This is a genomic window from Acidovorax sp. GW821-FHT10E04, from assembly GCF_059415185.1.
This window is the reverse complement of the sequence record NZ_JBWKMT010000005.1, coordinates 225544-339248: the sequence shown is the minus strand read 5'-3', so window position 1 is coordinate 339248 and position 113705 is coordinate 225544. Positions and strand designations below refer to the sequence as shown.

Genomic DNA, 113705 nt, shown 5'->3' with positions numbered 1-113705 from the left:
GGACGGGGGCCGCAGAGGCGGGGTGATCGGAAGATGGTGTCGTCATGGGGCTGGGGTTTCCTGGAGCAGGCGCCGTACGGCGGTCATGTCGCCCCGCGGCACACGCCCCTTCGCGTCCGGGCGCAAGGCGCCGCGCAGGTCGTCAAGGTCATAGATCAGCAGGTGCACCCCGATCATCTCATTGAGTTCGGGGGATTTGCTGCCCAGGCTCAATGCTTCGACCGACTCGCCATGGAAACCGGTCACCGTGCGCGGTTCATAGTCGACGTGGTGGTCGATCAGGGCTATTTCTGCCGATTTCGGGTCATCGCAGAACAATTGCAGATAAATATCGGACAACCGCGTGGCCGTTCCATGCCAGACCGCGCCCGCCAGGTGGGGGCGGAAGGCCGCCATGCGCTCCATCCACACCAGGGCGAGCTGGCGCAGCGCCCGCAACTCGCGCGGCTGGGTGTCGGCACAGAAAAGCTGGATGTACTCCCGCACCGCGGCCTCGACCTGGTCGTTGTCTGGCAGGGGGGTGCGGGCGGGCAGCCCCATCTGGCGCAGTGCCCGGCGCTTGGCCGGGCCCCATTCAAGCCCTTCCTCCACCACCAGCCGGGCCGTGGTGTGGGCGATTTCGTCGCTCAAAGGTGTGTGCATGGCAGTGGGAAGGCAGCAAGGAACGAAACCGCATTGTGGCCCGAACCGCCCACCAGGACTACGGGTTGACCCTAGTCTCCACTCCGGCCACACCCGCATCTACTATATTTTTCATAGCTTCTTGCGCTTGCCAGCCAAGCGCTGGAGCCCCGTTTTCTGTTGAACCTTAGAATCTGCGCCCATGCATATACACATACTGGGCATTTGCGGCACGTTCATGGGAGGCCTCGCCGCACTCGCACGCGAGGCGGGCCACAAGGTGACGGGCTGCGATGCGGGGGTCTATCCGCCGATGAGCGACCAGCTCCGCGCGCTGGGCATCGACCTGATCGAAGGGTTCGGCGCCGACCAGCTTGCCCTGCAGCCCGATGTGTTTGTGGTCGGCAACGTGGTCAGCCGGGTTCGGCAGCCCGATGGATCGCCAAAGTTTCCCCTGATGGAAGCGATCCTGGACGCCGGCCTGCCCTACACCAGCGGCCCCCAGTGGCTGGCCGAACAGGTGCTGCAAGGCCGCCACGTGCTCGCGGTCGCGGGCACCCATGGCAAGACGACGACAACCTCGATGCTGGCCTGGATCCTGGAAAGCGCGGGCCAGCAGCCGGGCTTTCTGATTGGCGGCGTACCCCTCAATTTCGGGTTGTCGGCCCGGCTGGGCGCACCCCGGCGCCCGGTGCCCGCGCCCTCGCCACTCGGTGCGGCGCCGCTGTTCGTGATCGAGGCGGACGAATACGACACCGCGTTCTTCGACAAGCGCAGCAAATTCGTGCACTACCGGCCCCGCACCGCCGTGCTGAACAACCTGGAGTTCGACCACGCGGACATCTTTGACGACCTGGGAGCCATCGAGCGGCAGTTCCACCACCTCGTGCGCACCGTGCCCCCGTCGGGCCGGGTGGTCGTCAACGGCCTCGAGGAAAGCCTCGCCCGCGTGCTGCACACGGGTTGCTGGAGCGAGGTGGCCAGCTTTGGGGAGGCCGTCAGCGACTTTTCGGCCGAGGGCGATCCCCAGGCGTTTGATGTGCTGCACCAGGGGCGCAAGGTGGCCCGGGTGGAGTGGGCGCTGACCGGCGTGCACAACCAGCTCAACGCGCTGGCGGCCATTGCCGCCGCGCACCATGTGGGCGTCAGCCCCCAGCAGGCGGCCACGGCACTGGCGGCCTTCCAGAATGTGAAGCGGCGCATGGAGCTGCGCGGGACCGTGCACGGGATTGCCGTGTATGACGACTTCGCGCACCACCCCACCGCCCTGAGAACCACCCTGGACGGCCTGCGCCGCAGCCTGGGCCAAGGCGTGCGCATCCTCGCGGTGTTCGAGCCCCGCAGCAACACCATGAAGCTGGGCGCGATGAAGGCGCAGTTGCCGTGGGCGCTGGAACCCACCGATCTCGCGTTCTGCCACACGGCCGGGCTGGACTGGGATGCAGCCGAAGCCCTCGCCCCCCTGGGCGTGGGCCCCGGCCTGCGGGCACAGACTGCCGGCGACATCGCCACCCTGGTGCAGCAAGTCACCGCGGCAGCCCGCCCGGGTGACCACATCGTGTGCATGAGCAACGGCGGATTTGGCGGAATCCATGCGAAGCTGCTGGATTCGCTACAAAATAAATAGCTGCCTGCGCTTGTATGACAAGCGCTAGGACCCTGTTTTATTCAAAAGGGTCAGAACGACACGGCCATGCCCGGCACGTCCACGCGCACCACCGGCTTGGCCAGGGCGGCGCTGGCGGCCCGCGCAAAGTCGCGGGACCATGCCGGATCGGTCAGGAGCGAGGCCCCTGCCGCGCGTGCGACGGTAAGCACCTTGTCGGCCAGCAGCACCTTGCCGCTGGCGCGCAGGGGTTCGCAATCGAGCGCGGTGAACTGGTCGTCGAGCCAGCGCCTTCCGGCCTCATGGCCCATGGGCTCGGCGCCCTCCAGATCGAAACGGAATTCCTGGTTTCCGGCCAGATGGACCGACACTTCGCTGTGCATGATGGTTTGCCTTTCTTCTGAAGCCGTGGTGCTTCCCGTGCGTCATCGCACGGGCCGCCACAGGCTTGCAGTTTAGGGCCTCCCGCCTGCGGCGCGGACCATCGGCCCGTCCGCTGTCAACGCGCGCGGCGCGCCTTGACCGCGTCGGACAGCTCGGAGAGCGACACCAGCGAGTCATCCCACCCCAGGCAGGCGTCCGTGATGCTCTTGCCGTACTCCAGCGCGCCGGGCTGGTCCTTGCCGGGCGAGAACTTCTGGGCACCGGCGATGAGATGGCTTTCGATCATGAGACCGAACACGCTGCGCGATCCGCCGGCGAGCTGCGCCGCGATGTCGCGTGCCACGTCCAGCTGCTTTTCATGCTGCTTGCTGCTGTTGGCATGGCTGCAGTCCACCATCAGCGTGGCGGGCAGCTTGGCGGCCTCGAGGTCCTTGCAGGCAGCGGCCACGCTGGCGGCGTCATAGTTGGGAGCCTTGCCGCCCCGCAGGATCACATGGCAGTCCTTGTTGCCCTTGGTGTTGACGATGGCCACCTGGCCGTTCTTGTGCACCGACAGGAAGTGGTGGCCCCGGCTGGCCGACTGGATGGCATCGGTGGCGATGCGGATGTTGCCGTCCGTGCCGTTCTTGAAGCCAATGGGCGCCGAGATGCCGGACGCCAGTTCGCGGTGCACCTGGCTCTCGGTGGTGCGGGCACCGATCGCGCCCCAGCTGATGAGATCGCCGATGTACTGGGGCGAGATCACGTCCAGGAACTCGCTGCCCGCCGGCATGCCCAGTCGGTTGATGTCGATCAGCAACTGCCGCGCGATGCGCAGCCCTTCGTCGATGCGGTAGGTCTCATCGAGGTAGGGATCGTTGATGAGGCCCTTCCACCCCACCGTGGTGCGCGGCTTCTCGAAGTACACGCGCATCACGATTTCCAGGGTGTCGGCGTACTGCGCGCGCACGGCCATCAGGCGGCGTGCATATTCCAGGGCAGCGGCCGGATCGTGGATGGAACACGGCCCGATGACGACCAGCAGGCGGTCGTCCTTGCCCGCCATGATGTTGTGGATGTTCTTGCGGGTCTGGGTGATCAGCGTCTCGACCGGCGTGCCGCGGATCGGGAAAAAGCGGATCAGGTGCTCTGGAGGAGGCAACACGGTGATGTCCTTGATACGTTCGTCGTCGGTCTGGCTGGTTTTCTCGACGCTGCGGTACCAGGCATCGCTGGTGGGGGTGGTAGGGGCCGTCATGGTTGCTTCCTCGTGGAGTCAGTTGAAGTGGATGGAAAAACGGAAGGGCGGAAAAACAAAAACCGCCGGGCTTTGCAGCGTCGGCGGTTGGTATGGGAAGGTTGTGTCAGCTTGCGCGTTTTCCTCTCATCCGCCGGGGACCGAGATAAAAAACCAAAAATAAAACGCGCTGCGAACTTGCATGGCGACCAATGTAGCACAGGAGTGCGGCAGTGCAGCAAGTTTGAAATGTTGTGAATTCACTACAAGCCAGCAGCATGGCCGCGGCCAAGCTTCCGGTTTACCGTCCCCAGCCGCGAAGCCATTCGCGTGCGCGCTGCAAGGCGGACGGCTTGCGCCGTGGCGCGTCTGGCAGATCACTGAGGGGATCGCTTTGGTGTTCATACATATCGATGAGCAAAAGCGCCTCGCCCAGCGTGCGCCAGGCCAGGAGTTCGAAGTGATCGAAGCTAGCGCCTTCTTTGGCACTGCGTCGCTCCAACATCTGCTGCCAGGCTGCAATGGCGTTCCGCAATTCCCGCAACGCACGCTGATAGGCGCCAAACTCATACAGTGCGTGCCAGGCAGATCCCAGGCCGGTAAGAAGCAATTGGTGTTCGCGCAGCGCCCGAACCAGCGTGGCCACACACGAAAGGATCGCCTGGGGGTCAGCGCCCCCCCGCCGGGCCCTGACGGCCTCGTCAATGAGTTGCGACATCAGCCCGAGACTTTCGCGCAGCTCCCGCGACTCCTCGTCAGCCACCCCCTCCCGCAAGAAGCGGCTGAGGTCACCGAACGACTGGCCCGAATACTGCGAGCCAAAACGCGTGGAAGTCATGGCCGTATTGTGCGCGAGCCGGGTCGTTTGATTGAATCTCGCAAGAAGCCCACCACTCTGGCCTCAGAACAAACAGACCTGCCCCATGCCGCGAAAACGCGATCCGGCAGAGGCTATGGCGCCCGCCGCATCGCACTCAACTTTTTGGACACTTCAGAAAAAATAGCTTTGGCGATCACGGCATTGCCCTTGTCTCCAAAATGAAACTGATCCAGGAACATATCATCCTTCGCCGAGTACCGGTCGAAGATGCCGGACAAATCCACAAAAGTGAAATTATCCAATTTCAGGTTCGAGAGATTTGAAGACATGGCCTTATAGCAGTCAATGTAATAATCTTTCGAAGCCGAAATGAAGTCTCTTTCACGCTGGGTCAGATCCTTCTTCGTCACGGAAAGAGTGGGCTGCAGGAAAAATATCCAATCCACTTTACCTTCCTGCAGTGCATACGCACCCAAGCGTGCATTCTTTTCAATCCGGCGGGCTACGATTTGCGGCGACACCGGCTGAGCGGCCGGACGCGCATTGACCAACTCGGGCAACTCCTGCCTTCCAGCCACCTTCAGGGCAATGTTCACCAGAGACCGGTAGTAGTCATCGGCGAATGCGCTGAACCACAACACATTTCGCCCCGCATCAGCCCAGAAAACATCGTTATTTCCCGAGAGGGAGATGACCAGATCTGGTTGAAGCTCGGAAAGATAGTTCTCAATGGCAATGCGCTCATGGGTAGAAGACCATGCGGGGTTCGCGAACGTGAAAACCTCGAAGCGGGCCTTGTCCTTCTCCGTTGCATTCGCATTGAGAAGATCACCAAGAATACTGCCAATAGTGTGTTCCTGGCTCGGAGAACCAGAACCAAAAGCGGTTGACCCCCCCGTCAGGAAAATGCGATAGGACCCATTGGGCTTCGGATTCACCAGCTCCTGCTGGCTCCGCATCTGCCAGGAGTTGATATGGGCATTGTGGTGCTGCCCCGGTGCCGGGGCCGTCCCTACAAAAGGCGTGGGCTGATTAGGAACCGACCAGCTGATCTTGCCGGTATCGACAGACGGGTCGCTATAGGCATTGCGATAGTTGTTGCGTTGCTCGTCTGTCAGCTTGGTGGCAGACAACACGCCCGCCAAGGTTTCACCTTGTTCCACCCAGCGAATGGTACGCTCGAATTTTCCCGCCGCGACATACCCTCCTGCCCAGTATCCGACAGCCACCAGCGAGCACAGCAGAAATGAAGGAAGGAAGAAATATAGAAATTTCTTCATCATTCAAAATAAAGTATAAATAAACGGAGCTATTACCGAGCCTTGACCGAACACGAGCAGAGCCCCCAGCAGCAACAGGACCGCCAGCACGGGAATCAACACATACCTCTTGTGCTCGCGGAAAAATAAAATAAGCTCCTTGATAAGTTCCAGCATTAGAATTGGCGCTCCATGTGTTCAGGTTTTCGGGGCATCTTGTTAATTCGATATGTCTGCAAATCGCCATTCCACTTCTTCTGCAGCGTATCCTTGCCAAGGATACGCATCAGAAAACCTAGCGGAGAAAATACCAAAATATAAACAATGCCTAGGATGATTCGGGTGTTGATCCAGCCCAGCACTTCGCCGACGCGCATCCAGTATTTATAAACCAGGCTCAACGCAACAGGAAAAAAAGTAGCTACCAGGAAAAATATGCCCGCAACGATCCAGGGCCAGTGGGGCCATCTGGCCGACCACAACCAGGGAAGCAGCAAGCCGAAAATCAGGGCAACGAAGCCCCCCATGACATAGCCGAATTTGCGCAGCTCCTGCTTGCGCTCATTCATGCTTTTTTCCAGAGCTGGTTTCATCATATGAAGAATACTCAATCCAGGGCGAGCGCACCCTTGCGCTGACCTACCAACGCATTGTTCTGCGCATCCTTGGACAGCAGTACATTGCCCAATACGAGATAATCCATGTCCGTTCCCATAAAACAGCGATAGGCGTCCTCCGGCGTGCACACGATGGGCTCGCCCCGGACGTTGAAAGAGGTATTCACCAGAACCGAGCACCCCGTCTGTCGCTCAAAAGCGCTCAGAAGCTGGTAAAACTCGGGGTTGCTCGTCCTGCTCACCGTCTGGACCCGCGCGGAATAATCCACATGGGTTACCGCAGGAATATCCGAACGTACCTGATGCAGCTGCGCCAGGCCTTGCAGGGACTGATCGGGTTTCCGTTGAATATCTTCATTCACCTGTGCAACAAGCAACATGTAGGGGCTGGGTCGGTCAAGATCAAAATATTTTTCTACATTTTCCTCTTTGACGGCAGGTGCAAACGGGCGAAATGATTCGCGGAATTTTATCTTCAGATTCAGTTGCGATTGCATCGCCGTCGAACGGGGGTCCGCCAATATGGATCTGGCGCCCAGCGCCCTTGGTCCAAATTCCATCCTGTTCTGGAACCAACCCACCACCTTTTCATCTGCGAGCAAGCCTGCAACCGTCTCGTACAGGCCCGTCTGATCCAAGACCGTGTAGCTTGCCCCCAGAGCATCCAGTTTTTCAACAATATCCAGCTGCGCGAACTTGGGCCCCAATAGAGACCCCTGCATCTGATCCACTCCGTTGAAATACTTCCGTTCTTCTTTTCTGAATTTGTGGAAGGCGGCATAAGCGGCACCCAGCGCTCCGCCGGCATCCCCTGCGGCTGGCTGAATCCAAATGTCCTTGAAAATACCTTCCCGCAGCAACCGCCCATTCGCAACACAGTTCAGCGCCACGCCCCCCGCCATGCACAAGTACTCCGCGCCGGTTTCTTTCTGCAGCTGCCTCGCCAACTTCAGTACAACCTCTTCCGTCACCACCTGTATGGACGCAGCTATATCCATGTCGCGCTGGGTCGGGGCTGTTTCGGCACCACGGGGCGGGCCACCAAACAAATCGGAGAATTTCCGATTGGTCATCTGCAGGCCCGTGCAGTAATCAAAATACTCCAGATTCAGGCGGAATGACCCATCTTCCTTGACATCGATCAGGTTATCAAAAATCAGATCGACATACGTTGGCTTGCCGTATGGCGCCAAACCCATCAGCTTGTATTCTCCAGAATTCACCTTGAACCCAAGGTAATAGGTGAACGCAGAATACAGCAATCCCAGGGAATGCGGGAAATTGATCTGCCACAAGGGAGTCAATTCTGGACCATCCCCCAGCCAGGCGGACGTCGTTGCCCACTCACCGACCCCATCCAGGCACAATACCGCAGCCTTCTTGTACGGGCTCGGATAAAACGCAGAAGCCGCATGCGATTCATGATGCTCTGCAAACAGGATCGGCGGCAGGTCGGATTCCTTGCACGACAGCAGGCCGGCAAGCTCCCTCTTGAGAGTTTTCTTTAAATACAGCTTTTCTTTCAACCATATCGGCACCGCAGTGACAAATGATTGAAATCCACGGGGTGCATAGCTTAGATACGTATCCAGCAAGCGCTCGAATTTTAAAATAGGCTTATCGTAGAATACGATGGAATCCAGATCATGCGAGCGCACCCCTGCTTCTTGCAGGCAATATTCAATAGCATGCCTGGGAAACTGCGCATCATGCTTTTGCCGCGTGAACCGTTCTTCTTGCGCCGCAGCAATTATCCGACCAGACTGCAACAGCGCGGCGGCACTATCATGGTAGTATGATGATATACCCAATATATTCACAACGTACAAGCCTTTATATCAAAATACCAGAACAAGTGCCGCAAACATAAATAGTGTGCGCATTTTACACATGGCCTTTCAATACACTGGGGCGCATGCGTAGCCTCGGCATGCCCCGCCATATCCGTATGTCCAGGGGAAGTACTTCTGAAGCTGCCGGTCGATCAAATCACCAGGCTTGCAGCAAGGCACTCTCTCGAGCGCTTCCGTGATGGGAGTCGAGTTCTGCCGTTTGGATTTCACTTTTTTCCACACCACACTCTGAAGGTTTCCTATCGCAGCCCTGCCCACAAGCGCCTGATACGCTCTTGCACCCAGGTGAAATTGACCATATTCATTGAAGTGGACCCCTCCGGCCACAAGATGCTCCGCGAAATCGTCCGTGTCCACAATGCCCACTTGCGGCAAGCTCCGCGCCACATCCATCTGAGCGGATCTCACGTATTTTCTATATGTCCAGGCAGGATTGTCTTGGATTCTACCAATAATCACAGGAAATTCCATTTCATCGGAACATCCCATATCACTCACATCCCGCCTTATTCTTGTAATAAAGTTTTTTAGATTATTTTTATAATTTTTCGCCCATACCTCATTTAAAGCATCAGTTTCGCCTTGCATGAAAAAGAGCCCTCCCACCCTGAGCCGCACATTTGCCCGTTTGGAATTATAAGCATCTGCAATCACTGCCAGCAATTCATGATACAAGCGACCTCCGGGCATCCAGCTATCAGCAGATGCAGTGTAGTTCAACGATGTATTTGAAATCGCCAATTTGGCGATATAATGATCGCGTGGCGGCTTTTTGTTTAAGAAATGAGCAAGATATAATTCCGGGCCAAAAAAGTCCGTGGATTTTGTACCAAATGGGAATAATTGAGAATTGCCAGCCAGATTTTTATACCCAAAGCCTGGGCCTGCGACTCTCCATCTGGCAAAGTAACTCCAATTGATCGCCCGGGATCGCGCAGCGTCGTCATTCCCTGCCACCCCAGGAGGCGCACCATAAATTCCATAAATACTTACATTGGAATAAGTAGTATTCTCTTGGGCATACCTTTCCCCCCTGGAATCAATGTCCTTGACAGATGCCAATCCAACAGCATTCGACTGTCCAGCAACGACATATAGCTGCCTGGGTGGCGCGGACGGATTGGCAGTCTGCGTCATGCATGTTTGAGCATGCGCAGACATAGCGGGAAGGAGCAGCCCAAAAAGGCAAGCCAGGCGCCTCAGGAAATCAGCAGCCTTGCTACTATTCGCCCCCCCGGGTTTCATGCCTTCTTTTAAAAATGCAACGCGGCCGGATGCCGATATTGACCGATCAGGCAAGGCTACTCCAACCGCAAGCAAACCACTAAATTGCGCATGCATGAGCCGTGGCTACCAGGAATACTGCGGATGTCAGGCCGTGCCGCCCACCGTCAGCCCCTCGATGCGCAAGGTAGGCTGGCCGACGCCCACGGGTACGCTCTGGCCTTCCTTGCCGCAGGTGCCCACGCCGCTGTCCAGGCGCATGTCGTTGCCGATCATGGTCACCTTCTTGAGCGACTCGGGGCCGCTGCCGATGATGGTGGCGCCCTTCACGGGGTAGAGGATCTTGCCGTTCTCGACCCAGTAGGCCTCGCTGGCGGAGAACACGAACTTGCCCGAAGTGATGTCCACCTGGCCGCCGCCGAAGTTGCTCGCGAACAGGCCTTTCTTGATACTGGCCACGATCTCCTGGGGATCCTTGTCGCCGCCCAGCATGTAGGTGTTGGTCATGCGCGGCATGGGGATGTGGGCGTAGCTCTCGCGACGGCCGTTGCCGGTGGGCGCCACGCCCATCAGGCGCGCGTTGAGGGAATCCTGGATGTAGCCCTTGAGGATGCCGTCCTCGATGAGCACGTTGCGCTGGCTGGCGTGGCCTTCGTCGTCCACGTTGAGCGAGCCGCGGCGGTCGGCGATGGTGCCGTCGTCCAGCACCGTGACGCCCTTGGCCGCCACGCGCTGGCCGATCCGCCCGCTGAATGCGCTGGAGCCCTTGCGGTTGAAGTCGCCTTCCAGCCCATGGCCGATGGCCTCGTGCAGCAGGATGCCGGGCCAGCCAGGGCCCAGCACCACGGTCATCTCGCCAGCAGGCGCGGGGCGGGACTCCAGGTTCACCAGCGCGGCATGGACCGCTTCGTCCACGTAGCGGCCCATCTGCTCGTCGTCGAAGTAGGCCAGGCCGAAGCGGCCACCGCCGCCAGCGGACCCCATCTCGCGGCGGCCGTTCTGCTCGGCGATCACCGTCACCGACAGGCGCACCAGGGGGCGCACATCGGCCGCCAGCGTACCGTCGGCCCGGGCCACCAGCACCACGTCGTATTCGCTGGCCAGGCCCGCCATCACCTGCGCCACGCGCGGGTCCTTCGCGCGCGCGCGCTGTTCCAGCTTCTCGAGCAGCGCCACCTTGGCGGTGCTGTCCAGGGAGGCGATCGGGTCCACGCCGGGGTACAGGCTGCGGCCAGCAGCTATCTTTTTAGTAGCTACCCGCGCTTTCCCCGCCTGCGCTGCAGACGAAATGGATCGCACCGTGCGGGCCGCATCCATCAAGGAAGCCTGCGAGATGTCGTCCGAGTAGGCAAAAGCCGTCTTTTCCCCGCTGACCGCCCGCACCCCCACCCCCTGGTCGATGCTGAAGGAGCCCGTCTTGACGATGCCCTCTTCCAGGCTCCAGCCCTCGCTGCGCGTGTACTGGAAGTACAGGTCCGCATCGTCCACCTGGTGGGTGCGGATCTCGGCCAATGCCCGTGCGAGATGGCTCTCATCGAGCCCGAAGGGGGTCAGCAGCAGTTCGCGAGCGACGTCGATGCGCTGGCTGGTGGCCGCGCGCTGGGGCGCGGCAGTGGTGGAGCGGGAGGTCATCGGGGCATTTTAGGCGCGCGGCCATGCCCGGCAGGGCACGAGGCGGTATGTCCCTATGCCGCATCACACGGCCGCCCCGATGCTCAGGCTGCCGTCTGATCGTCCAGGCCGGCCTGCGGGGCGTGCGCCTGCACGGATTCGATGCCCGCATCCCGCGCCTTGGCGCCGGAGTACATCTGGCTTTGCCCGATGACCTGGCCATTGCCCGCCTTGAGCGTGAAGTAAGGGGATCCGTCCTTGGCGCTCAGGCGTCCGAACCGGCCGCCCTCGGGCGCGTTCTTGCGCACGGCCTCGATCCCGCCCAGCGCGCTGGCCCGGGATTCGTACAGCTCGCTGGTCAGGATCACCTGGCCGTTGGTGGCCAGCAGGTTGAAGACAAATTTATCGTTCTTCGACTTCTTCAGCTCGAACTTCGCCGCCATGGGGAATCCCTTCGGTTGCTCTGAGGCCAAGGCACAGTTGGCCTGCCGGTTTGTACCCTCTTGCGGCGGCCCACGCAACGCCCGGGCAGAGACCCTGGGCCTTGCCAAGATTCATCCGGGGCCACGCCGCCCCGGCACGGGGCGCTACAGCGCGGGACGCGCGTCCTTGGGTTCCTGCTTCTGGGCGCGGGCGACCGACATCAGGATGCCCAGTGCCAGGCCCAGCGTGACCATGGCGGTGCCGCCATAGCTGATGAAGGGCAGTGGCACGCCCACCACGGGCAGTATTCCGCTGACCATGCCCATGTTCACGAAGGCGTAGGTGAAGAAGATCATGGAGACCGCCCCGGCCATGAGGCGCCCGAACAGGCTCGTGGCCCCCGCGGCGATGGACAGCCCGCGCCAGACCAGCATCAGGAAGCAGACCAGCAGAAAAAGGTTGCCCGCCAGGCCGAATTCCTCGGAAAACGCGGCAAAGATGAAGTCGGTGGTGCGCTCCGGGATGAACTCCAGGTGCGTCTGCGTGCCCGCCATGAAGCCCTTGCCCCACATGCCCCCGGAGCCGATGGCGATCATGCCCTGGATGATGTGGAATCCCTTGCCCAGCGGATCGCGCGTCGGGTCCAGCAGGGTGCAGATGCGCTGCTGCTGGTAGTCATGCAGCACCGACCAGCGCACGCCGTCCGCGCACAGCTGGTCGCCCAGGAGCACCAGCGCCAGCACGCCAATGCCTCCCAGCAGCACCGGCGGAAGCACCAGTTTCCAGGACAGGCCCGCAAAGAAGATCACCGACAGCCCCGCCGCCAGCACCAGCAGCGAGGTGCCCAGGTCGGGCTGCTTCATGATCAGCCCCACGGGCAGGGCCAGCAGCAGCCCCGCGGCGGCAAAGTCGAGCGGGCGCAGGGTCCCTTCCCGCTTCTGGAACCACCACGCGAGCATCAGCGGCATGGCAATTTTCAGGATTTCGCTGGGCTGGATGACGATACCGACGTTGACCCAGCGCTGCGCGCCTTTTTTGGTGATGCCGAACAGCGCCACCGCCACGAGCAGCGCCACGCCCGCCGCATACAGCGGCACGGCGAACACCATGATCTTCTGCGGCGGCACCTGGGCCACCATGAACAGGATCGCCCCCGCGATGAGCATGTTGCGCCCATGGTCCATGAAGCGCGTGCCGTGGTCGTAGCCCGACGAATACATGGCCAGCAGCCCGGCGCATGCCAGCAGCACCACCACCAGGAGCAGCGGCAGGTCGAACCCGCGAAACAGGGGAAGAAAACGCTGGGCGAGCGTGGGTTTCTCAAAAACAACGGCCATCGCGGGATTATCGTGGCCCCGGGGCCCGCCCGCACCAGGCGGCGTTCACCCCGCCTGGCGAAAGGCCATCACCGCCTGGTTGCGCAGGGTGCGCAGCAGCCCGAGGGCCTTGTCGTCCACGACGATGCCCCCGGCCATGGACTGGTCGGCGTAGATGAGCGCGAAGGTCTGGCCCTTGATCTGCAGCGGAAGCAGCAGGAACGAGGGTGCGTTGAGCCCCGTGCGGTACCACTCGGGCAGGCGGGACTGCATCCTGGGCTCGGTCGCGTCGTTGATGAGCGTGTCGGCGCCGCGCAGGCAGACGGCGGCGAACAGGTCTCCCTGGGCCTTGAGCGGCACTTTCATGGCGCGCACGGCGGCCTCGCTGCCTTCGCCCAGGCCGAAGCGGCCGGTCAGCAGGTCGGTGCGCGCCTCGCGCAGGCAAAACACCATGCGCCGGAACCCCAGCGCGCGAAACATGGTCTCCAGGATCATGCGCAGCACGTCGTTGAGCTGAAAGCTCTCGACCATGGCGTTGGTGACATCCTGGATGCCCGCGGCCAGCACCTCGTTGACCTGCGCCACCGACACCGCGCCGCCGGCCTGGGACTCGAGCACCGCGGGCAGCGGCTGGGTTTCGCTGGCCCGCAGCTCGTGCGAGCCCAGGGAGTCGTCCTGCGGCATGGCGGCACCCGTCGGGGGCGGCAGCTTCAGCAGCCGCGCGGCGGGCGTGCCCGGGTCCACGCGCAGGTCCAGCGCCTCGGCCAGCGCCACCAGCTTGTGGCGGGCACGCAGGGTGGCATCGGAGATCGCGTCGGCGGACAACGCCAGCGTGCGCGAATAGCGCGTGCCGATCTGGCCAAGGCGCCCTTCCAGCGCGGCCGGCTCGCTCAGCAGCAGCGTGCTGGCCACCTCGTTGGCCGCCATGGCCACCCACCGCAGGCGCTCCACCCCCTGTTCCGGGGCGCGCTGCATCGGCGAGCCCAGGGGCTTTCGCATGCAGCGCTGCAGGCTCTCGGGCAGCCCCCAGACGCGGGCCACGCCCACGCCCAGGTCCTCGAACCCCAGGCCCAGCACCTGCAGCGCGGCGGCTTCTTCGCCGCCTTCCACGCGGCCCGACGCCAGCAGGCTGCGCACCTGCCGCGCCTCTTCCGGAAAATAGAACTCGCACAGCATGCGCCCCAGGTTCTGGAACATGGCCCCGATGAAAGCCTCCTCGGCCGCCTGGGCCGATGCGCACAGTTCGGCCGCCACCGAGCCGGCCATCATGGCGCGCAGGAACTCCTCGCGCATCTGGCTCGCATGGGCCTTGTCCTGCATGTGGTCCAGCAGCACCAGGCTGAGCGCCATGTTACGCACGGCGTTGAAACCCACCAGGCTCACCGCGCGCGACACGGTGCTGATCGTGCCGCGCCCCGCATGGGCGTAGTGCACGCTGTTGACCAGGCGCAGCAGCTTGTTGGTGAGCGCCACATCCTTCAGGATCTCGTGCGTGAGGTCGCTGATGCTGTCGTCCTCGGAGTTGGCGACGCGCTGGATGCGCGCCACCGAATCGGAGAGCGCCGGGAAATCGCTCTTGTGGCGCATGCGCCGCAGCAGGAAGTCGAGCGTGGCGTTGCTGGCCGCCGTGGGCGCGCTCGCGGGCGCGGCCCAGGCGCGCAGGGCATCGCGAAACTCCGCCGCCGAGGCGTAGCGCCCGCCCGGCTCGCGGGCCATGGCGCGCTGCAGGATGGCCCGCAGCCCGTCGTCCACGCCCGGGCCCAGGTCCTGCGGCAGCTGCAGGGCTTCATTGGCGATGTGGTACAGCGCCTGCCAGGTGTCCTTCTGGTGGACCAGCGGATGGCCGGTGAGCATTTCCACCAGCACCAGCGCCGCGGAATACACATCCATGGCGGGCGCGGGCGCCGCGCCCGCCGCGGCCTCGGGCGCCAGGTAGGCCGGGGTGCCGCTGGCCATCTGGGCATCCGGCGCGGCCTGCATGGGCGCCGCCATGCCGAAGTCCATGACCCGGGCGTGGCGCTGGGCGTCGATCATGATGTTGGACGGCTTGAGGTCGCGGTGCACGATGCCGGCCTGGTGCGCAGCCTGCAGGCCGTCGAGCACGTCCACCATCAGGGCCACGGCATCGTGGGGCGTGCAGCGCCCCTGCTGCGCCAAGTGTTCGGCCAGTGTCCTGCCCGGCACGTACTCGAAGACGATGTAGGGCTGGCGGCCCTGCACGTCCGCCTCGAACACCGGTACGATGAAGGGGTGCGCGAGGCGCCCCACGTGCCGGGCCTCGCGCAGCCAGTGTTCGAGCACCGACGGGTCCTGGTCCTGCACGGGGCGCATGAGCTTGATGGCCACCTCGCGCTGCAGGCGCGGGTCCAGCGCCAGCCACACCGTGGCCTGGGCGCCCCGGCCCAGAAGCCTTTTCAGCTCGAACCTCCCCAATGAAGCGGGCGGCTTCTCGGCGGATCCCAGGGCCCAGCGTTTGGCGGTGGAAAGCGGGGCAAAATCAGTCATGGTGGGGATCAAGGCTGCGGGCTCCACCGTGTGGCGCCCATGCCACGCATCTTATGTCTGGGCCACCGCCCTTTGCAGCAGTGATTCCCCTGCCTTGTCGTTTTCCCCCTCCATGACCACCACCCACCTCCTGTACCTGCACGGCTTTCGCTCCTCTCCCCAGTCCGCCAAGGCCCGGCAGATGGCGGCGTACGTGGCGCTGCACCATCCGGGCGTCACCTTCTGGTGCCCCCAGCTGCCGCCGTCGCCCCGGGCGGCGATGGCGCTGGTGGCGCAGGGCATCGCCCACTGGCCCGGCGCGGCCATGGCGGTGGTCGGCTCGTCGCTCGGCGGTTTCTATGCCAGCTGGGTGGCGCACCACAAGGGCTGCCCCAGCGTGATGCTCAACCCCGCCGTCCACCCGGCGCGCGACCTGGAGCGCCACATCGGCGAGCAGACCTCCTGGCACGACCCGGCACAGCGGTTCTACTTCCAGCCGGAGTACATCGGCGAGCTGCGGGCGCTGGACACTTCGGACCAGCCCCCCGCCGCCCCGGAGATGGCCATCATCGCCAAGGGCGACGAAGTGCTGGACTGGCGGGAAATGGCGGCGCGCTACACGCATGCGCGGCGGATCGTGCAGGAGGGGGGCGAACACGCCCTCGCCAATTTCAGCGACCACCTGCCCCAGGTGGCGCAGTTCCTGCGCTTGGCCTGACCACCAGCGCCACGCGGGCGCCTGTGCTCAGCGGGCGCGGGACGCCCCGGCGCCACCCGCCCCCATCCAGCGGGCATGGTCGTCCGGGTAGGCGATGCGGTAGCGCTTCATGTGGAACGCGGCTTCATCGTCCTTGCCCAGCATCACGGCGCTTTCGATCAGTGCCTCGATGACGCGGGGCTCGGGAGAGTAATGGAGCAGCTCGTGGGCCAGGGCATTCATCTGCTGCGCGTTGTCCCGCGAGAGCGCCATCGTGGTGAGGCGCGCGAAGTCCAGCTGGCTCGCAAACATCACGGAAGAGGACACCCGGCCCGGCAGGTCATCCCGGTACGCCGGGGCCCTTTGCGCGCTGGGCTTGTAGAACTGGCTCACGCGGTGGTAGTCCCAGGCGGCAACGCCGCACACGGCGAGGACCGCCACGGCCCCCACCAGCCCCGCAAGCCCCGCCCCCCGCGCGGGGCCGCCCGCCGCCCGCCGCGGCCAGGCCAGCAGCGCCACCGACAGCAGGGCCACCAGCTGAAAAGGCCCGTACCACAGCGGGTACTCCAGCATGCTGTGCAGCCCGATGATCGCCAGGGCACCCCAGGCCAGCTGGCGCGCGGGATCGGTCTCGCGCCACGGCCGGGCGTGCACGCACCAGGCCACGAACGCCCCGCACAGCGCCAGGGCCGCCGGCAGGCCCAGCTCCACGGCCAGGTGCAGGGGCAGGTTGTGCGCGTTGTCCAGCAGCACGCAAAAGCGCTCGCCGGGGAACAGCGTGATGTAGTGCGCATAGTCCAGCTCCCCCCAGCCCCAGCCCAGCCAGGGCTTTTGCGCGATCAGGGTGAACATGTTGGACCACAGCACCCGGCGGCTGGTGCACGCGTGCGCGCCATCGGTGAAGCGATGGAACAGCGCATCTGCACGGACGCCCTGGAACTGCCAGAGCAGCTCGGGCAGCAGCCATGCGGCCGCGAGAAAAATCGAAAGCCCGACCGCGCCCATGCGCAGCGCGCTGCCCCTGCCGGGCCCCCGCCACAGCACCAGCAGCCCCAGGATGAGCAGCCACTGCACGGCGACTGTCCGCGACGCCGTGGCGGCCTCGCCCACGGCGATCCCCGCCAGCGCTGCCGCGGCAAGCACGTTCGCGAGCGCGGTGGATGACAGCCACCGCCCCGGGCCCGGCGCTTCCCCGCAGCGTTCCCCCGCGTGGGACGGCCGGGCATGCAGCGCCCACCACAGCCAGGCCCATGTGCCCAGGCTGAGCAAGGTCGCCTGCTGGTTGCGCTGGCGCAGATTGCCCACGGCCTGCCCGGGCACGGAGGCGTGGATCCAGGGGCCCAGGCCCACATCGCCCGCCACGTACTGGACAAGTCCGATGGCGCTGGCCACGACCGCGGCCGCGCCCAGCCCGCCGGCCAGCAGCATTCCCCACCAGGCGCGCCCTCCGCGCCGGGGTGTCTCCGCGTGCACCGACCAGGCCCCCAGCAGCAGGAGCACGGCCACGCACACCCACGACACCAGCACGGGCCAGAAATTGGAGATCGGGGAGTCGGTGAAGGCGAAGAGGAACGGCAAGACCACTGCGAGCAACGCCAGCGGTGCGGCAATGGCATCAAAAAGCATGTCGATAGAACCGTGCCATCATGAAGGACCCTGGATCATAGGGGCTGGTTTCGCACCCCGCGCGCCGCCGCCTGCCCGCACCTGCCCTGCCGTCCTCCCGCCCGGCGGGCGCTCCCGGGCCGCCGGTAACATCTCCACCAGGCAACTTCCTCGCACACCCCATGAGAATCGCCCTGCTTTCCGACCTGCACCTGTCCGTGCAGCCCCTGGCCCTTGCCGTGCCCGACGCCGACGTGGTGGTGCTGGCCGGAGACCTGCAGCGGCCCGCGCAGGCCATGGCGTGGGCACGGCAGCTGGGACTGCCCACGGTCTTCGTGGCGGGCAACCACGAGTTCTACGGCTCGGACCTCGTGACCACCATGGCGCAGCTGCGCGCGCATGCCGAGGGCAGCGGCGTGCGGGTGCTCGAACGTGGCGAGTGGCGCCACGGCGGCGTGCGTTTCCTGGGGTGCACGCTGTGGTCGGACTACCGGCTTTTTGACTCGGCGCAGCAACGCGACGAGACCCTGGCCAAGGCCGTGGAGCTGGTGCGCGACTTCACCCGCATCCGCGTGGCGCCCGAATTTCCCCAGCCGTTCACCCCCGCGGTGTCGCAGATGCTCTTCGACCAGTCCGTCGCCTGGCTGGAAGAGCGTTTTGCCGAGCCGTTTGACGGTCCCAGCGTGGTCGTCACGCACTTCGCGCCGGCGCGCGGCAGCATTGCCAGCCAGTTCGCCGGCTCGCCGCTCAATGCCTGCTTCGTCTCCGACCTGGAGGAGCGCATCCTGCGCTGGCAACCCCGCCTGTGGCTGCACGGCCACGTGCACGACAGCTTCGACTACACCATCGGCGCCACGCGCGTCGTCGCCAATCCACGGGGCTACGCGCCCCAGGGCGTGGTGGAAAACAAGGCGTTCGCTCCCGGACTGGTCCTGGAGATCTGACAATCGGCGCCCGGCGCCCATGGGAGAATGCCGGCCATGCATGCATTGTTTGAAGAAGCCGGCAAGTTCATGGCCGGCCGTATCCTGTCCGAAGCCGACACCTCCGCCCAGGTCGAGCTCGACTCGGGCAAACGGGTCAAGGTCAAGGCCGCCAACCTCCTCCTGAAATTCGAGAAACCTGCTCCCGCCGAGCTGGTCGCCCAGGCCCAGGCCGTGGCCGAGACCATCGAGCTGGACCTGGCCTGGGAATTCGCGCCCGAGGACGAATTCGGCTTTGCCGACCTGGCGCGCGACTATTTCTCCGACAACGCCACGCTGGCCCAGCAGGCCGGTGCGCTGTTCCGCCTGTACGACGCGCCCCACTATTTCCGCCGCGCGGGCAAGGGCCGGTTCAAGAAGGCATCGGCCGAGATCCTGCAGCAGGCGCTGGCGGCCATCGAGAAGAAAAAGGCCGTCCTCGCGCAGATCGACGAATGGGCCGCAGCGCTCGGGCGCGGTGAGTGCCCCCAGCCCATCCGCGACCAGCTTTACAAGATTCTGTTCAAGCCGGACAAGAACGCGCCCGAATACAAGGCCGTGGTGGACGCCAGCCGCGCCACGTACACCGCGCCGCTCGATCTGCTGCAAAAGGCCGGCGCCATCGACTCGGCCTACCAGTTCCACTGGAAGCGCTTTCTGTTCGAGAACTTCCCCAAGGGCACGGGCTTTCCGGCCGTCACGGCGCCCGCCATTGCGGACGAGCTGCCGCTGTCGCCCGCGCAGGCGTATTCCATCGACGATTCGCAGACCACCGAAATCGACGATGCGCTGTCGGTGCAGGGCCTGGGTACGGGCACCGTGGTGCTGGGCATCCACATCGCGGCGCCCGGCCTGGCGATCCAGCCGGGCAGCGCCATCGACCAGCTCGGCCGCGCGCGCCTGTCCACGGTGTACATGCCGGGCTACAAGATCACCATGCTGCCCGACGACGTGGTGCAGACCTACACGCTGGACGAGGGCCGCGCCAACCCGGCCGTGTCGCTGTACGTGACCATCGACGAGGCCACGCTGGAGTTCAAGAGCTCCGAGACCAAGCTCGAGCGCGTGCACGTGGTCGCCAACCTGCGCCACGACCAGCTCGATGCGGTGGTGACCGAAGAATGGCTGTCCAACCCGGCGTTCGAGCATCAAAATGACCCCCAGCGCTTGTCCGAACTGCGCCCCCAGCTATCATTTTTGCACCGCCTGGCCAAGGACCTCAAGGCCCGCCGCGAAGTCGTGCGCGGCAAGCCCGAGAACTTCAACCGGCCGGACTACAACTTCCGCCTGGTCGGCAACAACGGCGCCGAGCCCACGGGTGATGAACAAGTGCAGATCAGCGTGCGCCAGCGCGGCGCGCCGCTCGACCTCATCGTGGCCGAGGCCATGATCGTGGCCAACAGCACCTGGGGCAGCTGGATGGCCGAGCTGGGCGTGCCCGGCATCTACCGCAGCCAGGCCAGCATGGCGCCGGGCGTGAAGGTGCGCATGGGCACCAAGGCACTGCCGCATGCGGGCATCGGCGTGAAGGCGTATTCATGGGCCACATCGCCCCTGCGCCGCTACACCGACCTGGTCAACCAGTGGCAGATCATTGCCTGCGCCCGCCACGGCAAGACCGCCGCGCTGGCCGCGCCCTTCAAGCCCAAGGACGCCGACCTGTTCTCCATCATCAGCAGCTTCGACGGCGCCTACAGCGCCTACAACGGCTACCAGGCCGGCATGGAACGCTTCTGGACGCTCAAATATGTAGAGCAGCACGGCATCACCGAACTGAACGCCACCGTCTTCAAGGAAGGCCCGGGCGGCAGCTTTTTGGTGCGGGCGGACGACATTCCGCTGGTCTTCCCGGTGCTGGGCGCGCAGAACCTGCCGCGCGGCGCGCGCCTCCTGGTGAAGCTGGGCGAGGTGGACGAGATCACCCTGGACATCCACGGCACCGTGATCGAGCGCCTGGACGACCCGGCCGATAGCAGCGACGACGGCCCGGTGGAGGACGCCGAGGAAGAAGACGACACCGTGGCGGGGCCCATCGCCATCGCCGTGGATGTGAACGAGGCCGAACCCGCCACCGCTGATAATCCCACCCCGTGAACATGGCCCCCACGCTCCCCGGCCCCGTCTGGCCGCGGCCCCCCGAGGGGGCCGCGTTGGATTCGGGGGCATCCCTGAAATGAAACTGCCCGCCTTCCTTCGCACCTTCAGCACGCTGCAGCTGGCGCTGGGCGTGTCCATCGCCGTGCACGCCGCGCTGATCTCGGTGCGCTTCATCGACCCCGAAGGTTTCAACCGCGTGTTCCAGGACACGCCGCTCGAAGTCATCCTGGTCAACGCCAAGTCCAACGAACGCCCCGACAAGGCCCAGGCCATCGCCCAGACCAACCTGGCGGGCGGCGGCGATGCCGACAAGGGCCGCGCCACCAGCCCCCTGCCGTATTCGGCGCTCACGGCCATTGGCGACGATTTCGAGGAAGCGCAGCGCAAGATGGATGCGATGCAGGAGCAGCAGGCGCAGCTGCTGGCCCAGCTGCGCAAGCAGCTGGCCACCCTGCCCGAGCCCGACCCGCGCAAGCCCAGCCAGAGCGCCGAGCAGGCCAACGAGCAGGAAAAGCGGCGCCAGCTCGTCAAGCTGCTGGCCGAGATCGAAAAGCGCATCAACGAAGAAAACTCGCGCCCCAAGAAGCGCTACATCAGCCCCGCCACGCGTGAGGAAGCCTACGCCGCCTACTACGACACGCTGCGCCGCAAGGTGGAAGACAAGGGCACCGAGAACTTCCCCGAACAGGGCGGGCGCAAGCTGTACGGCGAGCTCACGATGATCGTCACCGTCAACCACGACGGCCGCGTGCTGGAGACCGAGGTGGTGCAAGGCTCGGGCAACACCACACTCGACCGGCGCGCCGAGGCCATTGCCCGCGCCGCAGGGCCCTTTGGCGCCTTTGGCACCGACATGCGCAAGAAGGCCGACCAGATCGCCATGGTGGCGCGCTTCAAGTTCACGCGGGACCAAACCCTGGAAACCAGTGTTCGGTAACCCCCCTGAGTCGCCTGCGGCGCCTTCCCCCCAGGGCGACGCCGCCAGCCGCCTGGCAAAGCCAGTTCCGCGGCAGCCCCGGCCTGACCCCGCTCCCTGCATGCAGCCCTTGTTGTTCCCATGACACCTTCGCCTCTCGCCCCCGACCTGTACTGCGTGATGGGCAACCCGGTGGCGCACAGCCGCTCGCCCGCCATCCACGCCCGCTTCGCCGAACTGACGGGCGAGCACATCGCCTACGAGCGCCGCCTGGTGCCCATGGATGGTTTTGCGCAGGGCGTGCGCGACTTCGCGGCCCAGGGCGGGCGCGGCTGCAATGTCACCGTGCCTTTCAAGACCGAGGCGCCCGGTCTCGCCACCGAATGCAGCGAACGCGTGCAACTGGCCGGTGCGGCCAACACCCTGACCTTCCGCGCCGACGGCGGCATCTATGCCGACAACACCGACGGCCTGGGCCTGGTGGCCGACATCACGCGCAACGCGGGCATCTCGCTGGCGGGGCGCGATGTGCTGCTGGTGGGCGCCGGTGGCGCCGCTGCGGGCGTGCTGGGCCCACTGCTGCGGGCCGGTGCGCGCCACATCACCGTGGCCAACCGCACGCTGGCCAAGGCACAGGCCCTGGTGCAATCGCACAGCGCACTGGCCTCACTACAAAAATCGGAGCTACTAGCGCTTACCCCACAAGCACTAGATGCCAATTTTGATGTCATCATCAACGCCACGGCCAGCAGCCTTGCCGGTGCCGAGGTGCCGGTGCCCGCCCACGTGCTGCGCCCGGGCTGCCTGGCCTACGACATGATGTATGGCCCCGCAGCGCAGGGTTTTCTGGAATGGGCCCGGCGCCACGGCGCCGTGCCGCGCGACGGCCTGGGCATGCTGGTGGAGCAGGCCGCCGAAGCGTTCCTGCTGTGGCGCGGCGTGCGCCCGCCCTCGGCGCAGGTGCTGGCCGAACTCCAATCCGCCCTCTGACTGAACCCACGGAACAAGGACACGCTGCGATGAAAGCCGTGCTGCGCTGGCTGGGACTGGTGGTGCTCGCCTTCGTGGCGCTGCAGCTGTTCTTCGTGGTCCGCATCGCGGCCATGGTGGCCATCGACCCGGAATCCACCAGCTTCCAGCGCTCCGAGGCCTGGGCGCAGCTGTCCAGCACGGGCCAGGTGCGCTGGCGCCAGCAATGGGTGCCCTACGCGAGCATCTCGGACTCGCTCAAGCGCGCCGTGATCGCGTCGGAAGACGATGGCTTCGTGAGCCACGACGGCGTGGACTGGACGGCCATCGAGAAGGCCTGGGAGCGCAACGCCAAGGCCGAGGCCCAGGCCAGCAAGGCGCAGGCCCGCGCCCCCGACCGCCCCGTGCGCGCCCCGAAGATCCGGGGCGGCTCGACCATCACGCAGCAACTGGCCAAGAACCTGCTGCTCTCGGGCGAGCGCACGCTGCTGCGCAAGGGCCAGGAGTTCGTGCTGACGCTGCTGCTGGAGCAACTGCTCTCCAAGCAGCGCATCCTGGAGATCTACCTCAACAGCGTGGAGTGGGGCGAAGGCGTGTTCGGCGCCGAGGCGGCCGCGCAGCACTACTTTCGCAAGAGCGCCAGCAAACTCACCGCCGGCGAGGCCGCGCGCCTGGCGGTGATGCTCCCGGCCCCCAAGCGCTTCGAGAAAACACCCGGGTCCGCGTATCTGGCGGGCCGGTCGCGGACGATTCTGGCGCGCATGGGCAGCGCGGAGCTGCCGTGACGGGGCGGGCCCTGCGCCACCGCAGGGCCTGGGGGCACCTGGCCCTGCACCCGACCGGGCGGCGCGCCTAGCGCCGCCGCGCCAGCCGCACCATCACCGGCCCGTCAGGCCGCAAGGTCACGTGCAGCCTCGGCGCGCACGCGGGCGCCCCACCCGGCAACCGCAGCTGATAGCGCTGCAGCAGCATGGCCGCGAGCAGCGTCATCTCCAGCATCGCGAAGTGCTGGCCAATGCACACGCGCGGGCCCACGCCGAACGGTATCCATGCACCCTTGGGGATGGCCGGGGCATCGTCCAGAAAACGCTCGGGCACGAACCGGTCGGCCTGGGCAAACCAGCGTTCATCCCGGTGCAGCACCCAGGGGGTGATGCGCAGCATGGCGCCCTGGGGCACGGCCACGCCCCCCAGCGTGATGGGCGCGGTGGTGCGCCGGGTCATCAGCGCGGCAATCGGCGGGTACAGGCGCAGCGCCTCCTTGAGCGTGGCGGCCAAAAAGGGCAGCCGGGCCAGGTGCTCGGGGCCGGGCGTCTGGCCCGGGGGCAGCACGCTGTCCACCTCGGCCTGCGCGCGCTGCGCGGCCTCGGGGTGTTCGGTCATCAGGCGGCTCCACCACAGCAGCGTGGTGGCGCTGGTTTCGTGCCCGGCCTGGAAGCTGACCATGCACTGGTCGAAGACCTCCTGCGGCGACAGCGGCTCGCCCGTGGATTCGTCGCGCAGCGCCAGCAGCATGTGCAGCAGGTCGATGCGCGGCGGAGCGCCCGCCGGGCCGCCCTCTTCCCGCCTGCGCGCATCGATGTGGCGCTGCACCAGCCCCCGGAGCGCCTTGAGCGCACGCCGCTTGGCGGACTTGCCGGGCAGGGGCAGCCAGTCGGGCAGCGTGAAGGGCATGAACATTTCGCGGAACGCCGTCTCCGACAGCGTCTGCGTGGCCCAGGCGGCGTCGCGCGCATCGGCCTTTGCCGACTCGCTGAATAGCGTGCGCAGGATCACGTCCATCGCCACGCCGGTCCACAGTGTGTCCATGGGCACCAGCGCCTCGGCCTGGCCGGCGGGCACGGCGGCATCGAGCGCGCTGCGGGCGGCATCGGTCATCAGTTGCGCGTAGCCCGCCACGCGCCTGGGGCTGAACGCGGGCATCAGCATGCGGCGCTGGCGCTGCCAGGTGTCGCCCTCGGTGACCAGCACGCTCTGGCCGAACACCTGCTCGAACACGGCAATGCCGCGCTCCCAGCGGATCAGCTGGTCGGCATGGGTGACCAGCGCCTCGCGCACCAGTTCGGGCGACATGAGGTCCCATGCATCCTCATGCACCAGGCGCATGCGGGTGAGGTCGCCATGGCGGCGCTGCAGCCGCACGACAAAGCCCAGGTAGTCGGCGCGCATGTCGCGCAGCAGGGGCAGCCCCCACCAGCGGCTGGCAGGGCCGCCAGGCCGTGCGGCCTGGACGGCGGCGGCGAGGGGTATCGGAGCGGTAGCGGCGGGAGTGGTGGTCGTGGTGTTCATGCCGTGCATGGTGCAATGCAGCAGCCGCCGGGTATTGAACGAATTCGACATCGCCCCTGGCCTACACTCGCGCCCCATGGCAACCCTGGTCCCACCTTCCGCACGGCATCCACAGGGGCTGATCCCCTCGGGCCAGCTGTGGCTGCCGCGCGCCAGCCTGTCGGCCTGCCTGCGCGGTGCCATGGTGCGCAGCACGCTGGGCTACGCGCTCCGTGACGAGCAACGCATCAACCGCTTTCCGGCCACGCCCCTGTGCAGCCTGAGCTGGTGGTTTGAGGGTCGCAGCGAATGCCTGGTGCCCGAGCGCCCCGACACCATGCCCGGCCTGCACAGCCCGCGCGAGGCCTACCCCGGTCGCTGGGTGCTGACGGGCCCGCACACTCGGCCCAGCACCAGCTATTGCGCCCATCCCACCCACGCCATGATGGTGATGTTCATGCCCGATGCGCTGCACCAGCTCATCGGCCTGGAGCCCGAGACGCTGACCGACCGCATGGTGGACGCGCAAACCGTGCTGCCGCCCGACTGGATCGCGATGTGCGAAGCCGTGCAGCACCAGCCCGACGACGCGGCCCGCATGGCGTGCCTGGAAGCATTTCTGGAGCCCCGCTGGCAAGCCTGCCGCCCCGCGCAAGCGCTGCAGGCGCAGCGCTATGGCGACTGGGCCATGCACCTCGCGCAACGCGCCGCCGTGTCGGCCCCAGGCCGCAGCCTGCGCCAGCTGGAGCGCCGCATCAAGCGCTGGGCAGGGCTGCCGCTGCGCGAGCTGCGCGGCTTCGGCAAGGCCGAGCAGGCGTTCTTCGACACCATCGCGGCCGAGGCTGTCCACGGCACGGTGAAATGGGCCGATGTGGCGGCGGGCGCTGGTTTCTCGGACCAGTCGCACCTGTGCCGCGTCACCCGGCGCGTCACCGGCTACGCACCGCAGGCACTGTATGACGGCATCTACGGCGACGAAGCGTTCTGGGCGTACCGCATCTGGGTGTAGGTGCAGCGGGGGTGGCCGCCCGCCCGCAGGGCGCACGCCACGTATCATCCCCGCCATGCTTGCCAAGTTGATGAGTCTTTTTCTGCTGGGGATCGTGCGGTTTCTCACCGGCTCCCAGGCCCGCTGGTATGGCTGCCCGCCCAAGGCCGAACAGCGTATCTACTTCGCCAACCACCAGAGCCATGCCGACATGGTGCTGATCTGGGCCGCGCTGCCCGAGGAGCTGCGCAGCATCACCCGCCCCATCGCGGCCAAGGACTACTGGACCAAGACGCCCTTGCGGCAATGGATCACCACGGCCGTGTTCAACGCCGTCTATGTGGACCGGCAGGCCACGCCCGCGCGGCCGACCGCGGCCGTGGCGGCGGAGCCCGGGGGGGCGCCCGCGGCCCCGGCCGATGCCGACACCGCCATGGCCGGCGGCCCCGACCCCTCGCCCGAAGCCCCGCCCCGCCCGCCCAGCCCCGAGGCGCTACGCGCCGCGCTGCCCGAGTCGGACCCGCTGGCGCCGCTGGTGCGCGCGCTGGAGAGCGGCGACTCCATCGTGATCTTCCCCGAGGGCACGCGCGGCCATGGCGACGAACCGCAGCCGTTCAAGTCGGGCCTGTTCAAGCTGGCGCAGATGTTCCCGCAGGTGGTGCTGGTGCCCGCCTGGATCAACAACGTGCAGCGCGTGATGCCCAAGGGCGAAGTGGTGCCCGTGCCCATCCTGTGTTCCGTGACCTTTGGCGCACCCGTCCAGCTCGAAGCGGGTGAAGAACGCCGTCCGTTCCTGGACCGCGCACGCCGCGCCGTGATCGCGCTGCGGGAAGTCTGACCATGACGATCCCCAAGCCCCTGCCCTCGCCTATCGCCGCGCCCCCGGGGGCGGCACGGACATGAACAACTTCCTGCGCAACCTCACCGCCACCCAGCAGATCGGGGCCCTGTTCCTGGTCGTGTTCGGCATCCTGTCCATCGTCACCGTCTGGGCCTTCGTGCGCAACCTGCGCGAGCACGCGGGCGACGATCCCGAATCCGAGGCGCGCGCGCTGGAGGCCAAGCGCTTCTGGGGCCTGCTCAAGACCTCGTGGATGATGGCCACCGTGTTCTGGGTGGGCTGGGTGCTGGGCGACACCGTGGCCACCGTGCTCTTCGCGATCGTGGGTTTTTTCGCGCTGCGCGAGTTCATCACGCTCTCGCCCACGCGCCGGGGCGACCACCGCAGCCTGGTGCTGGCCTTCTTCGTGGTGCTGCCGCTGCAGTTCTGGATCGTGGGCAGCAAGCACTTCGACCTGTTCACGGTGTTCATCCCCGTCTACGTGTTCCTGGCCCTGCCCGTGGTGAGCGCGCTGGCCAACGACCCGCAGCGCTTCCTGGAGCGCAACGCCAAGCTGCAGTGGGGCATCATGGTCTGCGTGTACGGCATGAGCCATGTGCCCGCGCTGCTGCTGCTCGACTTTCCGGGCTACCGCGACAAGGGCGCTTTCCTGGTGTTCTTCCTCGTCTTCGTGGTGCAGACCTGCATGGTGGTGCAGCATCTCCTGGGCCGGCGCTTTCCGCACAAGCCCGTGGCGCCGCAGGTCAGCCAGAGCTTCCAGTGGGCGAGCTGGCTGGCGGGCGTGGGCGTGGGCGGGCTGGTGGGCACGCTGCTCACCTTCATCACGCCCTTCAAGCCCGGGCAGGCGCTGGGCATGGCGCTGCTGGCCTGCGTGGCGGGCAGCCTGGGGCACCTGGTGATGAAGGCGCTCAAGCGCGACCGTGGCATCACGAGCTGGGGCATGCAGGGCATGTCCGTCACCGGCGCGGGCGGCCTGCTCGACCGGGTGGACGCCCTGTGCTTCGCGGCGCCGGTGTTCTTCCATTCGGTGCGCTGGTACTTCGGCCTCTGACAATAAAATCGGCCGCCAGCGCCTTACCAATAAGCGCCGGTAGCTATCAAATAAATAGCAAATGCGCATTCTCGGCATCGACCCCGGCCTGCAGACCACCGGCTTCGGCGTGGTGGACATGGACGGCCACCAGCTCAGCTACGTGGCCAGCGGCACCATCCGCACCACCACGCTGGCGCTGGGTGACCTGCCCGGGCGCCTGAAGATCCTGTTCGACGGCATCACCGAAGTGGCCGCGCGCTACGAGCCCGATGTGGCCTCGGTCGAGATCGTGTTCGTCAACGTCAATCCGCAGTCCACCCTGCTGCTGGGCCAGGCGCGCGGCGCCTGCATCACGGCCCTGGTGGCCAGCAACCTGCCCGTGGCCGAATACACCGCGCTGCAGATGAAAAAGGCCGTGGTCGGCCATGGCCGCGCGGCCAAGAGCCAGGTGCAGGAGATGGTGCGCCGCCTGCTGCGCCTGCCCGGCCTGCCGGGCACCGATGCGGCCGACGGCCTGGGCATGGCCATCACCCACGCGCATGCCGGTGCGGCCATGGGGCGGCTGGGGGAAGCGGCCACGCTCAACCGGCGCCAGCATGCGATGTACAAGGGCGGGCGCAGCTACTGACCCCCGGGCGCCCGCAAGACGGCGCCCCGCTGCGGCTTCGCCCGGCCACCCGCCGGAATGCCGGCGTGCCACAGGCAAAAAAATACCGCGCCCGAAGGCGCGGTATAGCCCCACCAGGGTTTCTGCGGCAATGACAGGGTCAGGCCACCTGCGTCTTGAGCCGGTCGGCACGCTCCTTGGGCGAGGGGTGCGTGGACAGGAAGCTGGTGGAATCCCCGCCCGACATGGCGGCGAGCTTTTCCAGGGCCGTCACGCAGGCCGCGGGCTGGTAGCGCTTGGCCTTCATGAAGCCCATGGCGTAGTCATCGGCCTCGCGCTCATTGCCTTGCGAGTGCTGGGCGCGTACCACCTTCTCGAACAGGTCACCCAGCTGCGAGCTGGCGATGGCGCCGGCCTTGCCGTTGCTCGACGCCACGGCGTTGCGCAGCGCGCTGGTGCGCAGGGCGGTCTGGATGCGGGCCTTGGTGTGGCCGGCCTTGACGTGGCCGATCTCGTGGCCGATCACGTAGCGCACCTCGTCGTCGGTGAACTTGTCCATGAGGCCCGAATACACGCGGATCGTGCCGTTGGCCATGGCGAAGGCGTTGATCTCGGGCGTGAGGTAGACCTTGAAATTCATCTTGAGGCCGTCGTGCGTGCCCAGGCCCGAGGTGAGTTTGGTGAGGCGGGTCGCGTAGGGGTTGCCTGCCGGGGCCACCTTGTTCTGGCGGTCCATCTCGGCGGACATCTGGTCGAACGTGCTCTTGAGTTCCTCGTCCGACAGGCTCTCGGACTTGGCCAGGTCCTTGCCCGCATCCAGCATCTTGCCCAAGTCGAACTGCGCCCACACGGGCGATACTGCGCTCACGCCGGAAGCCAGGGTCACAAGCGTCAACAATTTACGGCGGTCCATCGGGGTTCCCTCTCTGACGTCAGTCAGTTGATTGATCTTGGTCTGATTGTTTTTTTGCGCAACCAACCGCAAGCAGTGGTGGGCGCGCGCCGAAGGATAGCCACGCCAGTGCCGTTTCCGGCCCCTGGCGATGTCTGCAGATGTAAGAACTGTGTGCCGATGCTGGCGGCGGGCGCGGCGGCGCTGATGGCCGCAGCCATTGCCGTGCCAGAACAGCCGGGAATGTGAAAAAAACGCTCCAGGCGCTTACTGGTCAATCACATCACGCTGCACAAAACATAGCATTCGACGGTATTGGTCAGCCGCTGTGCCGCGCCCAGTCATGCGGCTGCCCCCGGGATTCAGCGCCCCAGGCCCCGCTTGAGCTCCTTGAGCAGCAGCAGCACCTGGTTGGATGCGTGGCGGCAGCTTCCGTTGAGCAGCTGCACGGCCTTTTGCTGCTCCCCCGCCTGGAACAGGGTCACGACATCGGCCGCCTGCTGGTGGAAGTATTTGTGCCGCGCCACCAGCATGTCGAACGCCGGAAAGTGCCCCAACCGCACGCGCCCCGTGCCGTAGAGCCAGCGGCCCAGGTCGCAGCGGTCGTCCTGGCAGATGCGGTCGGGCCGCATGACCTCCTGCGAGCGGCCATTGATCATGTCCTGCAGCTGCAGGCGCCAGCGCTCGTGGCTGGCGATGGCCGCGTCGATGTCGATCTCGGTCATCAGCATGGAGGCGTATTCGGCGTCCAGCACCAGCTCGCTGCCGTTGTCTTCCATGGCCCAGGTGGTGTCGGGGCTGGCAGGGTCTTGCTCCCGGATCTTGAACAGGCGGCTGAAAAAACCCATGCTTGGTCCCAGTAAAGGCCTCGTGCGGGAAACCGGAAATCGTCCCGGCAGAAATGCCTTGAAACATTTTGTGGGTGCGGCGCATTTTTGGCTACCAAAAAATCGCCTCTCCGCGCACGCGGCCCAGGGCAACCCTTCAGCCGCTGCCAGCTCTGGCACCCGGCCTGCACGAATGTGGTGGCCGCCGGACAATGCACCCATGACTTCCACCGCCACCCGCCCCGCCCTGTCCATGCTCGACCTGGTCGCCGTCCGCGAAGGCGGCACCGTCGCCGACGCGCTGCAGATTGCCCTGCGCACCGCGCAGCACGCCGAAAAACTGGGCTTTGCCCGCTACTGGCTGGCGGAGCACCACAACATGGCGGGCATCGCCAGCTCGGCCACCGCCGTGCTGGTGGGGCACATCGCGGGGGGCACCTCGCGCATCCGCGTGGGCTCGGGCGGCGTCATGCTGCCCAACCACGCGCCGCTGGTGGTGGCCGAGGCCTTCGGCACCCTGGCCGAGCTGTACCCCGGTCGCATCGACCTGGGCCTGGGCCGCGCGCCGGGCACCGACCCCACCACCATGCGCGCATTGCGCCGCAGCCGGGTGGAGACGGCCGACGACTTTCCGCAGGACGTGGCCGAGCTGCAGCGCCTGCTGGCACCGGCAGAACCCAACCAGCGCCTGATCGCGATGCCCGGCGCAGGCACCAATGTGCCCATCTGGCTGCTGGGCTCCAGCCTGTTCTCGGCGCAACTGGCGGCGGAGCGCGGCCTGCCCTATGCCTTTGCCTCGCACTTCGCGCCGCGCCTGCTGCACCAGGCCATCGACCTGTACCGCAACCTGTACCGCCCGTCCGCCGCCTGGCCCAAGCCCTATGTGGCGATCGGGGTGCCCCTGATTGCAGCGCCCACGGACGAGGAAGCGGAGTTCCTGGCCAGCAGCACCTACCAGCGGGTGCTGGGCATCCTGACGGGCGACCGCCGCCGCCTGCTGCCACCCATCGAAAACTACGCCGCGCGCCTGCAGCCGCAGGAACGTGCGGCCATCGGAGACTTTCTGGCCGCCGCCGTCATCGGCGGGCCTGACACCGTGCGAGCGGGCCTGGAGCAACTGAGCGAGGCCACGGGCGCGGATGAGCTCATGCTGGTGAGCGACGTGTACGACCCGGCGCTGCGGCTGCGCTCGCTGGACATCGCGGCGCAGGCCCACGGCACCCTGCGGGCCACAGGCCTGCCTCTGCCAGCCTGAATCACCACACACCCCCCTGTCGCCCAGGCTTCACCGCGCCAGATATCCGCCATCCACCGGGTAATACGCCCCGGTCACAAATGACGCCTTGGCGGATGCCAGCCAAGCCACCAGCTCGGCCACCTCTTCGGGCTGCCCCAGGCGGCCGATGGGGTGCGCGCCCACCAGCATGGCATTGACGCCTGCGTCCTGCTCCAGACCGCTGATCATCGGCGTGTGGATAAAGGCGGGCCCCACGGCATTGATGCGCACGCCATGGGCACCGTACTCAATGGCTGCCGCCTTGGTCAACCCCACCACACCGTGTTTGGCGGCCGTATAGGCCGGCGCCGTGGCAAACCCCACGGAGCCCAGGATGGACGCCATGTTGATGATGGCGCCACCGCCATTCTTGAGCATGGCCGCGATCTGGTACTTCATGCCGTAGAACACGCCCGACAGGTTGATGTTGATGACCTGCGCCCAGCCCTCCAGCGGATAGTCGGCCGTGGGTGCCTGCGGGCCGCCGATGCCAGCGTTGTTGCAGGCAACGTCCAGACGGCCATAGTGGGCAACCGTGCGGTTGACCAGCGTTTCGCAGTCTGCGGGCTTGCCCACGTCGGCGGCCACAAAAATGGCGTCGCCGCCCGCCGCACGCACCAGCGCAGCCGTTTCCTCGCCCGCCGGCACGTTCACATCCGACGCCACGACCTTGGCGCCTTCGCGCGCCCACACGAGCGCAATGGCACGCCCGATGCCCGACGATGCCCCCGTGACCAACGCCACCTTGTTCTTCAGCATGAAAGACTCCTGGTTCGTTCAGAACACCTGCAACCCGATGCCACAGGTCCGTTTTTTTCATTCTGCGCGCCCGGGGTGCCGGCGCCTTGACCTGGATCACGCCTCCGACAGCAGGACCCACGGCGCGGCAAGTGGCCTCGGGTAGCGGCTACCATCTCGGACTGCAGGGCATTTCTGCCTCCACCCACCGTTGTGTGATTTCCTGACGCCCACGCCTTACCGCCCACGCCCGCATGCCCGCTTTTTCCTTTGAAGCCCTGGACGCCCAGGGCCAGACCCGCAAGGGCCTCATGGAGGCCGACACCGCCAAGGCGGCGCGCAGCCTGCTGCGGGCCCAGGCCCTGGTGCCGCTGGCCGTGGAACTGGTGCAGACCGGACAGTCGCTGGACGGGAGCGCCGCCAGCCTCGGCCAGCGGCTGTTCACCCGGCCGGTGTTCGGTGCCACCGCGCTGGCCATCTGGACGCGCCAGATCGCCGGGCTGGTGTCGTCCGGGCTGCCGCTCGAACGCGCCCTCACCGCCTTGTCGGAAGAGGCCGACGACGAGCGCCAGCGCCACCTGGTGGCCGCGCTGCGCGCCGAGGTGAATGCCGGCGCCACGTTCGCCCGCGCGCTGTCGCAGCACCCGCGCGAGTTCTCGGACATCTACTGCGCCGTGATCGGCGCGGGCGAACACAGCGGCAACCTGGGCCTGGTGCTGGAGCGCCTGGCCGACGACCTGGAAGAGCGCCAGGCGCTCAAGGCCAAGCTGGTGGGCGCTGCGCTGTACCCGGCCATCGTGACCATCGTGGCCATCGTGATCGTGCTCTTCCTCGTCGGCTACGTGGTGCCCCAGGTGGCCAGCGTGTTCGCGGGCACCAAGCGGGCGCTGCCGTTCCTCACGGTGGCCATGCTGGGTATCAGCGCTTTTGTGCGCAGCTATGGCTTGATGGTGCTGATTGCTTTTGTCTTGATGGTTTTTGGCGCACGCTGGGCACTGACCATTGGGCATATCCGTGAAAAATTCGATGCCGCCTGGCTCAACCTGCCCCTCGTGGGCAAGCTGGCGCGCGGCTACAACGCGGCGCGCTTTGCCGGCACGCTGGCCATGCTGGCGGGCGCGGGCGTGCCCATCCTGAAAGCCTTGCAGGCCGCCGCCGAAACCCTGAACAACCGCGCGCTGCGCGCCGACGCGCTGGACGCGCTGGTGCTGGTGCGCGAAGGCGCGCCCCTGGCCTCGGCGCTGGCGCAGAAAAAGCGTTTTCCCGGCCTGCTGTCGATGTTCGCGCGCCTGGGCGAGCAGACCGGGCAGTTGCCGGTGATGCTGCAGCGCGCCGCACGGCAGCTTTCCACCGAGGTGCAGCGCCGCGCGATGGCGCTGGCCACCATCCTGGAGCCTTTGCTCATCGTCGGCATGGGCATGATCGTGATGCTGATCGTGCTGGCCGTGTTACTGCCCATCATCCAGCTGAATCAGTTTGTGAAGTGACTTTATGGCCGTGACCCTGGACGACAAGCTGGTGGTGGCGATCTCCTCGCGCGCGCTGTTCAACTTCGAGGAAGAAAACCGCGTCTTCGAACACGAGAGCGATGACCGCGCCTACGTGGAGCTGCAGCGCCAGCGCCTGGATGTGCCCGCCGCGCCCGGCGTGGCGTTTTCCCTGGTGCGCAAGCTGCTCGCGTTCAACACCTCCGAGCACCAGCGGGTGGAGGTGGTGCTGCTCTCGCGCAATGACCCGGTCAGTGGCATGCGCGTGTTCCGCTCATGCAATGCCCATGGCCTGCCGACCATCCAGCGCGGCGTGTTCACCCAGGGGCGCGACCCGTTCCGCTACCTGCGGCCGCTGGGCGCGCACCTGTTCCTGTCGGCGAATGAGGCCGATGTGCGCGAGGCCCTGCACCTGGGCTACCCCGCCGCGCGGGTGGTCACCGAGTCGGTGCGGGCCGGCGACGCGAACCCGCAGGAAGTGCGCATTGCCTTTGACGGCGACGCCGTGCTGTTCTCCGACGAGGCCGAGCGGGTATACCAGGCCGAGGGCCTGGCCGCGTTCCAGCAGCACGAGACCGACAAGGCGGCCCTGCCCCTGCCCGACGGCCCCTTCAAGCCCCTGCTCGCGGCGCTGCACCGGCTGCAATCCGCCGGAGAATCCGGCGGCGCCACCGGCATGCGCATCCGCACGGCCCTGGTCACGGCGCGCAGCGCACCCGCGCACGAACGCGCGATCCGCACGCTGATGGACTGGAACATCGACGTGGACGAAGCCATGTTCCTGGGCGGCCTGCCCAAGGGCGAGTTCCTGCGCGAGTTCGAGCCGGACTTCTTCTTCGACGACCAGACGGGCCATGTGACGTCGGCAGCGCGCCATGTGCCCGCGGGACATGTGAACAGCGGCATCTCCAACCCCCTGCGTGCCGGGGGCGGCTGAGGCAGGGGGTGGCGATGGTCCGGGCTCTTGCCGCGAAAAGTTCTGCAAAGTCCTGCAACGCCGGGGGAAAGCCTGCAAAGCCCCGGTTGCAATCCGCCGGCGGCCCACCAACTGTGCCAACATCGTCCCCCGAACCCCACTGAAGGAAGATGTGTTGCGCAAGAGAATTTCCCTGGCCGCCTGCCTGATGGGCGCCGTGCTGGCCACCATGGGCTCCGCCGCGCTGGCCCAGGCCCCTGCCGCACCGCCGCCAGAGCCTGCGGCGAGCGCGCCCGCCGAGCCCGGCACGGGGCAGACCAAGGGCGAGATCAAGGCCATGCGCGATTTCAAGATGCTGGACTTCAACGGCGACGGCAAGCTCAGCCGCACCGAGGTCAAGCTCTTTCCCCGCCTGGCGGCCGCGTTTGACGAGGCGGACACGGACGGCGACGGCTATGTGTCGTACGAAGAGGTTCGCGTCTTCGCCGCCAGATACCGCGCGGAGCGGGACCGCAACAAGGCAGCCCAGGCCGCCCGCCAGCCCGCCTCCGGCAGCCAGCCCTGAGCCCGCCCGGGTGGACGGCTGCCCATCCCCTCCCGCAGGCAAGCGCGCCGCGCGGGCAGCCAGATCCTGGTTAAAAAAGGTGTTTTAGGCTTATTGGATAAGCACCTTCAGCTATATTTTCAGGAGCATCACCCCGCAGGCGCCGCTGGGGATGGGAAGCCGATCCGCACAAGGGACGGGCTGCGGGCGGCAGCATTGCGCGCCACCGGCCAAAAAATGCAAAAGAAGCAAGGACCAGCCACTGCGGGCAGCGCGGTACCGGTGCCACCGGCCCAGCACGCAGCGCAGGCGGCGGCGGGCTAGAGGCCGCCCGTGCGCTTGATCTTGGGGTCCGAGTACGTCAGCGGCTCGTTCTTGACCTGCTGGGCCAGGCGCTCCTGCAAGGTCATCCGGTTGATGTCCTGCGCCACTTCCACCGCACTGCCGCTGGCCCGCCACATCGACTGGATGAGCTCCAGCAGCTGCTTGTAGATTGGCTCCTTGGGCGGCTCTGGCGGTTCTTCCACGGTGTCCTTTTTTTTCACCTCGGTCCAGTCCCGGTTCGCCACGTCGGGCGCCGACGGCTTGTCGGGCTCGCGCACGATCGCGCCCTCGCCCATCCGGTCCATGGACTCGACGGGGTTGGATGCGTTGATGGGACGCACCGGTGGCGCGCCAGAGGCGCCAGTGGAATACAAATCAGCGCCCTGAGGACGCCAACTCGGCGATCGATCGACAGGTGGCATTTGCATGGCAATGGCCCGTAGTTGAGATGAATGACAGAGGGTCTTTTGGCCTCTTCGTACATTCATTACGGCAAAAAGAAGGGGAAATTTAGGTCTTTTTCACCGATTGCCCAAAATTAAGGGTTTTCACCTACATTTTCGCGATTTTCAGGCCGCCAAAGGGCCTGATGAATGGCCGGACGCGCGGATTGAACACGCACGCGGTGGCAACCACGCGGGTTGCGTGTTGCTTTTTGGGGTGGAATGCCGCCGGCAGCCGCCAGCGGCGGGCCCGAAACGCCCACCATGGGCTACCGGCGATCCTGTGCGGGAAGGGCCCCGGCATGGCGGGGCTGGCGCGTCAGAGGAAGCGTTCGAGCAGCCGGCGCGAATGCCGGTCCAGCGCGGTGGTGTCCTGGACCCGGAACTGGACCCCGTCCCCGCCCGCGATCAGCAGCCGGGTGCGCCCCCCCAGCCTGCGGATGTCTTCCTCGGCCTTGAGCACCAGCTTGGCGGGTCCGCGATCGGTCTCCACATCCCAGGTGCTGGGGGTCGAAAAGCTCGACACGGCAACGATTTTTTCAATAGTGGGCACAAACTCGCGCACTTCCAGCTCTTCTTCGATGAGCTGGCGCGCGGTGGCCTCCAGCTGGTCGAGCCGGTCGATCCACAGCAGCTCGTGGCCATCCGAACCGATCAAGGAGAGCCCGTGCGCCGGCGCGGCAATGGGGAAGGCCCGCACGGGCGTGATGCCTTCGTGGACGGTGCCATCGGGCAGGGTCAGGACCAGCCGGCCGTGCGGGTTGCGGGCCAGGGTGAATTCAGGCTGCGACACCAGGGTGAAGGTGGTTGTGTTCATGGCGGTTCCCACGGTGGCGGTCACGAATTGCCGGCCGGGTGGGCCGGGTGCAGCAGGCTGCTGTCGATGATGACGCCGGCGGCCTGCGCGTCTTCCTCGGCGCGGCGGGCCTGGGCTTCGTACAGCCGCCAGTAGGCGCCCTGTTTCTCCATGAGTTCGTCGTGGGGGCCCACTTCCACCACCTCGCCGCGGTCCATCACCACCAGGCGGTCGGCCTTGCGCAGGGTGGACAGGCGGTGGGCGATGGCGATGGTGGTGCGGCCCTGCACCAGGTTGTCCAGTGCCTTCTGGATTTCCTTCTCGGTCTCGGTGTCCACGGCCGAGGTGGCCTCGTCGAGGATCAGGATGCGCGGGTCGATCAGCAGCGCACGCGCGATGCTGATGCGCTGGCGCTCACCGCCCGACAGGCCCTGGCCGCGCTCGCCCACCAGCGAGTCGTAGCCGTGCGGCAGGCGCAGGATGAACTCGTGCGCGTGGGCCGCGCGGGCGGCCGCCACGATCTCCTCGCGCGTGGCCTCGGGCTTGCCGTAGGCGATGTTCTCGGCGATGGTGCCGAAGAAAAGGAAGGGCTCCTGCAACACCAGGCCGATGTGGCGCCGGTAGTCGGCCACGGCGAAGCGGCGGATGTCCACGCCATCGACCTGGATGGAGCCGTCGCTCACGTCGTAGAAGCGGCTGATCAGGTTCACCAGGGTGCTCTTGCCCGAACCGCTGTGTCCCACCAGGCCGATCATCTCGCCGGGGCGGATGTCCAGGTCCAGCCCCTTGATCACCGCGCGGCTGCCGTAGCGGAAGCCCACGTTGCGCATGGCGATGGCGCCCTGCACCTTGTCCACCTTCACCGGCTGGGCCGGGTCGGGCACGTTGCTCACGTGGTCCAGGATGTCGAAGATGCGCTTGGCACCGGCCGCCGCCTTCTGCGTGACCGAGACGATGCGGCTCATGGAGTCGAGCCGGCTGTAGAAGCGCCCGATGTAGGCGATGAAGGCCGTGAGCACGCCCACCGTGATCTGGTTGCGCGACACCAGCCAGATGCCGAAGGCCCAGACCACGAGCAGGCCGATTTCGGTGAGCAGCGACACCGTGGGGGTGAACAGCGACCAGGTCTTGTTGAGCTTGTCGTTGACCTCCAGGTTGTGCTGGTTGGCGTCGCGAAAGCGCTGGGCCTCGCGCTTTTCCTGGGCGAAGGCCTTGACCACGCGGATGCCGGGGATGGTGTCGGCCAGCACGTTGGTGACCTCGGACCAGACCCGGTCGATCTTCTCGAAACCGGTGCGCAGGCGGTCGCGCACGGTATGGATCATCCAGGCGATGAAGGGCAGCGGCACCAGGGTGACCAGCGCCAGCCAGGGGTTGATGGAGAACAGGATGGCCGCCGTCATCATGATCATGAGCACATCGGTCACGAAATCCAGGGCATGCAAGGAAAGGAAAACGTTGATGCGGTCTGTCTCCGAGCCGATGCGCGCCATCAGGTCACCGGTGCGCTTGCCCCCGAAATAGTCGAGCGACAGGCGCAGCAGGTGCTCGTAGGTGGTGGTGCGCAGGTCGGCGCCGATGCGCTCGGACACCAGCGCCAGGATGTAGGTGCGCGCCCAGGACAGGCCCCAGGCCGCCAGGGCGGACAGCAGCAGGCCGCTCAGGTACAGCAGCACCAGGCCCGGTTCGATCTGCTTGCCGTTCTGGAACGGGATGAGGATGTCATCCATCAGCGGGATGGTGAGGTACGGCGGCACCAGGGTGGCGGCGGTGGAGGCCAGCGTCAGCCCGAAGCCGGCCGCCAGCTGCTTGCGGTAGGGCCGGGCAAAGCGCCACAGGCGCAGCAGCACCCAGGTGGAGGTCTGGGGCGGCTGGGCGCGGGCACAGGCCGGGCACTCCTCCGTATCGGGGGGCAGCGGCGTGTGGCAGGTGGGACAGGTGGGCTCGTCGGCCTCCTCGGCGGCGTCCGCCCCGCCCCGCGCGCTTTGCTGCTCGAAACGCTGCACCAGGCGCAGTGCCTGGGCATGCTGTGACAGGGTGAAGCGCCACAGGGCCAGGCGCGCCCGCGCATCGTGCAGTTCCAGCGAACCCACGCCCCCGTGGTCCTGCAGGCGCAGGGCCAGGCCGTCGCCCAGGGGCCAGCCGCGCCAGGCGGTGGTACCCGGATCGCAGGCCAGCAGGCGCTCGGACGTCACCACCACCCAGCCCGCCGCGAAACGCAGGGCCGTGCTCAGGTCAACCGGGAGCGCTGCCAGTACGTTCTCTTTGGGAGCGAGCATGGCTCGCAAATCGGCCCCCACGGGGCCGGAAAAGACACCCGAGGCGTCCACAGAATGGTGATGTTGCATTTTTGGTTGGTATTTCCGCCCCCGGCAGCCTGCGGTGACCCATCTCGCGAAAGCGCGAATTCTCCCCCATACTGCGCCCCACGGCGCGGCGGCGTCCCGCTGTAACGTGTGCGGCAGTCATCTGGCTGACACCGCATCCCGGCTCCAGTCTGGCGCACAATCATCGTCCACAAAGTCACCTTTTCCCAGCAAGGCCCGCAAAAGGCCGGAAACACACCCGCTGCAATCCATGGCGAAACTCAACGATATCCAACTGCTTCGCATCAACTACCTGCGCGGCCCCAATATCTGGACCTACCGGCCCGTGCTGGAGGTCTGGCTGGACCTGGGGGAACTGGAGGACCATCCCTCCAACCTCCTCCCCGGCTTCAACGAGCGCCTCACCGCCTGGCTGCCCGCGCTGATCGAGCACCACTGCGGCGTGGGCGAGCGCGGCGGGTTCCTGCAGCGCCTGCAGGAAGGCACCTGGTGCGGCCACGTGCTGGAGCACATCGTGATCGAGCTGCTGAACCTGGCGGGCATGCCCACCGGCTTCGGCCAGACCCGCAGCACCTCGCAGCGCGGCGTGTACCGCATGGTGTTCCGCGCCCGCGACGAGCAGGTGGCACGCATGGCCCTGGCCCAGGGCCATGGCCTGATCATGGCGGCGATCAACGACGAGCCCTTTGACGTGCAGGCCGCCGTGGCCCGCGTGCGCACCGAGGTCGATGACCAGTACCTGGGCCCCAGCACCGCCTGCATCGTGACGGCCGCCACCGACCGGGGCATCCCGCACATCCGCCTGAACGACGGCAACCTCGTGCAGCTGGGCTATGGCGCCAGCCAGCGCCGCATCTGGACGGCCGAGACCGAATTCACCAGCGCCATCGCCGAGGGCATCGCGAGCGACAAGGACCTGACCAAGAGCCTGCTCAAGTCCTGCGGCGTGCCCATTCCCGAAGGCCGCGTGGTCAACAGCCCCGAGGAAGCCTGGGAAGCGGCCGAGGACATCGGCCTGCCCGTGGTGGTCAAGCCCTCCGACGGCAACCACGGCCGGGGCGTGACGCTGGACCTGCGCAAGAAGGAAGACATCGAGGCGGCCTACCACGTGGCCTACCCCGAGGGCAGCGACGTGATGGTCGAGAGCTTCATCCCCGGCGACGAGCACCGCCTGCTGGTGGTGGGCGGCAAGGTGGTGGCCGCGGCGCGCGGCGAGGTGGTCAGCATCACCGGCAACGGGCGCTCCACCGTCAAGGAACTGATCGACACCCAGCTCAACTCCGACCCGCGCCGGGGCTATGAGGAAGAGTACCCGCTCGAAATCATCGACCTGGCGACCGACACCAAGGTGCAGCTCGAGCTCAAGCGCCAGGACCTCGACGCCAGCTCCGTGCCCGCCGCCGGCCGCCAGGTGGTGGTGCAGCGCAACGGCAACGTGGCCGTGGACTGCACCGACGACGTGCACCCCGAGGTGGCCTACATCGCCCAGCTGGCCGCCAAGGTGGTGGGCCTCGACATCGCCGGCATCGACATGGTGGCCAGGGACATTTCCAAGCCCCTGCACGCCCAGGGCGGCGCCATTGTCGAGGTCAATGCGGGCCCGGGCCTGCTGATGCACCTCAAGCCCGCCGTGGGCGCGCCGCGCCCGGTGGGGCAGGCGATCGCGGAACACCTGTTCCCGTCCGAGGACGGCGATGGCCAGGCCGGCCGCATTCCGGTGGTGGGCGTGGCCGGCACGCGCAGCACCTCGACCATCGCACGCGTGGTGGCGTGGCTGCTGCACCTGGGTGGGCACCACACGGGCCTGGCCTGCCGCGAAGGCCTGTTCCTGGACCGCCGCTGCGTCGAGACCACGGACTGCGCCCACTGGGAAGCCGCCCACCGCCTGCTCATGAACCAGATGGTGCAGGCCGCCGTGATCGAAAGCGACGCGCGCACCATCCTGCGCGACGGCCTCGCCTACGACCGCTGCCAGGTGGGCGTGGTCACCGACATGGACGGCGTGGAAACGCTGGCCGAATTCGACGTGCACGAGCAGGACCAGATGACCAAGGTGATGCGCACCCAGGTCGACGTGGTGCTGGCCGAGGGCGCCGCCGTGCTGAACGCGGCCATCCCCCAGGTGGCAGACCTCGCCCCGCTGTCGGATGGCGCCGTGGTGCTGTACGCCCAGGACGCCACGCTGCCCGTGATCGTGGAGCACCGCGCCACGGACAACGGCCGCGCCGTGGTCGTGAAGAACGGCCGCGTGGTGCTGGCCACCGGCAGCGCCGAGCACGTGCTGGGCTCGCTGTCGGACCTCACCTTCGGGCGCAACGCCGTGGTGCCGGACACCGATGCCCTGCTGGCCGCCATCGGCGCGGCGTGGGCGCTCAACATCGCCCCCGACCTGATCGGCGCGGGCATCAAGACCTTCGAGCCCGACCTGCCGGCGCCGGTGGGCCTGCCTTCCTGATCCGCCCGTAGAGAACCGAACGCCCGCGACTTGAACGGGGCCCGCGAGCCCCGAACGATTACTGAAAGAGACCCCATGGATGTATCCCGCACCCGGGCCCTGCGCGGCCCCAACCTCTGGAGCCGCCACATGGCCATCGAGGCCGTGGTTGCCTGCACCGAAGCCGAACGCGCCGTTGGCCAGATGCCCGGATTCGAAGCGCGGCTGCGGGCCCTGTTCCCCGCCATCGGCGTCCTTCATGCCGAAGGGAGCACCGACATTTCCCTGGCGCACGTGCTGCAGACGGCCGCGCTGAACCTGCAGGCCCAGGCCGGCTGCCCCGTGACCTTCGCGCGCACCACCGCCACCACCGACGCGGGCGTGTACCAGGTCGTGGTCGAGTACAGCGAAGAGGCCGTGGGCCGCCAGGCGTTCGAAGACGCCCAGCAGCTCATCCAGGCCGCGCTCGGCCACGGCGGCTTCGATGCCGACGCGGTGATCGCCAAGCTGCGCGAGCTCGACGAAGACGAGCGCCTGGGCCCGAGCACCGGCTCCATCGTGGATGCGGCCGTGGCGCGCGGCATCCCCTACCGGCGCCTCACGCGCGGCAGCCTGGTGCAGTTCGGCTGGGGCTCCAAGCAGCGCCGCATCCAGGCCGCCGAGGTCGACTCGACCAGCGCCGTGGCCGAATCCATCGGCCAGGACAAGGACCTGACCAAGCGCCTGCTGCATGCGGCCGGCGTGCCGGTGCCGCTGGGCAAGCCGGTCGAGACGCTCGACGAGGCCTGGGAAGTGGCCCAGAAGGTGGGCCTGCCCGTGGTCGTGAAGCCGCAGGACGGCAACCAGGGCAAGGGCGTGACGGTGAACATCACCGACCGCGCGCAGCTCGAGGAAGCCTTCCGCACCGCAGCCGAATACGGCACGGTGATGGTCGAGCGCTTCCTGCCAGGCCACGATTTCCGCCTGCTCGTGGTGGGCGACCAGCTCGTGGCCGCCGCGCGCCGCGAGCCGCCCCAGGTGCTGGGCGACGGCCAGCACACGGTGCGCGAACTGGTCCACCAGGTCAACCTGGACCCGCGCCGTGGCGAAGGCCACGCGACCTCGCTCACCAAGATCCGCCTGGATGACATCGCCGTGGCCCGCCTGGCCATGCAGGGCCTGACGCCCGACTCGGTGCCGCCCAAGGGCCAGCGCGTCATCCTGCGCAACAACGCCAACCTGTCCACCGGCGGCACCGCCACCGACGTGACCGACGACGTGCACCCCGAGGTCGCCGCGCGCGCCGTGGCCGCGGCGCAGATGGTGGGCCTGCACATCTGCGGCGTCGACATGGTGGCCGAAACCGTGCTGCGCCCGCTCGAAGAACAGGGCGGCGGTTTCGTCGAGGTGAATGCCGCCCCCGGCCTGCGCATGCACCTGGCACCCAGCTACGGCAAGCCGCGCAACGTGGGCCAGGCCATGGTGGACAAGCTGTACGCCCATGGCGACGACGGCCGCATTCCGGTCGTGGCGGTCACGGGCACCAATGGCAAGACCACCACGGCGCGCCTGATCGCCCACCTGTTCACGGCCCAGGGCCTGCGCGTGGGCATGACCAACACCGACGGCGTGTACGTGAACGGCCGCCAGATCGACAGCGGCGACTGCAGCGGCCCCAAGAGCGCGCGCAACGTGCTGCTGCACCCCGAGGTGGACGCGGCCGTGTTCGAGACGGCGCGCGGCGGCATCCTGCGCGAAGGCCTGGGCTTCGATCGCTGCCAGGTGGCCGTGGTCACCAACATCGGCGCGGGCGACCACCTGGGCCTGAACTACATCACCACGGTGGAAGACCTCGCCGTGCTCAAGCGCGTGATCGTGCAGAACGTGGCCACCACGGGCTATGGCGTGCTCAACGCCGCCGACCCCATCGTGGCGGCCATGGCGCCCGCCTGCCCCGGCAAGATCATCTTCTTTGCGAGCGACCGCCACCACCCCGTGATGGCCACGCACCGCGCGCAGGGCCACCGCACCGTGTACGTGGACGGCGACTCCATCGTGGCCTCGGAAGGCTCGTGGCGCGAGACCATCCACCTGCGCGACGTGCCCATCACGCGCAACGGCAAGATCGGCTTCCAGGTCGAGAACGTCATGGCCTCCGTGGCCGCCGCCTGGGGCGTGGGCATGCCCTGGCAGACCATCCGCCGCGGCCTGTCGGGCTTCGTGAACGACAGCGACAACGCGCCCGGCCGCTTCAACATCATGGACTACCGGGGCGCCACCGTGATCGCCGACTACGGCCACAACCCCGACGCCATGCGCGCCCTGGTGGGTGCCGTGGACGCTCTGCCCGCCAAGCGCCGCAGCGTGGTCATCAGCGGCGCGGGCGACCGCCGCGACGAGGACATCCGCGACCAGACCGTGATCCTGGGTGCCGCGTTCGACGACGTGATCCTGTACCAGGACGCCGCGCAGCGCGGCCGTGCCGACGGCGAAGTGATGGCCCTGCTGCGCGAAGGCCTGGTGGGCGCATCGCGCACCACGCACGTGGAAGAGATCCGCGGCGAATTCATCGCCATCGACGCCGCCCTGGCGCGCCTGCAGCCCGGCGACCTGTGCCTGGTGCTGGTGGACCAGGTGGAAGAAGCGCTGGCCCATCTGGCACAGCGCTGCGCCGACGCCGGGGCCACGGCGTGACGAAATCATCCACCGGCCTGCGCCGTGCCCGCCGCTGGGCCATGGCGGCGGCGGGCGCGCTGGCCGTGGTGCTGCCGGCGCTGGCGGCCACGGGCGAGAAGATCGGCACGGTGGACACCGCCTTCCAGTGGCTGGGCCGCGACCACGACATCATCGTGGAGGCCTACGACGACCCCGGCGTGCAGGGCGTGACCTGCTACGTCTCGCGCGCGCGCACCGGCGGCATCAAGGGATCGCTGGGCCTGGCCGAGGACCGGGCCGAGGCCTCCATCGCCTGCCGCCAGGTCGGGCCCATCAGCTTTCCGGAGCCGCTCAAGAAGCAGGAAGAAGTCTTCAGCGAACGCATGTCCATCCTGTTCAAGCGCCTGCGCATCGTGCGCATGGTGGACGCCCCGCGCAACACGCTGGTGTACCTGACGTATTCAGAAAAGCTGGTGGACGGCTCCCCTCAGAACAGCGTGACCGCCGTGCCCGTGGACCGCGCCACGGCCATCCCGCTGCGCAAGTGACACGCAGTCACCGTCCGTCGCCGTAGCGGGACGTACGTCACCACCAACAGAAAAGGGGCCTTGAGCCCCTTTTCTGTTGATAAAAACAGCCTCTACCGCTTGACTGGCAAGCGCGAACAGCTATTAATCCAATAGCATCACCTCATCCAGCCTGCTGCGCCGCAATCTGCCGCAGCGCCTGCTCGAACACCTCCACCGGCTGGCCGCCCTGGATCAGGTGCCGCTCGTTGATGATGATCGCCGGCACCGAATGGATGCCGCTTTGCAGGTACAACTGCTCCCGCTCGCGCACCTCGTCCGTGAAGCGATCAGATGCGAGCAGCGCACGCGCCTCGGCCACGTCCAGCCCCACCTCGCCCGCCACACGCGCCAGCACCTCGTGGTTGCTCGGGTCCTGCCCGTCGGTGAAGTAGGCCTTGAACAGCGCCTTCTTCAGCGCGGGCTGCACGCCCTTCTCTTCGGCCCAGTGCAGCAGCCGGTGCGCATCGAAGGTGTTGTAGATGCGGCTGCGCTTGTCCATGCTGAAGGTAAAGCCCAGCTCCGTGCCGCGCGCCGCGATGGCCTCGCGGTTCTTCTGGCTCTGCGCGGGCGTCGCGCCGTACTTTTCTTGCAGGTGCTCGCCGATGTCCTGCCCCTCCGGGCCCATCTGCGGGTTCAGCTCGAACGGCTGAAAGTGCAGGTCCAGCGCCACCTCGTCCTTGAGGCGGTCCGCCGCCTGCTCCAGCGACCGCAGGCCGATGATGCACCAGGGGCAGGAGACATCGGAGACGAAATCGATCTTGAGGGTGGTGGGGTTGGGCATGGGAGGGCCTTGGGAAGGGAAGAAGGACGGGATGGTAGGCGGGGTGGGATAACCGTGGTGGGAGGGGGTTTACTGGCGGGGCAACGTTTCACGGCTGGGTTGACCGACTTGTTCAGCCTGCACCGTCAATGGTTGGTTAGTTGGCCATGCAGGCCCCTGAAACCACGGAGTATCGACTAGCCGCAGCACCGCGCCGATGTGCCAGCCTCCAGCGCCCGCTTGGCGGCCAGGGCCGAATCACTCAGGCTCAAGTCCTTGAGGATGTTGCACTGCGGCGCTGGCCCGCCCACGCATTGGTCGGTGCAGGCCGTCACGAACCTGCTCAGGCTGCGCTCCAGCGCCAACAACTCCGCCAGCTTGGTGCGCACGGTGTCCAGATGCACCTGCGCGATGTCGCGGGCGTGCACGCAATCCATGTCGTCGTTGGATGCGAGGGCCACCAGAGCTTTCGTGTCCACGACAGAAAACCCGAAATCGCGGCAGTGGCGGATCAGCGTCAGCAGCTCTTGCGCATCCTCGCCATACACCCGGTGCCCGCTGGGCCGCCGCATGGCTTCGGGGATCAGGCCCACCTCTTCGTAATAGCGGATGGCAGACACGCTCAACCCGCTGCGCTCTGCCAATGCACCGATGGTCAGCGGCGCGGAAAGGTTGTTCATGGGAAATCCTTGCATCTCAAGCGACTTGAGGTTCTAGAGTCAGTCTATCGGTCTGAACCGATCTTTGAAAGGACTCGCCATGAAGAAACCCCTCCTCGCCACCATCGGCCTCGCAGGCGCGTGCGCCGCCTGCTGTGCGGTGCCCGTACTCATACCCGTGATCTCCGGCCTGTCCGTGGCTGGTTTAGCGGGGCTGGACTGGGATCGTCTGTCGGTCAGCCGTGAGTACCTGGCATCCGCGCTTGGCGTGGCAGTGGCACTGGCCGTCGCACTCGGCATCTGGTTGGCCCGGCGACGGCGGGTGGGCAAGGCGTGTACTTTGGACGGCCGTATGCCCAACGACGATGGAGCCGCGGCTTTGAGGGGGTGTGGGTGCCGTGGGCAGACGTGATGGGGCAGGGCCATGTTTTGTCTGAACTTTGGCAGGGCCGTTGCGCAGGGTTTCGAGCGGTACTCGAAACTGCGCGTTGGAACGGGTTCAGACGCGAGGCCGAGGGTATCGCGTGAAGGCGTCTGGAGATGTGTCTGACGGCGGCTCTGCAGCGATTGCTGCCCCTCGCGTGCAATGCTGGAAAGGCAGCTATGGGGTGCCTGGCCGACACACGCGGAGTCCCGTAAAGCATTACTTTCATTCCAGCATTGAATCCCAGTACAACGCGGCAACCAAGCTCGAAAAACTAGAGATACAAAGGCGAGCATCGGCGACTAACGGCCGTTGCCGCAGATGGTTTGACCCTACTGTGCCTCAAGCTGTAGCTTCTTCACCCAAAGGTCGGTCGTCAGGTTGGGCATGACATACCACTGGCCCTCGGCCATGCTGCGTACCATCACCTCGAAGGACGGGTCCGCGTAAATCATTCTCAGATCTGCCGAGAGTTTGTCGCGACGGCCAGCAACTTCGACTTGGATATCCACCCGGAGCGTGGTGAAGCTCGCGGATGTGTCACAGATGCCGCAGATAACCCAATGCAGCACGCGTATCCCCTTGAGTTCTTGGCGAAGTTGCCCCGCGCGATAGGCCACCGGGCGCTGAGGATAGTCAACGTGTAGCGCAGCGAGTGCTCCATAGTTGGTCCTCTGCAGAAACTGCAAGTACTTTGCGGCGACCGCTTCAGGAAGCGTATCGTCGGCGAGTTCCGCGCATGATTCGTCAATGGCCAAGCCAGCGCGCTCGGGTCTGGGTCGCCACGCTTCCAACGCCGACTTGAGGTCCGCTGTTCGGCGCATGACGGCTGCAATCTCACGGAAGCTGGCCGGCCGCTGTTCCTCTTCTGCGCGGGCAAGTCGCTGAGCTTCGTCCCTCATGCTGACAAAGTAGTCCGTGGTTGCCTGGAGCAGGTTGAGAGCCTTTGCTGCGACTATGGAAAAACCGTAGTTCGGGTTCAGTCCATGGACGACGCCATGTCTAAAAGGGGCCTCAATGGGGGCCTCACTGAGCTTCCGCCGCGTGGACCCAAGCACCTTCAACGCTTCTGCCAGACCGCCCGTGCCGCTAGTCTGGGTATCGAAGACTTCCGCGTCCGCGCCGCCAGAAAATGGATGCTTGCCAGAACTTGTTGTACAGATTCCGTCGATGATGATGAGAATGAGAGGAACCGCACTGAGCCAATCCTCTGCCTTGCACCGTTCGATGGCTCGCTCGTAGATTGCTGCCCAAGGCCGGAACTGGGGCAGATGAAATCTGTAGCCCAACATCCGCAGGGTCTGCTCGTCGAGATGGTGCTGAGTGAGGAGCTGCTCTCCCCGCTCCACGCTGCGCATGGCTAGTTCAGCGAGGACCGTCGATGACATGCGGTCATAGTTCGCCCACCCGAGCGGCACGTACCGCTCCGAGAACAGCGCGATGTTCATCTTTATCTCCTGCACCTCCGCCAATTGCGACTCCACTTGGCGCCAGCTTTCTCGTACCCTGGGGCTGAAGAGGCCGACGGCCTTGGCTACAAGGCGCATTGCGGGCAGCTGAGCCGATATGTGGTCGTAGGGGGTCTTGGGCGGCATGTTCTTAAATCGGATTGTCGACCAGCAACCCTGTTCAAGGCAACGGCCGCGCAGCTCGGCGCAGTGACTGTTGTCGGCACAAGCGCGGTGCTTGATCGGTAGTGGGATCGAAATGCCCCCAATCCGCCATCAAGGTGACGTCGAGACTCAGCCTTCGGTGCTGGGTCGAACATTTAAGCTATGCGAGGTACAGCTGTCCCCGGTTGCGGTTGGGTGATAGTGCTGCGCCGACGACCACATCCCAGGCGCGCGAACTGGCGGCTCCGACCCGTAGCACTAGACGGGCATCGCGTGCCTGCTCTCGCTGGCCGGTCTGGGCAGCTTCTCATAAGAGAATTGAAAAGGCTTGGTCATCGGCCCGTGTCTGGCCTATGGCTCGCACCTGATGCAGGCCGAGACGGGCAAGGAGTACTGGGTGCCGCAGGACGCGGGCAACGTGCTGCGCGTCGTGTAGTGCCAGCCGCAGCCTATTGGCAGCGTCGGCCGCATACGCAGTGACATTGGCATATTCTTCAACTGTCTGAGTTCGTAACAGCTCCCAAAGTCAGACAAGCCGACTGACATTTTTTGCGCCACACTATCTCAATGAGTATCAACTGGCAGCAGTATCCGATCGTAGCGTTTATCGACTCGAACATTGTCCTTGAGTGTTCAGCACTTGGCGCGCTCCCCTGGAAAGAGATCAGTGCAACCGGGCCCATCCTCGTTCTGGTGGTGCCGACTGTGATGCAGGAGGTGGACTCGAAGAAGAACCACGCGCGGCTTGCGGATCATGCCAGACGATTCAATCGAACATTGCGGCCGTTGCTTGAAGGCGAGGCAACCGTCTTAGTCCGAGAGTCGCCTGCACCTCGGGTAGATATCGCGCTGGCTGACTGCACACGCATTGATTGGGAGCAGTACCCTGAGCTTGACCGAGACGAGCCGGATGCGCGCGTAGTGGCGCAGGCACTGTCCGCACACGGGCCGTCTCCGAAGTCACGCGTAGTAGTTAGCCAAGACATTCGTCCTCTTCACCTTGCGAGACGCCATGGACTGAACATTCATCAGGTCAGCGAAACCTGGCTTCGCCCGAGAGAGGTTTCTGAGGCCGAGAAGAAGGCGGCCAATCTTCAGCGCCAGTTGGACGCAATGAAGGATCGCGAGCCCCAACTCTCACTGCATCTGAGTACAAGCCAACCCTCCGTGGATGTGTACCGAATCAGGACTTTGGCATTGGAAGAGCGGCAAGCGATTCAAGAGACCATCATCCGGAATAGTCCCATGCCGGAACAGGAGCACTCGCACTTCACGTCAATCCTGGGCGACTATGACCATACTTTGGACGAGCGCTATACGAAGTGGGAGCGCAACAAGGTTCCTCACTTCGTAAGTGACTATGAGCGGAAAATCGAGCTTAACTACGGGCAGCTCCAGATTCGTTTCCGGATAGAGAACACGGGCAAGGTTCCAGCGGAGTCGTTGCTCATTCGCTTGACGGCAACTGGAGGTTGGTTCAACGAGAAGTACGTGGTCGCCAGTCCTTCAGGGCCTTCCGCTCCGCGGCCTAAGCGGAGGTCTCCAATGGACATTCACATGCCGCAGACGCTGCACGACTCAATCCGATCAATGGCGCAACCAGGCAAGCACGAATTCGTGGTGCTTGATGCGCCAAAGCGGTCAATAGAAGTTCGGATTGCATGCGCGGACTTCCGCCACGGCACGGAGTACGAGTACGCTGTCGTTGGTCGGGCAGATCCGCACGCCGCTGAATTTCGCATTGATGCCGTTGTCACGGCGGCAAACCTGTACGGCGAAGCCGAGGCATCTATCGTAGTGCCGAAGAACCTCAAAGACAGCTCGGTTGCGGACTTGATCGACATGAGCACGATGCACTTTAAACAAGCCCCATATATGGACGGTCATCTTGAAAAGGCAATCAGTGCACGTGACTTCTCGGCCTTTGAATTCGATGGATCTCGGGACAATTGAGCGACGGTGCCCTAGAGGATTACAGAGGTGCACGGCGGTTGGACGTGAGCACCTTGAGCACCCGCTGCAGCGCATTGCTCCGTTACTCCCGGCACGACACGCCAACTGTACTGTCGGCAGGCAGACGCCGAACTTGCACGTGAATTCATTCTTTGTCAGGGTCCACCTAAGGATTCTTTTCGCCTCCCCACACGCGGACCTTTGCCGTTGACCACCACTGGCCGATAGTACACATTCGCAGGCGGACGCAGCACGTCTGCAACCAGCCTGGAACCGCCACGCCTGCGGTCGGTTCTGCAGCGGTTGCCGTCATCTGCGTATTGACGTCGAAAGCGAACAATAGGTTTATAGGAGCCGATCAGTTTTTGGTTAGTCGGGCAACTGTTGATCCGCAAGGTCAGATACTGTCTGCAGTGTGCCCAGCGTCCAGACTCTCAATTGGTTGAGCCCGCCAGTGACCTTCTCAAATTTTCTGGTACTGAACCCGATGTCAGCGTATTGTTGCAGTTTTGAAAGCTGTTCCCGAAAATATGGAGCTTGGGTGCGGCACCCGTTCAGTTTGAATAACAACTGCTTGAACTCGCGGTGGTAGTCGGCATAGGGCCCACCAAAATGGCGGGTTAGTTCTTCAAGACGATCGATGGATTCATGTACTGCAGCTTTGTTCATGGCATTTTCTTCACGTCTACGACACTCTCAATCCCGTAAGAGACTACCTTAGCACCCGAATCCCATATTCGAAATTCACATCGTCTTACCTAACCTGTTGAGACCTTACGTCCACAATACCATTTAGGCTTTCTTAGTCAGGCGATCCCACAGAAATAGATGTTGCTAGTCCCTCGCACATGTGTGGTCCAACCCGACCACCAGGAAGACGCCATTGCCAAGCCCGCGCCATTGGACGACACACAGGCCGTGATGGCCTACGTGTTGTTGGGTGATCCTGGATTGGGTAAGACCGAAGCCTTTAGGCAGCAAGCCGACGCTGTGGGTGGCTACCGCGTCAGCGCAGGTGACTTTCTAGCGCTTGATGATCATCCAGAATTGAGAGGCTCAACGCTACCGGTATTTATTGACGGTCTCGACGAGACGCGCGCAGGTACAGAGGACGGCAGGGTTCCCCTAGACAACATACGCAAAAAGCTGCAGCAACTGGGATGCCGCAGATTCCGCATCTCGTGCCGCGTCGCCGACTGGCTGGGGAATCCAGACGCAGCCAAATTGCAAGCGCTACTCCCCGCAGGCGAAAAGATTCAGGTGTTCACCCTGCAACCGCTGATGCTCGCAGACGTGACAGCCATCCTTCCAGCTAATCATGATATTGCCGATCCGCAGGACTTCATCGCCATGGCTGAACAACATGGACTGACAGCCCTGCTGTTCAATCCGCAGACCTTGGGCATGCTCGCCACCGCAGTCAGTCCGACCAATCGCTGGCCTGAGACGCGGCATGCAGTCTATGCAATGGCGTGCGAGCGTCTGGTGCAAGAGCACAACGAGGAGCACCTCGCCGCGACACGCAAAAGAGCGCCGGATCAAGGACGGCTTCAGCGGGCGGCCGCTTACCTCTGTGCCATTCAGCTGATTGCCGACCTCGCAGGGTTTACCTACTCTCAGAGCCCTCCAGACCGAGTGCTCAAGTTGAACGAGGTGCCAAACCCAGAGCGACTTCCACTGGACGAAGCCTTGGCTAGCCGCTTGTTCAAATCGATTGGGCACGATGTCTTTGCACCTGTGCACCGAACTGTGGCCGAATTCCTCGCCGCACGCTGCTTGGCAGATCGCCTTCAGGAAAAGCTCACGGTGCGACGTGTCCGTGCGTTGATTTGCGGCATGGACGGGGGCATCGTCAGTAGCATGCGCGGCCTGGCCAGTTGGCTGGCATCGATGTCACCTGTAGCGCGGACCACTGTTATACGGCTCGATCCGCTCGGTGTCCTGCTATACGGAGACGCGAAGCATTTCTCCATCGCCGACAAAACTGTACTGATGGACAAGCTTGGTGGGCAAATAGCTGAATCGGCATCCTTTCGCTGGTATGAATGGGAAGGCCGACCGTTTGCGGCGTTGATCACATCGGACATGCAGCCGTTGATCAGCCTGCGAATGGCTGAATCCAATCGCTCGGAGAACCATCAGTTCCTGCTTGTCGCGCTGCTTGAAGGTCTATTTCAAGTGCCACCGGACCCAGTATTGACGCAACTTGTGCTGTCCATGATCCGAGATGCATGTTTGTGGCCGGCCGTGCGTAGCCGCGCCTTGAAGGTCTACCTGCGCTGGGTCGGTGAGAAAGATCCATCATTGCGCAAGTTGCTTACAGATATCGATTCAGGAGTCGTGACGGACAGAGACGATGAACTCCTCGGTGCATTGCTGGATGCGATGTACCCACGTGTACTTTCGTCTGAGGATCTCCCAGCGTTCTTTCATCAACCGAAACAAGACAACCTAATCGGCAACTACCGGATGTTCTGGCGACACAATCTGACCGAGATTAAAGTCCTCGAAGTGATGAAGTTGCTGGACGGCTTTGCTGCGCGGGTAGAACTACGCAGCGGAGACACCTCACGCGAATACGCGGAGGTGTTTGGCAATCTGCTTGCCCGCGTGCTCAAAGACGGCGCCGAAGAAGTCCCTGACGAGCGATTACTGAATTGGTTGGAAGCGTCTTGCGGCGACTACACGGAGAGCTTGCTTGAAAACAGTACCAAGCAGATGCTGCATGAGTGGCTGCAAGCCCGCCCCTCCCGCTATTTCTCGTTGTTGGACATCGCTTTGAATCGATGCGCAAACGACGAGAATCCGGTGCGGTCGGCGGAAGGCCGCCTGCATAGAGCCCCAGCGCCGGCTGGTACGGCGGCATGGTGGCTTTCCAAAGCCCAAGCGACCGAAGATGAGGAACAGGCTAAGGAATACTTCACTCTGGCCGTCCCGCACGAACCCGGGCCCGAGTTGGAAAAGATACTGCTCGCGTGTGAAGCGCTAAGTGAGGCGCGTGGATGGCAAGACTTGCTCACCGATAGGCTTACGTGCAGCTTTGAGCGATGGCAGTGGAGGTTGAACGAGGCGGTACGCCGAAAAGAACGTGCGCTTAGGGCGGCTCAAAGGCACGACCGCTATCGCGCACGGCTGTCCGATTTCTCAGCGTCGCCGGTACCGCTTGGTCTTCTCAGAGAAGTGGCAATAGTCTATGAACATAGACACTATGACGTCGATGGTGAAACGCCGCTGGAGAGGCTGAGCAGTTTCTTTTCTGGCGACCAGGAATTGGTGGAAGCTGCGTTCACGGCGCTGCGCAACACTATTTACCGGGATGACCTGCCATCGGTGGAACAGACCCTAGCCGCCGCCGCTGAAGGCAAGGCGATGGTGCTAAACGTGCCAGCGCTGATCAGTTTGGAACTTGCCTATCGCCAGGATCACGCATTCCTCGATTCGATGTCAGACGGTCACCTTGTTGCTGCAATGGTGGCAGTCCTGGTGCACTCAGTCGAGAACCATGACACCTGGGTGGCAGCAGCCGTCGCATTCCGGCCGCAATGCGTGGCCGATGCTGTAAGTGCCTATCTAATGGCCGCAATGCGATGGAAGATCCGCAGTCCTCATATCACTCATCTCTTTCGCGACCCATCGTACGCGGAAGTAACGAGAAGATGTCTAATGCCGATGCTTGCTCAGTTCCCCATGCGTGCGCGTCCAAATCTCCGACATGCTCTCTCGGACATGCTGCATGTGGCGCTGACGCTGCCTTTGCACGATGAGTTGTTTTCCCTCATCCAGGTTCGGCTTGACGCTCCAAAAGTGGATGGGCCGCAGCGCGCTTGCTGGCTCGCTGCTGGCTTACTTCTCGACCCTGATCGTTACCTGTCGATCGCACAACGCTACTTAGAGCGCCGCCCGCCAGCGGCTCAATATCTCGCTGATTTTCTGTATCACCGGAGAGAGATCCACGGTACTGGCATTCCGCAATCTGCGAGCGTGCTTGGATGTTTGATCGAGCATTTTGCTGCCGGTTGCTCTCCGGCCCGGCCCCTCGGCGCAGGATGGGTTAGCCCTTCCATGGATCGTGCTGAGCTCACCAAACGCTATCTCAACGAGTTGGCCGGTAGACCGGATGCCGAAAGCGCCAAGCAACTAGAGCGTCTCGGTAGCCTGCCTGCACTCGCCGAATGGGCATCCGAATTGCGATCAGCCCGGGTTGCTCAGCAGAGCGTCCGTCGCGACGCTACTTACACCAAGCCCACGTGGGTGCAAGTCTGCGCAACCTTGCAGCAGGGAGCGCCTTCCTGCCCAGCTGAGATTGCCGCCGTTGTAAACGACACACTCGAGGAGCTGAAGGAACAGATTCGCCACAGCGACCTGAACCTAAACCTTCAGTATTGGAATGCCGACTCGCGCAAGAAGCCGACTTCTCCTCGTCATGAAGAGCTTTGTCGCGACACGTTAGTGGATCAGTTGCGCTTTCGGTTGGAGCGATTTGAAATTGCCTGCTTACCGGAAACCCATCATGCCGACGGCAAGCGTTCCGATGTTTGGTGCACTACAGGTATCCTGGGCGGTGTGCCCATCGAGGTCAAGCGCGATCAGCATAGCGAACTATGGACTGCCACTCGAGGACAGCTCATTGCACGCTACTCGACCGATCCAAGAGCCAAGGGCTACGGTATCTACCTCGTGCTTTGGTTCGGGAAATCAGCGGAAGTGCCCCGTCCCCCTACTGGCGTGCGGCCGCAGACCCCCGAGGAGTTGGAGGCAATGCTGGAGTCAGGCTTGTCGACAGACGAAAAGCACTGGGTGACGATTCACGTGCTCGATTGTTCAGTACGTAGCGGAAAATAGAGTTCGCGCTTGCCCGCGACGCTGACCTTAGGGGGAGTACTCGCCTGGAGGGGAGCAGAAGAATAAGACTGCTGCCGCAACTTGCCCTGTAGTCCCCTGTTTGACGAAACGAGTAAGAAGTGTCGGCTTTGTCTGCGCTAGCCGTCAATCGAAGGCTAGTCGGAAATGGCCGCAACCAGCCTATATCGGTAGTTGGCAAATGCGCCCCGGCCTCTAACTCCCCTTGCGATTCTGTCTTCAACACATGCTCATCACTGTTCATGGAAGCCTTAGCCGCGTAACAAGGAACAGCCGTCAAAGACACGCATTAAATCGCCCATTGACCCAACGCTAGCCAGCTCCCATCACCCCGCAACCCGCATCAACTCAGCCTTCGACAAAATCACACACCGCTGGCGGGTCTGCTGGTACTTGCGCAATGCGGCGTCCTGGATGCGCTCGATGTTGCGGCCCACGGCCTGGGCGAGGGATGCAAAAGCGCCGTGCACGCCCAGGGTGTGCTCCAGCATGGCGCGGTCCAGGCGGACGGAGAGGTCGTGGCCTTGCGCGTCCAGGTTCACGATGATGAGGCCGGGTTGCGCTGCATCGGAGACGATCTGCATCATGGTCGGGGAGATAAAACGAAGTGAATTGGAGGGTTGTGCCGATGAGCTGTTGCCGCTCGATTCGGACACACGAAGCCCGCAACTTTAGGGACACCGGAGGCCACCGCTTGTAGGACCGCAACGGAACCGCCCACAAGTGGCGCATATTTGGCTGAATAGGCGCATGGAGAGCAGCGATGAACCGGTGCTTCATTGCCACCGCATACGACGCGGCTACCCACGCAGTTCCGTCTTCAACACCTTGCCGTAGCTGTTCTTCGGCAACCCTTCCACCCACCGATACACCTTCGGCCGCTTGAACCGCGCGATGTGTTCCCCGCACAGCGCGTCCAGCAACGCATCCTCCACCGGCCCGCCCTCGCCCGCCACCAGGTAGGCCACCACCACCTCGCCCCACTCAGCATCGCGCTGCCCCACCACGGCCACCTCGCGGACCTGGGGGTGCAGCAGCAACACCTCTTCCACCTCGCGCGGGTAGATGTTGCTGCCGCCGGAGATGATCACGTCCTTCGACCGGTCCTTCAGGGTCAGAAAGCCATCGGCATCCAGCGCGCCCAGGTCACCCGTGTGCAGCCAGCCGGCCTGCAGCGTGCGGGCCGTCGCGTCGGGGTTGTTCCAGTAGCCGGGCATGACGGTGTCGCCGCGCACCAGCACCTCGCCGGTGTCGCCGGCGGGCATGGGCTGGCCTTGGGCGTCGACCACGCGCACCTCCACCAGCGACTGCGCCACGCCGACCGAGGCCATGCGGTCGGCCCAGCGGGGGTGGGTGGTGTCGGCCAGGTGCGCGCGTGACAGCGCGGTGATGGTCATGGGGCTTTCCCCCTGGCCGTAGATCTGCACGAAGCGATCGTCGCCCATCACGGCCATGGCGGCGCGCAGGTCGTCGGCATACATGGGGCCGCCGCCGTAGATGATCGTTTTGAAGCCCGATACGTCGGCACCCGCAGCGCGCACGTGGTCCACCAGGCGGTGCACCATGGTGGGCGCGGCAAACAGGGTGAGCTGGCCCACCGATGCGGCCAGCTGCACCAGCTCGGCGGGGTCGAAGCCGCCGGACACCGGCACCACGTGCCGCCCGCCGCGCAGCACCTGGGCGTAGTTGTACAGACCCGCGCCGTGCGACATGGGCGCGGCGTAGACCATGGCGTCGCCGGGCAGCACGTCGTCCACGTCGGTGAAGTAGCAGGCCGTCATGGCCAGCAGGTTGCGGTGCGTCTGCATCACGCCCTTGGGCCGGCCCGTGGTGCCCGATGTGTAGAACAGCGACGCCACGTCCTCCGGGGCGCGGTCGTGCACGGGCATGGGCGCATCGTGCTGCACGGCTGCATCGTAGGCGGCGCAGCCCAGCAGCAGGGTGGCTGCAGGGTCTGCGCCGGCCTCGCGCGCGGCGGGGTGCAGGGCCTCGGACACCAGCGCCACGCGCGCACCGGAGTCGGCCAGCACGTAGGCCAGCTCCTTGGCGTGCAGCTTATAGTTGACGGGCACGGACACGGCGCCGGCCCACACGATGGCGTGCAGCGCCTCCAGGTACTCGGGCGCATTGGCGGCGTAGATGGCCACGCGGTCGCCGGGCAACACGCCGTAGCGTGTACGCAGGCTGGCGGCCAGCGCGGCGGTGCGTGCGCCCAGCGTTTGGTAGTCGAAGAGCACACGGTCGCCGTGCAGCACGGCGGGCTGGTGGGCATGCAGTTGCGCGCTGCGGCGCAGCAGGTGGGCGATGTTCATCGGACGCCCCGCGCGCCGGGGGTGGTGGTACCTGCCCTACTGGTACTGCCGGTACTGCCCGTACTGCCCGTACTGCCCGTACCGCTTGTATTGCTTGCCCTGCTGGTCGTCGCCGCTTGCCGCATGCCTTGCCTCCTTGCCATGAGACAGCCACTGTACGCAAGAGAGGCCCGGGCGCACAGTCGCTCCACTACGCAAGGGGAAACCCGGGTGGGCCGCAGGGCTGGCAGCCGGCGCCGCGATGCACCTGGTTACCAGATGCCCGCAATTCCCCACAAGCCGTGGCGTTGAAAGCGCGCACCCTAGACTGCACCTGACTCCGCACGCCGCCCCACCGCCTTCTGGCACGGGCAGCGTGCCAGCCCCCCTCCATTTCACGGCCTTGCAGGCCCGCACCCCATGACTCCAGAACAGCAAAAATCCATTCTCACCATCGCCTTGCTGGCCGCGTTTGCGGACGGCACCAAGGACGACGCCGAGCGTGAAGAGATCCGCCGCATCGCCCAGTCGCTGGCGAGCGACAGCGGCATGGCCGACCTGCCGCGCATCTACCAGGACGTGCTGCTCAAGCGCACCACGGTGCAGGCCGCCGCCGCCGCGCTGACCGACCCCGGCCACCGCCAGCTGGCCTACGAGATGGCGGTGTGCGTGTGCGACGTGGACGGCCGCCAGACGCCGGCGGAGGCGCAGTTCCTGGCCACGCTCAAGTCCGCGCTGCAGTTGGGCGCGCAGCAGACCGCCGCCTTCGAGCACGAGGCCGATGCGCTGGTGGATGTGGCCGAGAAGGCGCCACCCTCGGCCGTGCCCTGGGGGGTGGCGGGTGCTGCCACCGGTGCTGCGGCCTATGCAGCCGCCGCGTCGGCGCCTTCTTCTTCGTCGTCTGCATCCGTGCCGGTGCCCGCACCCGCAGGCCCGGGCGATGCCGAGCTGGACAAGTCCATCCTGAACTACGCGATGCTCAACGGCGCTCTGGAGCTGCTGCCGCAGTCGTGGGCGTCGATGGCCATCATCCCGATGCAGGTGAAGATGGTCTACGGCATCGGCAAGGCGCACGGCGTGGAGCTGGACCAGGGCCACATCAAGGAGTTCATCGCCGCGGCGGGCGTGGGCATGACGTCGCAGTACCTGGAGCAGTTTGGCCGCAAGCTGCTCGGCGGCCTGCTGGGCAAGGTGGCGGGCCGCACCATTGGAGGCGTAGGCAGCGCGGCCACCGGCATGGCGTTTTCGTTTGCCACCACGTATGCGCTGGGCCAGGTGGCCAAGCGCTACTACGCGGGCGGCCGGGTGATGAGCACCGCCATGCTGCGCGACAGCTTTCAGAACCTGCTGGGCCCGGCCAAGCAGATGCAGTCGCAGTACCTGCCGCAGATCCAGCAGAAGGCCGCCACGCTGGATGCGGGCAAGATCATGGCCATGGTGCGCGGCGCCTGACCCACGGGGCCCGGCAAGGTTGCTATATTTTTAATAGCTTCCAGCGCTTGACAGACAAGCGCTAGCGGCTCATTCAAGGCCCGATCCTGGGGCCCGCCGCATGCGCGCAGGGGCGCCGGCGCGCGGCGCGGGCCCGGCGGCGCTGCAGCCGCGCCAAGCGCGCGCGCAGGCCCTGTGGCGCCAACACCGGCCCATGACAGAATCGGCCCATGCTCGACCACACGGATCCTGTCGCCTCCATCATCCCGGCCATGTCGCTCGATTCACCGTCCGACAACGCCATGACGGCGCTCTCCCGGCTGGCGCTGGGGCCCGTGAACACCGCGTACTACCTGGCCGTCTTCGAGCGCTTTGACAACACCGGCCGCACCACCACCACCTGGAACTGGGCCGCGTGCCTGGCCACGCTCAACTGGATGCTGTTTCGCCAGTTGTGGAGCGCCGCGCTGGTCTACGTGGCGGCCGCCGAGGGGCTGGCGCTGATCGTGTTCGGCGTCGGCCGCTCCTTCCTGCAGTGGCCGCCGGGCGTGGAACTGGGGGTGCTGGGCGCCTTCGCCGTCCTGGCCTTCGCGGTGCCCGGCCTGTATGGCAACGCCATCCTGTATGCCGACATCCGCAAGCGGGTGGCGCGCGCCCTGGCCGCCTCCCGCACCCTGCCCGAGGCCAGCGCGCTGCTGGAGAAGCAGGCCAGCTCGCGCAAGCGGCTGCAGGCGCTGGTGCTGGCCAACCTGGTGCTGGCGGCCGCGGCGGCGCTGGCCTACCTGGCCTGGGCCCCTTCGGCCACCAGGCCCCTGGCACTGGAACCGGCGGTGACCGTCGCCCAGGCCACCGCGACAGCCGCGTCCAGGCCCGGCGCGGCGGCGTCTTCTGCACCAGCACCAGCACCAGCACCAGCGCCCGCCCCCGCACCGGCACCGGTACCTGCATCCACGCCCGCTGCCTCGGCCCCCATGCCGAGCACCTCCGCCGCCGCGGCGACGGCGGCGCCCCCCGCCACCGGTGCCGCGTCCACGGCGGCGGCACCGCCCGGGGCACCAGCGGCCGCGCCGGCAGGCAAAACCCCGCCACCGGCCACCCAGGCAGCGCCCGCCACCGCGAGCCCTTCCGTACCCACGGCCCCCACGGCGCCGCCGGCCGCCAGCGCGCCAGTCTCCGCGCCGGCCACCAAGGCCACCTCCAAATCCCCGGTCAAGGCAGCACCCGGCGCGGCCAGCACACCGGCGCCCGCCGCCGAGCCAGCAAGCCGCGCGGCCTCCACCGCGAAGCCTTCCAAGGCGGCCAAGGCACCACCCGCCCCAACCGCTGCTCCAGCGGCCTCCACCACCCTGCCCACCGTGGGCACCGCGGCGGGCTACTACATCAACGTGGGGCTCTTTGCCGACGAAGCCAACGCCCGCAAGGCCCAGGCCCGGCTGCTCAACGAAGGGCTGCCGGCCTTCCGCCAGGAGCTGAACAGCGCCAAGGGCCGCCGCATCCGTGTCCGCGTGGGGCCCTACGAAAGCCGCGCGCAGGCCGACGCGGCGGCCGGGTCGATCCGGGCGATGGCGCTGGAAGCCGTGGTCTTCAGGCAATAGACAAATAAATAGGCGCGGGCCCGCGCGCAGCGGCCCACCCCGGCGCCGGGCGCGCCGTCCTACGCCCCGGGCGCGCTGGCGCCGACGCCCGCACCCCAGGCGCGCCGGTAGGCTGCATGCACCACACCGCCACCGCCATGAACCGCACGCCCCGCCCTGCCCTGCATCTCTCCACGCGCCGCCTGGCCACCATCGCGGCCATGGCCGCGGGCGCGTTGCTGGCCACCGCCTGTGCGCCATGGCGCATCTGGACGGTGGCGGAGCTGGCCCGTGGCGCGCGGCCCTTCACCGCACACCCCGCCCAGCCGGACAAACGCCTGCTGGTCGTGGGCGACAGCACCGCCGTCGGCACCGGGGCCAGCACGCCCGCGCAAAGCCTGCCGGGCCTGATCGGCCAGCAGCACCCGCGGTGGCGCATCGACAACCTGGCGGCCAATGGCGCACGGTTTGCCGACGTGGCCGCGCAGCTGGAGCGCGCGGACGGTGGCTACGACATGGTGCTCGTGCTCGCGGGCGGGAACGACGTGATCCGCTTCACGCCCGCGGACACGCTGCGCGCCGAGCTGCAAAGGACCATGTCGCTGGCCCTGCAGAAAGGGCGCCGCGTGGTGCTCATGCCCTGCGGCGACGTGGGCCATGCACCGTTCTTCGCGCCGCCGCTGTCTTGGGTCATGTCGCGCCGTTCGAAGCGCCTGCACGCCCTGGCGCAGGAGGCCGCCGCGGACCACGGCGCGCACTACGTGCGCCTGCTCAGGCCCCGGGACCAGGACCCCTTCGTGTCCCGGCGGGACACCTTGAATGCCGCCGACGGACTGCACCCCAGCAGCGCGGGGTACCAGGAGTGGTACCGCGCGCTGGTGGCCCAGGGCGGACTGCCCGCGCCCTGACGGCACGCGCGGGCGCCGCGCACACCGGATGCAGGCCGCGCCCGCCAGGGCGGCCCGCGTCAGCGCGCCCCGTCGATTTCCGCCAGCCAGTCCTGGACCTGCCGGATGACCCAGCGCGGGTCGTCCAGCGGCAGATCGTGCCCTGCGCGGGGGTGCAGCACCACGGGCACCCGCCACGCGCTGGCCACGGCCTGCGAGCACTGGCTGCGCACCAGGCCGTCCCCGTGGCTCGCCAGCAGCAGAATGCGCGCCACGGGCCCCACCCGGGGCGCACGGTAGCGGGCCGCCGCCACCAGCTGGCGCAGCGCATTGGCGGCCCGCACCGGGCGGCGCGCGCGCACGGCGGCCCAGTCCCGCACCACCTGCTGGCGCTCAGGCGCGCTGTTGCTGGTCAGGCGCAAGACCACCTGCTCGATCTGTTGCGGCGCGCCGCCCCACAGCGCCAGGCGCAGCAGCGCCGCGTAGTTGCGCGGCCGCAGGCGGTGATAGAAGGGGCTGAAAGGGCGAAAGCTCGTGTTGATCAGCACGCAGCCCGCCACCTCCGCGGGGGCCACCCGCGCCCACTCGGTCGCCACCATGGCTCCCAGCGACACGGCCAGCAGGTGGTAGGGCGGCGCGATGCCGCGCCCGGCCAGCGCCTCGCGGCACGCCCGCACCATGGCGGGCACCGACAGCGGCGAAGGCTGGCGGTGGAGCTGGCCGTTGCCGGGCAGGTCGAGCGGCAGCACCCGGTCCCGTGGCAAGGCACGCTCGAAATCCGCCAGGAAGTCCCCCCAGTGGGCGGACTCCCGCGCCAGGCCCCTGAGCAAGATCCACTGGCGCATGGGCGCAGGCCTTCAGTACCACGCGGCCAGGGCATCCGCCCTGCGCTGCGCGCGCTGCCCCGGTGCGGGCACCCAGCGCCCGTGGCTGCAGGCCGCGCGGGCCAGGAAATCGAGCAGCGACAGATGGCGCCGCAGCACGCGCTGCTGCCGGTGGTCGATGAGCGGGTTGAAGATGCCATTGCGCGAGAACAGCTGGCGCGGGTTCTTCTTGATCCACAGCCAGGAGCCCATCTCCAGCGTCAGCGGCAGGAACGTGTGCGCGGGCACGTCGCGGCAGGCCTGCAGGTACAGGTGGTCCCACAGGTCGCCGTGCGCCAGGTACTGCGCGCTCTGCGGCTCGATGACGTACGGGTGGTGGCTGTGGGCCTGCAGGAAGATCTCCTGCAGCGCGTGCAGCTCGGCCAGGTGCGCGATGGGCTTGCGCGTGTGGGCAAACGGGAACCACAGGCGGTCCCGGGCGCCAAATCCCGAATGGCAGTCGATGGCGATGCTGAAAGGCCGCGCCAGCAGCTCCTCGGACGCCACCTCGCACAGGGCCTGGCTTTCCGGCTCCATGGCATCGCCCGCGCGCCCCCGGTACCAGGGAAGCCCCGCGCTCACCCGCTGCCCGCCGATCCACGGCGGTACCCGGTCGGTGGCGTCCACCGGCGCGTTGCGCATCAGGTCCACGCCGCGCGGATTGGCGCGCGTGGCGGCCCACATGCCGCCCGGATTGACGATGGGCATGAAGACCATGCGCATGTGCTCGAGCTGGCGGTGCAGCGTGGTGTCCCACTGCAGCCGCATCACCACGTTCTGCAGGTAGGCCAGGACCACCTCGGCGCCGATGCGCTCCAGGCCATGCACGCCACCGAAGAACCCGACCGCCGGAACGTCCGGCGCCGGATTGCCCAGGCCAATGGCATGGATCGGAAAGCAGTGGCCCGAGGCCGTCTGCACCTGCCGCACCACCCGCACCTGCAAGTGGGACGCACCGAGTTCGATGATCTTTTCGAGCGCCAGCAACTCGGGCAGCGTGTTCATGGTGGGTGGCAAGGGTGGCGCGAAACCGGGCGACAGGGCGGCAGTGCAACGAAGAGCGAGCATATGCCCGGCCCGCAGGCACCGGCAACGCCATCGCGCGCCCTGTATGAATTCAGCGAAACGACGCGGAACTGTCACACAAGCGCGTTAACTTGCCCGCAGACAACCTGTTCAAAGAGGCACACGATCATGCTCTGGAGATGGCTCGGACTGCAGCGGCTGCTGGATGAACTCTTCGATGCCCCCGGCTGGCCGAGCTTCGACCTGCCCCGCACCGATGGATGGGCGCATGAAGACGCAGCAGCCACGGCGCAGGACTGAAGTGCGCCGCCTGGCCGTGCTGTGCGGCACCCTCGGCTGCGCGCTGGCCTGGGGCCTGGTGGAGCTGCTGGCGCTCCAGCGCCAGCGCTACCACCAGTGGCGCCAGCGCCACCAGACGCCGGCACACCGCTGACGGCGGCCCGCGGCAGCGCCCGCACGCGGCGGCGGCGGGCATGCGGCCGGCCCCACCGGCACCGCTTCGGGCATGCCTTTCACCCGCTGTTTCAGAAGCCTCTGGCGCAGGCGGGTCTTCACATTTGCGGGGTGTGCCGCAGTCGCACCTAAAATTGCGCACCTTCCCTTCAATGGGGGGAGGCACACTGCAACTCTGAAGCAAAGAAGAATCATCATCATGGCAACTGCAAAGAAAACCCCAGCGCCCGCAAAGAAGACCGTCAAGGCGGCAGCTCCAGCTGCTGCGAAGAAGGCAGCACCCGCCGCCAAGAAGGCAGCGGCACCCGCGAAGAAAGCCGCCGCTCCAGCAGCGAAGAAGGCCGCCGCCCCCGTGGCCAAGCCGGTCGCCGTGGGCATCAAGCCGATCAAGACGGCCTTCAACAAGACCACGCTGATCGCCCACCTGGCCGAGCAGGCTGGCGTGGAACCCAAGGCCACCAAGGCCGTGCTGGCCGCGCTGGAAGCGACCATCCTGGGCTCCGTGCACAAGAAGGGTTCCGGCGAATTCACGCTGCCCGGCCTCATGAAGATCGGCCTGCAGCAGATTCCCGCCAAGAAGAAGCGCTTCGGCAAGGACCCTTTCACCGGTGAAGAGCGCTGGTTCCCCGCCAAGCCCGCCGCGGTGAAGATCAAGACCCGCGCGCTGAAGAAGCTCAAGGACGCAACGGCCTGATAAATCAGCCCGCGCTCCCCAGCGACAAGGACCAGATGCCTCCGGGCGTCTGGTCCTTTTTCTTTGGGCGGCTCAATTGCGCTCCGGTGGACTCAGTTGGGCTGGCAGTGCCCCGTGGCGCCGTCGCAGCCCAGGCAGTCCACCTGCAGCACCAGGCCCGCCACCAGCGGCCGCAGGCCCACCTCGGCCGCGCGCAGCTCCAGCTCGTTGCGCAACTGTGCGCCGGGCAGCGTGGCCGAGCGCTCGCACCGGCGGCAGGCAATGCGCACGTCGGCCGACGGCGGCGGTGCAAAGGGCCGCAGGCGATACACCGTGTGGCGCCGGTCGCTGCGGTCGTGCAGCAGCACGCCCAGGGCCTGCAGCTCGTGGATGATGCGGTACACCGTGCTGGTGCTCACGTGCGTGCCGCGCAGCAGCATCTGGTGAAAAGCCTCGTCCGCACCCATGCCCGCGCTGCCCGCGGAGTGGATCACCTGCAGCACGCCGATGCGCGCCGTGGTGGGGCGCAGGCCCGCCGTGCGCAGGCGCTGCAGCATGGTCACGGGCTCATTGATGCTTGCGTTCATGGCTGCGCCATGACGGCCACGCGGCGCACGCCAGCGTCGGCATCGGGCTGCCAGCCCCCGCCCAGCGCGCGGTACAGCGCCACCTGCGCCTGCCATTCGGCCTGGTGCAGCTGGGCCGCCATGTCCTGCGCGGCATAGAGGGTACGCTGCGCATCCACCAGCGTGAGCAGCGTCTCGGCCCCGGCGCGGTAGCGCGACTGCGCCAGGGTAGCCGCCTGCTGCGCCTGCTGCACCACCTGTGCCTGCGCCATGCGCTGGGCCTGCGTGCCCGCCACGGCCTGCAGGGCTTGCTCCACGTCGCTCACGGCCGCCACGATGCTGGCGCGGTACTGCGCCAGCAGCTCGGCCTGCCGTGCCTGGGCCGCATCGCGGTCGGCGGCCAGGCGCCCGCCGTTGAAGATGGGCGCCGCCAACGCGGCGGCCAGGCTGTAGAGCGGGTTGTCGAACACGCGCGGCAGGTTGCTGCCCCCGGTGCCCAGGCTGGCGCTCAGGCTGATGCGCGGCAGCAGCGCCGCGCGGGCCGCGGCCACGTCGGCGTGGGCGGCCTGAAGCCGCGCCTCGGCCCGCGCGATGTCGGGCCGCCGCACCAGCAGGTCGGCGGGCGATCCGGCAGCGGGCGCCAGCGCCTGCGTGGTGGGCAGCGCGCTGGCCTGCACCACCGGCCACTGCGCCTGGCCCAGCAGCGCGGCCAGCACCGTGTGCGCGCCCGACACCTGCTGGCGCCGTGCCTCCAGCACCTGCCGCTGCGTGGCCACCAGGCCGCGCTGCTGCGCCAGCTCCAGCTGCGTGGCGGCCCCGGCGCGCGCGCGCGACTCGACCACGGCCAGCACGCGCTCGGCGCTGTGCAGGTTCAGCCCGGCAATCGCCAGGCGCTCGCGCCCGCCCAACAGTTGCAGCCAGGCCTGCGCCACCGCAGCCGTCAGCGTGATCTGCACCGCGCCCCGGTCGTGCACGCTGGCCGTGCGCAGGGCCTGGGCGCTGGTCCGCTCGGCACCCAGGCGGCCCCAGGCATCGAGCTCGTAGCTTGCGGCCAGCCCGGCGCCGATCTGGTTGCCGGCCACCTCGGCCTGCCCGCCGGCACGGGCCTGGCGGCGGGCGTCGAGCGTGCCGGTCACGGCAGGCAGCAGGCTGGCGCCAGCGGACCGCGCCACGGCATCGGCCTGCTGCACCCGCGCGATGGCGGCGGCGAGGTCCGGGCTCTGCGCGTGGGCGGCGTGGATGAGCGCGTCGAGCTCTGCGACACCGAGCACGGAGACACCCGTCGCCACCCCCTGCGCGGGCGGCACCGGGCTGGCCCAGTGCACGGGCAAGGCGGGTGCTGCAGCGGCATCTTCAGGCGGCGGCTGCACCGCGGCGCAGCCACTGAGAAGCAGCACACCGGCGGCAAGACAGGACACAGAGGCAATACAAGTGCGCATACCAACCATCACAATCATTCGGAAGCCAGGGCCACCACGGGGTCGAGCCCGGCGGCGCGGCGGGCGGGCATGTAGCCGAACACCAGGCCCGTGGCCACGGCGCAGGCAAAGGCACCGCCCATGGCGGTGAGCGAGAAGATCACGGGCACGCCCGACACGATGAGCGCCGCGCCCACGGCCAGGCCGATGGCCAGGCCCGCCGCGCCGCCCACCAGCGTGACGAGCACGGCCTCGGTGAGGAACTGGCGCAGGATGTCGCCCTGCCGCGCGCCGGTGGCCATGCGGATGCCGATCTCGCGCGTGCGCTCGCGCACCGTCATCAGCATCACGTTCATCACTCCGATGCCGCCCACCACCAGCGACACGGCCGCGATCAGGCCTAGCATCATGGTCATGGCGTTGCGCGTCTGCGCCTCGGCCTGCAGCTTGGCCGCCGCGTTGCCGATGCGAAAGTCCTCGCGCCCGTGGCGCGACAGCAGCAGGGCGTGCATGGCCTTCTCGGCCGCCTGCACCTGCTCCACCGACGCGGCAGCGACCACGGTGTAGTCGGGCTGGGTCTGCACGCGGTACACGCGGGCGCGGCCCGACTGGTAGGGGATGAACACCATGTCGTCGTAGTTCTGCGCGCCCGAGTCGGCGCCGCGCTCGGCCATCACGCCGATCACCTCGAACGGCGCGTTGCCGATCAGCAGGTGGCGGCCCAGCGGGTTCGGGTGGTCCGGAAAGAACTGCGCGCTGGCCTTGTGCCCCAGCACCACCAGCGGCGCCAGGTCGCGGTCTTCGGCGGCGGTGTAGTAGCGGCCCTGGGCTACCTTCCAGTGGTGCACGCGGGGCATGTCCTCGCTGGCGGCGAACACGTAGATCTGCCGCTCGACGTTGCCGTGGCGCACGGGGATGGGGTCGCCGATGACGGGCATCACGTGGCCGATCTCGGGCAGGCGGGCGATGGCCTCCAGGTCCTCTGCGGTGATCTCGCCCTGCGGCCCGCCCTCGCGCGGGTGGCTGGCGCCCAGGTACATGATGGTCGTGCCCATGGAGCCCATCTGCTCCACCACGCGCTGCTTGGCGCCCTCGCCCACGCCCATCATCACGATGACCGACGCCACGCCGATCACGATGCCCAGCAGCGTGAGCCCGGTGCGCGCGCGGTTGATGCGCATGCCGCGCCAGGCCGAGCGGGCGGCCTCGGCCAATTCGGCCCAGAAAGCGCGGCCGGAACGCTTGCTACCATTTTTATAGCTGCTTGCGCTTGCTGGTTGCGCGGTAGAGGCATTTTTTTCTTCAAACGTGCCTGCCACGACCGCACCGCTGTCCGCCACGATCTCGCCGTCGCGGATCTCGATCACGCGGCGCGCCTGGGCGGCCACTTCGCGGTCGTGGGTGATGAGCACGATGGTGTGGCCCGCATCGGCCAGCTCGTGCAGCAGCGCCATCACCTCGGCGCCGCTGTGGGTGTCCAGCGCGCCGGTGGGCTCGTCGGCCAGGATGATGCGGCCGCCGTTCATCAGCGCCCGCGCAATCGACACGCGCTGCTGCTGCCCGCCCGACAGCTGCGTGGGCCGGTGGTGCAGCTTGTCGGCCAGGCCCAGGCGCGACAGCAGTGCGGCTGCGCGGCGGGTGCGCTCCTCGCGCGGGGTGCCGGCGTAGATGGCGGGCACCTCGACGTTCTCGCACGCCGACTCGGCGCGGATCAGGTGGTAGCCCTGAAAGACGAAGCCGAAGGCCTCGCGCCGCAGCCAAGCCAACTGGTCGGCGTCGAAGCCCGCCACGTCTTCGCCCTGGAAGCGGTAGCTGCCGCTGCTGGGCTTGTCCAGGCAGCCGAGCAGGTTCATCAGCGTGGACTTGCCCGAGCCCGACGCGCCCACGATGGCGACGAACTCGCCCGCGTGGATGGACAGCGAGATGCCACGCAGCACCTCCACCTCGGGCTGCTCGCCACCGCCGTAGCGGCGGCGCACGCCGCGCAGCTCGATCAGCGGCACACCCGGGGCGGCGTGCAAGACGCCGTGCAGGGTGTCGTGTTGGATGCCGGCGCCTGCGGTCACAGCTTGAACCTTTGCGGGCCGCTGCGCGCGGGGCGCTCGCCGGTCACCAGCTGCTCGCCCTCCTGCAGGCCCGATCGCACCTCGGCCAGGTGGCGGCTTTTCACGGCCACGACGACAGCGCGCTGCTCCACCACGCCATCGGCACGCAGCACGCGGGCGCGGTGGGTGGCTGCGGCGGCCTTCTCGCCAGCGCCGGCACCAGCGTTGTCACCGTCGCCCTCGGCGCCAGCCGCCTTGCCGTCGGCCGCGCTGGCAGGGCTTGCCAGTGCCGACAGCGGCACGGCGATCACGCCCTGCGCCTGCGCGGTGACGAAGCTGGTCTGCGCGGTCATCTGCGGCATCAGCTCGCCGTCGGCGTTGTCCACGTCGAACAGTACGGTGTACGACACGGCCTTGCTCGCGGCGGCCTGTGCGTTGGCGCCGCCCGCGGCCTTGGCCTCGGGCGTGGGCGGCGCGGGCAGCACCTGGCGCACGGTGCTGCGCCAGCGGCGCGCGGCGGCGTCGGCCTGCCCGCCCAGCGTGGTGAAGTACACCGGCAGGCCGGCCCGCACGCGGCGGATGTCGGCCTCGGAGACTTCGGTCCACACCGTCATGGTCGACAGGTCGGCCACGCGCAGGATGTTGGGCGTCTGGTAGGTGGCGTTCAGGGTCTGCCCCTCGCGCGCTTCCAGCGCCACCACGGTGCCGGCCATGGGCGCGTAGATGCGGGTGTAGCCCAGGCGCGCCTCGTCGGCCTTCAGGCTCGCCTGGGTCTGGTCGATCTGCGCCTTGAGGTGGTCGATGCGCGCCGCGGCCGATGCGAGCGCGGCCTCTGCCGTCTGCAAATCTTCCAGCCGCGTGGCGCCTTCACGCTCCATCTGCTGCTGGCGGGCCTGCTGCTGCTGGGCCAGGCGGTGCTGGGCCTGCTGCTCGGCCAGTTGCGCCCGCAGGCCGGCGAGTGCGGCGCGCGCGCCGTCCACCGTGGCCTGCTGCACGCTGGGGTCTATCTCCACCAGCAACTGGCCCTTCTTGACCTCGGTGCCGGGCTGCACGTGCAGGCGCGTTATCTGCCCCGACACCTGCGCGCCCACGTCCACATAGCGGCGCGGCTGCAGCGTGCCGATGGCGCTGACCGTGGCCTCGATGTCGCCGCGCGCCACGGGCACGGTGTCGTAGACCATGGCGGGCTGCCGCGTCCACCACCAGGCGCCGGCGGCGATGGCACCCGCCAGCACCACCAGGGCGCCCACGCGGAGGAACGTGCGTGCAGTGCGTGCGGTGCGTGTATGGGGTGGGGTCGGGGCCATCAGCGGGGCACCTCGAAGCTGAGCGTGGCGGTGTGGCGCACGTCGTCATATTTCTTGCCGTCCACGGTGACGGAGCCGTTGACCTTGGCGCTGACCTCCAGCACGTAGAGGCCGGGGAATGGCGTCTCCAGCTGCACCGTGCCGTCGGCCGCCGAGGCCAGCGTGCGGCGCCAGCCGGCGCTGGTGTCCACGTTCACTTGTGATGCCGCCACGGTCTGCCCCTTCCACACCAGCTTGAAGGTGTTGCCGCCCGGCGTGGTGGGCACCAGCTCCAGGTCGTTGGCGGCGCGGGTCTCGGTGCGGCCGCTGCGGGCCTGGTAGTAGGTGACCGCGCCGTGGCCGGTGATGTGCAAGGTGCTCAGGCGCAGGTCGTCCCCGCCCGGCACGGTGATGTCGATGTGGCCGGCCTGCGGCGCCACGGGCAGGTCCTTGCCGTCGGCCAGGTAGGCGCGCGGCGCCTGGAGGGGGGGCAGCGCCGCGCTGCGGCGGGGCAGCTCGCCGGCGTAGGCGCGGGCCTGGGCCCCGTCGCGCTGCAGCCACACATAGTCGGCATGGGCGTGGCCCGCCCAGGCGCAGGCGGCCAGCGCAAGCAAGGCACCGGCGGCGGCGGAAGGTGAGGCAAAGAGTGAAGACATGGCTGGGTCGAAAAACGAAGATGAAAAAAACGCAGGCCGCCAACGGCGCAGGCTGCAGGGCCCGCGCACTGCACTGCTGCCTATGACCAACGAGACGGAAAAAAGGGCACGCTGTTCGGGACTTTTTTTGCCAACGCCCCCAAAAACGGTGCCGCCGGTGCCTACAGCCCGCCAACGGACCCCACAAGGCACACGCCCGCCACCAGCACCGTGGCCGCCGACACCCGCACCGCCAGGTGCGGCGCGTAGGTCAGCAGCACACCCACCAGCAGGCCGCCCGCCGTGAGGAGGCCGCACCAGGCGGTCAGCCCCACGGTGGCGCCCCAGGCCCCGATGCAGGCGGCCAGGGACAGCGCCAGCAGCAGGCTGCCCGCCCAGCGCAGCACCCGGCGCCGCGTGCGCGGCACCTCGCTGCGGCCGGTGAGCTGTTCGTGGTGGCGGTCCATGGCCAGTGCCAGGCCCGCCATGCCGCTGAACGACAGCGTGAGCGCGGCCAGCGGTGCCGCCCAGAGCGTCGCCGTCATGCGCCCGCCTTCAGCGCCCAGAGCGCAGCGGCCAGCACGGCCGACGGCACGGCGATCCCGGCCCAGGCGCGCAGCGCGCTGCGTGCGCTGAAGGCCCAGATCACCGCCGCCGCATACACCGCAAAGCTGAGCAGGGTGGCCGTGAGCAGCGCGCTGGCGCGGCTGGTGTCCGACACGCGGGGCAGCCCCACGGCCAGCACCGCGGTGAACAGCGACGCCAGCGCATAGCCGCCCAGGGCCGCCGCCAGGGCGCGGCTGGCCACCATGCAGCGGTAGCGCGCGGCAGAGCCTGCGTGTGCGGTGGCCATGGCGGCTTACTGCGCGACGAAGGTCAGCGTGGTGGTGTAGCCCAGCTTGGCCACCTTCTGGCCGGCAATGACCACATCGCCCACGGCAGGTGCCTCGTGGGTGCTGACGAGCACGTAGCGGCCCTTGCCGTTGACCGGCACGTCGACGCGGCCGGACGCATCGGTCTTGAAGCCCTTGGTCCACTTGTCGGGCGTGATCACCGTGACGGTCTTGTTCGCCACGGGCTGGCCCTTGAACACCAGCGTGAAGGTGTTGCCACCCGCCGTGACGGGCACCAGTTCGTAGTCGAGCACGGCCTGCGTCTCGCTGCGGCCGGCGCGCGCGTTGAACACGGCGGCCTGGAAGCTGCCGTCCTTGGCCTTCCAGGGCTTCCAGACCTGGTCGTTGGACAGGCGCACGTCGCCGGCAGCGGCCACGTCCGCCTCCAGGAATTCCTCCTTGGCGGTGAGTTTGGCGGTTTGCCGGCGGTCGGTGGTGAAGACCTGGGTGGTGGCGGCCAGCTTGGCCACTTCGGCGCCCTTGTCGTGCTCGCTGTCGGCATCGCCCACGTACACACGCACCGGGCCGGTGGCATCACGCTCCAGCCACAGCTGGTGGGCAGTGGCGGACAGGGCGATGCCGGACAGGGCGACGGCGAGCAGGGTTTTCTTGAACATGGAGACTCCTTTGAAAATCGAGAAGAAGAAAGAAAAAAACGGGAAAGAAGCACTGCGGCGCGCTAGAGGGCGGCACCGGCGACCACGGCACCACGGGCGCGCGCGGGCGCCACCGCAGCGCGCTGCCGGCGGTGCACGCGGCGGGCCGCGACCGCAAGGCAGGCGCCCAGCGCCAGCATGGTCAGGTCGAACCCGGCCAGCACCCAGTCGCCCGCAGGCAGGGTGACGCCCAGGTGGCGGTCGGTGGTCAGTGCGTTGAGCAGGGGCAGCAGCGCGAAGGCGGCGGCGGCCAGCCACAGCGATTCGAGCCACGCGCGCAGCGGCGTGCGCAAGGCCGGGTACAGCAGCAGCACGCCCCAGGTGATGAAGAGCACGTGTGCCTCCCACTCGCGGCGGGTGGCGAAGTCCGCCGGGATCAGGCGGTTGGCCCAGAAGTACGCGGCCACGGCCACGGGCAGGCCGGCCACGGTGCCGATGTTCAGGCACTCCACCAGCCGAAAGCCGAACTCGGGCTTGCCGCCCGCCTTGGCTCGCTTGTCCTGTTGGGCGCGGCGCTTGGCCGTCCAGAGCACGAGGCCGGTGGCGATCATCGCGCAGCCCAAGAGGCCACTCGCAAAGTACAGCCAGCGCAGCACGGGCCCTGCAAAGCGGCCTTCGTGCAGGGCCAGCAGGACGTCTTGCGTCTCGCGGGCCGCGCCGTCCTCGGCCTTGGGCGGCAGGGCCTCGCCCGTGCGGGCATGAAAGCGCAGCCGGTCGCTGCCGGCAATCTGCCCGCCCGCCACGCGCACCAGCTGCACATCGGCATCGGCGCGCCCGGGCTGCTGCACACCCACGCGCGCCACCTGGCCCGCGCCCCACTGCGCCTCGGCCCGGGCCACCAGCGGCGCCAAAGCGGTGAGCGGCTGCGCGGAAACAGTGGCATCCACAGCGGCCGGTCGCTGCAGCAGGTCGTCGTAGAACACCTGCGCGTTCCCCGCATAGTGGCTGGCCGCCAGGCCCGCCGGCATGTACTGGAACAGGAAGAACACCAGCCCGCTGTACGTGATCATCAGAAAGAACGGCAGCGCCGTCACGCTGATGATGTTGTGCGCGTCCAGCCACGAGCGCTGCCCCTTGCCCGGCCGGAAGGTGAAGAAGTCCACGAAGATCTTCTTGTGCGTGATGACCCCTGTCACCACGGCCATGAGCATCAGCATGGTGCACACGCCCACCAGGCGGATCGCCACGTCGTACGGCACGTAGTGCAGCATGTAGTGCATGCGGTACAGCAGGTGGCCGCCGCCGGTCTTGCGCACCACGGGCTCGGCGGCTGCCTGGCCCGTGGCGGGGTCGAGCGTTCGGCGCACGAAGCGGCCGCGCGCGCCGGGCTTGCCGTCTGCGGGCGGCTCGCGCCAGCTCACGCTCAGTGCGCTGCTGCCGCGCTGGCCGGGCAGCTGCACCGACCAGTCCTGCGACGGCTGCGGCGCGTTGGCCTGCAGGTAGGCTTGCGCCAGCGCCACCGCCCGGTGCGGGTCCACCGTCGCGGGATCGGTCGCCAGGGGCAGCTCGGGGCGCATCCACCGGTCGATCTCATACGCAAAGTAGCCGACCGTGCCCGTCACGAACACGAAGAACAGCACCCAGCCCACCACCAGCCCGACCCAGGTGTGCAGCCAGGCCATGCACTGGCGAAAGCCCTCTTTCATGGCAGATCACTCCGGTTGCAGAGATGCGATGGCATGCACCACTCCCTGCCGGTAAAACTGGCGCAACACAGGCCAGGGCTCCCGCGCAAGGGCCGGCCCGCCGCGCTGGGAGCGTCCCCCTTCCAGGGGGCAGGCGCAAAGCGACTCAGGGGGTGCATCAGAACCGCACGTCCACCGCCACCTGCAGGCTGCGCGGCGCGCCGTAGTACGAGTTGCCGACCGAGGTGTAGTACACCTTGTCGAGGGCGTTGCGCAGGTTGGCCGTGACGGCCACCGTGTCGGTGATGGCGTAGCGCACCATGAGGTCGACCACCGCATACGCCGGCTGCGTGAAGCGCACCCGCGCGGCGCCCTGGTTGTCGCGGTAGATCTGGTTTTGCCAGCGCAGGCCGCCGCCCACGGTCAGGCCCTTGCCGATGCCCGCGATGCGGTAGCTGGTGAACAGCTTGGCCGTGTTCTGCGGCACGTCGGTGAGCAGGCGTGTGCGCAGGCGGTCCTGTGTGAGGTTGCGCGAGAAGCCCGCCGCGACCTGCCAGCCCGGGCGCACCTCGCCCGTGGCCTCGACCTCGAAGCCGCGCGTGCTGGTGCCCGAGACGGCCTCGTACGCCTGGCTGCCGTCCGGCGCGAACACGTTGGGAATGGCCACGCCCAGGTTGTCCTGCCGCGCCTTGTAGATGGCGCCCGAGACGTTGAGGCGGTCGTTCAGGAACGCGCCCTTCACGCCCAGCTCGAAGCTGTCGCCCGTCTGCGGGTCCATGTAGTCGCCGTTGGCCAGGCGCAGGCTTTGCGGCGTGAAGATGGTGGTGAAGCTGGTATAGGCCGACCAGTTGCGGTCGATGTCGTAGACCAGGCCCAGGTACGGGGTCACCTCGCCGCTTTCGTAGCGGTTGTTGGCGGTGGTGGCGCCGGTGGAAAAGCGGGTGCTGGTCTGCGCGCGGCTCCAGTCCACCACGCGCGCGCCGGCCAGCACGGCCAGCGCGTCCGTGGGCTTGAAGCGCACGGTGGCATAGGCGCTGTTCAGGCGTTCGTCCGAGGTGTTGCGGCCGATGCTGGGGTTGGGCGGCGCGGCGGGCGAAGTGCCGTCCCAGGTGAAGATGTTGCCGATGGCACTGCTCCAGCCCGCGTGCGTCCAGTTGGTGTACGACGGCGCGTCGTAGCTGGTGCGCGACATCTGCGCACCGAAGGCCACGTCGTGCTTGCGCCCCAGCAGGTCGAAGCGGCCCGTGGTCTGCACGTCCAGGCTGTCCTGGCGCGGCGTGGCGCTCCAGCGGCCCGCCCACAGCGTGACACCCGCGCCCGTCGCGCGCACCGGCGCGCCGCCGCTGGCGTAGCCGATCAGCTCGTCGTAGAAGTTGTTGGTGCGGGTGGCCGTGGCCCTGACCTTCCAGTCGTCGCTGAAGCGGTGCTCCAGCGCCGCGAACACCGAGGTGTAGTGGCGCTTGGAATACGCCCAGGGCGGCGCGGCCGAAGCCGAGCGGCTCCACTGCGTGCGCGTGCCGTCGGAGTAGTAGGCCGGCAAGCCGCCGCGCGCGTGGCCCGTGGCGTCGTGGTGCTGCACCGACGCGCCGGCGAACAGCTGCGTCTGCGCCGTGAGGTCGGCCTCGACCGCGCCGTAGAGCAGCTTCTTGCGCTCTTTCAGGCGGTCGATGTAGGAGTCGTTGTCCTGCGCGGCGGCCACCAGGCGGCCCCGCACGCTGCCCGACGCGTTGATGGGCCCGGCGATGTCCGCCTCGGTCCGCACATGGTTCCACGAGCCCGCCTCGGCCCGCACCGAGGCCTGGAAGTCGGCGGTGGGCCGCTTGCGGATCATGTTGATCGCCGCGCCCGGCGTGCCGATGCCGTTCATCAGGCCCGAGGCGCCGCGCACCACTTCCACGCGGTCGAACATCGCCATGTCGTTGGTCTGGAAGATGCTCGAATAGTTGGAGTCCGTCTGGCGGACGCCGTCGATCATGTAGGTATTGACAGAGAAGCCGCGCGAGTAGATGGGCGAGGTGTCCGAGCCCTGGTTGCCGCTCTGGCTGAAGACCAGCCCGGGCGTCTGCGCGACCACGTCGGACAGCTGCGTCAGCCCCTGGTCTTCCATGCGCTGGCGCGTGATGACGCTGACCGACTGGGGCGTCTCGCGCAGCGACAGGCCCAGCGGCGTGGACGTGCCCGCCTGGCGCGTGGTGTAGGAGCCGCTGTGCTCGGTGAGCGCGCTGGGCTCGGCCTGGGCCTGCACCCGCACTTCGGCCAGGCTGGTCTCGCCCGCTGCACCCGCAGCACCAGATGACGCCGCCGCGGGCGGCCTGCGCACCACGATGCTGGTGCCTTCGATCACGCCCACCAGGCCCGAGCCCGCGAGCAGCCGGTCCAGCGCCTCGCGCACCGTGAGCGACCCGTTCACGGCCTGGGCCGAGCGCCCCGCCACCAGCGCGGGCTGGACCATGAGCTCCATGCGTGACTGGCGCGCCAGATCGTTGAGCGCCTGGGCCAGTGGCTGCGCGGCAATGCTGAGCGCCACGGCGGGCTGCCCGGCGGCGGGCGCCACCTGGGCGCTGGCGCCCATGGCCGCCAGGCTGAGTGCGACGGCCAGGGCCAGCGGGGCGGGCCGGAATCGGGTGCGGGGCATGTGAGAGATCTCCCTGGAAACGGATGTTGGAATGGATTTTTGAATAAGACGCCTTCTCATGTAGACGCAGGCCGAAGCCATCCCCCTAGGTCGGTGGGCCAAGTTTTTTGAAAAAAAGATGCGGGGCCCTGTGCAGGGCAGGCGGGGCGCGCGGGGCCCACAGGCGCGCAGACCCATCCGCCGGCGGCGGACGGCCAGCAACGGCCTGCTGCCGGCCGCTACCGGGGGTGGCTACTGAGGCTGAGGGTGGGGAGCAGCCACGATCTCGGTGACCGCGCCGTGCGCGCGCAGTTGCACAGGCAGCACACTGGGCAGGGACCGGGTGAAGTTATCGAGCCGCCGCGGGTCGAACGTGCCGGTCAGGCGCAGCGCGCCCACGCCGGGGTCGCGCACCACCAGCTGCGTGGAGCCGTACCGGGCGAACTCGGCCAGCGCCTGCGACAAAGGCGTGTCGTCGAAGCTCACCCGCCCATCGCGCCAGGGTGCAATGCCCGCAGCGGGCACGGCGGCGATGGCGGTCAGGCGGCCATCCGCAGCGCTGCTCACCTGCTGGCCTGCGGTCAACTCCACCACCTCGGGCCCTGCGTCGGCAGCGCGGGCCACGCGCACGCGGCCCTCTTCCACCGCCACGCGCACACCGGCGTCGCCCGGCACGCCGGGCGTGTAGCGCACCGAAAACCGGGTGCCCACCACCGAGATGCGCAGGGACCCCGCCAGCACGTCGAACGGCCGCGCGGCATCGCCCTGCACCTTGAACACGGCCTGGCCTTCGGGCAGTACCACCTCGCGGCGCTGGCGGCGAAAGGTGACGTCCAGGCGGGTGTTCGTGTCCAGGCGCACGGTGCTGCCGTCGGGCAGGTGCACCTCGGACTGCTGGCCCAGGCCGGTCGCGAGGGCCTGCTCATACACGGGCTGCTGCTGCCAGTGGTGGTAGCCCATGGCAGTGGCGGCAGCCACCAGGCAGACCGATGCGACCGTGGCGGCGCCCTGCCCCCAACCCCAGCTCCAACTCCAACCTCGCGCGCGTGGGCGGTCCGGTGCGCCGGCACGATCCTTGTCCTGCAGCAAGCCGGCCCGCAGGTGCCGGACTGCCGTTGCGGGCAGTGCATCGAGCGCACGCCACTCCTGCTGCCAGCGCGCCAGCGCCGCCGCATGCCGCGGGTCGGCGTCGCGCCACGAATGCAGGGCCTGCAGCGTGGCGGCGTCCGGTGCGCCCTGGCTGCGCACGAGCCAGTCCAAGGCCTCACCGTCGATGTGGTCGTTGGCTTCGTCCGGCATTGGCATGGGGGGCTGCGCATTCATGGCTGGTCCTCCCCCTGCGCGGTGGCGCGGCACGCGCGGCAGGCCACCATGGCGCGCTGGATGTGCTGCTCCACCATCTTGCACGAGATGCCCATCTGCGCGGCCACCTCGGCCTGCGACAGCCCGTCGAACTTGTGCAGGATGAACGCCTCGCGGCAACGCAGCGGCAGCGATTCGATGGTGGCGATCATCGAAGCCACACCTTGCGCGGAGATGAAAGCAGCCTCGGGTTCGCACACGGCGGGCGCGGGCAGGTCGCTAACGTCGGGCAGGCTGTCGTCGGCATCGGTGTGCAGCGTGCCCCGCGCCACATGGCGGCGGTGCTGGTCAATGAGCAGGTTGCGCGCGGTGCGGTACAGCAGCGCGCGGGGCTGGGCGACGGCGTCGCCGCTGCGCTGCAGCGCCAGCACGCGCGCGTAGGCCTCGTGCACCAGGTCTGCCGCCGAGTCGCGGCTGCGCACCATGCGGGCAAAGTAGTTCAGCAGTTCTTGGTAATAGTGGGCAACCACGGCGCACGCAGCCTGACAAAAGACGGCCCGAACGCGGCAGGTTCGGGACCGGGATGGCTGAGGGCGCAGTGGGGACAGGCCCGTGGCTAATAAGAATGATTCTCATATTGTAAGGACTTGAACCTGCCCTGGTTCGTAAAGCCCTAGGCGGTGATGACCTGCTCGTCCATGGGGCTGGCCTGCAGCCGCGCCACATCGGCGGCCCGGCGCGTCAGCACCGCGCCCTGGTTGATGTAGCCCTTGTCGGTGATCTCGCCGCTGTCCGCATCGGGCGGCTGCGCCAGCACCAGGGCGCGTGTGGGGCACTGCGATGAGCCCGCGCCAGCGTCGCGCCGGGCCCGTATCACGCCCTGCAGGGCGGCGGTGAGCTTCGCGGGGTCGGCCGCGCCCGCTGCCGACGGGAACACCAGCATGCCCACTTCGTCGTGGTTGTGGCCGGTGAGCACGATGTCCTGCACCAGCGGCGCGAGCTGCGAGATCAGCTCCACGCGCAGCGTGCCCACCGACACCCAGCTGCCGCTGGAGAGCTTGAAGTCCTCGGCCACGCGCCCGTTGAAGACCACGCCACGCTCGGGCCGCTCGGGGTCCACCAGGTAGCCGGCGTCGCCGATGCGGTAGAAGCCCTCGCTGTCGAACGCGGCCGCCGTCTCGGCCGGTGCGTTGCGGTAGCCCGGAAAGACCGACACGCCCTTGACCCGCATCTCGAGCTTGCTGCCATTGGGCACGAGCTTGAGCGCGAGCCCGGGCAGCGGCGCGCCGATGCAGCCGGCCTTGTCCAGCCGCCAGTGCGCGCTGGTGACGGCGGGCGACGTCTCGGTGGAGCCCCAGGACGTAGTCAGCCACAGCGGCTGCGCGGGTCGCACGCGCAGGGCCAGCGCTTCGAGCCGCTGCCAGGTGGACGGCGCGAGCGCCGCAGCCGCATAGAACGCCAGCCGCATGCGCGACAGGACCTCGGCGGCCATCTGCTCGTCCGCCTCGAGGAAGGGCAGCAGCATGTCAAAGCCGCGCGGCACGTTGAACAGCATCGTGGGCTTCACGTCGCGCAGGTTGCGCACCGTTTTCTCGATGAGCCCGGGCACGGGCCGCCCTTCGTCGATGTAGAGCGTGCCGCCGTGGCACAGCACCATGTTCAGGTTGTGGTTGCCGCCGAAGGTGTGGCTCCAGGGCAGCCAGTCCACCAGCACCGGTTTTTCGCGGGTCAGGAAGGGCCAGGTCTGGGCCATCATCTGCTGGTTGGCGCAGAGCATGCGGTGGGTGTTGATGACCACCTTGGGCCGCCCGGTGGAGCCCGACGTCAGCAGGTACTTGGCGTGGCCATCGGGCGCGATGGCGTCGAACGCCTGGCGGACGGCCGGCGTCTCCACCCCCTGCAGCAGCCGCGCAAAGGGCAGCGCGCCCGACACCTCGTCGGCGTGGCGGCTGAACACCTGCAGCGCGTCCGATGCGTACCCCGCCAGGGCCGGCGCGTACGCCCGGGCGTCGGACGCGTAGACCAGCGACGGCCCGAGGGCCGCGAGCATGCTGTGCAGCCGCGCCGGGTCCCTGGAGCGCGCGTAGGCGCTGGACAGCGAGCACGAGGCCAGGCCCACATGCATGGCCGCGAGCATGAGCACCGCATGGTCCACCGCGTTGTCCGACAGGATCGCCACGGGGCGGTCGGCCGGCAGCTTCAGGTCCAGCAGCGACTGCGCCAAGGCGCCCACGGCACGGCGCAACTCGCCGTACGTCAGGCGGCGCCAGTGCTCGCCCTCGTCATCGCGCTCGGCCAGGGCCGGCGCGTCGGGCGTCTCGCGCGACCAGTGCTCCAGCCACTCGCCGATGCAGCGCGCATAGTCGCCCAGCGGCACGGGGGACTGCAGCGTGATCGAGCCGTCGTCCGCACGGGTCTGGGTGGTCAATGCCAGCGCGATCTGGGTGTCGTCGTCAAGGAATCCGGGGTGCATGGCGTGGTGTCTCTCTCTCGGTGTCGTGGTGAGGCTGGTGATGGGGAGCGCCGGGCCCATCAGGTCGGCGTGTCCAGCCCGGGGGATGCGCTCTTGGCACGCAGCAGGCCGATGAGCAGGGCATCGCGCACCTGCGCCAGCTCTGCCTGGGTGCGCCCGCCGAGCGCCTGGTCCACGCCCTCGACCACGCGGCGCTGCAGTTCGGGCGTCATGCGCGGCGCGCCCAGGTCGTCCCACCAGCCTTCGATGGGGCCGCCCAGGTGGGCCAGCAGATGGGCCATGCCGCCGTCGCCGCCGGACAGGTGCAGGTTCATGAAAGGCCCCATCAGCGCCCACCGCAGGCCGGGGCCCTGGGCGATGGCGGTGTCGATGTCGGCCACGCTGGCCACGCCTTCATTCACCAGGTGGAACGCCTCGCGCCACAGTGCGGCCTGCAGGCGGTTGGCGATGTGGCCCTGGATCTCGCGACGCACATGGATGGGGCGCTTGCCGATGGCGGTGTAGAAGGCCATCGCGGCGGCGATGGCCTCGGGCGACGTCTTCTCGCCGCCGCCCACCTCGACCAGCGGGATCATGTGCGGCGGGTTGAACGGGTGCCCGAGCACGATGCGTTCCGGCCGGGCGCACCGGGCCTGCATGGCCGACACCGACAGGCCCGACGAGCTGGACGCCACGATGGCGTGCGCCGGCGCGGCCGCGTCGATGCGGCGCATCAGGTCGGCCTTGAAGTCCACCCGCTCCGGCCCGTTCTCCTGCACGAAGTCCGCCTGCGCCAGCGCATCTTCCAGCCGCGGGTGAAAGCGCAGCCGCTCCAGGCTGGCATCGGGTGCCAGACCCTGCTGCTCCAGAGCGGGCCAGTGCCGGGCCACCGCATCGCGCAGCCGCTGCTCGGCGCCCTCCGCGGGGTCGGTCGCATCCACATCCAGCCCCTGCGCCAGAAAGTAGGCAGCCCAACTGGCGCCGATGACGCCGGTGGCCACCACGGCCACGCGCTTCACTGTCGAATCCATCGAAGATTTTCCTTGTCGTTGTTGCGCAGCGAGCCAGGGGAGAGTCAAGACCTGTTCAAGACTCTGCCGTGAACCCGATCTTCTTGACCAGCGGGCCCCAGCGCTCGAACTCCGCCTGCTGGGATGCCGCCATCTCGGCCTGCGTCGACCCCTTGGCGATCAGGCCCACGACGGCCAGGCTGTCGATCACGGCCTTTTCCTTGATGGCCTGGTTGATGGCCGCATTGGCGGCGGCCACCACGCTGGCCGGCGTGCGGGCGGGGGCATAGAAACCGAACCATTCCTCCGTCGTGAGCTCGGGGAAGCCCTGCTCTGCAAAGGTCGCCACTTCGGGAGAGAACGGCGAGCGTGCCTGGCCGGACGTGGCGATCAGCCGCAGCTTGCCCGCCTTGTGGTTGGGGATGAAGTCGCCGCTCGGGGTGACCATGGATGCGATCTGTCCGCCCACCACATCCGTCACACCGGGGATGGAGCCGCGGTATGGCACGTGCTTGAGGTCGACACCGTTGTTCAGCCCCAGCAGCGCGCCGATGAAGTGCGGCGTGGAGCCTGCAGCGGGCGAACCGTAGTTGGCCTGGCCCGGGTTGGCCTTGGCCCACGCCAGGTAGTCCTTCACGGTCTTGACCGAGGCCGGCACCAGGGGGCCCACGGCCAGGCCATGGTGCATGACCGCGCCGATGGACACGGGCACGAAGTCCTTCACCGGGTCGTAGCTGAGCTTGCTGTAGATGTGCGGGTAGATCGACGTGCACGAAAACGGCGAGAGCGTGAGCACGCTGCCATCCGCGGGCGCGCCCTTGAGCGACTCCAGCGCGATGCGGCCCCCCGCGCCGGGCTTGTTCTCCACCACGGCCGGATTGCGTGTGTAGGCCGAGCCCGCCAGCTTCTCGCCCACGCGCCGCGCGACGCTGTCGCCCGCGCTGCCGGCCGGAAAGCCGTAGAAAATCTTCACCTGCTCGATCGTCTGCGCCAGGGCGCTCCAGGGCGCCAGGGCCCCGAGCGCGGTGGCTGCGCCCACATGGTGCATGAATTGGCGGCGTGTTGGCATCATCATTTCTTGTCTCCTTTTTCTTTCTGGTTGCATGAACAGGGCTGTGGCGGAACGTATGCAGTGGCTCAGTGCGGCGCGAACTCGGGGCGGGGGCCGCCCACGCGCGGCAGGCCCATCAGCGCGCGGGCCTCGGCGGGCGTGGCGGGCTCCATGTCCAGCTCGCGGATCACGCGCACGATGCGCTCGGTGAGCTGCACGTTGGTGGCCAGCTCGCCGTGGCGAAAGTACAGGTTGTCCTCCAGCCCCACGCGCGCATGGCCGCCCAGCAGCAGCGCCGCGACATTGGCTTCGAGCTGCGAGGGGCCGATGCCGCTCACGCAGAACAGGCTGTTTTTGGGCAGCGTGTCCACCATCATCTGCAGGTGGCGCGGCGAGTACGGCATGGCGTTCTGGAAGGCGCGGTGCACGTTCATCACCAGGTTGATGAAATGCGGGCCGTCGTCGTGCCCCTCTTCGATGAGGGTGGTGGTGTCCTGCAGGATGTGGGTGGGGCTGAAGACCTCCCACTCGGGCTTGATGCCGCGCGCCTTCATGCCGGCGGCCAGCTCGCGGCCGCGGCTGAGCGGTGTGTCCATCAGGATCTCGCGGCCGTCGAAGCTCAGGTTGAGCGTGGTGGCATCCAGCGTGCACATCTCGGCGCCTGCGTCCATGCCCTTGATGCGCTCTTCCCAGGCGATCTCCCAGCGGTTGCCGGGCAGCGGCTTGACCATGTCGCCGTGCACGCCGCCGCCGGTGGAGTTGTTGATGACGATGTCGCAGCCCTTGGCGCGGATGCGGGTGTTGATGTCGCGGTAGATGTCGGCGTTGCAGGTGGCGCCGTCATCGGGCCTGCGCGCGTGGATGGCCACCACGCTGGCCCCGGCGTTCCAGCAGCGCTGCACGTCGTCGGCGATCTCGGCCGGCTGGGTGGGCAGGTGCGGGTTCTGAGACTTGTGCGCCATGCCCCCCGTGGGGGCGATGGTGACGATGACTTTGCGCTTTGTCATGGCGTGGACTGGTGGAAAATGCTAGTGCACGCATTATTTTTTTGGGCGCTTGCATACTCAGTCATTGCGATGACATTTGGACTCAGGGTATACGAGGAACCGTGCGGCCCTGCCCGTTGGAGAACGCTTCACCATGCTGGTCAAAAAGGCGCCGCCCACGGTGGCCGACCTCCTCGCCGACTCGGCCTGGTTCCCGGTGCTGGACGCCCCGGCCCAGCAGCGCGTGCTCGATGAACTGCGCGAAGTGGATGTGCCGCAAGGCAGCGCGCTGTGCAGGCGCGGCGACGTGCCCCGGCACTGGTACGGCGCGATCGAAGGTCTGCTCAAGTGGACGGTCACGTCCGACAACGGCCGCTCCGTCACGCTGGGCGGGCTGTCGGCGGGCAGCTGGTTTGGCGAGGGTACGCTGCTGCGCGGCGTGGCGCGCACGGCAGACATCATTGCGCTGCGCCCCAGCCGGGTGGCGCTGCTGCCGGTGGAGACCTTCGAATGGCTGCACGCCACACAGCGCAGCTTCGACCACTTCCTGCTGCGCCAGATCAACGAGCGCATGCACTGGTTTCTGGGCAACTTCACGGCCCACCACCTCATGGACACCGACAGCCAGGTGGCACGCGCGCTGGCCGGGCTGTTCCACCCTTTTCTGCACCCCGGCAGCGACCCGCACCTGCAGGTCTCGCAGGAGGAGATCGCCAACCTGTCGGGCGTGTCGCGCCAGCGCTGCAACGCCGCCCTGAAGCGCCTGGAGGCCGAGGGCGTGCTGCAGATCGAATACGGCGGCATCACCGTGGTGGACCTCGGCAGCCTGCGCCGGCGGCTCGACTAGCCGTCCGCGCGCATCACACGCCCAGCAGCTGCTCCAGCGCCGCGGGCGCTGCCCGCAGGTCGGCCGACGGCGCGGCCAGCACGATGCGGCCCTTCTCCATCACCAGGGCCTGGTCGGTGTGCGAGAGCACCCGCCGCCAGTCGCGGTCCACGATCAGCGTGGCGATGCCGGTGGCCCGGATCTCGGAGATCACGCGCCAGATCTCGGTCACGATGAGCGGGGCCAGGCCCTCGGTGGCTTCGTCCAGGATCAACAGGCGCGGGTTGGTCATCAGCGCGCGGCCGATGGACAGCATCTGCTGCTCGCCGCCGGACAGTTGCTGCCCGCCGTGCGAGAGCCGCTCCGACAACCGAGGGAAGGTGGCCATCACGCGGTCGAAGGTCCAGGCGCGGCTGCCGTCCAGGCCCGCCCGCTGGCTCATGACCAGGTTCTCGCGCACCGACAGGTTGGGGAAGATGCCGCGCCCCTCGGGCACGTAGCCAATGCCCAGGCGCGCCATCTTTTCGGGGGGCCAGCCGGTGACGGTGCGGCCGTCCATCTGCACCTGGCCTTCGGGCGGGCGCAGGTAGCCCATCAGGGAGCGGATGAGCGTGGTCTTGCCCATGCCGTTGCGCCCCAGCAGGCCCACCGACGTGGCGGCGGGCACCTGCGCATCCACGCCGCGCAGCACATGGCTGTCGCCATAGCGGGCGTGCAGCCCGACCACATTCAGCATGGTGCGTTCCTTGTCAGGGGGGTGGTCATCACATCAATGCCCTTCTCCGAGGTAGGCGGTGCGCACCTCGGGGTTGTTGCGGATCTCTGCCGGGCCGCCGCTGGCGATGACCGTGCCGTTGACCATGACGGTGATGCGGTCGGCGATGCGGAACACGGCGTCCATGTCGTGCTCGACCAACAGGATGGCGTGGTGCGGTTTCAGGTCGGCCAGCAGCGCCAGCATGCGCTCGGTCTCCTCCGCGCCCATGCCGGCAAGCGGCTCGTCCAGCAGCAGCACGCGCGGCCGGGTGGCGATGCACATGGCCACCTCGAGCTGGCGCTTGGCGCCGTGGCTCAGCGCACCGGCGGTGCGCCGTGCGTCTGCCGCAAGCCCGGCCGCCTGCAGCGCCGCCGCGGCGGTGGCATTGCTGTCGGCGCAGTGGCGCGCCGCCTGCCACAAGGCCCAGGGCCGGGGCGTGGCGGCCTGCGCGGCCAGGCGGCAGTTCTCGTGCACGGTGAACTCCGGGAAGATCGTGGTGCGCTGGTAGCTGCGCCCGACGCCCGCCAGCGCGCGGCGCGCCTGCGACTGGCGGGTGATGTCCTGCCCGCCCAGGGTGATGCGCCCCTCGGACGCTTCGATCTCGCCCGACAGCATGTTGATCAGGGTGGACTTGCCCGCGCCGTTGGTGCCGATGACCGCGTGGACCTCGCCTTGGCGCAGGTCGAGCGTGACGGCATTCACCGCCACCAGGCCACCGAACCGGCGCGTGAGCCCTTGCACGGACAGCAGGGGTTGAGCGCTCATGCCTTTCCGCCCTTTCCGATGGGTTGTCCCAAACGCTGCGCCAGGCCCATAAGCCCCTGCGGCAGCACCGCGACGAACACGATGATGGTCAGGCCCAGGGTGAGCTGCCAGTGGTCTGCCAACGGCCCCATGAGGGCGTGGGTGGACAGCAGCTCCTTGAGCAGCGTGAACACCACCGCCCCGATCACCGCGCCGCGCAGATGCCCCATGCCCCCGAGGATGACCATGAGCAGCACGTCGCCCGAGGTGTGCCAGGACAGCAGCTCCGGGTTCACCACGCCATCGCGCACGGCCAGCAGGGAGCCCGCGAGCCCCGCCAGCGCCCCTGCCATCACGAAGGCCGCCAGCTTGTAGCCATAGGTGGCGAACCCCGCGGCGCGCATGCGCTGCTCGTTCACCCGGATGCCCGCCAGCGCCGCCCCGAAGCGCGATCTGCGCACCAGCGCCAGCAGGCCGTAGGTGCCCGCCAATGCCGCCAGCACCAGGTAAAAAAGAGCGTGGCGCGACTCCAGGCTGAGGCCGCCAAGCGTGGGCCGCACGTCCAGGTAGATGCCGTCGCTGCCGCCGCCCACCTTGGTGTCGTGGAACACGAAGAACGCCATCTGCGCAAAGGCCAGGGTGACCATGATGAAGTACACCCCGCGGGTGCGCAGGCTCAGGGCGCCCACGCACAGCGCGTACAGCGCAGCCGCCCCCATGGCGCCCAGCATCAGCACGATGAGGTTGCCGCCCTCCGCCCCCGAGCCCAGCACGGTGGCATAGGCGCCGATGCCGTAGAAGGCCGCATGCCCCAGGCTCACCAGCCCCGTCATGCCCACCAGCAGTTCCAGGCTGAGCGCGAAGATCGACAGGATCATGACCTTGACCAGCAGGTCGGCCCAGTAGGGGCCCAGCAGCGGCCCGGCGATGGCGGCGGCCATGGCCACGGCGGCGGGCAGCAGTGCGCGCATGCGCCAGCCGCCGCGCGGCGCAGTGGCGGTGTCAGCAGGCGCGGCGGCGGTGGTGGGGTGCACGGCGCTCATGCCTTGCGCCCCATCAGGCCTTCCGGCCGCCAGATCAGGATGCCCGCCATCAGCAGGTACACGCCCATGCCGCTGATCTCCGCGAAGAACACCTTGCCGAAGGTATCGACAAACCCCACCAGCAGCGACGCCACCAGCGCCCCGGTGATGGAGCCGATGCCCCCGATGACCACCACCACGAAGCAGATGATGAGCACGCTGGCGCCCATGTTGGGGTACACCGAGGACATGGGCGCGGCGATCATCCCGGCCAGCGCCGCCAGCGCCACGCCCGCCGCGAAGACGATGCGGTACAGCCGCCGGATGTCGATGCCCAGGCCGCGCACCATGTCGCGGTTGCTGGCGCCAGCGCGCACCATCATGCCCAGGCGGGTGCGGTTGACCACCCAGTACAGCCCCACGGCCAGCACGATGCAGGCCGCCGACGCGAAAAGGCGGTACCACGGGTAGCTCATGAGTTCGCCCAGCGCGAAGCTGCCATCGAGCCACGCAGGCGCCTTGACGCCGTGCACGTCGTTGCCCACCAGCAGCGAGCGCAGTTCCTCGAACACGAGGATGAGCCCGTAGGTCATCAGCACCTGCTGCAGGTGGTCGCGCTGGTACAGGTAGCTGAAGAACGCCCACTCCAGCAGGTAGCCCAGCACCGCCGCCAGCGCGATGCCCGCGAGCAGCATGACGAGGAACTGGTCGCCGAACAGCGGCGACAGCGCGAACGCCATGTAGGCGCCGATCATGTAGAAGCTGCCGTGCGCGAGATTGATCACGCCCATGATGCCGAAGATCAGCGTCAGCCCGGATGCCACCAGAAACAGCAGCAGCCCGTACTGGACCGAGTTCAGGCACTGGACCAGGAAGGTGCCGATGTCCATGGAAGGTGTGTCCTGTGTTGACGGAGACGGTCAGCCAGCCGTTTACAGCTTGCAGCCGCGCGCGGGGTCGGCCAGCGCCTTGGCGGCCACGCCGACGACCTTGTTCTCCTTGCCGTCCACCTTGCGCAGGTAGATGTCCTGCACGGGGTTGTGGGCGCGGCTCATGGTGAAGGGGCCGCGCGGGCTGTCGATGGTGGCTTTCTGCACGGCGGCGGCGAAATCGGCCTTCTTCGCGATGTCGCCCTTCACGGCCTTCAGGCCCGTGGCCAGGATCTGGGCGGCGTCGTAGCCCTGCACCGCGTACACGTCGGGCTGCAGCTTGAAGGACTTGGCGTAGGCGGTGCGGAACGCGTTGTCGCGCGGGGTATTCAGGCCGTCGGCGTAGTGCAGGGTGGTGAGCAGGCCCTGCGCGGCATCGCCCTGCGCCTCCAGCGTGCCGTCGGTCAGAAAGCCCGAGCCGTACAGCGGCGTGACCTTGTTCAGCCCGGCGGCCGCGTAGTCCTTGACGAACTTGACCGCGCCGCCGCCCGCGAAGAATGCGAACACCACGTCGGGCTTGGTGGCCGCGATCTCGGTGAGCAGCGCCTGGAACTCCACGTTCGGGAACGGCACGGTGAGCTGCTTGACGACCTTGCCGCCTTCCTTTTCAAAGCCTTCCTTGAAGGCCTCGGTCATCTCGTCGCCGGCGGCGTACTTCCAGGTGATGGTGACGGCGGTCTTTTTCTTCTCCTGCTTCGCGGCCACGGTGCCCATGCCGTAGGACGACTGCCAGTTGGAGAACGACGAGCGGAAGATGTTCTGCGCGCACAGCGCACCCGTGACCGCGTCCGCACCCGCGTTGGGCACGATGAGCAGGGTGCCACTTTGCTTGGCGGCGCGCGCCATCGCCGTGGCGACACCCGAATGCACGGTGCCGACGATCACATCCACGCCGTCGCGCTTGATGAGCTTGTTGACGTTGTCGGTGGCCTTGGCCGGGTCGGACTCGTCATCGACCTTGAAGAACTCGATCTCGCGGCCCGCGAGCTTGCCGCCCTGCTCGGCCACGTGCAGCCGAAAGCCGTTCTCGATGGCAACGCCCAGCGCGCTGAAGGTGCCGCTGAATGGCAGCATGAGACCCACCTTGAGCTTGTCGGTGGTCTGGGCCGTGCCTGCGGTGGCGCCGCAGACCAGTGCCAGCGCTGCGAATGCCGTGCGTGCGTAGCGAGATGTCATGGTTGTCTCCTGGATGTTGTCGTGATGAACGCCACCGTCTCGGCGATCACGTCGCCGGGCCGGTCACGGTGGGGGGAATGCGCGCAGGCGGGCAGCTCCAGCAGGCGGGTGCCCGGCACGCGCTCGGCAATGCCGCGGATCTGCGCCAGCGTTCCGTATTCGTCGTCAAGACCCTGCACGGCCAGCACGGGCGCGCGCACGGCGGCGATGTCGGCCACGATGCTCCAGCCGCGAAAGGCGGGGTCGAGCCAGATGCGGTTCCAGCCCCAGAAGGCCGAATCGGGGTCGTCGTGGTAGCGGGCCAGCTTGCCCGGCAGGTCGGTGGTCTCGTAGGCGGCACGCGCCTGTTCGATGTTGGCGATGGTCACGTCCTCGACGAAGATGTGCGGCGCCAGCAGCACCAGGCCCGCCACGCGATCCGGAAAGCGGGCGGCGTACAGCAGCGCGATGGAGGCGCCGTCGCTGTGGCCGAACAGCCAGGGCGCTTCGCTCACGCCCAGCGCCTGCAGCAGCGCGGGCAACACCTCCTCGGCCTGCCGGTGCATGAAGTCCACGCCCCAGCGTTCATCGGCCGCGCGCGGCGTGGAACGGCCGTAGCCGGGGCGGGAGAACACCAGGCCCCGAAAGCCGCCGTCCGCGCACAGCCGCTGCGGGAAGTCCTTCCACATCGCCAGCGAGCCCAGCCCTTCGTGCAGAAAGACCACCAGCGGCGCCTGCGTGCGCTCGGGCGCTATCCACTGGTACTCGACCTGCACGGCCTGCCCCCGCCAGGAGATGCTGGCCAAAGACGCCGGGCCGCCGGAGCTGGCCGTGGCGCTCATGCCCGGGCCTCCTGCTCGCGCAGGCGAAAGCGCTGGATCTTGCCGGTGGCTGTCTTGGGCAGCTCGGGCACGAACTCGATGAAGCGCGGGTACTTGTAGGGCGCCAGGCGGTCCTTGACGAAAGCCTTGAGCTCCTCTTCCGTCGCGCCCTGGCCGTCCTTGAGCACGACGAAGGCCTTGGTCTTGGTCAGGCCGTCGCCATCCTGCTTGCCGATCACGGCCACCTCCAGCACGGCGGCGTGCTGCATCAGCGTGGCCTCGACCTCGAAGGGCGACACGTAGATGCCGCTGACCTTGAGCATGTCGTCGCTGCGCCCGGCGTAGGTGTAGTAGCCGTCCGCATCGCGCACGTACTTGTCGCCGCTCTTGGTCCAGCCGCCCTGGAAGGTGTCGCGCGTCTTGTCGCGGTTGTTCCAGTACATCAGCGCGGCGCTGGGGCCCTGGATGTAGAGGTCGCCCACCTCGCCGTCCGCCACGGGGCGGCCGTCCTCGCCGCGCAGCTCGACCTCGTAGCCCGGCACGGGCTTGCCCGTGGTGCCGTAGCGGATGTCGCCCGGGCGGTTGGACAGGAAGATGTGCAGCATCTCGGTGGAGCCGATGCCGTCGATGATGTCGCAGCCGAAATGCGCCTTGAAGCGCTGGGCGATCTCGGCGGGCAGCGCCTCGCCGGCGGACGAGCACATGCGCAGCGCCACCTGGGCGCGCGCCGGCAGCCGGGGCGATGCGAGCATGCCCGCAAAGCCGGTGGGCGCACCGAAGAACACGGTGGGCCGGTGGTCCACCCAGCGCTGAAAGGTGGCATCGGGCGTGGGCCGCTCGGCCATCAGCACCACGGTGGCGCCCACCGACAGCGGGAAGGTCAGCGCATTGCCCAGCCCGTAGGCGAAGTAGAGCTTGGCGGCCGAGAAACACACATCGTCGCGCGTGAGGCCCAGCACGGGCTTGCCGTACAGCTCGGCCGTCCACCAGAGATTGCCATGGGTATGCACCGTGCCCTTGGGCTTGCCGGTGGAGCCCGACGAGTACAGCCAGAAGCCCGGGTCGTCGGGCCCGGTGGCTGCGGGCGCTGGCAGGCGCTGGGCGCTGGCAATGGCCTCGTCCAGGCCCACGGCGCCGGCTGGGAGTGCCTGCGTGGGCTGCGACACCCACAGCGCCGACACCTCATGGCCACCGCGCGCCATCGCGTCTTGCAGCACGGGCAGCAACGCGCCCGACACCAGCACGGCCTGCGCGCGGCTGTGGCCCAGCATGTAGGCGTAGTCGTCCGCCGTGAGCAGCGTGTTCACCGCCACGGGCACCACGCCGGCGTACAGGCAGCCCAGAAAGCACACGGGCCAGTCGCTGGTGTCGTGCATGAGCATCAGCACCCGCTCTTCGCGCCGCAGGCCGGCATCCACCAGCACACCGGCCAGGCGCCGGGCGCGGTCCTGCAGGTCGCCGTAGCTCAGCATGCCGCGGTCGTCGATGTAGGCCGTGCGCTGCGCGTGGTCGCGGTTCAGGTCGAACAGGTGCTGTGCAAAGTTGAAACGCTCTGGCAGGGTGGTCATGGCGATGTCTCCGTGGTTCGCTGGCGTTTTTCTGGTGGTGCGTGCTGGCTGGCGGCTGCTGTGGTCTGCGCCTGGGCGGTCAGAGGCCGAGCGCGGCCAGCACACCGGGGCTGGCCTGCACGGCGCTGCGCTGGTGGTAGAAGCCCAGCGCCCGCAGGCCTCCCAGCTCTGCCCCGCCGCCCGCACGCCCCGGGCCGCCGTGCAGCGACATGGGCATCACGTTGCCGTGGCCGGTGTGGGCCTGGGCGACGTCGGGCGTCACCACGTGCACGCGGCCATGGCTGGCTGCGAGCTGCACGGCGGCATGCCCCAGCGCGGCCTCGTCGGCCCCGTACAGCGATGCCACCAGCGACCCCTGGCCGCGCTGTGCCAGCGCCACAGCGTGGTCCACATCGCGGTAGGGCACCAGCGTGGCCACGGGGCCGAACACCTCGACCTCGTGCACCACGGCCGCCGCATCGGCGTCGTGCACACCCAGCAGCACCGGGCCGATGCAGGCGGCCACGGCGGGGTCGGCATCCACCAGCGGCTGGTGGCGGCCGTCGTGCAGGATGTCGGCGTGGGCGCACAGCTGCGCAAGCCCTTCGCGCACGGCGTGCAGTTGGGCAGTGCTGACGAGCGAGCCCATGCGCACGCCGTCGTTGCGGGGGTTGCCCACCGTCACGCCCGCGAGCTTAGCGCCGATGGCCTCGGCCGCAGCGCCGTACACGCCTGCCGGCACCAGGATGCGGCGGATGGCGGTGCATTTCTGGCCCGACTTGACGGTCATCTCGCGCACCACTTCGCGCACCAGCAGGTTGAAGGCGTCGCTGCCGGGCGCCGCATCGGGCAGCAGCAAGGCGCTGTTGAGGCTGTCGGCCTCGATGTTGGCGCGCACCGAGCGCTGGGCCACCGCAGGGTGCGCGCGGATGATGCCGGCCGTGTCCGCCGAGCCGGTGAACGAGACCACGTCGAACGGCCCGAGCTGGTCCATGAGCCCGGCCGAGCTGCCTGCGATGACCGACAGCGCGCCCGCCGGCAGCACGCCCGCATCGACCACATCGCGCACCATGCGCTGCGTGAGCCAGGCCGTGGACGTGGCGGGCTTGACGATCACCGGCACGCCGGAGAGCAGCGCGGGCGCCGCCTTTTCCCACAGCCCCCAGGCCGGGAAGTTGAAGGCATTGATGAACAACGCCACGCCGCGCGTGGGCACCTGCAGGTGCTGCGACAGGAACACGGGCTCCTTGCCGAGCCGGGCGGCATCGCCATCGCGCAGCACGCGCACATCGCCCAGCGCGTCGCCCCATTTGGCGTACTGGCCCAGCGTGAAGATGCCGCCGTCGATGTCCACGGCGGAGTCGTTCTTCACCGTGCCGGCGTTGGCCGTGGCGATCTCGTAGTAGGCGTCGCGGTGGGTTTGCAGTACCTTGACCACGGCGCCCAGGAGAGCGGCGCGCTGCCGGTAGGTCAACGCACGCAAGGCCGAGCCGCCCTGCTCGCGGGCGAACCGGAAGGCCTCGGGCAGGTCGAGCCCGGTGGCATCCACGCGCACCAGGTCATGGCCCAGCACCGGGTCCTTGAGCACGGCGCCCGGGCCGTGGCCGGTCTGCCAGCGTCCGGCGGCGTAGTTGGGGAGCAGTTCGGTCATACAGATAGAGAGATAGGCAGAAAAAAGCGGGTTATCGGTCATCAGCGCGCGGCGCACGAAATGGGCATGGTCCCGGCCAGCGTCGCCGTGCGAGGGCCGCCATGCCGCGCAGGCGGCATTCCGCTTGCGTGCACCGGGGGCGTCCCCCTCCCAGATTGCGGAGCAATATGAGAGAGGGGGAAGGCGCGAAGCGACTCAGGGGGGTGTTTCACTTGCTGAACTGGATTTGCCCTTCGGGCAGCAGGTAGAGCACCAGCGAGCGGCCCTGCGCCACGGTGGGGCGGTGGGCACTGCCGGGCGGGTACACGCACCAGCCGGCGGGATGCCCGTCGAAGGTGGCGTCGCCCTCCAGCGGCATGATCAGGTCGATCTCGCCCAGCGGATGGGTATGGTGCGGGCCGGCGATGTCCTGCATGTCCACCACATCCACCGAGAAGCGGCGCAGCGCGTCGTCTGCCTTGAAGACGCGGCCGTAGCGGATGCCGCCGCCCTCGCGCTCGCAGAGCCAGCCCTGCGCCACGCCGGCCAGGCACCCCGCCTTGAGCTGCTGGTAGGCCGCGCTGGCGGGCCCGTGGGTCTGGTTGAGCCAGGCCTGCAGGTCGCCGTCCAGGGCACGGCCCGCGATCTGGCCCGTCAATGCGGACAGGGCTTCATGAAATGCTGCTTTATCGGACATGGCGACTCGTGGGTGGCTGGGACAATGGAGTGCAGCGTGCACAAGGCTTGATATGTGTTCTTGTGGGATGGAGCAATGTGCAGTATCTTGCCTGCACACGAACAATAGTTAATGCTTGATGCAGTGTCAAGCACTATAGTGCATGTATGGTGTTTTCCCCTAGCGGCGGCCGAACGCCTTCAAAAGCGTTTGAAGCCCGGGGCACGCACCGCAAAATGCCACGCCGCAGCCGACGTGAACGAGGATGGACATGAACGAACAAGAAGACACAGTCACCCTGCCACCTTTCGCTGGCGGCGGCACGGCTGCGCCCACCGAAGAGGCCCGCAACCCCCTGCTCGCCGCCCTCGGCGAACGCGTTCGCAACCTGCGGGCGCAGCGCGGGCTCACGCGCAAGGCGGTGGCCATGGCGGCCGATGTGTCGGAGCGGCACCTTGCCAACCTGGAGTACGGCACGGGCAACGCGTCCATCCTGGTGCTGCAGCAGGTGGCGGGCGCGCTGCATTGCTCGCTGGCCGAGCTGGTGGGCGACTTCACCACCCGTTCGCCCGAATGGCTGCTGATCCGCGAACTGCTGGAGCACCGCAGCGAACCCGAACTGCGCCGCGCGCGGCTGGCGCTGCATGAGCTGCTGAGCAGCGGCGCGAGCGACACGGCGCGCCACCGGCGCATCGCGCTCGTGGGGCTGCGGGGCGCGGGCAAGTCCACGCTGGGGCCTTTGCTGGCACGCGACCTGGACGTGCCGTTCATCGAGCTGAGCCGCGAGATCGAAACCCTGGCGGGCTGCAGCGTGCGCGAGATCCACGACCTGTACGGCACCACCGCCTACCGCCGCTACGAGCGCCGCGCGCTCGAAGAGATCGTGCAGATCCACAGCGAGGTGGTGATCGCCACCCCCGGCGGCATCGTCTCGGACCCCGCCACCTTCAACGAACTGCTCGCGCACTGCACCACCGTGTGGCTGCGCGCCGCCCCCGAGGAGCACATGGGCCGCGTGCTGGCCCAGGGCGACATGCGCCCCATGGCCACGAGCAAGGAAGCCATGGACGACCTGCGCCGCATCCTGGAAGGCCGGGCCGCCTTCTATTCCAAGGCCGATCTCACCATCGACACCTCGGGGCAGAACCTCGAGGAAAGCCTGCGGCAGCTGCGCGCCGGGGTGCGCAAGCTGATGACCCACCCGCCGCACTGACACCCCGGCGCCCCCGCGCGCCATAAATCCAGCAAAAAACCGCGGCATGCATTGACTCGCTCGCAAACATGCATCATGATGCACATCAGTCGATTGATTTATGCATTATTATTCCTGTTCGCAGTTTTTGACGGAGACGCCCCATGACCGCCCAGACCACCGCACCCTCCCGCGTTGACTACCGCACCGATCCCACGCAGTACCGCCACTGGAAACTGGCGGTCGAGGGTCCGTTGGCCCGCCTGTCGCTCGACATCGCCGAAGACGGCGGCATCCGCCCCGGCTACAAGCTCAAGCTCAACAGCTACGACCTGGGCGTGGACATCGAGCTCAACGACGCGCTCAACCGCGTGCGCTTCGAGCACCCGGGCGTGCGCACCGTCATCGTCACCAGCGGCAAGGACCGCATCTTCTGCTCCGGCGCCAACATCTTCATGCTGGGCGTCTCCAGCCACGCCTGGAAGGTGAACTTCTGCAAGTTCACCAACGAGACGCGCAACGGCATCGAGGATTCGTCGAAGCACTCCGGCCTGAAGTTCCTCGCCGCGGTCAACGGTGCCTGCGCGGGCGGCGGCTACGAACTGGCCCTGGCGTGCGACGAGATCCTGCTGGTGGACGACCGCTCTTCCTCGGTGTCGCTGCCCGAAGTGCCGTTGCTGGGCGTCCTGCCCGGCACCGGGGGCCTGACCCGCGTGACCGACAAGCGCCATGTGCGCCACGACCTGGCAGACATCTTCTGCACCAGCGTCGAAGGCGTGCGCGGCCAGCGCGCGGTGGACTGGCGCCTGGTGGATGCGGTGGCCAAACCTGCCCAGTTCGCCGCCGCCGTGCAGGCGCGCGCCACCGAGCTGGCCGCCGGCAGCGACCGCCCGGTCGGCGCCCAGGGCGTGGCCCTGACCCGCCTGGAGCGCGAGGACGGCGCGGACAGCCTGCGCTATTCGCATGTCGAGGTGCAGATCGACCGCGCCAGGCGCACGGCCACCCTCACGCTGAAGGCGCCCACCGGCGCACAGCCCGCCGACATCGCGGCCATCGAGGCCACTGGGGCCGCCTGGTGGCCGCTGGCCCTGGCGCGCGAGCTCGACGACGCCATCCTCAACCTGCGCACCAACGAGCTCGACATCGGCACCTGGCTGCTCAAGACCGAGGGCGACGCGCAGGCCGTGCTCGCCTCCGACGCGGTGATGCTGGCCCACAAGGACCACTGGCTGGTGCGCGAGACCATCGGCGCGCTGCGCCGCGCGCTGGCACGGCTGGACGTGTCCTCGCGCACCCTGTTCGCGGTGGTGCAGGAGGGCTCGTGCTTCGCCGGCACGCTGGCCGAGCTGGCCTTCGCGGCCGACCGCACCTACATGCTGGCCCTGCCCGACGACGCCGGGCGCGCGCCGAAGCTCGTGCTCAACGAATTCAACTTCGGCTTCTTCCCCATGGTGAACGACCAGAGCCGCCTGCAGCGCCGCTTCTATGAAGAGGCCGCGCCGCTCGACGCCGCGCGCGCCGCGGCTGGCAAGCCGCTCGACGCCGACGAGGCCCTGGCCCTGGGCCTGGTCACCGCCGCGCCCGACGACATCGACTGGGACGACGAACTGCGCATGGCCATCGAGGAGCGCGCCGCCATGTCGCCCGACGCCCTGACCGGGCTGGAGGCCAACCTGCGCTTTGCCAGCAAGGAGAACATGGCCACGCGCATCTTCGGCCGGCTCACGGCCTGGCAGAACTGGATCTTCAACCGCCCCAACGCCGTCGGCGAAAAGGGCGCGCTGAAGGTCTACGGCACCGGCGAAAAGGCCGGCTTCGACTTGAACCGCGTTTGAATCCGCAGCCCTCCGCACAACCCAAGGAACAACGATGAGCACGATCAACTACAGCGAGAAGATCCCCAACAACGTCAACCTCGGCGAAGACCGCACGCTGCAGCGCGCGCTCGAAGGCTGGCAGCCCAACTTCATCAACTGGTGGGACGACGTGGGCCCCGAAGGCTCGACCAACCACGAGGTCTACCTGCGCACCGCCGTGAGCGTGGACCCGCAGGGCTGGGCCCAGTTCGGCCACGTGAAGATGCGCGACTACCGCTGGGGCATCTTCCTGAACCCGGGCGACGCCAACCGCGAGATCCACTTCGGCGACCACAAGGGCGAGAAGGCCTGGCAGGACGTGCCCGGCGAGCACCGCGCCAACCTGCGCCGCATCATCGTCACGCAGGGCGACACCGAGCCAGCGAGCGTGGAGCAGCAGCGCCACCTGGGCCTGACGGCGCCTTCGATGTACGACCTGCGCAACCTGTTCCAGATCAATGTGGAAGAGGGCCGCCACCTCTGGGCCATGGTCTACCTGCTGCACAAGCACTTCGGCCGCGACGGCCGCGAGGAGGCCGAGGCACTGCTGCAGCGCACCTCGGGCGACGTGGACAACCCGCGCATCCTGGGCGCCTTCAACGAGAAGACGCCCGACTGGCTGGCGTTCTTCATGTTCACCTACTTCACCGACCGCGACGGCAAGTTCCAGCTCTCGGCCCTGGCCGAAAGCGCCTTCGACCCGCTGGCACGCACCACCAAGTTCATGCTGACCGAAGAGGCCCACCACATGTTCGTGGGCGAATCCGGCGTCTCGCGCGTGCTGGCGCGCACCGCGCAGGTGATGAACGAGCTGAAAACCGACGACCCGGCCAAGGTGCGCGCCGCCGGTGCCATCGACCTGGGCACGGTGCAGCGCTACCTGAACTTCCACTACAGCGTGACCATCGACCTGTTCGGCGCCGACCAGTCGAGCAACGCGGCCATCTTCTACAGCTCGGGCCTCAAGGGCCGCTACGAAGAAGGCAAGCGCACGGACGACCACATCCTCAAGGGCCAGACCTACAAGGTGCTGGAGGTCAAGGACGGCCAGCTGCTGGAGAAGGACGTGCCCATGCTCAACGCCTTGAACGAGGTGCTGCGCGACGACTTCATCAAGGACTCGATGGCGGGCGTGGGCCGCTGGAACAAGGTGCTGGAAAAGGCCGGGATTCCCACGCGCCTGTCGGTGCCGCACAAGGCGTTCAACCGCCAGATCGGTGCGCTGGCGGGCATCAAGATGTCGCCCGACGGCCGCGTGGTGAACGAGGTCGAATGGGCCGCGAAGCGCGATGAATGGCTGCCGAGCGCCGAAGACTTCGCTTTCGTGGCATCGTTGATGGGCCGCGTGGTCGAGCCGGGCAAGTTCGCCGGCTGGATCGCGCCCCCGGTGATGGGCATCAACCGCCAGCCTATCGATTTCGAGTACGTCCGGTTCAATTGAGTCCCTGAGCCGCTGCCGGGAGACTTGCTGGAAGAAAAATATGGACACCACCACGCTGATCGACAACGGCATCTTGAAGCAGCACCTGATCGACCCCGAGATCTGCATCCGCTGCAACACCTGCGAGGCGACCTGCCCGGTGGGCGCCATCACGCACGACGACAACAATTACGTCGTGCGGGCCGACGTGTGCAACGGCTGCATGGCCTGCATCTCGCCCTGCCCCACGGGTTCCATCGACAACTGGCGCACCATGCCGGTGGCGCGCGCGTACACGATCGAAGAACAGCTCACCTGGGAGGCGCTGCCGCCAGAACTGGCGCCCGATGTGCTGGCCGCCGAAGGCGCAGCGCCCTCGGCCATGGACACCGCACTGGCGTCGTCCGCACCGGCCGCACCCGTGGAGCCGGGCACGCAGGCCTTCCGTTCCGCCCAGTACGGCGCCGCCGTGCCGCCCTGGTCGGCCGCGCACCCCTACACCAACCTGTTCCCGCCCAAGAGCCCCACCACGGCAACGGTGGTGGGCAACTTCAACTGCACCGAAGCAGGCTTTGAAAGCGAGACGCACCACGTCGTGCTCGACTTCGGCAGCATGCCGTTCCCGGTGCTGGAGGGGCAGTCCATCGGCATCGTCCCGCCGGGCACCGACGTGCTGGGCAAGGCGCACCATGCGCGCCAATACTCCATCGCCAGCCCGCGCAACGGCGAGCGGCCCGGCTACAACAACCTGGCGCTCACCGTGAAGCGCGTGACCACCGACCACGACGGCAACGCCGTGCGCGGCGTGGCCTCCAACTACGTGTGCGACCTGAAGGTGGGCGACAAGGTGCAGGTGGTGGGGCCGTTCGGCAGCTCGTTCCTGATGCCCAACCACCCCCGTTCGCACATCGTGATGATCTGCACCGGCACGGGCAGCGCGCCCATGCGCGCGATGACCGAATGGCGCCGCCGCCTGCGCAGCAGCGGCAAGTTCGAGGGCGGCAAGCTGCTGCTGTTCTTCGGCGCGCGCACCCAGCAGGAGCTGCCCTACTTCGGCCCGCTGCAAAGCCTGCCCAAGGACTTCATCGACATCAACCTCGCGTTCTCGCGCACGGCCGGGCAGCCCCGGCGCTACGTACAGGACCTGATGCGCGAGCGCGCCGCCGACCTGGCCGCGCTGCTGCGCGACGGGAACACCCACTTCTATGTCTGCGGCCTCAAGAGCATGGAAGAAGGCGTGGTGATGGCGCTGCGCGACATCGCCCGCGACAGCGGCCTGGAGTGGGAACAGGTGGGCGCAGTGCTCCAGCGCGAAGGACGGCTGCACCTGGAAACCTACTGACGGCAGGCCTGGCGCGGTCCCCTGCGGAGCGAGGGCCGCCGCCGAGTTTTCATTGAAAACAGGCTTCAGCGCTTGATACACAAGCGCCATAAGCTATATATTTAATAGCAATTCATCTATTGCCGGCGCTCCGCACGCCCCTAGGCCCGCTGGCCGCACTCGCCCCCTGCGGCCGTGCAGCGGCCGCTCGGCCCCGCGCCAGCCGCGTCCCCGCCACCCGCTCGCCTGCGCGCTGCCACATGCGCGTGGCCTGACGCCGCCGCATGGAAAAAAACCGACCCGCCTATAGGACGGAACCTACAGAAATCGCTGCCGCAGATTTTCAAAATGAATTCACACACGGCCTTCGTGTGCATTTTTTTGATCATCAGGAGATATTCCATGCCCAACAACAACCCCCAAGGCCACAACCAATACACCGACGACAGCGACTCCCAGCGCAAGAGTTCGGGCAACCGCCAGGCGGAGCAGAGCACCGGCGCTTCCGGCAGCCGCCAGCAGGGGCAGAACGAGCGCCCGGGCTCCGGCGGCAACCAGGGAAGCCGCGAGCAGCAAGGCGACTCTTCCCGCCGCTCTTCCCAGAACCAGCGCTGAGCCGGCCTTCTGGCACCGGCAGGCATTTCCTCGCAACCCTGGCTGACCAGCCAGCAACCATGAACGGACCAACACACCAGGAGAATTGAAAATGGGTTATCGAGACAGTGATGACAGCGGCTTTTCCCGCCATGGCATGGGTCGGGACCACGACGAAGGGCGGTATGCCGAACGCGCCCACCGCGGCAGCATGGACCGCGATGACCAGCGCCCGGGCTACGCCCCCGAGCTGGATGACCGGTACGGCCAGTACGGCATGGTGCGCAACGACTACCGTGGCAACGCTGGCCTGGGCCTGCCGCCGCGCGAGGGCCGTGACCGTTTTTCCTCGCCGGACCGGTTCCAGGGAGGCGGCGGCTACCGCAACGATGGCCGGGAGATGTACCACCCGCCGAACAGCCGCTTCGACAGCGACTACCGGGACTACCAGGACCAGGACCGCGCGGGCTATGCCCGAGGGGGTGGGCACTGGGGCAGCGACGATGAGCTGCGCGGGCCCTCCCAGGGCCGCCAGGGTCACCACGACCCCGACTACCAGCAATGGCGGCAGGAACAGCTGCGCCTGCTGGACGAGGACTACCAGTCGTGGCGCAAGGAGCGCTACGAGAAGTTTTCCGACGACTTCAATACCTGGCGCACTTCGCGCAACCAGCAGTCCCCCTCCAAGAGCCAGGCCGGTGCCACGGGCAGCAGCAGCACCAGCAATCCCGGCGCCACATCCGGCAAATCCAAGGACGCAGGCTGACGGCGGCGCCGCTCCTTGAGGAAGGCCGGCGGGCGCACGTTCGCCGGTGACCCGGCCCGTGGCGCGGCGCCCCTGCCTCCCTGGCCGCCCCTCCCCCGCGCGGGAGTGGGCGGCTTATTCCTGCCCGCGTGGAACGGGTCGGGCTTCCCCTGGCGTTCCCGGCTGGCGCGCTCCGCGCCGCAGTTGCTCATTCGTCCTACAAAAGGCCCGGCGGTCCAAAAATACGATGGCGGCATCCCCCTGGCGATGGCGCCGCCGGCCCCTCTCGCCGTTTCCGAGAGCAAAGGAATCCGCATGACCGCCTTGTCCGCATACGGTGACGCTCTCCGCCCCTCGCCCTCCAGATCATCCGCCCAGACAGAAATCGTCATGCCGTTCACGCAGGGCATCAAGGGGCACTCGAGCGTGCACGAACACGTGACGCGCGAGCAGATCGCCCGCCATGTCGCCGCGCTCAAGGGCTGCCCCTTCATGGAAGAGGTACCCCAGCCCTTGTGGACCCGCCGCACCTACCTCGTGCCCAGCGACACCCTCGTGGCGTCCACGGCGCAGCGCCTGGGCCTGTTGGGAGAAGACGACCTGTTCGGCGGCGTGGTGCCCCATGCCTTCGTCGCCACGAAGGCCATCACCCATCCCCTGGTGTCGGCCACGGCCGCGGCCCCGCAAGGCTGGAGCGAGGCGTTTTCCCGCCGGGTCGGTGCCGCCGTGCTGCCGGGCTACACCGCGTTCTCCAGCCGGGATGCGCAGGAGGCCGGTGAACAACTGCTGGCGCTGGGTCCCGTGCGGGTCAAGCCCGTGGGCGAGACCGGAGGGCGTGGCCAGACGGTGGTGCCCGACGCCCGCGCGCTCTCCGCCTGCCTGGCGGCATTGGGCAAGGCGGCCCTGGTCGAGCAGGGCATCGTGCTGGAGCACAACCTCTCCCAGGTGGACACGCTGAGCGTGGGCCAGGTGCGCGTGGCGGGCATCCTGGCCTCGTACCACGGCAGGCAGCGCCTCACGCAGAACAACACCGGCGCGATGGCCTACGGCGGCTCCGACCTGACCGTGGTGCGGGGCGATTTCCACGCGCTCCTGTCCACGCTCCCGCCCGGCCCCGTCCGCAAGGCGGTCGATCAGGCCCTGGCGTACGACGCCGCGGTGCGGGAATGCTTTCCGGGGTTTTTCGCCTCGCGCATCAACTACGACGTCGCGCAGGGCATCGCGGCCGACGGCCGGTGGTGCTCGGGGGTGCTGGAGCAATCCTGGAGGATCGGCGGCGCCACCGGCGCCGAAGTGGCCGCGCTCGAAGCCTTTCACGCCGACCGCTCCCTGCGCTCGGTGCAGGCCAGCTGCGTGGAGACGTATGGCCGCTTCGAGCCCCTTCCGGCAGCGGCGACGGAATACTTCCGGGGAGAGGATCCCGAAGTGGGCCTGCTGACCAAATACGCCCTGGTGCATCGCGATGGCCACGCGGCATAGGGCGATCCAGATTCCCTCGGGGGACCGCACGATCGCGGGCACGCTGGTCGCGCCCGACACCGTGGTGCCGGGCGTCATGCTGGTGCACGGCTGGGACGGCAGCCAGGAGCAGTACCTTGCGCGCGCCCATGCCATCGCCGCCCTGGGGTGCATCTGCCTGACCTTCGACCTGCGGGGCCATGCCAGCGACAAGGCCCACCGCGACACGGTCACCCGGGAAGACAACCTCAACGACATGCTCGCCGCCTACGACCTTCTCACGGGCCACCCCGCGGTGGACGCCAACTCCGTGGCGGTGGTGGGCAGCAGCTACGGCGGCTACCTGGCCACCGTGCTCAGCGCGATGCGGCCCCTGCGGTGGATGGCGCTGCGCGCTCCCGCGCTCTACAAGGACGAGGACTGGCTGGTGTCCAAGCAGAACCTCGACCGCCAGGAGATATCCCGCTACCGCGCCATGAAACTCGCCTCCGACAGCAACCGCGCCCTGGCGGCCAGCGCGGTCTTCGAAGGGGATGTGCTGCTGGTCGAATCCGAACTCGACCACATCGTCCCGCACCCGGTCATCGAGAACTACCGCGCCGCGTTCCTGCGCACCCACTCCATGACCTACCGGGTGATCAAGCAGGCAGACCACAGCCTGTCCAAACCCGAATGGAGCGAGGCCTACACCGCGATGCTGGTGACCTGGATGTCGGAAATGCTGGGGCTGGCCAAGAACGGACAGCCCTCCGGCAAGAAGTGACGTAGGCCGGCGGGCGCCGGAGGCGCCACGCCACCCGCCGGGCCTTCGCCGTATCCATCCGATGGGCACAGTCAAAACTGTCCGACACGGCCGCCGCGCGCGCGGAGGGCTAATGGAGCTTCTTCCCTGCCGCCCTGGAGAACACCATGTCCAAGACACACCGCTCCGGTTCCGATCCCCACCTCAAGCCCCGCGAACTCAAGCGCATGCGCCAGTGGGAAGCCATGGCCCGGCCCCGCCAGGTGCCGCTGCGGTTTCCCGAGCCCGAGCCCCCGCTATGGAAGCCGCTGGGCTGACCGCGATTGCACACCACGCGCCGGCCCGACGCCGCCCGTTTCCCATCCACCGCATGTGAAGAAGCCTTGCCATGAAGCCATCATCCAAGACAGCCCCGTCCACCCCGGCCGCACGGGCCACGGCCACGGCCGCGAAGCAAAAGAAGATCCAGGCAGCGCAGGACCGCCGCGACGAGCGCGCCCGCCCGGCCAAGGCAGCGCCCGCTTCGGCCCGGGGCAAGGCCCCCGCGCCCGGCCCCGGGCGCTCGGAACCCGCCCCCCCGCTGCCGGCCCAGCACCTTGCCAAACCCGGCAGCGAGGCCGAGATGCAGCTCAAGCCGAGGTTCGAGGCACCCCACTACCGGGGCAGCGGCAAGCTCACGGGGTTCTCCACCCTCATTACCGGGGGCGACTCCGGGATAGGCCGTGCGGTGGCGGTGCTGTTTGCCCGCGAGGGCGCGGATGTCGCCATCGCCTACCTGGCTGAACACGAGGATGCCCAGCGGACGCGCGAGCTGGTGGAGGCCGAGGGCGGCCGGTGCATCCTGATACCCGGCGACGTCAAGGACGCGGCATTCTGCGCCGGCGCCGTGCGGCAGGTGGTCAAGGCGTTTGGCAAACTCAACGTGCTGGTCAACAACGCCGCGTTCCAGGAGCACGCGGACGCCCTCGAAGCGCTGACGGCGGAGCGTTTCGACGAGACGTTCCAGACCAACATCTATGGCTACTTCCACATGGCCAAGGCAGCCCTGCCCCACTTGCACCGGGGCGATTCGATCATCAACACCGGCTCGGTCACCGGCCTGCGCGGCAGCAAGGAACTGCTGGACTATTCCGCCACCAAAGGCGCCATCCATGCCTTCACCAAGGCCCTGGCCCACAACCTGGCCGAGCGGGGCATCCGCGTGAACGCGGTGGCCCCGGGGCCCGTGTGGACGCCCCTCAACCCCGCGGACAAGGCGCCCGGGGACATCGCCAGGTTTGGCGAAAAGACGCACATGGGCCGCCCGGCACAGCCCGAGGAGATTTCTCCCGCCTATGTGTTCCTGGCGGCCCCCTGCTGCTCCAGCTACATCACCGGCACCGTGCTGCCCATCACGGGCAACGCGGGAGACGGCGCGTGAAGAAAGCGGCGTGCGGCATCACGCCAGATCCTGGCTGACCCGTGGTTCGATCTCGGCCCACTCCCCGTCGGTGAACAGGCGCGAGCGGGTGTGGAACGCCTTGCCCGTGCTGCCTTCCAGCGAAAACGTGCCGCCGTGCCCGTCGATCACATCCAGGATGAGCTGCGTGTGTTTCCAGTATTCGTACTGGGATTTGCCGATGTAGAACGGCGCGCCGCCCACATCGCCCAGCTGCACATCGCTGGCTCCAATCGTGAGATCGGTGGGCAGATAGCAGTTGGCCGCACTGTTGTCGCAGCAGCCGCCCGACTGGTGGAACAACACGCTGCCATGCTGCGCCTGCAGCTGCGCGATCAGCGCCAGGGCTGCCTCGGTGGCAATGACTCTCTCGACCATGGTGATCTCCTGATGTGCCGACAAAAAACGCTGCTGTGCTGAAAGTAATTTCGCAGCAGCGTCACGGTGGTTCACAGAGCGTCGATGGCCAGGCGCGTCGTCGCAGGCAGCGGCAGCGCCAGGGCAAGACGGCGCAACGACGCCAGCGGCGCCCTGTGGGCCACAACCCACCAAATCAGAAGAAGCCGAGTTTGTTTTCTGAGTAGCTCACCAGCAGGTTCTTGGTCTGCTGGTAGTGGTCGAGCATCATCTTGTGCGTCTCGCGCCCGATGCCCGACTCCTTGTAGCCGCCGAACGCCGCGTGCGCGGGATAGGCGTGGTAGCAGTTGGTCCATACGCGGCCGGCCTTGATGGCGCGCCCCATGCGATAGGCCACGTTGCCGTTGCGGCTCCACACGCCGGCGCCCAGGCCGTACAGCGTGTCGTTGGCGATGGCCAGCGCCTCGGCCTCGTCCTTGAAGGTGGTCACGGCCAGCACGGGGCCGAAGATTTCTTCCTGGAAGATGCGCATCTTGTTGTGGCCCTTGAACAGCGTGGGCTGCACGTAGTAGCCGCCTTCCAGGTCGCCGCCCAGGTGGGCCTGGCCGCCGCCGGCCAGCACTTCGGCGCCTTCCTGCTTGCCCAGGTCCAGGTACGACAGGATCTTGGTGAGCTGCTCCTTGCTGGCCTGCGCGCCCATCATGCTGTCGGTATCGAGCGGGTTGGCGTGCTGGATGGCGGCCACGCGCTTCAAGACGCGTTCCATGAACTTGTCGTAGATCGACTCCTGGATCAGCGCGCGGCTGGGGCAGGTGCAGACCTCGCCCTGGTTGAACGCGAACAGCACCAGGCCCTCGATGGCCTTGTCCAGGAAGGCATCGTCCTTGTCCATCACGTCCGCGAAGAAGATGTTGGGGCTCTTGCCGCCCAGCTCCAGCGTGGCGGGGATCAGGTTGTTGGCGGCGGCCTGCGCGATCACGCGGCCCGTGCTGGTGGAGCCGGTGAAGGCGATTTTTGCGATGCGCTTGCTCGTGGCCAGCGGCATGCCCGCCTCGCGGCCATAGCCGTTCACGATGTTGAGCACGCCGGGCGGCAGCAGGTCGGCGATCAACTCGGCCAGGATCAGGATGGAGATAGGCGTGGACTCGGCGGGCTTGAGCACCACGCAGTTGCCCGCACCAATCGCAGGCGCCAGCTTCCAGGCGGCCATCAGGATCGGGAAGTTCCACGGAATGATCTGGCCCACCACACCGAGCGGCTCCTGGATGTGGTACGCCACGGTGTTCTCGTCGATGTTGGACAGCGCGCCTTCCTGCGCCCGCACGCAGCCCGCGAAGTAGCGGAAATGGTCCACGGTGAGCGGGATGTCGGCGTTCAGCGTTTCGCGGATGGCCTTGCCGTTGTCCACGGTTTCGGCATAGGCCAGCAGCTCCAGGTTCTGCTCGATGCGGTCGGCAATCTTGAGCAGGATGTTGCCACGCGTGGCCGCGTCGGTCTTGCCCCAGGCGTCGGCGGCGGCGTGGGCGGCGTCCAACGCCAGTTCGATGTCTTCGGCGGTGGAGCGGGCGGCCTGGGTGTAGACCTTGCCGTTCACGGGCGAGATGACGTCGAAATACTGGCCCTTGGCCGGGGCCACGAACCGGCCGCCGATGAAGTTGTTGTACTGGGGCTTGTAGGCGATCTTGGCGCCAGCGGCGCCGGGGGCTGCGTAAACGGTCATGTTGTCTTGTCTCCGGTGGATTTGTGGACATCTGCTCGGCACCTCGCGCCGCCAGATACAGGACATGACTCAAAACCCGTGCCAACCTGCTCCATCTGCCAAGTGCTTGATTTTTATGGCTTTGTTTGCGCGTCTGCAAGAAGGTGCGGCCCATCGGGCGTCAAGGTGTCCGCTCCAGAACGCGACACCTGTCACGAAATGGAACAGTTGAAGCCGCCCACCGGCCGCCGCTATTGCCCTGGCCCCTGGCGACCGCCATACTGGCTCGTACACAGGGCGCGTTGATGACGCCCGGGCAGGAGACACACACCATGCGATCCACATCCACGTCCACCTCGGTGGCACTGCGGCAGGCCCGCCAGCACCTGCTGGAGTCAGGCCAATGCCCCAGCGGGCTTGTGGACGAGCGCCTGGCGCGGTCGTGGCAGCGCAGCATGGACAGCGGCCTGCGGCCGACCGGGCGGCTGGGCAGCCCCGACAACCTGGAACAGCAAGCCCTGCGGCAGCTGCGCGGCCACCACCAGGAGTTGCTGGCGCATTCGCGCCCCGTCATGGAGTACCTGTTCGAGCAGGTGCGCGACAGCCAGAGCGTGGTGGTGCTGGCCAGCCCCTGCGGAACGCTGGTGGACACCTGTGGCGACGCCTACTTCCTGGGCAAGGCCGAACGGGTGGCGCTCACCAGCGGCGCCTCGTGGCACGAAAAGCAGCGCGGCACCAACGCCATCGGCACCGCGCTGGCCGAAATGGCACCCGTGGAAGTGCATGGCGCGGAGCATTTCCTGGAGCGCAACGGTTTCCTGACCTGCGCGGCGGCCCCCATCCTGTCCGCCACGGGGCAGCTGCTGGGCATTCTGGACATCTCCAGCGAGCACAGCCGGGGCAACCCGCACACGCTGGGGCTGGTGAGCACCGCCGCCCACATGATCGAAAACCGGCTGCTCGTGTCCGCAAGCCAGCGCCACATCCGCCTGCACCTGCACCCCCACCCGGAGGGCATTGGCACCGTGGCCGAAGGCATCGCGCTGGTGTCGGAAGACGGCTGGGTGGTCGGCGGCAACCGCAGCGCGCTGGCGCTGCTGCGCCTTTCCATCGCGCAGCTGGGCTGCGTCTCGCTGGACCAGATCCTCCATCCAGGCTTCGAGGATCTGTTGTCCCGCCACCAGCGCCGCCCCGACGCGCCGCTTTCCCTGCGCAGGCACGATGGCTCCCAGCTCTTCGGGCAACTGGTGCCCGACAAGCGCACCGTGCGTCCCCTCGCCCCCGCCGCGCCCTCCAGCGCTCCCCCGGATGCCCTGGCGCGCCTGGACACCGGCGATGCGCGCTGGCGCATGGCTGCAGCCAAGACACGGCGCATCCTCGACAAGCCCATCCCCCTGCTGCTGCAGGGCGAATCGGGCGTGGGCAAGGAATGGTTCGCGCGGGGCGCGCACCAGAGCGGACCGCGCCGCGACGGCCCCTTCATCGCCATCAACTGCGCGGCCATGCCGGAGGCGCTGATCGAGTCGGAGCTGTTCGGCTACGCACCCGGCACGTTCACCGGCGGGCGCCGCGAAGGACGCCTGGGCCTGCTGCGCGAGGCCCAGGGCGGCACGCTGTTCCTCGACGAGATCGGCGACATGCCTGCGGCCCTGCAGACGCGGTTGCTCCGGGTGCTGCAGGAGCGGCAGGTGGTCCCCCTGGGCAGCGGCCATCCGGTGGCCGTGGACTTCGCCCTCATCTGCGCCTCCAACCGCAAGCTGCGCGAGGAGGCGGAGCAGGGGCGCTTTCGCGCCGACCTGTACTACCGGATCAATGGCCTCGCGGTCGAGCTTCCACCCTTGCGTGAACGCACCGATTTCGAAGCGCTGAGCGCGAGGATGCTGGAGGACATCGAGCCCTCCCGCGCCCTGCGGCTGGCGCCGTCGCTGATGGCGATGCTGGAACAGTACCCCTGGCCCGGCAATCTGCGGCAATGCGCCAGCGTGCTGCGGACCACCTGCGCGATGCTGGAGCCGCACGAGGAGGTGCTCGAATGGCACCACCTGCCGGACGACTTTCAGGACGAACTCCGGCGGGCCGACCGGTTCTGCGCGCCAAAGGAAGCCCCGCACCCGCCGCAGAACCTGGACGAACTGTCTCAATCCGCCATTCAGCAGGCCCTGGAGAGCTGCCGTGGCAACGTGAGCCACGCGGCACGCACCCTGGGCATCAGCCGCCAGACGCTCTACCGCAAGCTGGCAATGCGCAGGGAGAGGCTCGCCCACCCGCCCGGGTGACCAGGCCCCTGCCGCGCCACGGCGCTGGCGCTGCCGCCGCCCGCTCGGGGATCGCGGGGCCTTACGGTTGCCGGTCTCCCTTGGCGTATTCCTTGAGCGCATCGATGGCCTCTTCGCGCGTGTCCCAGGAGGCATCGCGGACCGGCACATTGTGCCCGTCTATCAGAAGGCTCTGCACCGTGTAGCGCCCCTGCGGCGTCCTGCAGAGCACCGCGGAGTAGGAGCTTGCATCCGCCGTGCCAAAAACGTTCTCTTCCTCGAGTTCACCGGGCATGGAAACCTCCTCATCCGTTCGCCACGTTGGACCTTTGATTGTCGGCAGCGGAGTCCGCCAACGGTGTAGGCCAATGGCCCCTTGCGCCTTCTTCGGAGGCCGCGGCGCGCCGCTTTCCTACAGACATCGCAGGGCCGCCGCGAAACGATCGAATCCAACGGCCCCGCGACGCATCCCGCGCTGCGCGATGCCCCGTTAGAAAGTGCGTACATGGCTACCAGCAACCGGGTGCTCTGGAAGGGCGCCATCTCCTTCGGCCTTGTCCATATTCCCGTGGGCCTGCACACCGCCACCACGGAGCAAGGCATTGACTTCGATTGGCTGGACAAGCGGTCGATGGACCCCGTGGGCTACAAGCGGATCAACAAGCGCACCGGCAAGGAAATCGACAAGGCCCACATCGTCAAGGGCGTCGAGTACGAGAACGGGCAGTACGTTGTTCTTTCCCCGGAGGAAATCGAAGGCGCCTTCCCGCGCACCACCCAGACCATCGAGATCGAGCGCTTTGTGAACGCCCAGGAAATCCCGTTCGTCTACTTGGAGCGCCCGTACTACGTGAGCCCCATCAACAAGGGGCACAAGGTGTATGCCCTGCTGCGCGAAGCCCTCGCCAGGACCGGGAAGATCGCGCTGGCAAAGGTCGTGATCCAGACCAAGCAGCACCTGGCGCTGCTGGCGCCCTCGGGACCCGCGCTCGTCCTCAACCTGCTCAGATGGGGCGACGAGGTCAAGGGTTTCGAGGGACTGGATCTCCCCGCCCTGGGCGCCACCGCCATCAAGCCCAGCGAGATGAAGATGGCGACGCAGCTCATCGCCGAAATGACCGGCCACTGGAAGCCGGAAGATTTCAAGGACGAATTCCGCCAGCAGGTCATGGACCTGGTGGCCGCCAAGGTCCAGCAGGGCGATACCCGCACGGTCACGCAGCCCGCGCAGGCCGCCACGGGCAGCGCGGAAATCATCGACCTCACGGAGCTGCTGCAGCGCAGCCTCAAGCCCGGAAACCGCCGCCCTGCCGCCAGGCCGGCGGCCAAGGAGAGCGGCACGGCGCCGCGCAAAACCGCGCGCAAGCGTGCCGCGGCCAAGACGCCTTCCGCGCAGCGCAAGAAGGCGGCCTGATGAAGCGCGCGAACGCGGCACACGCACCACAGGCCCCGGCGACGCGATCGCCCCGCGCCAGGAAACGCGCCAGATCGCCACAGCCCGGACCGCGCATCTCCCACGGTGAGCGCGTGATCGATCCGTCCACGGGATTCACCAAGATGGACATGGTGCGGTACTACGCCAAGGTCGGCCCCTTGATGCTGCAGCACCTGAAAGCACGGCCCGTGGCCCTGGTGAGGGCTCCCGGGGGCGTGCCGGGAGAACTCTTCTTTCAGAAGCACCAGGAGGCCGAGGCGCTGCCCGGCATGCGGAGCCTGGACCCGGCGCTGGACGAGGGGCATGCGCCCTTGCTGGAAGTGGTCTCCCCACAGGGCTTGCGCAGCGGGTCGCAGATGAACGTCATTGAATACCACACCTGGAACGCGCTGAAAGACAGGATGGAGCGCCCCGACCGGCTGACCTTCGACCTGGACCCGGGCGAAGGCGTGGCATGGGCGGATGTGCGTGAAGGCACGCGGCTGCTGCGCGTGCTGCTGCAGGAACTGGGGCTTCCCGCCTTTTTGAAAACCAGTGGGGGCAAGGGCCTTCACGTGGTGGTTCCGCTCAAGCGCCTGCGCGACTGGGACACGGTCAAGGATTTTTCCAGGGCCATCGTGCTGCACCTGGCCGAGACGATCCCGCAGCGCTTCGTGGCCAAGAGCGGTCCGCGCAACCGGGTGGGCAGGATCTTTGTGGACTACCTGCGCAACGGCCGCGGTGCGACGACCGTGAGCGCATGGTCGGCACGCGCACGGCCGGGAATGGGCGTTTCCGTGCCCGTCGGTTGGGAAGAACTGGATGCGCTGACCAGCGCCGCGCACTGGAACGTCCGGAACATCGACGCGAGGCTTGGCGTGGGCAATGGCCCCTGGCAGGCCTGCGAAGAGGCCGCGGTGAGTTTGACACCCGCGATGAAAGCGCTCGGATTCCGGCCCGGCTGACGCGTGCCCGCGCTCCCCGCGCCGGCACGGGGCCGCACAGGATCAATCGGGCACGGCGGCCGGGCTCAGGCCAGCATCAAGGCCGGGTGGGGCTGGCCCGAGGCTTCCAGTTGCAGCGCGGAACTGGACAGCTTGAACGTCGCGACCGTTTCGACCAGCCTTCGGGACTGGATGCTCAGGCTGGAGGCGGCCGCGGACATTTCCTCCACGAGCGCCGCATTTTGCTGGGTGGCCTGGTCCATCTGATTGACGGCCACGTTGACCTGGCTCACGCCCTGGCTCTGCTCGGTTCCGGCCGCGCTGATCTGCGCCACCGTCTCGGTCACCCGCTCGATGGACGAAACCACTTCCTTCATCGTCTGCCCCGCGGCGCCCACCAGCACGGTCCCGGCCTCCACGCGCTCCACGCTGGTGGCGATGAGGGCCTTGATCTCCTTGGCCGCCGCCGCGGAGCGTGCTGCCAGGCTGCGCACTTCCGAGGCCACGACCGCGAATCCACGCCCCTGCTCGCCAGCCCGGGCGGCCTCCACGGCGGCATTGAGGGCGAGGATATTGGTCTGGAAGGCGATGCCGTCGATGACGCCGATGATTTCGGAGATCTTCTTGGAGCTTTCATTGATGCCGCTCATGGTGTCCACCACCCTGGACACGACGTCGCCCCCCTGCTTCGCGACCGTGGAGGCACTCTGCGCGAGCACATTCGCCTGCAGCGCATTCTGCGCATTCGTCTGCACGGTGGAATTGAGTTCCTCCATGGCCGCCGCCGTCTCCTCCAGGGCGCTCGCCTGGTGCTCCGTCCTGGTGGACAGGTCGCCATTGCCCGTGGATATCTGCGCACTGGCCGCCGCCACGGTCTCCGAGCCGCTGCGGACCTGGCTGACGATCCGGGTCAGCGAGTCCTGCATCACGGCCAGCGCCGCGAGCAGGGGACTGAATTCATCACGCGAGCCGTCCGTGACCGGGGTGGTCAGGTCGCCGTCCCTCACGCGATTGGCCACGGCCTGCGACGCGGCCACCCTGCGCCGCAAGGTGGCGCCGATGTGCCAGGAGAACAGCAGCAGCCCGATCGCCACCGCCGCCACGGCACTGACCAGCGCGCGAAGGGTCAGCTTCACGTCCCGTTCGATCTCGGCGAGGCTGGCTTTCAGCAGCCCGGCCTGGTGCTCCTTTTCCTTGGCGAGGACGGCAAGCACCGCATTGCGCGTGGGGATCGTGGAGGCCACCAGATAGTCAAACGCCGGCTCCTTCTTTCCCTCCTGGATCAACTGAAGGTTCTGCTCGGCCACGTTCCAGAACGCCTGCAGCCCTTTGGACAGCTCGGCGTTCAGAGTCCTCTCGGCGGCGGTGTCCGCGGCCTGCACGAAGCTGGCGAGGTCCGTGTCGATCAAGCGCTTCTTGTCGGCGATGTCCGCCAGCGTGGCCGCCAGCTCTTGCGGCGTGCGCACCAGCATCGCATGGCGCATCTGGAGCGAAGACCGCGTGACGTTCAGCTCCATCGCGCTGGCCTGGAGCTGGCGCGGCACCTCTTTGCCGGCCACGAGTTCTGTCTGGCGCGTGACCTCCCCCAGGTAGAGCCAGGCCAGGAGCACGATTCCCGCGAGCCCCGCGATCAAGAGGAAGGAAATGGCATGAAGGCGTCTGGCGATGCTCATGGTCTTATCTCTTTGAATGGCCCCGGCCTGACCGGTGCACTGAAATGACTGAAAGCAACTGCAGCAATGGCGACAATTTGCAACCGGACTGCGGTACGGCGGATTGAACGCGCTTATGGGACAAGGGTCAAGAGTATCCGCCCGCGGGCGCCAGCGACGGACCGGGCGGTTGTCGGGCTATGCTGGAGACATGGACAAGCGCAAGACCTTGGTGATCGTCTATCACTCCATGACGGATGGCACGCGCCAGATGGCCGAGGCGGCGCACGAGGGCGCAGCCTCCGATGCGGCGGTCGCGGTGCGGCTGCTGCACGCCGCGCAGGCGGGGCCCGCGGACGTGCTGGCCGCGGACGGGCTGATTTTCGCCACGCCCGAGAACCTGGCAGCCATCAGCGGTCAGCTCAAGGATTTCTTCGACCGCAGCTATTACGCCGTGCTCGACCACGTCAACGGCCGGCCCTATGCCAGCCTGGTCTGCGCGGGCAGCGACGGACACAGCGCGGCAAGGCAAATAGAGCGCATCGCCACCGGCTGGCGCCTGCGGTCCATCGGGGATCCCCTCATCGTTTGCACCCATGCCCAGACCCCCGAGGCCATCCTCGCCGTCAAGCACATCGGAGATGAAGATCTGCTGCGCTGCCGCACCCTGGGCGAAGCGATGGCTGCGGGGCTGGCGCTGGGTGTGTTCTAGAAGAACGAACGGAGCCCACCTTCCCGGAACAATCGGGTTTAATGACGCTTTGCACGAGACCGCAAATGACCCCCCTCCTGATCGTGGCTGTGTTGGCATCCTCGGCGGCCGCGGCCGAGGCGCCCTCATGGCTCACCGTGGTGGGAGACCCCGCCAATGCCTTCGTGGACACGCTGGAGGTGGATGCCACCAGCGCCATCGCATTTGAATCCATGCGCCTCGTCAAGCTCAGGGTGAACCGCGCCAGGCCACGCACGGGCTTTGATGACCAGCCCTACCACTCCTACTACTCCACGGCCGTGGTGGACTGTACCGGGCTGAAGGCGTGGCACCGCTCCATCGCCCTGTTCAGCAAGCCGCTGTGGCACGGAAAGATGCGCCTGGTGGAGTATGCCGAGAGCGACGGCCGCAACCTGGCCTTCGCGGAGATGGAGCCCAACCCCAGGGACCGACTGATCAAGGCCGCCTGCGCCATCGCGCTGCAGAGCCCCTGAAACCCTGGAGTTTTCTGCCGCGCCGACCCCGATCGCCGCAATGCCGCCGACCGGCATCAAAGGCACGTCCCACCGGGTTGGCCCCCTGGGAAACCCGCCGGTTGTAGGCGGACCGTGATGGCGGCCACCCCTGCATTCGGCAAGGCCGAAATCCAGGCGGCCGCGTTGAAGCCGAGCGCCACCGCCCTGGTGCTTGTCGATTTCATCAATCCGATGCGGTTTCCCGGCGCGAACGCCTTGCTGCGCGGCGCCCTGGAGGCGGCGCATGCCACCGCGCGGCTCAAGCGCCGGCTCTCGGCCCAGGGGGCGGTGGCCATCTATGCCAACTATGGGATCTGGAGGTCTGACTTCAAGGACCTGGTGAAGGCATGCCAGGCCTTGCCTGGTGCGCGGGGCGAGATCGCCACCCTTCTGGCGCCGGGCGATGGCGACCTGACGGTCCTGAAACCCCTGCATTCCGCTTTTCACTCGACGCCGCTGGACCATCTGCTCAGGCAGATGCAAACGCAGCAATTGATCGTTGTCGGCCTGGCGGCGGACATGTGCGTGCACCTGACGGCGATGGATGCCTACATGCGGGGGTTCAAGGTATGGGTGCCCGCCAATTGCACGGCGGCCGAGCACGAACCGCACAAGCAGGCCGCGCTGCACCAGATGTCGCGGGTTCTCAAATGC

General features: G+C 67.3%; 103 protein-coding genes (2 of these 103 only partly in view). 44 read left to right on the top strand and 59 right to left on the bottom strand.

Features of this window, described 5'->3' with window-relative positions; genetic code table 11:
- Positions 1-46, bottom strand: the beginning of a protein-coding gene (locus AC07OC_RS17805) for a TlpA family protein disulfide reductase (protein WP_218339690.1). 539 nt of this gene lie to the left of the window's left edge; only the first 46 of its 585 coding nucleotides appear in the window; its start codon is at positions 44-46; the stop codon falls past the left edge of the window.
- Positions 43-642, bottom strand: coding sequence for a hypothetical protein (locus AC07OC_RS17800; protein WP_218296064.1), 600 nt, complete (start codon positions 640-642; stop codon positions 43-45). The genes AC07OC_RS17805 and AC07OC_RS17800 overlap by 4 nt, the downstream gene beginning before the upstream one ends.
- 181 nt (positions 643-823) lie before the next feature.
- Between AC07OC_RS17800 and mpl the strand changes: the two genes are divergently transcribed.
- Positions 824-2248 (top strand): UDP-N-acetylmuramate:L-alanyl-gamma-D-glutamyl-meso-diaminopimelate ligase, encoded by a 1425-nt coding sequence (gene mpl, locus AC07OC_RS17795; RefSeq protein ID WP_494601867.1) that lies wholly within the window; start codon positions 824-826, stop codon positions 2246-2248.
- A gap of 50 nt (positions 2249-2298) precedes the next feature.
- On the opposite strand, the gene AC07OC_RS17790 is transcribed toward mpl, so the two are convergent.
- The 12 genes from AC07OC_RS17790 to AC07OC_RS17735 form a co-directional block, all read right to left on the bottom strand.
- The gene (locus AC07OC_RS17790; protein WP_218339692.1) at positions 2299-2610 is read right to left on the bottom strand and encodes a hypothetical protein; all 312 of its coding nucleotides are present in this window, start codon (positions 2608-2610) and stop codon (positions 2299-2301) included.
- Between the two features lie 116 nt (positions 2611-2726).
- Positions 2727-3848 carry a 3-deoxy-7-phosphoheptulonate synthase gene (locus AC07OC_RS17785; RefSeq protein ID WP_218339693.1) on the bottom strand — a complete coding sequence of 374 codons (1122 nt, stop codon included), beginning with the start codon at positions 3846-3848 and terminating at the stop codon, positions 2727-2729.
- Between the two features lie 280 nt (positions 3849-4128).
- Positions 4129-4665 (bottom strand): hypothetical protein, encoded by a 537-nt coding sequence (locus AC07OC_RS17780; RefSeq protein ID WP_218339694.1) that lies wholly within the window; start codon positions 4663-4665, stop codon positions 4129-4131.
- Between the two features lie 113 nt (positions 4666-4778).
- Positions 4779-5930, bottom strand: coding sequence for an SGNH/GDSL hydrolase family protein (locus AC07OC_RS17775; RefSeq protein ID WP_218339695.1), 1152 nt, complete (start codon positions 5928-5930; stop codon positions 4779-4781).
- The gene (locus AC07OC_RS17770) at positions 5931-6083 is read right to left on the bottom strand and encodes a DUF5989 family protein (RefSeq protein WP_218296070.1); all 153 of its coding nucleotides are present in this window, start codon (positions 6081-6083) and stop codon (positions 5931-5933) included.
- A complete protein-coding gene (locus AC07OC_RS17765) occupies positions 6083-6499 on the bottom strand; it encodes an SxtJ family membrane protein (RefSeq protein WP_494601864.1) in 417 nt (138 codons plus the stop codon). The genes AC07OC_RS17770 and AC07OC_RS17765 overlap by 1 nt, the downstream gene beginning before the upstream one ends.
- A gap of 14 nt (positions 6500-6513) precedes the next feature.
- Positions 6514-8343 (bottom strand): carbamoyltransferase family protein, encoded by a 1830-nt coding sequence (locus AC07OC_RS17760; RefSeq protein WP_370627782.1) that lies wholly within the window; start codon positions 8341-8343, stop codon positions 6514-6516.
- Between the two features lie 78 nt (positions 8344-8421).
- A complete protein-coding gene (locus AC07OC_RS17755) occupies positions 8422-9717 on the bottom strand; it encodes a sialate O-acetylesterase (RefSeq protein ID WP_494601862.1) in 1296 nt (431 codons plus the stop codon).
- A 30-nt stretch (positions 9718-9747) separates the two neighbouring features.
- Complete coding sequence (gene tldD / locus AC07OC_RS17750) at positions 9748-11232, bottom strand: metalloprotease TldD (RefSeq protein WP_218296074.1); 1485 nt, start codon at positions 11230-11232, stop codon at positions 9748-9750.
- 83 nt (positions 11233-11315) lie between these two features.
- Positions 11316-11654 (bottom strand): YegP family protein, encoded by a 339-nt coding sequence (locus AC07OC_RS17745; RefSeq protein WP_218296075.1) that lies wholly within the window; start codon positions 11652-11654, stop codon positions 11316-11318.
- Positions 11655-11798: 144 nt separating this feature from the next.
- On the bottom strand, positions 11799-12971 hold the full coding sequence (gene rodA / locus AC07OC_RS17740; protein WP_218296076.1) for a rod shape-determining protein RodA: 1173 nt from the start codon (positions 12969-12971) through the stop codon (positions 11799-11801).
- A gap of 45 nt (positions 12972-13016) precedes the next feature.
- A complete protein-coding gene (locus AC07OC_RS17735) occupies positions 13017-15455 on the bottom strand; it encodes a protein kinase domain-containing protein (protein ID WP_494601859.1) in 2439 nt (812 codons plus the stop codon).
- A gap of 112 nt (positions 15456-15567) precedes the next feature.
- On the opposite strand from AC07OC_RS17735, the gene AC07OC_RS17730 reads away from it, so the two are divergent.
- Complete coding sequence (locus AC07OC_RS17730; RefSeq protein WP_218296078.1) at positions 15568-16152, top strand: YqiA/YcfP family alpha/beta fold hydrolase; 585 nt, start codon at positions 15568-15570, stop codon at positions 16150-16152.
- A gap of 27 nt (positions 16153-16179) precedes the next feature.
- Here AC07OC_RS17730 and AC07OC_RS17725 read toward each other — a convergent pair whose 3' ends face one another.
- Positions 16180-17757 carry a Wzy polymerase domain-containing protein gene (locus AC07OC_RS17725; protein WP_494601857.1) on the bottom strand — a complete coding sequence of 526 codons (1578 nt, stop codon included), beginning with the start codon at positions 17755-17757 and terminating at the stop codon, positions 16180-16182.
- Positions 17758-17918: 161 nt separating this feature from the next.
- Here AC07OC_RS17725 and AC07OC_RS17720 point away from each other — a divergent pair, with 161 nt between their 5' ends.
- From AC07OC_RS17720 to mtgA, 5 genes are all read left to right on the top strand, one after another.
- Positions 17919-18680, top strand: coding sequence for a metallophosphoesterase (locus AC07OC_RS17720; protein WP_492244571.1), 762 nt, complete (start codon positions 17919-17921; stop codon positions 18678-18680).
- A 36-nt stretch (positions 18681-18716) separates the two neighbouring features.
- Positions 18717-20792: a ribonuclease catalytic domain-containing protein gene (locus tag AC07OC_RS17715; protein WP_494601855.1), complete on the top strand. Its 2076-nt coding sequence runs from the start codon at positions 18717-18719 to the stop codon at positions 20790-20792.
- Positions 20793-20871: 79 nt separating this feature from the next.
- Complete coding sequence (locus tag AC07OC_RS17710) at positions 20872-21732, top strand: TonB family protein (RefSeq protein WP_218296082.1); 861 nt, start codon at positions 20872-20874, stop codon at positions 21730-21732.
- A gap of 120 nt (positions 21733-21852) precedes the next feature.
- On the top strand, positions 21853-22701 hold the full coding sequence (aroE, locus tag AC07OC_RS17705) for a shikimate dehydrogenase (protein ID WP_218339701.1): 849 nt from the start codon (positions 21853-21855) through the stop codon (positions 22699-22701).
- 29 nt (positions 22702-22730) lie between these two features.
- Positions 22731-23465, top strand: a complete 735-nt coding sequence (mtgA, locus tag AC07OC_RS17700; RefSeq protein ID WP_218296084.1) for a monofunctional biosynthetic peptidoglycan transglycosylase — start codon at positions 22731-22733, stop codon at positions 23463-23465.
- A gap of 67 nt (positions 23466-23532) precedes the next feature.
- Here mtgA and AC07OC_RS17695 read toward each other — a convergent pair whose 3' ends face one another.
- A complete protein-coding gene (locus AC07OC_RS17695; RefSeq protein ID WP_494601852.1) occupies positions 23533-24969 on the bottom strand; it encodes a cytochrome P450 in 1437 nt (478 codons plus the stop codon).
- A 76-nt stretch (positions 24970-25045) separates the two neighbouring features.
- On the opposite strand from AC07OC_RS17695, the gene AC07OC_RS17690 reads away from it, so the two are divergent.
- The 4 genes from AC07OC_RS17690 to ruvC all read left to right on the top strand — a co-directional run bounded on the left by AC07OC_RS17690 (position 25046) and on the right by ruvC (position 28438).
- Positions 25046-25957, top strand: coding sequence for a helix-turn-helix domain-containing protein (locus AC07OC_RS17690; RefSeq protein ID WP_255594768.1), 912 nt, complete (start codon positions 25046-25048; stop codon positions 25955-25957).
- 55 nt (positions 25958-26012) lie between these two features.
- Positions 26013-26774, top strand: coding sequence for a lysophospholipid acyltransferase family protein (locus tag AC07OC_RS17685; RefSeq protein ID WP_218339704.1), 762 nt, complete (start codon positions 26013-26015; stop codon positions 26772-26774).
- 61 nt (positions 26775-26835) lie between these two features.
- Positions 26836-27828 carry a phosphatidate cytidylyltransferase gene (locus AC07OC_RS17680; RefSeq protein WP_218296088.1) on the top strand — a complete coding sequence of 331 codons (993 nt, stop codon included), beginning with the start codon at positions 26836-26838 and terminating at the stop codon, positions 27826-27828.
- A gap of 61 nt (positions 27829-27889) precedes the next feature.
- The gene (gene ruvC / locus AC07OC_RS17675) at positions 27890-28438 is read left to right on the top strand and encodes a crossover junction endodeoxyribonuclease RuvC (protein ID WP_218296089.1); all 549 of its coding nucleotides are present in this window, start codon (positions 27890-27892) and stop codon (positions 28436-28438) included.
- A gap of 139 nt (positions 28439-28577) precedes the next feature.
- On the opposite strand, the gene AC07OC_RS17670 is transcribed toward ruvC, so the two are convergent.
- Both AC07OC_RS17670 and AC07OC_RS17665 read right to left on the bottom strand, forming a co-directional pair.
- A complete protein-coding gene (locus AC07OC_RS17670; protein WP_218296090.1) occupies positions 28578-29330 on the bottom strand; it encodes a M48 family metallopeptidase in 753 nt (250 codons plus the stop codon).
- Between the two features lie 341 nt (positions 29331-29671).
- Complete coding sequence (locus AC07OC_RS17665) at positions 29672-30157, bottom strand: CZB domain-containing protein (protein ID WP_218339706.1); 486 nt, start codon at positions 30155-30157, stop codon at positions 29672-29674.
- Positions 30158-30356: 199 nt separating this feature from the next.
- On the opposite strand from AC07OC_RS17665, the gene AC07OC_RS17660 reads away from it, so the two are divergent.
- The gene (locus tag AC07OC_RS17660) at positions 30357-31391 is read left to right on the top strand and encodes an LLM class flavin-dependent oxidoreductase (protein WP_218296092.1); all 1035 of its coding nucleotides are present in this window, start codon (positions 30357-30359) and stop codon (positions 31389-31391) included.
- A 30-nt stretch (positions 31392-31421) separates the two neighbouring features.
- Here the strand turns inward: AC07OC_RS17660 and AC07OC_RS17655 are convergent, their stop codons facing one another.
- Entirely contained in the window at positions 31422-32171 is a 750-nt protein-coding gene (locus AC07OC_RS17655; RefSeq protein WP_492244577.1) for an SDR family NAD(P)-dependent oxidoreductase, read from the bottom strand.
- Between the two features lie 233 nt (positions 32172-32404).
- On the opposite strand from AC07OC_RS17655, the gene gspF reads away from it, so the two are divergent.
- The 3 genes from gspF to AC07OC_RS17640 all read left to right on the top strand — a co-directional run bounded on the left by gspF (position 32405) and on the right by AC07OC_RS17640 (position 35118).
- On the top strand, positions 32405-33637 hold the full coding sequence (gspF, locus tag AC07OC_RS17650; protein ID WP_218296094.1) for a type II secretion system inner membrane protein GspF: 1233 nt from the start codon (positions 32405-32407) through the stop codon (positions 33635-33637).
- Between the two features lie 4 nt (positions 33638-33641).
- Positions 33642-34574: a 5'-nucleotidase gene (locus AC07OC_RS17645; RefSeq protein ID WP_218339710.1), complete on the top strand. Its 933-nt coding sequence runs from the start codon at positions 33642-33644 to the stop codon at positions 34572-34574.
- A gap of 154 nt (positions 34575-34728) precedes the next feature.
- Positions 34729-35118 carry an EF-hand domain-containing protein gene (locus tag AC07OC_RS17640; RefSeq protein WP_255591038.1) on the top strand — a complete coding sequence of 130 codons (390 nt, stop codon included), beginning with the start codon at positions 34729-34731 and terminating at the stop codon, positions 35116-35118.
- Positions 35119-35417: 299 nt separating this feature from the next.
- On the opposite strand, the gene AC07OC_RS17635 is transcribed toward AC07OC_RS17640, so the two are convergent.
- The 3 genes from AC07OC_RS17635 to AC07OC_RS17625 all read right to left on the bottom strand — a co-directional run bounded on the left by AC07OC_RS17635 (position 35418) and on the right by AC07OC_RS17625 (position 39008).
- The gene (locus tag AC07OC_RS17635) at positions 35418-35849 is read right to left on the bottom strand and encodes a hypothetical protein (RefSeq protein WP_218296096.1); all 432 of its coding nucleotides are present in this window, start codon (positions 35847-35849) and stop codon (positions 35418-35420) included.
- Positions 35850-36183: 334 nt separating this feature from the next.
- Positions 36184-36681 carry a cyanophycin metabolism-associated DUF1854 family protein gene (locus AC07OC_RS17630; protein WP_218296097.1) on the bottom strand — a complete coding sequence of 166 codons (498 nt, stop codon included), beginning with the start codon at positions 36679-36681 and terminating at the stop codon, positions 36184-36186.
- A 20-nt stretch (positions 36682-36701) separates the two neighbouring features.
- The gene (locus tag AC07OC_RS17625; protein ID WP_494601848.1) at positions 36702-39008 is read right to left on the bottom strand and encodes a cyanophycin metabolism-associated ABC transporter; all 2307 of its coding nucleotides are present in this window, start codon (positions 39006-39008) and stop codon (positions 36702-36704) included.
- Between the two features lie 229 nt (positions 39009-39237).
- On the opposite strand from AC07OC_RS17625, the gene AC07OC_RS17620 reads away from it, so the two are divergent.
- The 3 genes from AC07OC_RS17620 to AC07OC_RS17610 all read left to right on the top strand — a co-directional run bounded on the left by AC07OC_RS17620 (position 39238) and on the right by AC07OC_RS17610 (position 44603).
- Positions 39238-41442, top strand: coding sequence for a cyanophycin synthetase (locus tag AC07OC_RS17620; RefSeq protein ID WP_218296099.1), 2205 nt, complete (start codon positions 39238-39240; stop codon positions 41440-41442).
- Between the two features lie 75 nt (positions 41443-41517).
- Positions 41518-44094: a cyanophycin synthetase gene (gene cphA, locus AC07OC_RS17615; protein ID WP_218296100.1), complete on the top strand. Its 2577-nt coding sequence runs from the start codon at positions 41518-41520 to the stop codon at positions 44092-44094.
- A gap of 41 nt (positions 44095-44135) precedes the next feature.
- Positions 44136-44603, top strand: coding sequence for a CreA family protein (locus AC07OC_RS17610; RefSeq protein ID WP_255591068.1), 468 nt, complete (start codon positions 44136-44138; stop codon positions 44601-44603).
- A gap of 142 nt (positions 44604-44745) precedes the next feature.
- Here AC07OC_RS17610 and AC07OC_RS17605 read toward each other — a convergent pair whose 3' ends face one another.
- Together AC07OC_RS17605 and AC07OC_RS17600 are read right to left on the bottom strand one after the other, a co-directional pair.
- Positions 44746-45405, bottom strand: coding sequence for a DsbA family oxidoreductase (locus AC07OC_RS17605; protein ID WP_494601846.1), 660 nt, complete (start codon positions 45403-45405; stop codon positions 44746-44748).
- A 176-nt stretch (positions 45406-45581) separates the two neighbouring features.
- A complete protein-coding gene (locus tag AC07OC_RS17600) occupies positions 45582-46064 on the bottom strand; it encodes a MerR family transcriptional regulator (protein WP_218339714.1) in 483 nt (160 codons plus the stop codon).
- A gap of 79 nt (positions 46065-46143) precedes the next feature.
- Between AC07OC_RS17600 and AC07OC_RS17595 the strand changes: the two genes are divergently transcribed.
- On the top strand, positions 46144-46455 hold the full coding sequence (locus AC07OC_RS17595) for a hypothetical protein (protein ID WP_218339715.1): 312 nt from the start codon (positions 46144-46146) through the stop codon (positions 46453-46455).
- Between the two features lie 344 nt (positions 46456-46799).
- On the opposite strand, the gene AC07OC_RS17590 is transcribed toward AC07OC_RS17595, so the two are convergent.
- Entirely contained in the window at positions 46800-48062 is a 1263-nt protein-coding gene (locus AC07OC_RS17590) for a hypothetical protein (protein ID WP_494601844.1), read from the bottom strand.
- A gap of 585 nt (positions 48063-48647) precedes the next feature.
- Here AC07OC_RS17590 and AC07OC_RS17585 point away from each other — a divergent pair.
- Positions 48648-50033, top strand: a complete 1386-nt coding sequence (locus tag AC07OC_RS17585) for a PIN domain-containing protein (protein ID WP_494601842.1) — start codon at positions 48648-48650, stop codon at positions 50031-50033.
- Between the two features lie 369 nt (positions 50034-50402).
- On the opposite strand, the gene AC07OC_RS17580 is transcribed toward AC07OC_RS17585, so the two are convergent.
- Entirely contained in the window at positions 50403-50702 is a 300-nt protein-coding gene (locus AC07OC_RS17580; RefSeq protein WP_494601840.1) for a hypothetical protein, read from the bottom strand.
- A 183-nt stretch (positions 50703-50885) separates the two neighbouring features.
- On the opposite strand from AC07OC_RS17580, the gene AC07OC_RS17575 reads away from it, so the two are divergent.
- Positions 50886-54875 carry an NACHT domain-containing protein gene (locus tag AC07OC_RS17575; RefSeq protein ID WP_494601838.1) on the top strand — a complete coding sequence of 1330 codons (3990 nt, stop codon included), beginning with the start codon at positions 50886-50888 and terminating at the stop codon, positions 54873-54875.
- Between the two features lie 344 nt (positions 54876-55219).
- On the opposite strand, the gene AC07OC_RS17570 is transcribed toward AC07OC_RS17575, so the two are convergent.
- Both AC07OC_RS17570 and AC07OC_RS17565 read right to left on the bottom strand, forming a co-directional pair.
- Entirely contained in the window at positions 55220-55480 is a 261-nt protein-coding gene (locus AC07OC_RS17570) for a hypothetical protein (RefSeq protein ID WP_056417505.1), read from the bottom strand.
- Positions 55481-55693: 213 nt separating this feature from the next.
- Positions 55694-57205: an AMP-binding protein gene (locus AC07OC_RS17565; protein ID WP_218339718.1), complete on the bottom strand. Its 1512-nt coding sequence runs from the start codon at positions 57203-57205 to the stop codon at positions 55694-55696.
- A 399-nt stretch (positions 57206-57604) separates the two neighbouring features.
- On the opposite strand from AC07OC_RS17565, the gene AC07OC_RS17560 reads away from it, so the two are divergent.
- The 3 genes from AC07OC_RS17560 to AC07OC_RS17550 all read left to right on the top strand — a co-directional run bounded on the left by AC07OC_RS17560 (position 57605) and on the right by AC07OC_RS17550 (position 61097).
- A complete protein-coding gene (locus tag AC07OC_RS17560; RefSeq protein ID WP_494601835.1) occupies positions 57605-58636 on the top strand; it encodes a YcjF family protein in 1032 nt (343 codons plus the stop codon).
- 209 nt (positions 58637-58845) lie between these two features.
- Complete coding sequence (locus AC07OC_RS17555; protein ID WP_494601833.1) at positions 58846-60210, top strand: SPOR domain-containing protein; 1365 nt, start codon at positions 58846-58848, stop codon at positions 60208-60210.
- Between the two features lie 137 nt (positions 60211-60347).
- The gene (locus AC07OC_RS17550) at positions 60348-61097 is read left to right on the top strand and encodes an SGNH/GDSL hydrolase family protein (RefSeq protein WP_255591039.1); all 750 of its coding nucleotides are present in this window, start codon (positions 60348-60350) and stop codon (positions 61095-61097) included.
- Between the two features lie 59 nt (positions 61098-61156).
- Here the strand turns inward: AC07OC_RS17550 and AC07OC_RS17545 are convergent, their stop codons facing one another.
- Both AC07OC_RS17545 and AC07OC_RS17540 read right to left on the bottom strand, forming a co-directional pair.
- Entirely contained in the window at positions 61157-61921 is a 765-nt protein-coding gene (locus AC07OC_RS17545; protein WP_218339721.1) for an alpha/beta fold hydrolase, read from the bottom strand.
- Between the two features lie 12 nt (positions 61922-61933).
- Positions 61934-62944 carry a M14 family zinc carboxypeptidase gene (locus AC07OC_RS17540; protein ID WP_218339722.1) on the bottom strand — a complete coding sequence of 337 codons (1011 nt, stop codon included), beginning with the start codon at positions 62942-62944 and terminating at the stop codon, positions 61934-61936.
- Positions 62945-63133: 189 nt separating this feature from the next.
- Here AC07OC_RS17540 and AC07OC_RS17535 point away from each other — a divergent pair, with 189 nt between their 5' ends.
- From AC07OC_RS17535 to AC07OC_RS17525, 3 genes are all read left to right on the top strand, one after another.
- Positions 63134-63265 carry a hypothetical protein gene (locus AC07OC_RS17535; protein ID WP_255591040.1) on the top strand — a complete coding sequence of 44 codons (132 nt, stop codon included), beginning with the start codon at positions 63134-63136 and terminating at the stop codon, positions 63263-63265.
- The gene (locus tag AC07OC_RS17530; protein ID WP_218296109.1) at positions 63234-63398 is read left to right on the top strand and encodes a hypothetical protein; all 165 of its coding nucleotides are present in this window, start codon (positions 63234-63236) and stop codon (positions 63396-63398) included. Before AC07OC_RS17535 ends, AC07OC_RS17530 begins: the two co-directional genes overlap by 32 nt.
- A 219-nt stretch (positions 63399-63617) precedes the next feature.
- Complete coding sequence (locus AC07OC_RS17525) at positions 63618-64112, top strand: HU family DNA-binding protein (protein ID WP_218296110.1); 495 nt, start codon at positions 63618-63620, stop codon at positions 64110-64112.
- 92 nt (positions 64113-64204) lie between these two features.
- Here AC07OC_RS17525 and AC07OC_RS17520 read toward each other — a convergent pair whose 3' ends face one another.
- The 16 genes from AC07OC_RS17520 to AC07OC_RS17445 form a co-directional block, all read right to left on the bottom strand.
- On the bottom strand, positions 64205-64678 hold the full coding sequence (locus tag AC07OC_RS17520; RefSeq protein ID WP_218296111.1) for a transcriptional repressor: 474 nt from the start codon (positions 64676-64678) through the stop codon (positions 64205-64207).
- Positions 64675-66054: an efflux transporter outer membrane subunit gene (locus tag AC07OC_RS17515; RefSeq protein ID WP_370627775.1), complete on the bottom strand. Its 1380-nt coding sequence runs from the start codon at positions 66052-66054 to the stop codon at positions 64675-64677. Before AC07OC_RS17515 ends, AC07OC_RS17520 begins: the two co-directional genes overlap by 4 nt.
- Before the next feature lie 56 nt (positions 66055-66110).
- Positions 66111-68096 carry a MacB family efflux pump subunit gene (locus AC07OC_RS17510; protein WP_255591069.1) on the bottom strand — a complete coding sequence of 662 codons (1986 nt, stop codon included), beginning with the start codon at positions 68094-68096 and terminating at the stop codon, positions 66111-66113.
- 41 nt (positions 68097-68137) lie between these two features.
- Positions 68138-69427 carry an efflux RND transporter periplasmic adaptor subunit gene (locus AC07OC_RS17505; protein ID WP_218339724.1) on the bottom strand — a complete coding sequence of 430 codons (1290 nt, stop codon included), beginning with the start codon at positions 69425-69427 and terminating at the stop codon, positions 68138-68140.
- Complete coding sequence (locus AC07OC_RS17500; RefSeq protein WP_218339725.1) at positions 69427-70062, bottom strand: hypothetical protein; 636 nt, start codon at positions 70060-70062, stop codon at positions 69427-69429. Before AC07OC_RS17500 ends, AC07OC_RS17505 begins: the two co-directional genes overlap by 1 nt.
- 161 nt (positions 70063-70223) lie before the next feature.
- Positions 70224-70586, bottom strand: coding sequence for a DUF3325 domain-containing protein (locus AC07OC_RS17495; protein ID WP_218339726.1), 363 nt, complete (start codon positions 70584-70586; stop codon positions 70224-70226).
- Entirely contained in the window at positions 70583-70894 is a 312-nt protein-coding gene (locus AC07OC_RS17490; protein WP_218339727.1) for a DUF3649 domain-containing protein, read from the bottom strand. The genes AC07OC_RS17495 and AC07OC_RS17490 overlap by 4 nt, the downstream gene beginning before the upstream one ends.
- A gap of 6 nt (positions 70895-70900) precedes the next feature.
- On the bottom strand, positions 70901-71551 hold the full coding sequence (locus tag AC07OC_RS17485) for a DUF4198 domain-containing protein (protein WP_218339728.1): 651 nt from the start codon (positions 71549-71551) through the stop codon (positions 70901-70903).
- Positions 71552-71613: 62 nt separating this feature from the next.
- Positions 71614-73236, bottom strand: coding sequence for a PepSY-associated TM helix domain-containing protein (locus AC07OC_RS17480; RefSeq protein ID WP_218339729.1), 1623 nt, complete (start codon positions 73234-73236; stop codon positions 71614-71616).
- 157 nt (positions 73237-73393) lie between these two features.
- Entirely contained in the window at positions 73394-75850 is a 2457-nt protein-coding gene (locus AC07OC_RS17475; RefSeq protein ID WP_494601828.1) for a TonB-dependent siderophore receptor, read from the bottom strand.
- Between the two features lie 231 nt (positions 75851-76081).
- Positions 76082-77152: a FecR family protein gene (locus AC07OC_RS17470; protein WP_255591041.1), complete on the bottom strand. Its 1071-nt coding sequence runs from the start codon at positions 77150-77152 to the stop codon at positions 76082-76084.
- The gene (locus tag AC07OC_RS17465; RefSeq protein WP_218339731.1) at positions 77149-77661 is read right to left on the bottom strand and encodes an RNA polymerase sigma factor; all 513 of its coding nucleotides are present in this window, start codon (positions 77659-77661) and stop codon (positions 77149-77151) included. The genes AC07OC_RS17470 and AC07OC_RS17465 overlap by 4 nt, the downstream gene beginning before the upstream one ends.
- Before the next feature lie 143 nt (positions 77662-77804).
- Positions 77805-79604, bottom strand: coding sequence for a feruloyl-CoA synthase (locus AC07OC_RS17460; protein WP_218339732.1), 1800 nt, complete (start codon positions 79602-79604; stop codon positions 77805-77807).
- Between the two features lie 59 nt (positions 79605-79663).
- On the bottom strand, positions 79664-80614 hold the full coding sequence (locus AC07OC_RS17455) for a 3-hydroxyacyl-CoA dehydrogenase NAD-binding domain-containing protein (RefSeq protein ID WP_494601825.1): 951 nt from the start codon (positions 80612-80614) through the stop codon (positions 79664-79666).
- 55 nt (positions 80615-80669) lie between these two features.
- On the bottom strand, positions 80670-81662 hold the full coding sequence (locus tag AC07OC_RS17450) for a Bug family tripartite tricarboxylate transporter substrate binding protein (RefSeq protein WP_369643796.1): 993 nt from the start codon (positions 81660-81662) through the stop codon (positions 80670-80672).
- 68 nt (positions 81663-81730) lie between these two features.
- A complete protein-coding gene (locus AC07OC_RS17445; RefSeq protein ID WP_369643362.1) occupies positions 81731-82651 on the bottom strand; it encodes a beta-keto acid cleavage family enzyme in 921 nt (306 codons plus the stop codon).
- Positions 82652-82784: 133 nt separating this feature from the next.
- Here AC07OC_RS17445 and AC07OC_RS17440 point away from each other — a divergent pair, with 133 nt between their 5' ends.
- A complete protein-coding gene (locus AC07OC_RS17440; protein ID WP_218296124.1) occupies positions 82785-83477 on the top strand; it encodes a Crp/Fnr family transcriptional regulator in 693 nt (230 codons plus the stop codon).
- A gap of 13 nt (positions 83478-83490) precedes the next feature.
- Here AC07OC_RS17440 and AC07OC_RS17435 read toward each other — a convergent pair whose 3' ends face one another.
- The 9 genes from AC07OC_RS17435 to AC07OC_RS17395 all read right to left on the bottom strand — a co-directional run bounded on the left by AC07OC_RS17435 (position 83491) and on the right by AC07OC_RS17395 (position 92758).
- Entirely contained in the window at positions 83491-84192 is a 702-nt protein-coding gene (locus tag AC07OC_RS17435; protein ID WP_369643363.1) for an ABC transporter ATP-binding protein, read from the bottom strand.
- Positions 84193-84225: 33 nt separating this feature from the next.
- Positions 84226-84978, bottom strand: coding sequence for an ABC transporter ATP-binding protein (locus AC07OC_RS17430; RefSeq protein WP_492253877.1), 753 nt, complete (start codon positions 84976-84978; stop codon positions 84226-84228).
- Complete coding sequence (locus AC07OC_RS17425) at positions 84975-85928, bottom strand: branched-chain amino acid ABC transporter permease (RefSeq protein WP_218339937.1); 954 nt, start codon at positions 85926-85928, stop codon at positions 84975-84977. The genes AC07OC_RS17430 and AC07OC_RS17425 overlap by 4 nt, the downstream gene beginning before the upstream one ends.
- A gap of 68 nt (positions 85929-85996) precedes the next feature.
- Positions 85997-86869: a branched-chain amino acid ABC transporter permease gene (locus AC07OC_RS17420; RefSeq protein WP_218339737.1), complete on the bottom strand. Its 873-nt coding sequence runs from the start codon at positions 86867-86869 to the stop codon at positions 85997-85999.
- Between the two features lie 42 nt (positions 86870-86911).
- Positions 86912-88084 (bottom strand): ABC transporter substrate-binding protein, encoded by a 1173-nt coding sequence (locus AC07OC_RS17415; RefSeq protein ID WP_218339738.1) that lies wholly within the window; start codon positions 88082-88084, stop codon positions 86912-86914.
- The gene (locus tag AC07OC_RS17410) at positions 88081-88905 is read right to left on the bottom strand and encodes an alpha/beta fold hydrolase (protein ID WP_218339739.1); all 825 of its coding nucleotides are present in this window, start codon (positions 88903-88905) and stop codon (positions 88081-88083) included. Before AC07OC_RS17410 ends, AC07OC_RS17415 begins: the two co-directional genes overlap by 4 nt.
- Positions 88902-90452, bottom strand: a complete 1551-nt coding sequence (locus tag AC07OC_RS17405; protein ID WP_218339740.1) for a benzoate-CoA ligase family protein — start codon at positions 90450-90452, stop codon at positions 88902-88904. The genes AC07OC_RS17410 and AC07OC_RS17405 overlap by 4 nt, the downstream gene beginning before the upstream one ends.
- A 79-nt stretch (positions 90453-90531) precedes the next feature.
- The gene (locus AC07OC_RS17400; protein ID WP_218339741.1) at positions 90532-92082 is read right to left on the bottom strand and encodes a 3,4-dehydroadipyl-CoA semialdehyde dehydrogenase; all 1551 of its coding nucleotides are present in this window, start codon (positions 92080-92082) and stop codon (positions 90532-90534) included.
- Between the two features lie 208 nt (positions 92083-92290).
- Positions 92291-92758: a 4-hydroxylaminobenzoate lyase gene (locus AC07OC_RS17395; protein ID WP_218339742.1), complete on the bottom strand. Its 468-nt coding sequence runs from the start codon at positions 92756-92758 to the stop codon at positions 92291-92293.
- A gap of 250 nt (positions 92759-93008) precedes the next feature.
- Here AC07OC_RS17395 and AC07OC_RS17390 point away from each other — a divergent pair, with 250 nt between their 5' ends.
- The 10 genes from AC07OC_RS17390 (at position 93009) to AC07OC_RS17345 (ending at position 103485) form a co-directional block, all read left to right on the top strand.
- A complete protein-coding gene (locus tag AC07OC_RS17390) occupies positions 93009-93950 on the top strand; it encodes a helix-turn-helix transcriptional regulator (protein WP_218339743.1) in 942 nt (313 codons plus the stop codon).
- A 143-nt stretch (positions 93951-94093) separates the two neighbouring features.
- Entirely contained in the window at positions 94094-95764 is a 1671-nt protein-coding gene (gene boxC / locus AC07OC_RS17385; RefSeq protein ID WP_218339744.1) for a 2,3-epoxybenzoyl-CoA dihydrolase, read from the top strand.
- A gap of 34 nt (positions 95765-95798) precedes the next feature.
- Positions 95799-97226: a benzoyl-CoA 2,3-epoxidase subunit BoxB gene (gene boxB / locus AC07OC_RS17380; protein ID WP_492244599.1), complete on the top strand. Its 1428-nt coding sequence runs from the start codon at positions 95799-95801 to the stop codon at positions 97224-97226.
- A 40-nt stretch (positions 97227-97266) separates the two neighbouring features.
- Positions 97267-98547 carry a benzoyl-CoA 2,3-epoxidase subunit BoxA gene (gene boxA / locus AC07OC_RS17375; protein WP_218339746.1) on the top strand — a complete coding sequence of 427 codons (1281 nt, stop codon included), beginning with the start codon at positions 97267-97269 and terminating at the stop codon, positions 98545-98547.
- A gap of 381 nt (positions 98548-98928) precedes the next feature.
- A complete protein-coding gene (locus AC07OC_RS17370; protein ID WP_218296137.1) occupies positions 98929-99141 on the top strand; it encodes a hypothetical protein in 213 nt (70 codons plus the stop codon).
- A 91-nt stretch (positions 99142-99232) separates the two neighbouring features.
- On the top strand, positions 99233-99886 hold the full coding sequence (locus AC07OC_RS17365; protein WP_218339747.1) for a hypothetical protein: 654 nt from the start codon (positions 99233-99235) through the stop codon (positions 99884-99886).
- 294 nt (positions 99887-100180) lie between these two features.
- Entirely contained in the window at positions 100181-101344 is a 1164-nt protein-coding gene (locus tag AC07OC_RS17360; protein WP_218296139.1) for a DUF3182 family protein, read from the top strand.
- Entirely contained in the window at positions 101328-102086 is a 759-nt protein-coding gene (locus tag AC07OC_RS17355) for an alpha/beta hydrolase family protein (protein WP_218339748.1), read from the top strand. Before AC07OC_RS17360 ends, AC07OC_RS17355 begins: the two co-directional genes overlap by 17 nt.
- 146 nt (positions 102087-102232) lie before the next feature.
- Positions 102233-102382, top strand: a complete 150-nt coding sequence (locus tag AC07OC_RS17350) for a hypothetical protein (protein ID WP_218296141.1) — start codon at positions 102233-102235, stop codon at positions 102380-102382.
- Between the two features lie 71 nt (positions 102383-102453).
- On the top strand, positions 102454-103485 hold the full coding sequence (locus tag AC07OC_RS17345) for an SDR family oxidoreductase (protein WP_218339749.1): 1032 nt from the start codon (positions 102454-102456) through the stop codon (positions 103483-103485).
- Between the two features lie 18 nt (positions 103486-103503).
- Here the strand turns inward: AC07OC_RS17345 and AC07OC_RS17340 are convergent, their stop codons facing one another.
- Together AC07OC_RS17340 and exaC are read right to left on the bottom strand one after the other, a co-directional pair.
- Positions 103504-103881 carry a DUF779 domain-containing protein gene (locus tag AC07OC_RS17340; protein WP_218339750.1) on the bottom strand — a complete coding sequence of 126 codons (378 nt, stop codon included), beginning with the start codon at positions 103879-103881 and terminating at the stop codon, positions 103504-103506.
- 175 nt (positions 103882-104056) lie between these two features.
- Positions 104057-105580, bottom strand: coding sequence for an acetaldehyde dehydrogenase ExaC (gene exaC, locus AC07OC_RS17335; protein ID WP_218339751.1), 1524 nt, complete (start codon positions 105578-105580; stop codon positions 104057-104059).
- Positions 105581-105891: 311 nt separating this feature from the next.
- On the opposite strand from exaC, the gene AC07OC_RS17330 reads away from it, so the two are divergent.
- Positions 105892-107835, top strand: coding sequence for a sigma-54-dependent Fis family transcriptional regulator (locus AC07OC_RS17330; protein WP_255591043.1), 1944 nt, complete (start codon positions 105892-105894; stop codon positions 107833-107835).
- Positions 107836-107896: 61 nt separating this feature from the next.
- Here AC07OC_RS17330 and AC07OC_RS17325 read toward each other — a convergent pair whose 3' ends face one another.
- Complete coding sequence (locus AC07OC_RS17325) at positions 107897-108109, bottom strand: hypothetical protein (RefSeq protein ID WP_218339753.1); 213 nt, start codon at positions 108107-108109, stop codon at positions 107897-107899.
- Between the two features lie 210 nt (positions 108110-108319).
- Here AC07OC_RS17325 and ku point away from each other — a divergent pair, with 210 nt between their 5' ends.
- Positions 108320-109228, top strand: coding sequence for a non-homologous end joining protein Ku (ku, locus tag AC07OC_RS17320; protein ID WP_255591044.1), 909 nt, complete (start codon positions 108320-108322; stop codon positions 109226-109228).
- Positions 109228-110193: a non-homologous end-joining DNA ligase gene (ligD, locus tag AC07OC_RS17315; RefSeq protein ID WP_370627777.1), complete on the top strand. Its 966-nt coding sequence runs from the start codon at positions 109228-109230 to the stop codon at positions 110191-110193. Before ku ends, ligD begins: the two co-directional genes overlap by 1 nt.
- A gap of 65 nt (positions 110194-110258) precedes the next feature.
- On the opposite strand, the gene AC07OC_RS17310 is transcribed toward ligD, so the two are convergent.
- Positions 110259-111845 (bottom strand): methyl-accepting chemotaxis protein, encoded by a 1587-nt coding sequence (locus AC07OC_RS17310; RefSeq protein ID WP_218339755.1) that lies wholly within the window; start codon positions 111843-111845, stop codon positions 110259-110261.
- A gap of 190 nt (positions 111846-112035) precedes the next feature.
- Here AC07OC_RS17310 and AC07OC_RS17305 point away from each other — a divergent pair, with 190 nt between their 5' ends.
- From AC07OC_RS17305 to AC07OC_RS17295, 3 genes are all read left to right on the top strand, one after another.
- Entirely contained in the window at positions 112036-112536 is a 501-nt protein-coding gene (locus tag AC07OC_RS17305; RefSeq protein ID WP_218339756.1) for a flavodoxin family protein, read from the top strand.
- A 65-nt stretch (positions 112537-112601) separates the two neighbouring features.
- Positions 112602-113030, top strand: coding sequence for a surface-adhesin E family protein (locus AC07OC_RS17300; protein WP_218296150.1), 429 nt, complete (start codon positions 112602-112604; stop codon positions 113028-113030).
- Between the two features lie 117 nt (positions 113031-113147).
- Positions 113148-113705: the 5' portion of a cysteine hydrolase family protein gene (locus tag AC07OC_RS17295; RefSeq protein WP_218339757.1), read on the top strand. It continues 18 nt past the right edge of the window; 558 of the gene's 576 nt are visible here — the first part of the coding sequence; the start codon lies at positions 113148-113150; its stop codon lies beyond the right edge, outside the window.

Coding starts and splice junctions, on each gene's coding strand:
- AC07OC_RS17800 (WP_218296064.1), bottom strand. CDS start 642: ATGCACACACCTTTGAGCGACGAAATCGCCCACACCACGGCCCGGCTG.
- mpl (WP_494601867.1), top strand. CDS start 824: ATGCATATACACATACTGGGCATTTGCGGCACGTTCATGGGAGGCCTC.
- AC07OC_RS17790 (WP_218339692.1), bottom strand. CDS start 2,610: ATGCACAGCGAAGTGTCGGTCCATCTGGCCGGAAACCAGGAATTCCGT.
- AC07OC_RS17785 (WP_218339693.1), bottom strand. CDS start 3,848: ATGACGGCCCCTACCACCCCCACCAGCGATGCCTGGTACCGCAGCGTC.
- AC07OC_RS17780 (WP_218339694.1), bottom strand. CDS start 4,665: ATGACTTCCACGCGTTTTGGCTCGCAGTATTCGGGCCAGTCGTTCGGT.
- AC07OC_RS17775 (WP_218339695.1), bottom strand. CDS start 5,930: ATGATGAAGAAATTTCTATATTTCTTCCTTCCTTCATTTCTGCTGTGC.
- AC07OC_RS17770 (WP_218296070.1), bottom strand. CDS start 6,083: ATGCTGGAACTTATCAAGGAGCTTATTTTATTTTTCCGCGAGCACAAG.
- AC07OC_RS17765 (WP_494601864.1), bottom strand. CDS start 6,499: ATGAAACCAGCTCTGGAAAAAAGCATGAATGAGCGCAAGCAGGAGCTG.
- AC07OC_RS17755 (WP_494601862.1), bottom strand. CDS start 9,717: ATGCATGCGCAATTTAGTGGTTTGCTTGCGGTTGGAGTAGCCTTGCCT.
- tldD (WP_218296074.1), bottom strand. CDS start 11,232: ATGACCTCCCGCTCCACCACTGCCGCGCCCCAGCGCGCGGCCACCAGC.
- AC07OC_RS17745 (WP_218296075.1), bottom strand. CDS start 11,654: ATGGCGGCGAAGTTCGAGCTGAAGAAGTCGAAGAACGATAAATTTGTC.
- rodA (WP_218296076.1), bottom strand. CDS start 12,971: ATGGCCGTTGTTTTTGAGAAACCCACGCTCGCCCAGCGTTTTCTTCCC.
- AC07OC_RS17735 (WP_494601859.1), bottom strand. CDS start 15,455: ATGACTGATTTTGCCCCGCTTTCCACCGCCAAACGCTGGGCCCTGGGA.
- AC07OC_RS17730 (WP_218296078.1), top strand. CDS start 15,568: ATGACCACCACCCACCTCCTGTACCTGCACGGCTTTCGCTCCTCTCCC.
- AC07OC_RS17725 (WP_494601857.1), bottom strand. CDS start 17,757: ATGCTTTTTGATGCCATTGCCGCACCGCTGGCGTTGCTCGCAGTGGTC.
- AC07OC_RS17720 (WP_492244571.1), top strand. CDS start 17,919: ATGAGAATCGCCCTGCTTTCCGACCTGCACCTGTCCGTGCAGCCCCTG.
- AC07OC_RS17715 (WP_494601855.1), top strand. CDS start 18,717: ATGCATGCATTGTTTGAAGAAGCCGGCAAGTTCATGGCCGGCCGTATC.
- AC07OC_RS17710 (WP_218296082.1), top strand. CDS start 20,872: ATGAAACTGCCCGCCTTCCTTCGCACCTTCAGCACGCTGCAGCTGGCG.
- aroE (WP_218339701.1), top strand. CDS start 21,853: ATGACACCTTCGCCTCTCGCCCCCGACCTGTACTGCGTGATGGGCAAC.
- mtgA (WP_218296084.1), top strand. CDS start 22,731: ATGAAAGCCGTGCTGCGCTGGCTGGGACTGGTGGTGCTCGCCTTCGTG.
- AC07OC_RS17695 (WP_494601852.1), bottom strand. CDS start 24,969: ATGAACACCACGACCACCACTCCCGCCGCTACCGCTCCGATACCCCTC.
- AC07OC_RS17690 (WP_255594768.1), top strand. CDS start 25,046: ATGGCAACCCTGGTCCCACCTTCCGCACGGCATCCACAGGGGCTGATC.
- AC07OC_RS17685 (WP_218339704.1), top strand. CDS start 26,013: ATGCTTGCCAAGTTGATGAGTCTTTTTCTGCTGGGGATCGTGCGGTTT.
- AC07OC_RS17680 (WP_218296088.1), top strand. CDS start 26,836: ATGAACAACTTCCTGCGCAACCTCACCGCCACCCAGCAGATCGGGGCC.
- ruvC (WP_218296089.1), top strand. CDS start 27,890: ATGCGCATTCTCGGCATCGACCCCGGCCTGCAGACCACCGGCTTCGGC.
- AC07OC_RS17670 (WP_218296090.1), bottom strand. CDS start 29,330: ATGGACCGCCGTAAATTGTTGACGCTTGTGACCCTGGCTTCCGGCGTG.
- AC07OC_RS17665 (WP_218339706.1), bottom strand. CDS start 30,157: ATGGGTTTTTTCAGCCGCCTGTTCAAGATCCGGGAGCAAGACCCTGCC.
- AC07OC_RS17660 (WP_218296092.1), top strand. CDS start 30,357: ATGACTTCCACCGCCACCCGCCCCGCCCTGTCCATGCTCGACCTGGTC.
- AC07OC_RS17655 (WP_492244577.1), bottom strand. CDS start 32,171: ATGCTGAAGAACAAGGTGGCGTTGGTCACGGGGGCATCGTCGGGCATC.
- gspF (WP_218296094.1), top strand. CDS start 32,405: ATGCCCGCTTTTTCCTTTGAAGCCCTGGACGCCCAGGGCCAGACCCGC.
- AC07OC_RS17645 (WP_218339710.1), top strand. CDS start 33,642: ATGGCCGTGACCCTGGACGACAAGCTGGTGGTGGCGATCTCCTCGCGC.
- AC07OC_RS17635 (WP_218296096.1), bottom strand. CDS start 35,849: ATGCAAATGCCACCTGTCGATCGATCGCCGAGTTGGCGTCCTCAGGGC.
- AC07OC_RS17630 (WP_218296097.1), bottom strand. CDS start 36,681: ATGAACACAACCACCTTCACCCTGGTGTCGCAGCCTGAATTCACCCTG.
- AC07OC_RS17625 (WP_494601848.1), bottom strand. CDS start 39,008: ATGCAACATCACCATTCTGTGGACGCCTCGGGTGTCTTTTCCGGCCCC.
- AC07OC_RS17620 (WP_218296099.1), top strand. CDS start 39,238: ATGGCGAAACTCAACGATATCCAACTGCTTCGCATCAACTACCTGCGC.
- cphA (WP_218296100.1), top strand. CDS start 41,518: ATGGATGTATCCCGCACCCGGGCCCTGCGCGGCCCCAACCTCTGGAGC.
- AC07OC_RS17610 (WP_255591068.1), top strand. CDS start 44,136: ATGGCGGCGGCGGGCGCGCTGGCCGTGGTGCTGCCGGCGCTGGCGGCC.
- AC07OC_RS17605 (WP_494601846.1), bottom strand. CDS start 45,405: ATGCCCAACCCCACCACCCTCAAGATCGATTTCGTCTCCGATGTCTCC.
- AC07OC_RS17600 (WP_218339714.1), bottom strand. CDS start 46,064: ATGAACAACCTTTCCGCGCCGCTGACCATCGGTGCATTGGCAGAGCGC.
- AC07OC_RS17595 (WP_218339715.1), top strand. CDS start 46,144: ATGAAGAAACCCCTCCTCGCCACCATCGGCCTCGCAGGCGCGTGCGCC.
- AC07OC_RS17590 (WP_494601844.1), bottom strand. CDS start 48,062: ATGCCGCCCAAGACCCCCTACGACCACATATCGGCTCAGCTGCCCGCA.
- AC07OC_RS17585 (WP_494601842.1), top strand. CDS start 48,648: ATGAGTATCAACTGGCAGCAGTATCCGATCGTAGCGTTTATCGACTCG.
- AC07OC_RS17580 (WP_494601840.1), bottom strand. CDS start 50,702: ATGAACAAAGCTGCAGTACATGAATCCATCGATCGTCTTGAAGAACTA.
- AC07OC_RS17570 (WP_056417505.1), bottom strand. CDS start 55,480: ATGATGCAGATCGTCTCCGATGCAGCGCAACCCGGCCTCATCATCGTG.
- AC07OC_RS17565 (WP_218339718.1), bottom strand. CDS start 57,205: ATGAACATCGCCCACCTGCTGCGCCGCAGCGCGCAACTGCATGCCCAC.
- AC07OC_RS17560 (WP_494601835.1), top strand. CDS start 57,605: ATGACTCCAGAACAGCAAAAATCCATTCTCACCATCGCCTTGCTGGCC.
- AC07OC_RS17555 (WP_494601833.1), top strand. CDS start 58,846: ATGCTCGACCACACGGATCCTGTCGCCTCCATCATCCCGGCCATGTCG.
- AC07OC_RS17550 (WP_255591039.1), top strand. CDS start 60,348: ATGAACCGCACGCCCCGCCCTGCCCTGCATCTCTCCACGCGCCGCCTG.
- AC07OC_RS17545 (WP_218339721.1), bottom strand. CDS start 61,921: ATGCGCCAGTGGATCTTGCTCAGGGGCCTGGCGCGGGAGTCCGCCCAC.
- AC07OC_RS17540 (WP_218339722.1), bottom strand. CDS start 62,944: ATGAACACGCTGCCCGAGTTGCTGGCGCTCGAAAAGATCATCGAACTC.
- AC07OC_RS17535 (WP_255591040.1), top strand. CDS start 63,134: ATGCTCTGGAGATGGCTCGGACTGCAGCGGCTGCTGGATGAACTCTTC.
- AC07OC_RS17530 (WP_218296109.1), top strand. CDS start 63,234: ATGAAGACGCAGCAGCCACGGCGCAGGACTGAAGTGCGCCGCCTGGCC.
- AC07OC_RS17525 (WP_218296110.1), top strand. CDS start 63,618: ATGGCAACTGCAAAGAAAACCCCAGCGCCCGCAAAGAAGACCGTCAAG.
- AC07OC_RS17520 (WP_218296111.1), bottom strand. CDS start 64,678: ATGAACGCAAGCATCAATGAGCCCGTGACCATGCTGCAGCGCCTGCGC.
- AC07OC_RS17505 (WP_218339724.1), bottom strand. CDS start 69,427: ATGGCCCCGACCCCACCCCATACACGCACCGCACGCACTGCACGCACG.
- AC07OC_RS17500 (WP_218339725.1), bottom strand. CDS start 70,062: ATGTCTTCACTCTTTGCCTCACCTTCCGCCGCCGCCGGTGCCTTGCTT.
- AC07OC_RS17495 (WP_218339726.1), bottom strand. CDS start 70,586: ATGACGGCGACGCTCTGGGCGGCACCGCTGGCCGCGCTCACGCTGTCG.
- AC07OC_RS17490 (WP_218339727.1), bottom strand. CDS start 70,894: ATGGCCACCGCACACGCAGGCTCTGCCGCGCGCTACCGCTGCATGGTG.
- AC07OC_RS17485 (WP_218339728.1), bottom strand. CDS start 71,551: ATGTTCAAGAAAACCCTGCTCGCCGTCGCCCTGTCCGGCATCGCCCTG.
- AC07OC_RS17480 (WP_218339729.1), bottom strand. CDS start 73,236: ATGAAAGAGGGCTTTCGCCAGTGCATGGCCTGGCTGCACACCTGGGTC.
- AC07OC_RS17475 (WP_494601828.1), bottom strand. CDS start 75,850: ATGCCCCGCACCCGATTCCGGCCCGCCCCGCTGGCCCTGGCCGTCGCA.
- AC07OC_RS17470 (WP_255591041.1), bottom strand. CDS start 77,152: ATGAATGCGCAGCCCCCCATGCCAATGCCGGACGAAGCCAACGACCAC.
- AC07OC_RS17460 (WP_218339732.1), bottom strand. CDS start 79,604: ATGCACCCCGGATTCCTTGACGACGACACCCAGATCGCGCTGGCATTG.
- AC07OC_RS17455 (WP_494601825.1), bottom strand. CDS start 80,614: ATGGATTCGACAGTGAAGCGCGTGGCCGTGGTGGCCACCGGCGTCATC.
- AC07OC_RS17450 (WP_369643796.1), bottom strand. CDS start 81,662: ATGCCAACACGCCGCCAATTCATGCACCATGTGGGCGCAGCCACCGCG.
- AC07OC_RS17445 (WP_369643362.1), bottom strand. CDS start 82,651: ATGACAAAGCGCAAAGTCATCGTCACCATCGCCCCCACGGGGGGCATG.
- AC07OC_RS17440 (WP_218296124.1), top strand. CDS start 82,785: ATGCTGGTCAAAAAGGCGCCGCCCACGGTGGCCGACCTCCTCGCCGAC.
- AC07OC_RS17435 (WP_369643363.1), bottom strand. CDS start 84,192: ATGCTGAATGTGGTCGGGCTGCACGCCCGCTATGGCGACAGCCATGTG.
- AC07OC_RS17430 (WP_492253877.1), bottom strand. CDS start 84,978: ATGAGCGCTCAACCCCTGCTGTCCGTGCAAGGGCTCACGCGCCGGTTC.
- AC07OC_RS17425 (WP_218339937.1), bottom strand. CDS start 85,928: ATGCGCGCACTGCTGCCCGCCGCCGTGGCCATGGCCGCCGCCATCGCC.
- AC07OC_RS17420 (WP_218339737.1), bottom strand. CDS start 86,869: ATGGACATCGGCACCTTCCTGGTCCAGTGCCTGAACTCGGTCCAGTAC.
- AC07OC_RS17415 (WP_218339738.1), bottom strand. CDS start 88,084: ATGACATCTCGCTACGCACGCACGGCATTCGCAGCGCTGGCACTGGTC.
- AC07OC_RS17410 (WP_218339739.1), bottom strand. CDS start 88,905: ATGAGCGCCACGGCCAGCTCCGGCGGCCCGGCGTCTTTGGCCAGCATC.
- AC07OC_RS17405 (WP_218339740.1), bottom strand. CDS start 90,452: ATGACCACCCTGCCAGAGCGTTTCAACTTTGCACAGCACCTGTTCGAC.
- AC07OC_RS17400 (WP_218339741.1), bottom strand. CDS start 92,082: ATGACCGAACTGCTCCCCAACTACGCCGCCGGACGCTGGCAGACCGGC.
- AC07OC_RS17395 (WP_218339742.1), bottom strand. CDS start 92,758: ATGTCCGATAAAGCAGCATTTCATGAAGCCCTGTCCGCATTGACGGGC.
- AC07OC_RS17390 (WP_218339743.1), top strand. CDS start 93,009: ATGAACGAACAAGAAGACACAGTCACCCTGCCACCTTTCGCTGGCGGC.
- boxC (WP_218339744.1), top strand. CDS start 94,094: ATGACCGCCCAGACCACCGCACCCTCCCGCGTTGACTACCGCACCGAT.
- boxB (WP_492244599.1), top strand. CDS start 95,799: ATGAGCACGATCAACTACAGCGAGAAGATCCCCAACAACGTCAACCTC.
- boxA (WP_218339746.1), top strand. CDS start 97,267: ATGGACACCACCACGCTGATCGACAACGGCATCTTGAAGCAGCACCTG.
- AC07OC_RS17370 (WP_218296137.1), top strand. CDS start 98,929: ATGCCCAACAACAACCCCCAAGGCCACAACCAATACACCGACGACAGC.
- AC07OC_RS17365 (WP_218339747.1), top strand. CDS start 99,233: ATGGGTTATCGAGACAGTGATGACAGCGGCTTTTCCCGCCATGGCATG.
- AC07OC_RS17360 (WP_218296139.1), top strand. CDS start 100,181: ATGACCGCCTTGTCCGCATACGGTGACGCTCTCCGCCCCTCGCCCTCC.
- AC07OC_RS17355 (WP_218339748.1), top strand. CDS start 101,328: ATGGCCACGCGGCATAGGGCGATCCAGATTCCCTCGGGGGACCGCACG.
- AC07OC_RS17350 (WP_218296141.1), top strand. CDS start 102,233: ATGTCCAAGACACACCGCTCCGGTTCCGATCCCCACCTCAAGCCCCGC.
- AC07OC_RS17345 (WP_218339749.1), top strand. CDS start 102,454: ATGAAGCCATCATCCAAGACAGCCCCGTCCACCCCGGCCGCACGGGCC.
- AC07OC_RS17340 (WP_218339750.1), bottom strand. CDS start 103,881: ATGGTCGAGAGAGTCATTGCCACCGAGGCAGCCCTGGCGCTGATCGCG.
- exaC (WP_218339751.1), bottom strand. CDS start 105,580: ATGACCGTTTACGCAGCCCCCGGCGCCGCTGGCGCCAAGATCGCCTAC.
- AC07OC_RS17330 (WP_255591043.1), top strand. CDS start 105,892: ATGCGATCCACATCCACGTCCACCTCGGTGGCACTGCGGCAGGCCCGC.
- AC07OC_RS17325 (WP_218339753.1), bottom strand. CDS start 108,109: ATGCCCGGTGAACTCGAGGAAGAGAACGTTTTTGGCACGGCGGATGCA.
- ku (WP_255591044.1), top strand. CDS start 108,320: ATGGCTACCAGCAACCGGGTGCTCTGGAAGGGCGCCATCTCCTTCGGC.
- ligD (WP_370627777.1), top strand. CDS start 109,228: ATGAAGCGCGCGAACGCGGCACACGCACCACAGGCCCCGGCGACGCGA.
- AC07OC_RS17310 (WP_218339755.1), bottom strand. CDS start 111,845: ATGAGCATCGCCAGACGCCTTCATGCCATTTCCTTCCTCTTGATCGCG.
- AC07OC_RS17305 (WP_218339756.1), top strand. CDS start 112,036: ATGGACAAGCGCAAGACCTTGGTGATCGTCTATCACTCCATGACGGAT.
- AC07OC_RS17300 (WP_218296150.1), top strand. CDS start 112,602: ATGACCCCCCTCCTGATCGTGGCTGTGTTGGCATCCTCGGCGGCCGCG.